This is a genomic window from Dermabacter sp. HMSC06F07 (genome assembly GCF_001807345.1).
Lineage (GTDB): Bacteria > Actinomycetota > Actinomycetes > Actinomycetales > Dermabacteraceae > Dermabacter > Dermabacter hominis.
In genome coordinates this window covers 1-112427 of sequence record NZ_KV788584.1, presented here as the reverse complement: position 1 = coordinate 112427, position 112427 = coordinate 1, and the positions used below count along the sequence as shown (strand labels likewise).

Genomic DNA, 112427 nt, shown 5'->3' with positions numbered 1-112427 from the left:
CCGGCGGCTTCTGGGTTCGGGCCGAGGCATCCACTTCGGCGGAAGCATAAAAGAACCGATGGCCGCGGCTTCCCCTCCGCGACCATCGGCCAAGAAAATCATACAGTGTTTTTCGAGGGCCTCCGACCACTTTTCTCAAAATCTCTCAAGCAAAGAGATATGCCGCGAGATTTTTGCCTGCTCCGGAGGAAAGCTACGGAATCCCGGGCTAGTGGGGCCGGGGCAAGCAACGCGCATCGCCGGTCAGCCTTCGGCTCGTTCAACGCGCTCGGCAGGAGTGCTGCGCCCTACTTCTCGCCCTCGGTTCGTAGTTCCTCGATGGCCGACTCAAAATCCTCGAGGCAGTCGAATCCGCGATAGACGCTCGCGAAACGAAGGTAGGCGACGAGGTCCAGTTCTTTGAGCGGCTGCAGAATCGCGAGGCCTACGTCATGGGCGTCGATCTCCGACACGCCCTTGAGACGAATCGCCTCCTCCACGCGCTGCGCGAGGACCGCGAGTTGATCGTCAGTCACTGGTCTCCCCTGGCATGCTTTACGCACCCCAGAAATCACCTTGGACCGAGAGAACGGTTCACTCACGCCAGAGCGCTTATGGACCGCGAGCGACGCTGATTCCGTAGTCGAGAATCGCTTATTGCACGCAGGGCACTGCCGGCGGCGGCGGATTGTCATGCCGTCGTCGGCTGTACGCGAGTCCACGACGCGCGAATCTTCATTCCTACAAAATGGGCAGTGCACCCCGCGATTCTACCAGGGCGCCCCATTCATACTCCGAGGCCCTACCCGCTAGAGCGTGGGCAGCGCGAGCTCCTGACCCGGGTGAATCACGGTGCCATCGAGACCGTTGACGTCCTGGACAAGCATGAGATAGTCGCGAACATCGGTGCCGGCAGGCGCGTTAGCCGAGACAATGCTCCAGAGGCTCTGCCCCTCCTCGACCTGGACGGTCGTGTACGACACGGCGCCCTCCACACCCGCGACCGCCGCGGGCGAGAAAAAGACAACGCCGGCGACGATTGCCGAAGCAGCGAGCACGAGCGCAATGAGCGAGGCCACGACGATGCGGCCGCGGCGAGTAAGACGAAGGCGAACATTCTTTCGAACCGGCTGAGTGCTACACGTAGAAGTAGTCATTTTTAGAATCCTTGTTCGATTGACGACATGACGAGCGTACGATCATCTGTTCGAAAAAGTCAAGACACTTTCGAACACATGTTTGGAACAAGCGTTCTGTTCCGGTACCTTTGAGGTACGCCTCCACTAGACAACGGGGGTGAGACATTTAAACTCGCCCCACCGAAAGGACCGGCGCATGGCACCCACAGCTCACGGCTCTTCAGCTGGCGCCCCCGCCCTCACCGAACGCCAACAACGCATCCTTGAGACGATCGCCCGTTCCATCCGCGCAAACGGTTACGCACCCACGATGCGTGAAATCGGCGAAGCAGTGGGCCTACAGTCACCGTCGTCGGTCTCCCACCAACTCTCGGAGCTCGAGCGCAAGGGATACATTCGCAAAGATCCGAAACGCCCCCGCACTCTCTGGCTCGTGGAAGCAGACGAGGAAGGCGAGCCGCTCCCGAGCGAATTCGAAGCGCCCGGCTCCCCCGCCGTCAACGTCCCGCTCGTGGGCACAATCGCGGCTGGCGTGCCGATCACCGCTGAGGAACAGGTAGAAGATGTTTTCGCGCTCCCCTCGCAGCTCGTGGGCGATGGCGAGCTCTTCCTGCTCAAGGTTCAAGGTGATTCGATGATCGATGCCGCCATTTGCGACGGCGACTGGGTCGTCGTCCGCCAGCAGAAGGTCGCAGAAAAAGGCGAGATTGTCGCGGCCATGATCGATGGCGAGGCAACAGTGAAGACCTTCGCACGAAGCGACGGGCACGTGTGGCTCATGCCCCACAACCCTGCCTTCACGCCGATCCTGGGCGATGAAGCCGAAATCCTCGGCAAAGTTGTGGCGGTTCTCCGCGCGGTCTAGAGACTATCTGGATGCGGCGGCGCAGCGAGCTCTGTGCGCAGCCGCTCGAGTGCGGCAAGCGCCACGGCGCTATCCCGCGTCGTCCACAGCGGAGGAATTGCCTGGCGAATCACGCCCCCATAGGACTTCGTCGCGAGCCTCGAATCCAGCACCGCCACCATCCCACGGTCGCTCTCGGCACGGATAAGTCGCCCGGCTCCCTGCGCCATGCTGAGTGCCGCCTGTCGAACGGCGACCTCGTAGAAACCGTTGCGCCCGAGTCGCGCGTATTTCTCTTGTCTCGCTGAAGCGAGCGGATCATCGGGCCGTGGGAATGGGATCCTGTCGATGAGCACAAGGCGGCAGGCCTCGCCGGCGACGTCAATGCCCTGCCAGAACGTTCGCGTCCCGAACAGACAGGTGTCGCGGCTCTGCCGGAATCGCGAGGTGAGCGCCGCGTTCGAATCCTCTCCCTGTAGGAGCACCGTGCGCCCGGTCATCCGTCGTACATACTCCGCTGCCTCCTCGGCCGCTCGGCGGGAAGAGAAGAGCCCGAGCGCTCCTCCTCCGGCGGCGTCAATGAGTTCGACGATGTGGTCGAGTGTCGCGCTCGAGATACCCTCGCGGCCCGGAGCAGGAAGATGCGAGGCGACATAGAGGATCCCTTGCTGGGCGTACGCGAAGGGAGAGCCTACATCGAGGGCCGACCACCACTCGCGCACAGCATCCTCGCTTCGAGTGGCACCAACGTCGCTTTCAGGCTCGGCATACTTGTCAGCGCGAAGCCCGAAAGAGAACGCGGCGCTTTCAAAACGGCCGCCGAACGTGAGCGTCGCCGAGGTAAAAATCGATGTGCGTTCATCGAGGATCCGGGTTTTTACGAGGCCAGCGACGCTGAGTGGAGCGACGTCGATAAATGTTCGCCCGAGGGCCTCGCTGTGATTGAGGTAGACGACATCGTCCTCGTGGGGCGCGAGCAATCTCTCGCACACGTCGATGATTTCTTGCAGCTTTGCACGCACGGATGTGCGCGCCCCCGCGCTCGTCGCGTCGGAGCTATCGCCGGCATTTTTTGCTTCCGCGCGCGCCGACTCAGCTTCGGCGCGGATAGCCGCGAGAGTGTCGCGAAGCCGGGCTTCGAGTTCGCCACGCACCCTCCCGTCGGGGAGCGGGGCGAGAGCTTCCTGGAGGGCGCTTCCCGCATCGTCAAGTTCGAGTGCGTTCACGCCGAGGCTTCTCAGCTCCCGAACGGCACCGCGAATCGTGCCCTGATGCAGCGATTCGGTCACCGAGGACGTCACGCGGTCAACAAACTCGTGGGCTTCGTCGATGACTACGACATCGTGCTCGGGGATGATCCCGTGCCCGTCGAAGGCGTCAATAGCGTAGAGCGCATGGTTTGTCACGATGACGTCGGCCTCGCGCGCGAGTGCGCGATTGCGTTCCGCGAAGCATTCGTCGTGGAATGGGCAGGAAGAGCCAATGCACTGGGAGCCGGTCACGGAAACCTGGCGCCACGCTCGGTCCGATACCGGGGTGTCGAGATCGTCGCGGTCACCCGTATCTGTCGACTGCGCCCACTCGCGCAGCCTCTGCACCTGCGCACCTAGGCGTTCGGAATCGTGCTTAACTCCCGTGACCGAAGCCTCGGCGAAAAGCGAACCTTCCTCGAGTTCATCGGGATAGCCGCCCTCCAGCTTGTGGAGGCACACGTAGTTGCCGCGCCCCTTAAGGAGGCTGAAGCTCGGAACACGCTCGAGTTTCGTCCCGAGGGCTTCAACAATGCGAGGGAGGTCCTTGGCGACGATCTGGCTTTGCAATGCGAGCGTCGCGGTCGTGATGACGACGGGGGTTCCGCGTTCAATCGCGCGTTTGAGGGCGGGAACGAGGTACGCGAGAGACTTGCCCGTGCCCGTCCCTGCCTGCACAAGGAGGTGGCGGCGCAGCTCGATGCTTCGCTCGATGGCGCCAGCCATGGCCCGCTGCCCCGGGCGATCTGCGCCGCCGACTGCGGCGACCGCTGTCGCGAGTAGCTGGTCGAGGTCCGTGCCTGATGCGTTCACTGGCGCGCGGCGGCGAGTTCGGAAGCGAGAGTCTCATCGACGCGTGCCACGAGGCGCGTGCCCTCAGCGAGGAATTCCTCGCTCACGAGCTCGCCCTGAGTGTGCACGCGCGAGACGAGGTCGCCGCGCGTATAGGGCACGACGACATCGATGTCGACCGAGGGCCGCGGGAGCATGTCGGCGATGAGTGCACGCAACTCCTCAATGCCGTCACCCGTGCGGGCCGACACGACGGCCGCGTGCTCCACTTGCGAGCGCAGGCGCGCGATCGTTTCGGGACTCGCGAGATCCGCTTTGTTCAGAGCCACGATTTCAGGCACGTCGAAGCCTTCAATATCAGCGAGAACGGCGCGTACGGCGCGAATCTGCCCCTCGGGATCGGGGTGGGAGGCATCGACGACGTGCAGGAGGAGGTCCGCCCCGGCGACTTCCTCGAGGGTGGAGCGGAAGGCCTCCACGAGCTCGGTGGGAAGGGAGCGCACGAATCCGACGGTATCCGCAAACGTGAATTCGCGACCGTCGGGCGTCACTGACCTGCGCACGGTTGGGTCGAGTGTCGCAAACAGGGCGTTTTCAACGAGGACGCCGGCACCCGTCAGGCGGTTAAGCAGGGAGGACTTCCCGGCGTTTGTGTATCCGGCGATCGCAACAGAGGGAACGTTGTGGCGTTTGCGGTCGGCGCGCTTGGCCTCGCGCGAGGGGGCCATCGCCTTGATGTCGCGCCTGAGCTTAGCCATGCGCGTGCGGATGCGGCGGCGGTCTAGTTCGATTTTCGTTTCGCCGGGGCCGCGGGAACCGATCCCGGCGCCACCGGCAACGCGGCCACCGGCCTGGCGCGACATCGACTCGCCCCAACCGCGCAAGCGCGGCAGGAGGTACTCGAGCTGCGCAAGCTCGACCTGGGCCTTACCTTCGCGGGATTTTGCGTGCTGGGCAAAGATGTCGAGGATGAGGGCCGTACGATCGATGACCTTGACCTTGATAATGTCCTCGAGCGCGCGGCGCTGCGAAGGGGCAAGCTGGCCGTCGCAGATCACGGTGTCAGCTCGAAGGTCGGCCACAATCTCGGCGAGTTCTTTCGCCTTGCCCGAGCCGAGGAAGGTGGCGGGATCGGGGTGGGCACGGCGCTGCATGACGCCGTCGAGAACGCGTGAGCCCGCAGTCTCGGCAAGCGCTGCGAGCTCGCGCATCGAGTTTTCTGCGTCTTCGACGTTGCCGGTCGTGAAAAGCCCCGCGAGCACGACGTTCTCAAGTCGAAGCTCGCGGTATTCAACCTCGGTGACGTCTTCGAGGTCGGTGCGCAGTTGATCGACGCGGCGCAGAGAGTGGCGCTCGGCGAGATCGAGTTGGTCGCCGTCGGCATCACTCTCATACGTTGTCGCCGAGATCGAGGCGTCGCCGCGTGAGAGGACGCGCTGCATAATCGAGGATTCGCGGGCGTCGCTTCCCGCATTCTCGGGCTCCGTTGCCTGCGGTGCTGCGTGTGATGTCTCGAATTCGGGATCGGGGACGAAGGGTGTCAAGTGCGCCTTTACTCCAGGTTCTCTCAAGTGGGGGCCTCGCGTGAGGTCTGCGTATAAGTGTGTCACGTCCGAACCCGTTGCGGGAGCTTTTCGCGTTCTGCGCCACTACACTCCTTGCTGTGACAAGCGACGCCCATTACTTCTCTCCCGCGCCCGGTACGGACCTGGAGCGCCGCGACCTGCGCGTGCACCTCGCTGGTGCCGAACGGAGCCTCGTGAGCGCGAAGGGTCTGTTCAGTTTCGATGGGCTCGACAAGGCAACCGCAATACTCCTCGACCATGCGGAGTTGTTCGCACCGCTCGCACCTAAAAGCGAGGTTCTCGATATTGGCTGCGGCTGGGGCCCGATTGCACTGAGCCTCGCGCTTACCCAACCGGACTGCCACGTCACGGCGATTGATGTCAATCCACACGCACGTGCCATCACGCGCGAGAACGCCGCACGGCTCGGCCTGTCAAACGTCACTGTCGCCGCGCCAGACGAGATTCCCGAGAGTGCCCGCTTCGATGCGCTCTGGTCGAATCCGCCGATCCGTATCGGCAAGAGTGAACTGCACACTGTGCTTACGCGGTGGATCGGCCAGCTCCGCGGGACGGGTACGGCCGCGATGGTCGTCGGGAAAAATCTAGGCGCCGATTCGCTCGCCACGTGGCTCGCGGGCCAATTCCCCACCCGGCCGGTCGAGAAGGTCCATTCCTCGAAAGGGTTCCGCTTGCTCGGCGTAGGCCCGGAGCGCCCAGAAGTTTAGAATCGCTCGCGCATGGGGAGGCGTCGGAATTCCGACGCCCGCCTAGCCTTCCTACTTCCCTCGCTCGCGCGCTGGCCCGCCGCAGGTGAGCTCACCGAGTTCGGCCGGGCCCGTGAGAGTCATGCGCCCGTAGGGGTCCCAACCAATTTCGAGGCGCCCGCCGCGCACATCGACGCGCCACGGCTCGCGCGTGTCGTCCCCACGTGCCTCAGCGAGAGCGGCAACCACGGCAGTCGCGCCGGTTCCGCACGAGAGGGTCTCCCCCACCCCTCGCTCGAAAACCCGCATGGCGACGTGTCGCTCGCCGCGGATCTCCACAAACTCAATGTTCGTGCCATTTTCGGGCTCGGGTTCAAGCTCGGGGCGTTCGGTGAGGTCAAGCTCGTCTAGGCTGAGGTTTTCGGGTAGCTCCACGACAGTGTGGGGGTTGCCCACGTTCACGTCAGTGCCTTCGAGGAAGCGGTCGGCAACGCGGACGATCCTCGTGACACCTTCAAGTTCTGCGGCCCCCATGCCCACGCGCACCTGCCACTGTGGGCCTTCCTCAAGGATCTCGACCGTGCGTACACCCGCGCGAGTCATGACGTCGAACACCCGATCCTCTACGTAACCGCGGTCAGCGAGAAACGCTGCGTAGGCCCGAACGCCGTTGCCGCACATTTGCGCAATCGTGCCATCAGCATTGCGATAGTCCATAAACCACTCGGGGACCGTGTCGAACCCCTGGCTTGCCGGATCACCGAGGCATCGCGTGCGAATCGCGCGGATCACCCCGTCCACTCCCGTGGGGCCCGCGAGCTCACGCACGCGTGCGCTGTTGAGCTCGCCTCGACCCGCAGGATCGTCGATCATCACAAAATCGTTTTTGGTGGCGCTCGCGTAGCTTAGAGCCTTGCGCGCGTTGGGGCATGAAGATGCAGTGGCCATGGCTCGATCATAGGCACGCGCGCGGCGGACCTCACACCTCAGCGTTTGACGGGCACCTAGCGGCGTGCGCAATCTCGCGCTCAATCACGGCGAGCGCTTCGTCGGAATCCTCCCCCGGCACCCACGTGAGCCGCGTATCTCGCCTGAACCACGTGTCCTGCTTGCGCACGAGACGGCGGGTATTGGTGATCGTCGACTCGATCGCTTGCTCGAGACTCCAGTGGCCCCGCACGTGCTTGATCATTTGGGCGTAGCCGATCGCCTGGCGCGCCGTCACCCCGCGCTCAAGGCCCGCATCGAGCAGCCCCTCGACCTCGTCGCGAAACCCGGCTTCGACCATGCGATGCACGCGCTCCTCGACACGCTCGTGGAGCGTGTCCCGGTCGAGCTTCACGGCGACGTACGCGATCGCCGGATCGTGGAACGTGTAGGTCGGCAGGAACGCGGAGAACGGCTTCCCCGTTAGGCGGTGCACCTCGAGCGCTCGCACGATTCGACGCTCGTCCCGCGGCGCAATTTTCGCGGCCGCATCGGGATCTGCTGCGGCGAGCTGGGCGTGGGCGGCTCCGGTGCCGATCACTCGCACGTGAGCCTCGATCTCCTCGCGCACGGCGGGGTCCGACGGCGGAAAAGCCATCACGTCGGTAAACGCCCGCACGTAGAGTCCCGAGCCTCCAACGACAACCGGAATCTTGCCCCTTTCGCGGATCTCGCTCGCAATCCGGCGTGCATCCGCCTGGAACGTCGCGACGCTCGCCTCTTCGGTGACGTCAAGAATATCGAGGAGGTGATGGGGAACACCGCGGCGCTCGCTCGGGGTCACCTTGGCAGTCCCCACATCCATTCCGCGGTAAAACTGGAGAGCGTCAGCGTTGATCACTTCGCCTCCGAAACGGCGAGCAGCCTCGATCGCGAGGGCGCTCTTGCCCGTTGCAGTCGCGCCCGCAATCACGACAAGCGGCGGCACCTGTCCGGCGCCACCGTCGTGGCCCCCACCACCGTTCACCGCATGTGCCACGTGAACTCCCTTCGATCTCACCACTGCTCGTTCGCGCACCGAGCCGAAAGCCGCTAGCGTGGACTTCACGCAGCCACCGACCCGGACACCACAGAAAGGCAGCCGATGCCCAACGGCCACTCACACGAAGCCGCACTCGCAGGCGAAGAACTCAGCATCGAACGTCTCAAGGAGTCCCTCGGGCGGCTCGGCTATGCCTTCGTCGAGGATGACGACACCCCCACCGTGTTGCGTGCGCGCTTTGACCACTATCCTTTCACGTTCGCAGTCGCCGGCGAGCACTCCCACATCCTCGTCGTCCGGGGACGCTGGGACGAGCTTCTCGCCGTGCAGCAGAAACTCGAAGCGACGCGCCTTTGCAACCACTGGAACATGGAACGCATGTGGCCAAAAGCGTACGTGCGCCGCGAGAACGACTCGGTACTCGGCGTGTACGGCGAGCTGGTCTTCGACTATTTCTACGGGGTTAGCGACGACGCGATCGACCGCGCCATCACGTGCGCGCTATCAACGACGGTAGCGTTCTTCGCGAGCCTCTCGACGCAGGTGAGCGACCAGGGCGACGTCACCGTCTGAGCGCGTGCCCTCACCGCCCGATTCGGCCTAGCGCTCCGGGCGCCTGAGGCTCGGAAGGCCGAGGCTCACGGGCCCACCGGGACCGGGCGTGCCGCACAAGGTTGCGTCTTCAAAGCCGTTCACCCGACGCTCCCACGCGTCGCCCGAGCGGGTGCGACGCACCTCGAATTCGCCGCCCTCGGCACCCGAGTCGGCGATCAAGTAGAACGGCGCGGCTTTGGTCACGCGAGCACGGACGACATCACCGGGACGAGGGCGGTCCGCCTCCGCATACCCTTCGGGCAGAGCAACGTGCACGAGCCGGCCGTCCTCGGCGCGGCCAGAGATGCGGTGCGTTTCGGAGTCTCGATCACCCTCGCCTTCGGCGATGAGCACGTTGACCTCTGCTCCGACCTTCTTCGCATTTTCTTCGGCCGCAATGCGATCCTGAAGCGCGACGAGCCTCTCGAATCGCTCCTGGACGACTGCCTTCGGGATCTGATCGTCCATTTCGGCGGCCGGAGTGCCCGGGCGCGGCGAGTACTGGAACATGAAGGCGCTCGAGAAACGCGAAGCCTCGACGACATCGAGGGTCTTTTGGAAGTCCTCTTCCGTTTCACCGGGAAAGCCGACGATGATGTCGGTCGTGATTGCTGCGTGCGGGATTTTCTCGCGCACCTTTTCGAGGATCCCGAGGAATTTCTTGGAGCGGTACGAGCGGCGCATCGCCTTGAGAACAGCGTCGCTGCCCGATTGGAGCGGCATATGCAGTTGCGGCATCACGTTGGGTGTTTCCGCCATCGCGTCAATGACGTCATCGGTAAACATCGCGGGGTGCGGCGACGTGAATCGCACGCGCTCGAGCCCCTCGATTTCGCCACACGCGCGCAAGAGCTTGGCAAACGCGCCCCGGTCGCCGAACTCCACTCCGTAGGAGTTCACGTTTTGGCCAAGGAGAGTCACTTCAAGAGCTCCCTGGTTCACGAGTTCCTGAACCTCGGCGAGAATCTCGCCGGGGCGACGGTCCTTCTCCTTCCCTCGGAGGGAAGGAACGATGCAGAACGTGCACGTGTTGTTGCAGCCGACTGAAATCGATACCCAACCCGCGTACGCGCTTTCGCGCTTTGTCGGGAGAGTCGAGGGGAACACCTCGAGCGACTCAAGGATTTCCACCTGGGCCTCTTGTTGAACGCGAGCGCGGTCAAGAAGAACAGGGAGGGAACCGATGTTGTGAGTACCGAACACGACGTCGACCCAGGGTGCACGCTCAGTAATGGTGGCGCGATCCTTTTGGGCCAGGCACCCGCCGACGGCAATCTGCAAATTGGGGTTGGCATCTTTCGCAGGGCGGAGCTGGCCGAGGTTACCGTAGAGCCGGTTGTCGGCGTTTTCGCGCACGGCGCACGTGTTGAAGACGATGACATCGACGTCGCCGTTCAACGGGTCGGCGCCGTCGGCGGCCGGCGTATAGCCTGCCTGCTCTAAGAGGCCCGTGAGGCGCTCAGAGTCGTGGACGTTCATTTGGCAGCCGAACGTGCGCACTTGGTAGGTGCCGCGTGCCGGCGCGTCATTGTCGTTCAGGATCGCTGTTTCGCTCATGGTGTTTCAAGGATACGTAGCCCCGTGGGTTCGGGCACGGTCAGGGCCAGGTGACTCCCGCCGCATCAAGCTCGCGATTGAGCACGAAGAGCGTGAGGTTTTCCGAGTAGCCTCGGCGCGCGAGTGCGCCGCCAATGCGCCGAAGGGCCGCCCCTCGATCAAGGTTTTCAGCCCCTCCGCTTTTACGAAGCTCCTTCGCAAGCCGTTCTCTCGCGAGGATCTGGCAGCGCTCCTTTTCGCTGTCGTACGGAGCGGTCTCCGCGAGAACGGTGTCGATATCGGGCGCACCGACGCCTTTGTCTTCGAGTTCTCGACGCAAAGCAGCTGTGCCAAGGAGTTTGCTCTCGCGTCGCTGCTCTACCCAGGCGCGTGCAAAGCCTTCGTCATCGATGAGTCCAGCGGTATCGAGACGCCGCATGATCTCTTCGAGAACATCAACTTCATGCACGCGCTGCGCGAGCTTTGCGCGAATCTCCGCCTCGCTGCGCTGACGGTGGCCGAGTAGGCCGAGCACATACCGGCATTCCTTGACGACGACCTTTTCCGTTTCGTGATCGCGGAAGGCCCCGCCTCGAAGCGGGTTGCTGCCCTCCCCAGGTGCGGCTTCCCCCGCTTCGATGGCGGCGATGTGCTCGGCGAGCTCTTCAACGACGCCCGCGCGCCAATCCTCTTGCCCACCCCGAGCTTCGGGACCAGGCTCAGATTTGCGCGGGGACGTCATCGTCTACGAATTCGCCGTCCCCCACAGGAGCATCGGCAGCGGCCTTCTTAGCGGCCTCATCTGCGTACTGGCCAATACCGAGCTTCATAAGGATCTTCTGTTCAATATCTGCGGCGAGATCCGGATTGTCCTTGAGGAACTGGCGCGCATTTTCCTTGCCCTGGCCGAGTTGATCGCCATCGTACGTGTACCACGCACCGGACTTGCGCACGATGCCGTTTTCAACGCCGAGATCGATGAGGCCACCTTCGCGAGAAATGCCCTCGCCGTAAAGGATGTCGAACTCGGCCTGCTTGAAGGGCGGAGCCATCTTGTTCTTCACGATCTTGACGCGAGTACGGTTGCCAACCGCATCGGTGCCCTGCTTGAGGGTCTCGATTCGACGAATGTCCATGCGCACCGAAGCATAGAACTTGAGTGCTTTGCCACCCGTGGTGGTTTCGGGGCTGCCGAAGAACACACCGATCTTTTCGCGAAGCTGGTTAATGAAGATAGCGGTGGTGCCGCTCGAATAGAGCGCACCGGTAAGCTTGCGAAGCGCTTGCGACATGAGGCGCGCCTGGAGCCCCACGTGGGAGTCGCCCATCTCGCCTTCGATTTCAGCCTTTGGCGTGAGTGCCGCGACGGAGTCGACGACGAGGACGTCGATCGCACCCGAGCGCACGAGCATGTCGGCAATTTCGAGAGCCTGCTCGCCGGTGTCGGGCTGCGACACGAGAAGTGCATCGATATCGACGCCGAGCTTCTTCGCATATTCCGGATCGAGGGCGTGCTCCGCATCGATGAAGGCAGCAATACCACCCGCCCGCTGCGCGTTTGCAATCGCGTGGAGCGCAACCGTGGTTTTACCGCTGGACTCCGGGCCGTAGATCTCGACAACGCGACCGCGGGGAAGACCACCGATACCGAGCGCGACGTCAAGTGCGACCGACCCCGTGGGAACGACTTCGACGGGCGGGCGTGTGTCGTCGCCAAGGCGCATAATCGAGCCTTTGCCGAACTGACGGTCAATCTGTGCGAGCGCGTTTTCGAGCGACTTATCGCGATCCTTGGCGGCAGCTGCCATGGCGGTTCCTTTCGTTTGTCACCCCGTTACGAGGTGGACTCTCGCTTGACCCTTCCAACGGTAAACGGGGGTGAGACATTTAAACCCGACCCCGGCACAGGTGTGGATGCACACGCACCGTGGAGGCCGAACAACACCATCGTAAACGAACACATGTTCGATTTGCACGTTAATGCGCACGCGTGTTCGATTCTTGTCACGCCTTTCGCCGCCACACGCTCACGCGCGCGGACGCGCCTCGGGCGGGACCTCCCAGCGCATGTGCACAGGCACATCCATGTCATCACACAGCGCGTGCCACACTTCTTTAACGGGGTAGCCCGCCTCAATCGCCTGGTTCGGGGTTAGGTTCCCGCACGTCACAAGCGCGAATTCACGACAGTACGTATGCGCGAGTTCGGCACCAAAGACGTAGGCGGCGAGCTCGCGAAACTCGCTTCGCCTCACGTTGACTACCGCGCCAGCGCGTATTCGGCGCCCTGGACGCCCCGCTCAAGTTCGGCGGGAACGGTGTCGGGAATAACGATGCCCTCTTCGAGTGCCACGCGATCTGCAACTTCGCGGAGAATCACCGACATGGGGTAACCGAGAGCTTCGGTCACGGAGGCGAGCAGTTCACTCGAGGCCTCCTTTTGGCCGCGCTCGATTTCGCTCAAGTAGCCGAGCGAGACTCGCGCATCGGCCGATACCTGACGCAGAGTCTTGCCCTGGCGGCGACGCGCCTCACGCAAAACGCCGCCGAGTTCCTGGCGGAAGAGCACCATGCGAGATTCTCCCTTCCTTGTCAGTGTTCCGCGCCGCGGTACCGCCGACTCGCGGCCCAGCACGGACGCCGGGCGCGACCCCGCGGCCGTCACCCATTTTCGTTGCCTGGGAGCACCAGCTCCCGCATTCTTGTACGTATTCACGCCTGTTCAACGCACGAGGGTTCCTCGTTGTTCCGCCATCCTACGGCCTCACACGCGCTCGCTTTTCAGGGTTCCCACACCGGCCCAACGCGCCTGTTACACATTTGCGCTGGTCAGAGCCTCAATGCCGAGGGTGATCGCATCGTCCACAACACCCGCACGGATCGCCGGTCGCGAGCCCGTGAGGCGTACTTCACGCACGAATTCGCGATTTGGCGTACTCACGGCGATGTAGGCGAGCCCCTCCGGGTTGCCGTAATCGTCATTCCCGGGCCCGGCCACTCCGGTCGTCGCAAGGGCAACATCTGCCCCGTACACGCGGCGTGCGGCCCGAGCCATGCTGCTCGCGACCTCGGCGCGCACGGCTCCCTTCGCCTGCAGGTCCGCAAGGTCTAGCCCCAGAACAGACGCCTTCGCTTCGAAACTGTACGTGCACGCACCCCCCTGGACGACTCTGCTAGCGCCCGGAACATCCACGAGGCGCGCGACGAGCATCCCGCCCGTGAGCGACTCAGCCGTCGCGAGGCTCATACCCCTCTCTTCGCACATAGCAAGGAGGGCGCGGGCCGACGCCAGCTGCTCACGCGGCGCGTCCATTCTCGTTAAGCCGCTTTCTGCGCGAGTGCCTCGCGGCGCAGGCGCAGCCCGTCGTTGACATTGCGAAGCCCCGACCAGAGCGTGAGCACAAGGGCGATGGCGATAAGCGTGATGCCGATCCACCACGCGGGAGGCCACATCAGCTCAAAGGGCATGAGGCAGAAGGTGATCCCGATCGACTGCATCATCGTCTTCGCCTTGCCGCTGAAGTTTGCGGGAAGCGCGCCATACTTCAAGATCGTGAAGCGCATGACCGTAATACCGATCTCGCGCACGAGGATGAGCACTGTGATCCACCACGGCACGTACTGCCACACCGAAAGCATGATGAGCGCGGCGCCCGTCATCGCCTTGTCGGCAATCGGGTCCATGATCTTGCCAAAATCGGTAATGAGGTTCCGAGAGCGCGCGAGGTAGCCGTCGACGAAGTCCGTGACCATTGCGAGCACGAAGATCCCGGCAATGACCCACCTCATGGCGATGTCCTCGTGGTAGAGCGCGGCTACGACCACGAAGATAGGCACCATGACCATGCGCGTCATGGTGAGGACGTTCGCGATATTCCACAGCGGAACGCGCGGGGTATCGGAAGCGCTCATGGGTGTTTCCCTTCTCTTTAGCGGCGTCTTTCGCGCGTTAGCGGCCCGTGAGCTGCCAGGCGTCTTCGCCGTCGGCATCGTCGTTGTCGTAATACTCGGGACTCACCTCACGCGAGGAGTGGTCCAACGGATCATCCGAGTAGCGATCGTGGGCCGAGGAGGCGTCGGACTCCCCCGCCCCGGAACCGGAACCCGCGTGGGAAGCGTCCTGCGAGTCCTCATACAGGTCCGTGTCCTCTCCCTTGATACGCGCGATCGCGCGCGGGAGATCCTCGGGACGCACGAGCACATCGCGAGCTTTCGAGCCCTCGCTCGGCCCGACGATCTCGCGTGACTCGAGAAGGTCCATGAGGCGCCCCGCCTTGGCGAAGCCCACGCGGAGCTTGCGCTGAAGCATCGAGGTGGAGCCGAACTGCGTGGTGACGACGAGTTCGGCCGCCTGAAGCAGCACGTCGAGATCGCCGCCGATGTCATCGTCGATCTGTTTCTTCTTGGCGACCTGCTGCACGTCCTCGCGGTACTGCGGCTTCGCCTGCCCCTTCACGTAGTCGACGACTGCGTGAATCTCGGACTCGTTGACCCACGAGCCCTGCACACGCATAGCCTTCGCCTTGCCCATGGGGTGAAAAAGCGCGTCGCCCTGGCCGATGAGCTTCTCCGCGCCGGGAGTATCGAGGATGACGCGCGAATCCTGGAGGGAGCTCGTCGCGAACGCGAGGCGGGAGGGAACATTCGCTTTGATGATGCCCGTGACGACGTCGACGGAGGGTCGCTGGGTTGCGAGCACGAGATGAATGCCGGCAGCGCGCGCAAGCTGGGTGATGCGCTGGATCGATGCCTCGACGTCTCGCGGGGCGACCATCATGAGGTCGGCAAGCTCGTCAACGACCACGAGGAGGTACGGGTAGGGCGCGAGCACTCGCTCACTTCCCGGCGGGGGGCTCACCTGGCCCGCGCGCACGGCCTTATTGAAGTCGTCGATGTGCTTGAAGCCGTACTCGGCGAGATCGTCGTAGCGGTGGTCCATCTCCTTCACAACCCACTCGAGCGCCTCCGCAGCCTTCTTGGGGTTCGTGATGATGGGGGTAATGAGATGCGGGATCCCCTCGTAGATCGTCAGCTCAACGCGCTTTGGATCAACGAGCACCATGCGCACTTCCTCCGGCGTTGCACGCATGAGGATTGAGGTGATCATCGAGTTCACAAAGCTCGACTTACCGGCGCCGGTCGCGCCCGCAACAAGCAAGTGGGGCATCTTCGCGAGATTCGCAATCACGAATCCGCCTTCGACATCCTTCCCGAGCCCCATCACCATGGGGTGTTCGTTGGCGGTCGCGACACCACTACGAAGAACATCCCCGAGCGCAACAGTTTCGCGGTCCGCGTTCGGAATCTCGATACCGATCGCCTTCTTGCCGGGGATCGGCGAAATGATGCGCACATCGGCGCTCGCGACCGCGTACGCGATGTTGTTGGACAGCGCCGTGACCTTCTCGACCTTCGTGCCGGGGCCGAGCTCAACCTCGTAGCGCGTCACGGTCGGGCCGCGGGAAAAGCCCACGACCTCGGCGTTCACGCCAAACTGCTCGAACACTTCGCCGAGTGCCGCGACAACGCGATCGTTCGCTTCGGAGCGAGCTTTCGCGGGCGGGCCGGCCACGAGCATGTCGGGGCTCGGGAGCGGGTAGGCGGTCTCAACCTGGAGTTCGGGCTGCACGTGCGGCCCCTTGACGCCCTCGCCCTTGGGCGGGGTCAGCTCGCGGGTCTGCTCCGCAGCGCTCACGTTCGGCACCGGCACGGTGGGGGCGTTTTCCAGGTCCGACGTTTGGCTGGCAGCCGTCGGAAACTCCTTCTTCCTGCTGTTTTCCGCTTCGAGGTAATCGTAGGGGTCAGAGCTTTTCGCGCCGGATGCGAGTGCACTGGCGGCATCTGCCTTTTTCACGAGCGGTTTCTTCTGCGAGCGCGGAAGCGTCGTCGTCTCGGCCTGCTCACTCTCGGCGCCCTGGCGATACGCGCCATCGCCTTCGTAGCCGAAGGCTTCGTGATCGACGCCGGCCTCGAGGTTCTCGGTGTCGCTTGACGACCGGCGATTTTTGCGGCGAAACAGATCGCTCATGCGCCGAGTCTTCGTTGGGCTGCCCTCGGCGTTGCCCTCGGCAGCGTGGAGAGCCTGCTGGCGTCGGCCCAAGCCGAAGGCCTCGCGCTCCGCTTCTTCACGCTCTCCCCTGCCCACGAGAGCCCCGTAGACCCCCGCGAGACGCGACCCTACTTGGCCGAGCGGCGTAGCAGTGAGCACGAGAACGGAGAACAGGGCGAGGACGACTCCGAGAGTGACGATCACCCAGTCAGGCAGGACATTCGCGAGGGGCGCCGCGACGAGATAGCCGCACACGCCGCCACCGCGCGCGAGGGCGTCAACACCATTGGACGGCGTGGGAATACGCGCGCTCACGGATGCGACCGTACAGAGCGCACACACAAGCATGAGTAGTCCCGCGAAAAGGCGTCCGTTCGCGTGAACGAGATCGGGCCTGCGGAACATCCGAAGCGACCACAGCCCTAGAAGGAGGGGAAGCAGCACGGCGATCACGCCGAACGAGCTCGCAGCGACCGTATGAATCGCGCCAAAGCCCCATTCGCGCACCTGGAACCATTCGGGAACGATGAGAATGAGCGCGAGAATGCTCAAGAAAAGAGCGAAGCCATCGCGCCGCTCTTCGTAGGCGACCTCCCAGCGCTGAATGCCGATGCCGCGAACGAAGCCGCCAACCGCGCGGGCAACGCCGAGGTACCCGACGCGCAAAGCGCGCACCGGGAGGGGAAGCGTCGAGGGATCCGTGGGCGCACCTTTCGTGCGCGACGAGCCCGAGGACGAGCCTCGGGAGGTTCCTTTCGACGCACGTGCGGGGGAAGTCGTACGTGTCGCCATACTCCACAATCTACCCGCCTAAGGGTACGAACGTCACGAGGTCAGCCCCGGCGTGTGAATCACACAGGGGCTGACCTCGCAGCGGCATCTGCAAAAATCCGCGTCGCTAAGCCTCGACGACAACCGGGATGATCATCGGGCGGCGGCGAAGGCGCTGAGAGAGGAAACGCCCCACCACGCGGCGCATCGCCTGCTGAAGCTGATACGTGTCGTGCCCCTTCTCGTCCTCGATCGCCTTGTGCAGCGCCTTGATGACGTCGGGCTTGATGCGCTCAAACACCTCGTCATCCTCGGCGATGCCTCGCGAGTGGATCTCTGGCCCGGCAATGAGCTCGCCGGTTTCACTATTGACCACGGCGAACAGGGAAATGAAGCCCTCTTCCGCGAGAATACGGCGGTCCTTAAGATCGGCCTCGCTTACCTCGCCCACACTCGAACCGTCCACATACACGTAGCCAACCTCGACCTCGCCGGCGACGCGTGCGACGCCGTCTTTGAGGTCGACGACCGTGCCGTCCTTCGCGAGCACGATGTTCTCGCGAGGGATACCTGAGGACTGCGCGATCTTCCCGTTCGCGATGAGGTGGCGCACCTCGCCGTGCAGGGGCATCACGTTCTTCGGGCGCAGAATGTTGTAGCAGTACAGCAACTCACCCTCACTCGCGTGCCCCGAGACGTGCACGCGCGCGTTCGCCTGGTGCACGACCTCGGCCCCGAGTTCCATGAGGCCATTCATCACGCGAAACACGTCGTTCTCATTGCCCGGGATGAGCGAGGACGCAAGAATCACGATGTCCCCCTCGCCGACTTCGACGCGGTGGTTGCGATTCGCAATACGCCCGAGCGCGGCCATCGGCTCGCCCTGGCTGCCCGTGCACATGTACACGATCTTGTGATCGGGAATGTCGTCGGCCTTCTTGAGGTCCACGAGCGTGTTCGGGGGAACATTGAGGTAGCCCATGTCGGCAGCGATGGTCATATTGCGCACCATCGAACGCCCCACAAACGCCACCTTGCGGCCGTGCGCATGCGCTGAGTCGAGCACCTGCTGGACGCGGTGCACATGGCTCGAGAAGCTTGCGACGACAATCTTCTGCTGTGCACGCGCAAAGAGGTTGTCGAGAACGGGGCCGATCTCGCGTTCCTTGACCGTGAAGCCCGGGACCTCGGCGTTTGTCGAGTCGACGAGGAAGAGATCCACGCCCTCTTCGCCAAGGCGTGCGAAGGCACGCAGGTCCGTCAGGCGACCATCGAGCGGAAGCTGGTCCATTTTGAAGTCGCCCGTGTGCAGCACCGTGCCAGCCTCGGTACGGATCGCGACCGCGAGCGCATCGGGAATCGAGTGATTCACGGCGACGAATTCGCACTCGAACGCGCCAAACTTCTCGACATCCCCCTCCTTCACGGCAAGCGTGTACGGCTTGAGTCGATGCTCACGGAGCTTCGCCTCGACAAAGGCGAGGGTCAGCTGGCTACCGACGAGCGGGATGTCCGGCTTGAGGCGCAGAAGGTAGGGAACTGCACCGATGTGGTCTTCGTGGCCGTGCGTGAGCACGATCGCGGCAACGTCATCAAGGCGATCCTCGATCGAGCGGAAGTCCGGGAGGATAAGGTCGACGCCCGGCTGGGCTTCTTCGGGGAAGAGAACGCCGCAATCGACGATGAGAAGTCGGCCCTCATACTCGAAAACGGTCATGTTTCGGCCGACTTCGCCGAGACCGCCGAGCGGGGTCACACGTAGAGTCTTGTTCTTCAGTTGAGGCGGGGTCCCGAGTGTCGTGGAAAAGGGTGTAGTCACAGTGTCCTAAATTCTTCAGCTGGTGTGCTGCGCGAGGACGCTCTGGTAGGCGTCTACGGCGGCGTGGATGCGCGCCGCGACCTCCGGCTCGACCGTTCCGAGCGGGGCGCGGCAGCCAGCGTGCGGAAGCACGCCGAGGTGTGTAAGGGCTTCTTTGATCGCCATCGTTCCTGGGCCCTGGTTCATGATCGCGTCAACAAAGTCGATGCGCGATGCGTGGAGCCTTTGCGCGCGCGCGAGGTCGCGCTGTTCGAGGGCGTCAAACATGAGACGGTCGAGCCGCCCCGTAAGGTGACTCGTGACCGAAACCGTACCAACGGCGCCGATCGCGAGCCACGGCAGGTTGAGCGCGTCTTCACCGGAGTAGATATCGAGGCCCGTGTCACGGATGAGCTTCGAGGCCTCGTGCATGTCCCCCTTGGCTTCCTTGAGGGCAACGATGTTCGGGTGCTGGGACAGTTCGACGGCGCTCTCGTATTCGATAGGGATGCCTGAGCGACCGGGAATGTCGTAGAGCATCGCCGGCAGGTCGACGGCGTTGACGATCTCGAGCGTGTGCGCGATCAGGCCGCGCTGCGTGGGCTTGGAGTAGTACGGGGTTGCGAGCAGGAGGCCGTCGGCATTGCCGCCCTCTTCGATCGCGCGTGCAAGCGCGACCGAGTGACGCGTATCGTTCGTGCCCGCCCCCGCGAGGAGGGTGACATCCGCGCCAACTGCCTCGCGCACGGTCGCGAGAATCGCGAGCTTTTCCTCATCGCTCGTCGTGGGCGATTCGCCCGTCGTGCCGTTCGCGACGATGAGATCGTGGCCTTCGTCGACGAGATGGCGCGCGAGGCCGGCGAGAGCCTCGTGATCGACCTTCTCGAGATCCTCAGTGAAGGGCGTGACGATAGCGACGCCGAGACGTCCAAATACCGGTGCTTCTTGACTCACGGCGCCACCCGGCCGCCCGCGTTGAACGCCTCGTAGGTGAGGGGCATCGCCTCGGCGAAGAATTCTTCGATCTTTTCGGCGACCATCTCGATCTCGCGCTGGGGGAACGACGGGAAGTGCGAGCCTTCACGCTTGGTGCGCAGCGACAGGAAGTTCATCATGCTGCGGGCATTGACGGTCACGTACATCGAACTGAACAGCGTAAGGGGCAGAACACCGCGCGCGACCTCGCGTGCAACGCCGGCCTCGAGCATCTCGAGGTAAGCGTCATACGCGCTCTCGCACTGCGCCTTGTACGCCTTCGTCACGATGTCGTGCTGCTCGGGGCTGCCCTCGTAAAAGTCATAGGCGCCGGGCTTGCCCTTCTGGACGAGCTTGCGCTCGGGACCGGGCACGTAGAAAATCGGGCGCATCTGGCGGTAGCGGCCTGATTCCTCGTTATAGGACGCGATCCGGTGGCGCATGAACTCGCGGAACACGAAGATCGGCGCTTCGACGTAAAACGTGAAGCTGTTGTGCTCGAACGGCGAGCCGTGGCGGTCGCGCATGAGGTAGTTGATGAGGCCCTTGTCGCGATCGGAGGCATCAGTGCCCACGACGCTCTTGGACTTTTCCCCCTGGGTCGAGACCCGCGCGGCAAAGATGACATCGGAATCGGAAGCCTGTGACCTCACAAGGTCGACCGTGACGTCAGATCGGAACACTATTTCGCTCATATGTATCACCCTAGTTGACCAAGCAGTTCAAAAACCGAAAATCGCCGCGTGGCGCTCACCGCGCACGAAGCACGAGCTCCCCTTCGCAGGCCTCGATCGAGACATCCGCGAGCGAAGGAATCACGAGATCGGCAAGGGGGCCGACGGTCTCCGCACTCGCACTGTTGAGAACACTCACGACGAACGCCCCCGCAGCACGAGCTGAGGCGAGGCCGCCCGGCGCATCTTCGACGACGATGCACTCCGCCGCATCGACCCCGAGTCTCTGTGCCGCGAGGAGGTAGGGCTCGGGATCCGGCTTGCCATGCGTGACCTGATCGGCGGTCACGAGGGTCGTGGGGTACGGGAGCCCAAGGGGCCGGTAGCGCGCCTCGAAGAGTGGAAGCGTGCAGCTCGTCGCTATCGCCCAGCATTCGCGCGAAAGCGCAGCCTTTGCCTCTTCGAGTTCGCCGAGGAAACGCGCGGTCCCGTCGAATGCCTCGACATCGCCCGCGCTCGCAATTTCGTATCCTTCGACTTTGGTGAAAAGCTCCTCGAGCCTCTCCTCGCTGATGTCGGGCATCGCGAGGCGCAATACTCGCCTGGCCGGTTGCCCGTGATAGTGCTTTTCAAACCGCCCCGCACCCTCGTCACCGAGGAGGGTGTCCCAGCTCGCCTCGACACTTCGAGTTGAGTCGACGAGGGTCCCATCGGAATCGAGAAGGATCGCCTTCGCACGCGCGAGAGCTGTTCCCTTCGCGCACCCGTCGAGCGTCGCCGCCATGTCTGCCACGTGTCACTCCTTAGTCGAGGTTGGGGCGCCCGTCTAGTGGGCGTCGTCGAATAGGGCGTTCGCGCGTTGAAGCAACCGCGCGAACTCGCCCCTCACGAGAGTAGCGTCTGGCCGAAGTTCGGCATCCACGAGAGGGGTGGAAGCGTCGGCCTGTCGCTCGCCCGAGCTCTCGGCTTCATCGACCGTGAGGTCGCGCCCGAGCAGTCCCACTGCACGGGCCCACTCGATATCCGCAAAGCGCGGGTGCTCCTTGGAGACGTCGCGAAAGCTCGCGATCTCGGGCGCAACAGCGGAGCCTCCCGCCGCGAGGTGCGCCGCAAGTACGCCACGAAGCAGCCGCGCGAGGAACGAACACCCCTCCGCTCGCGTCACGGGCTGCGTCGGCTGAAAGGTCGCGTCGTACTCGCCGAAGAATACCGCTTGGCCGCGCATCCACATGATTTCGCGATAGCTGCGAGCCGTCTTCTCAATGTCGCGATACGGTTCGAGGTCGAGACCGTCACGCTCGGGGGCACCAGCGAGACGGTACAGCATGATCGCGGCGTCCTCACGCGTCACATCGGCGCTCGGAAGAAACGTTCCCTCGCGGGCTGGATCGAACAGATCGTGTTTCACGAGCCACTCGATCGCGTCGGCGTAGCGCTCCGCGGGATCAGCAACGACCTGCATGCCCGGCTTCGTCGCGGTCGCGGGCCGTAGCTTGAGCGCGGCGATCCCGGCTATCCCCAAGAGCGAGGCCAGCAACGCCCGCCGCGTCGTCACGAGGCCTGCCGCTTCCGAATTCACCGCCCTCATGCCATCCACGCGAGCTCCTTCATTTTCTCGATGAGAACCCACGAGACGAGGAGATTGCCCCAACCGCTCAAATGGATACCGTCGCTACCCCTGAGCGGGGTCGGTACGATCCCCTTCTCGAGTTCGGAACGTGTTTCTGCTCGCGAGTGCAAATCAAGCGACGCGATTGGTTCGGCGCGCAGCGCCTCCTCGCTCGTCAGGAGGGCTTGCACATCCACGAAGCGGTGCCCGTAAACCTCGCGTTGGGCGGCGTTGACCGCGTGAATGGCCCTAATTTTCTCGGGAGCATCGAGATCGTTTTTCGTGACCCACTGCCCGAGAACGATGGCATCCGTCTTCGGATCACGCGCGGATGCGACGAGCCTCTCGACGTCGCTCAGCACCTGCTCACGCTGCACGATGTTGTTCTTCCCCGTCCAGATCACGTGCCGCCAATTCTCGGTGGTGGCTTTCCACGACGATGTGAAGACACCCGATGTCGCAGGTCCGCCGTCGGACTCGAAGAACCATTGGTTTTCCGGCGTTCCCGTAAGCGTGCCGCTCGCCCCGCTCGACAGCTCCCCGTGACACGTGAACGACCACATGCCGGGAACATCCGTGTCCACGCGCACATTCACTCGCCCACCCGTGTACCCCTCGGGGATATGCACCATGGGCGTGTCGAGTCCACGAAGAATCGTCGTGTGCCCCGAAAACTGTGCCCCGTACGCGAGGTTCGTGACCGGGACGGGGTTCATTGCATTCGCAACTTCCTCGTGGACGTATACCGGTCGAGGCGTGTGCTCGGCACCGAGACCGCCTTCCATCGAACTCGAACCCCACAGTGCAAGAGGCCGTTCGGGCGCGAGTGCCGCAAAGGCACGCGCGAGGGCGTGCGAGGGCGGGTTCTCGGGCATAGAGCCTCCTCGGGTGCGTGCGAGAGGTGGGCGATCAGTTCCGACGCCACTTAGCTTACAGCGAGAGGTAGTTCTCTAGCCCCACCGTGAGACCGGGATGAGAGGCCACCTCGCGCACGCCGTGGAGAACCCCGGGCATGAAGCTCACGCGATCGAATGAGTCGTGACGGATAGTGAGCTGTTCTCCCGGGTTGCCGAAGAGAATTTCCTCGTGCGCCACGAGTCCGCGCAGACGCACGGCGTGCACGTGAACGCCGTCGATGTCGGCTCCTCGCGCGCCGTGGGGGTCGCGCTCGGTCGCATCCGGGACGGGCCCGAGGCTCGCCTGTGCGCGGCCGTCAGCGATCGCGCGGGCCGTATGCAGCGCGGTTCCGGACGGCGCATCGAGTTTTTCGGGATGGTGAAGTTCGACCACCTCTGCGCTCTCATAAAACCGCGCGGCGGTGCGCGCGAAGCTCATCGCGAGCACCGCCCCGATCGCGAAGTTCGGGGCAATGAGAACCCCGGTCTCGGGGGTGTCGTCGAGGGCTGCGCGAACGTCGGCGAGCGCCGCATCATCCCAACCGGTCGCCCCCACGACCGCGTGGATACCGTGCTCGATAAGCCACAGCACGTTCGCTTTCGTCACGCTCGGAAGGGTGAAGTCGACGGCCACGTCCACGAGCGGCGCGCCATCGTCGTCGAGAAGCTGCTCGAGGGAGTCCTCGGCCGTGATTCCCCGCACGAAGTCGAGATCGGAGGCCGCCTCGAGAGCACGGACAACCTCGCTTCCCATACGCCCGGCTGAACCAATGACTCCAACGCGAATGCTCATAACCATCCCCTCGTGTGTGTATTCGAATCAAGTATGTCAGGCGGCGCCGGTACGGCCGACGTCGACGCGCACTCTCAGCGCCGAAGCAACCTCGGAGGCGATCTCGCGCACGCTCTCGCGCGTCACGCCGTGGAAGGCTTCGAGAGCTTCATCAACCGTTCGATACGAACCGAGAACGAGCTCAGCCGTTGCGAGCCGCGCCATGCGGGACTGCGTGTCCTCGAGGCTGAGCGCCATCGACCCCGAGATGTGCCCGAGCGTCCGCGCAAGCTCTTCTCGCTCAATCCCGTCTGTCGCGAGCCTCTGCGTCTCCTCGAGCAAAAGCTGCGCGACCTGTTCCGCATTCATGGGGCGGCACGCGGCGTACAGCCCCGCAAGACCGGCATCGCGATACGCCGCTGTAAACCCGTACACCGAATAAGCAAGGCCGCGCTTCTCACGCACCTCCTGGAAGAGCCTCGAACTCATCCCACCACCGAGGATCGCCATCGCGACACTCAGAGAATGCCGCCGTTCGTCCCACGCGGGGATCGCCGGTCCGCCAAGGAAAAGGTGGGTCTGTTCGGTTTCGCGCATAAGACGCTTCGTGACGGCTCCGTGCCGCAGCGCCTCGAGTCCATCTGTGCCATTCTCGCCGCTCGGGTACGCAAAGCCCTGCTGGGCACGGCGAGGGCGCGGCGCTTGCCCGTCGCTGAGGCTCCACCCGCCTTTTGCAAGACTGTCGAGAAGCATCGTCGCGACCTCGTCGTGGTCGACGTCTCCGACTGCCGTCACCACGAGGTTGGTACTCAAGTAATGGGCGCGGTAGTGCTCCCGCACCGCCTCGACCGTGACGGCGTTGATCGTCGCGGGCGTTCCCCCTACGGGCCGCCCGAGGGCCGTTTCCTCGCCGAGCACGGAGGCGATGAGAGCCTCGTGGCCCACATCGGTCGGGTCGTCCTCCGCCATCGCGAGTTCCTCGAGAATGACCTCGCGTTCGGTCGTGAATGCTTCGCTCGTGATCGAGGCGCTCGTGACCATGTCCGCAAGGGTCGCAAGGGCCATGGGCAAGTCGACCGAGCGCACCCGAGCGTAATAGCACGTGTGCTCCTTCGCGGTCACGGCATTCGATTCGCCTCCCACTTCATCGAAGGCGCGGGCAATGTCGAGGGCGCTTCTCGTGGGCGTTCCTTTAAAGAGCAGGTGCTCGAGAAAGTGAGTCGAGCCGGCGTGCTCAGGTCTCTCATCGCGCGAGCCCACCGGAAGCCAGAATCCGACGCTTGCCGAGCGAACACCGGGATCACGTTCGGTAAGGAGCCGCACTCCCCCGGGAAGAATTGAGCGGCGCGTGAATGCGCCCTCCTGCTCGTGCAAAACCTGATCGAGGCCTGCCGAAAGGTCGAGCGAAATTGACATGTGAAAAGCGGTCCTTCTCCTAGTGGTGTGCATTACTCTATAGGCGCGGTCACTCGCGGCCGCACGATGATTGTCCGTCTCCCCAAGGAGCAGAATGTCGAATCCCACCCCAAGTTTCCAGCCGCAGGATCCGCACGCGAACCAGCCCCATCAGGGGCAGCAGAGCTTCGGCCAGCAGTCATCCGGTCCGGGAGCCGGAAGCATAGAGATCCCCGGTAAGGGTACCCGCACTCTCGCGAGCATCGGTCAGCGTGCTCTTGCCCGTATCATCGATGCTCTCATTGCCGGCTTCGCTGGTGGCATCGCCGCTGTCATCCTCAGTGGCATCATCGGTGCCATCGCGTCGGCGAGTGACGGCTCCGATGCCGGATTCGGGCTGGCCATGATCGTTACCGGGGTCGGAATTCTCTTCATCGCGATCGCCGGTCTCGCGTACGAAACTCTCATGCTCACTTTCTACGGTGCCACCCTCGGCAAAATGGTCATGAAAATCAAGGTCGTGAGCGTCGAAACGGGAGAAAAACCGCAGCTGCTCAACGCACTTCTGCGTTACGCCCTGCCCGGAGTGATGGGGCTTATCCCAATCGTGGGTGGGTTCGCCGCGCTCACGTGCTGGCTCTCGCCCCTGTTCGATAGTTCGGGCCGCCAACAAGGCTGGCACGACAAGGTCGCCAAGACCGTCGTTATCGCCAATAGCTAGAAAGCTTTCCCCAGCAATAGAGTGGGCGGCCAGGATTTCCTGGCCGCCCACTCTCGTCGTGCTTTGCGCGAGAGCGCGAAAGGCTACTCGGCGCCTTGCTCGGACTCGTCCGTCTTCTCAGCGTCGTCTTCGTCAGTCGCCACAGCGAGCGAGATCTTGCCGCGCGAGTCGATCTCGCGGATCTCAACCTCGAGCTTCTGGCCGACGCTCACGACGTCGTCGACGCTCTCCACGCGCTTACCGCCGTTGAGCTTACGCAACTGCGAGACGTGCAGCAGGCCGTCCTTGCCCGGGGTGAGCGAGATGAACGCGCCAAAGTCGACGACACGCACAACCGTGCCGAGGTACCGTTCGCCGACCTCGGGAACGAGCGGGTTCGCAATCGCGTTGACGGCCGCACGCGCAGCCTCAGCCGAGGGGCCGTCGGTCGCACCGATGTACACGGTGCCGTCGTCCTCGATCGTGATGTCCGCACCGGTGTCGTCCTGGATCTGGTTGATCATCTGCCCCTTCGGGCCGATGACCGCACCGATCTTGTCCACCGGGATAGTGACGGCAAGAACGCGCGGCGCGTTGGGGCTCATCTCATCGGGCTGATCGATGGCCTCTTCGAGAACAGAGAGGATGTGCAGGCGGGCTTCGCGAGCCTGCGACAGAGCGCCTGCGAGAACGGAAGCGGGGATGCCGTCAAGCTTCGTGTCGAGCTGGATAGCCGTCACGAACTCTGAGGTTCCCGCGACCTTAAAGTCCATGTCGCCGAAAGCGTCCTCTGCACCGAGGATGTCGGTGAGAGCCGCGTACTTCGTCTCGCCGTTCACGGTGTCGGAAACGAGGCCCATGGCGATACCGGCAACGGGCGCCTTGAGGGGCACACCGGCGTTCAGGAGCGCGAGGGTCGAAGCGCACACGGAGCCCATCGAGGTCGAGCCGTTTGAGCCGAGAGCCTCGGATACCTGTCGAATCGCGTACGGGAACTCCTCACGGCTCGGCAGAACCGGCACGAGTGCGCGCTCGGCGAGCATGCCGTGGCCGATTTCGCGGCGCTTGGGCGAGCCCACGCGACCCGTCTCACCGGTCGAGTAAGGCGGGAAGTTGTAGTGGTGGATGTAGCGCTTGTGATCGACAGGCGAAAGGCCGTCGATCTGCTGCTCCATCTTGAGCATGTTGAGGGTGGTGACGCCAAGAATCTGGGTCTCGCCGCGCTCGAAGATAGCCGAACCGTGCACTCGCGGCAGCACCTCGACCTCGGCCGAAAGCTGGCGGATGTCGCGAAGGCCGCGGCCGTCAATACGCACGCCCTCAGTAAGGATCTTCTCGCGCACGACCTTCTTCGTGAGCGCACGGAAGGCTCCGGTAATTTCCTTCTCGCGCTCGTCGAGCTTGTCGGCGAGTTCCTCCTTGACCTGCGCGAGCAGAGTCTCGGTGGCCTCTTCGCGTTCCTGCTTGCCCGCGATGCTCATGACCTCACGGAGGCGATCGGTCGCCGCTTCAGCGACGAGATCGTACGCATCGTCCTGGTAGTCGAGGAAGAGCGGGAACTCACGAACGGGCTTCGCAGCCTTCGCGGCGAGCTCCTTCTGGGCCTCGCACAGCGTTCGGATGTAAACCTTGGCAGCTTCGAGGCCCTGGGCGACGACCTCTTCGGTCGGCGCCACCGCTCCCTGCTCCTTGATAAGCGACCAGGCGTTGTCGGTCGCTTCGGCCTCAACCATCATGATCGCGACGTCATCTTCAACGATGCGTCCAGCGACGACCATCGAGAACACGGCCTCATCGAGCTGGCTGAAGGTCGGGAAGGCGATCCACTGGCCGCCCTCGGCGTTCGGCATGAGCGCGATGCGTACGCCACCGATGGGGCCCGAGAACGGCAGGCCCGAAATCTGGGTCGAGGCCGAGGCGCCGTTGATGCCAACGACGTCATAGGCGTCGTCGGGGTTCACAGCCATAACCGTGAGAACAACCTGGACCTCGTTGCGCAGGCCCTTGACGAAGGCGGGACGCAGCGGGCGGTCGGTCAGGCGGGCTGCGAGGATCGCGTCGGTGCCCGGGCGGCCCTCGCGGCGGAAGAAGGAGCCGGGGATGCGGCCCGCGGCGTACATGCGCTCTTCGACGTCAACGGTCAGCGGGAAGAAGTCGAACTGATCCTTCGGCTGGTTAGAGACAGCGGTTGCGCTGAACACCATCGTGTCGTCGTCGAGGTAGACGGCGACGGCACCCGCGGCCTGCTTTGCGAGGCGGCCGGTTTCAAAGCGCACTTCGCGCTTGCCGTACGAGCCGTTGTCGATCGTGGCGATCGTTGAATGAATGTTGTGGCCTTCCATGGTCACTGTCACTCTCTTTCTGTGGTGAACAAGAGTTTTCTTTGCCGTGGGGCCGGCCATCGCCAGTCGCGTATCCCGCCTGCGCGGAAGACGTCACTGCCGAGGACCGATCCCCTCCTCATCATTGTTGCAAGGAAAACTCGATGGATGGTAAAACGCCGCCCACCCGGCGGGTGAGCGGCGGAATAAAGTCAGCGGCGCAGACCGAGACGCTGAATCAGCGAACGGTAACGCTCAATGTCGACCGACTGCAGGTACTGCAGAAGGCGCTTGCGGCGACCAACGAGGAGAAGCAGACCACGACGGGTGTGGTGATCGTGCTTGTGATCCTTGAGGTGCTCGGTGAGGTAGTTGATGCGATGCGACAGAAGCGCAATCTGCACCTCGGGCGAGCCGGTGTCACCCTCGCTCAGACCGTATTCCTTAATGATCTCCTGCTTGACGGAGGAATCGTAAGCCACTGGCTCTCCTATCACCTTGTTGCACGGCGCACCGGGGCCTGTTCTCCCGAGCACTTAGAATCCGTGGCCGATTAAGCACGGCCTTCCAAGGCTAGCAGCAGCGTTAGGCGCGCGGGTCGCCATGGGCGGCAAGAGTGCTGCGAGTCACGGCCACATCGCGGTGCATCTGCTCGACCAGGGCCTCGATGCCATCGAAGGCAAGCGTCGGCCTGAGCCGCTCCACAAACTCCACTTTCGCTTGCCGATCGTAGAGCTCGTACTCGTGCGAGCCGAGCACGTACGTCTCCACGATCCGGTAAGCAGGGCCCTCTTCGAACGTCGGGTTCGTGCCCACGGAAATGGTCGCGGGAACTCGCTCGAGGAATCGGTCGCCGTCAAGCACCGAAAAGTAGCCCGCGTACACCCCGTCGATCGGGACGGCACCACTCGGGTGGGCACTGAAGTTTGCCGTGGGAAATCCCAGTTCCCGCCCACGCTTAAAACCATGGCGTACCGTATCGCGCACCGAGTGCCACCGGCCGAGCATGCGCGCAGCACCGGACATATCACCCGCCAGCAAGCTCTTTCGAACGAGAGTCGAGGAGATGCGCTCGCGCCCTCCCGACTCCGCCTCGGTATCCGCATCGAGCTCCTCGACACTCACGACCTGGAAGCCGTACTTCTCGCCGAGTTCGACCATCGTGTGAAAGTCACCTTCGTTACGGCGTCCGAATCGCGAGTCCTTCCCGAGCACAACGGCACGCGCACGAAGGAGGTCAACAAGGTACTCGCGCACGAACTCCTCAGCACGCAGCTGCGCAAACTCGAGCGTGAAGTGGACATCGAGCAGGTCTTCGACACCCGCTTCGCACACGAGGGCATTTCGATCTTCGTATCCCGTGATCAGCATCGGCTCTTCGCTACCGGTCATGACGTGGCGGGGATGCGGATGGAAAGTGAGGGCGCGCGGCGCAAGGTCGTGAGCACTCGCGTACGACACGAGCGAGTCGATGACTCGACGATGACCACGGTGCACGCCGTCAAAGTTCCCGATCGTCACCACGCCCGGCGCGAGTTCACGCGGAACCTCATGAGGGTCGCGCCACACGCGCGAGGAGGTCACTTCGTTCACGGCAAGCTTTCGTGGGGGGGGGATCGAACACATGCCACCTTAACCGATGAACAGCGAGGAGGCTTCGCGGGCGGGGTCGGTAACGTCACTCATGACACACCTCGCATACTTCCTTGCATCTTAAATCTGTCGCGCGCATTCGCTACAGTGAACGTAGTCCCCTCTCTACGTGTGAAGGATCGAGCGCATGTCAACCACCCCCGTGACACACACTCCCGCTTCCAAGAAGCACGGTCGAACAGTACTTCTCGTTCTCACGGCTTTGGCTGTCGTCATCGCACTCGTCGCGACCGGCGGCTCGTTCGCGTACGCAAAGCAATTTGAGGGCAAGGCCCTGCCCGGCACCACGATTGCCGGAGTCGATGTCGCTGGAAAAACGACCGAGCAAATTCGCACAATCGTCCAGAAAGAAACCACCGGCGTCACTGTCACCGTCGACGCCAACGGCGAGCGCACAACCGTTCCCCTCGAGGAGATCGGTGGGCGCATCGACGTCGATAAGACTGTCGAGAAAGCCCTTTCACGTGAGTCGAGCATCCCGTCGGTTGTGAGCGCTGCCCTGAGCGGCACGCACTCCATCACGCCCGTTGTCACCGTCGACGAGGAGAAAGCCCGCGCTTACGCCGAGTCCCTCGTTCCCGACAACGAAGTCGAGCCCGTCGATGCGCAAATCGTCCAGGACGACGAGACCAAGGAGTTCTCCGTCGTTGAATCGAAGGCAGGCAAGGGCGTCGATCCCGCCAACTTCGTCAAGGACGTGAAGAAACACGCGCCCGAGCTCAAAGACTTCACCGTGACGCAAGAGTTCACGACCATCGAGCCACAGCTCAACACCGAAGCCGCACAGGCCACGCTCGACAAGCTCGAAACCATGCTCAAGAGCTCCCTGGTCGTGACGGGCCCCGAGAACAAAACCTTCGAGGTCAAGCGCAAGGACCGCCTACGTTTCGTGTCGATCACCCCGAACGACAAGGGCGACAACTTCGAGATCAGCATCGATCAAGAAAAAGTCGACACGTACGTCGGGAAGATCGCCGACAAGGTTGCCACGACGAAGAAGGATGGCATCGTCGAAGTCGCCGAGGACGGCTCACGCACCGAGGTCTCCCCCGGCAAGGACGGCGTCAAGGTCACGAATCAAAAGGACATCACCGAGAAGCTGACCCACGCGCTCTCCGCGGGTGAGAACCTCGATATCGCCATGATCACCGAGGTCGAGAAGGCCGAGGTCAAGGAAAAGAAGGTTGAGAAGGCGCCCGTGGACCCGGAAAAGGTTCCCAGCGAGCTTCCCTCCTACGCTCCCGCCGAGGCCCACAACGGCGAGAAGTGGATCGATATCAACCTCGCGAACAAGACCGTGACCGCCTACGTGGGCGACAAGGCCGTGTGGGGCCCCGTCTCCGTCGTGGATGGCGGCAAGGGCACCGAAACGCCCACGGGTGAGTACGAGATCTGGCACCGTACCGAGGTGCAGAACATGGGCTGCACGCCGCGATACGACTACTGCACGAAGGGCGTCAAGTACAACCAGTTCTTCCACAAGGGGTACGCACTCCACTCGGCACCGTGGCGCTCGAGCTTTGGCTACTCCGGCTCGCACGGTTGCGTGAACATGCGTGTGAAGGACGCCAAGTGGCTGTTCGAGTGGGCAAGCCTCGGAACGAAGGTTGTCTCGCACCGCTGACAGCGGGGAACCTGCGCGCTTTAGAGGCGCGGTACAACGCTCGCGCTCTTGAGGAGGCCTCTTTTGGGGGCCGGTTCGACGATTGCCACGAGCTCACCCGTGGGCGGCACGATCGCGGCCGCCGGGTAGGTTTCGGGTTCCGACGCTTGAGGAGCCTCAATCCATTGCCCATATCTGAGCGCCGCAGCTTCGCGCTCGCTCACGGGCAGCAAAGGCAAAAACGACAGGGCCGCTTCGCCCAGCGGCGTGAGGTGCAATCCTCCCGAGGGGTCCTCTGCCGCGCGCGGCGCATCGCGCTCGGGAATTCGCTGGGCGTTGTCCACGGTGAAGTCGCCCACGCGCGTGCGCCGTAAAGCGGTGAGGTGCCCGCCTACTCCGAGGGCAGCGCCGAGGTCGCGTGCAAGCGCACGGATGTAGGTGCCGGAGCTGCAGTCCACGACGCAATCCACGTCGAGGAAGTCTCCTGCCATGCGGAGATCACGAATCTCGAAGCGCTCCACGCGAATGGGGCGCGCGGCAAGTTCGACCTCCTCTCCCCCGCGCACGCGGGCGTAGGAGCGCACGCCGCCCACCTTGATTGCGCTCACGGCGCTCGGGACTTGCTCGATATCTCCCGTAAGGTCACCGATGGCGCTCTCGAGCCTGCTGCGATCCTCCTTCAGCGCACGCAGCTCATGCGCGGGGGCAACGTCGCCAAGCCGCTCACCTTCCGCATCGTCCGTGACGGTCGCATGCCCGAGTCGAATCGTCGCTTCATAGGTCTTATCGAGTCCCACGGCATAGGTGAGCAGCTTTGTGCCGTGCCCTACGCCGAGAAGGAGGAGGCCCGTCGCGGCGGGGTCAAGCGTGCCCGCGTGGCCGACCTTGCGCGTATTGAGGTGGTAGCGCACGCGTGCGACAACGTCGTGGCTCGTCAGCCCCGCCGGCTTATCGAGGAGGAGGAAACCGTGAGGCCCCTCCCCCGCGCGTTTTTTACTCATCGTCCTCGTCGTCGTCCACGAGATGCTCGCCGGGGACGCGGTAGGGATCGGCGTCGCCCGCGAACTGCTTGCCGGCACGTTCGCGTTCAAGCTCGCTATCGCGGTGGTGTGCTTCGACGAGAAGATCCTCGATCGTTTTCGATGTTTCCGGGATCGTGTCCTCGAAGAACTCGAGAGACGGAGTGAGGCGCGCGGTGATGCCGCGCCCCACAGCGCTCCGCAGCATGCCTTTTGCGGCCTTGAGAGCGGCAGCGGTCCCGGCTCGCTCCTCGTCGCTTCCATAAACGGTGTAGAAAATCGAGGCGTGCTGGCCATCGCCGGTGAGGCGAACATCGGTGACCGTCACGAAACCGAGCCGCGGATCCTTGACTTTTTCATCGAGCGTGCGGGCCACGATCTTTTTAATCTGATCGGCGAGGCGCCGTACGCGGGGATTGTCGTTCATGGGTCTCTCCTTGAGTAATCGGAAGTTCCGACGCGCTATGCCTTGCGCGCAAGCGCGATGTCGCGGTCGATCGACGCATCGACCCGGTGCCTAAAGTTGCTGTCCTCCCCCACGCTCGTAAGCCCGTGCTCTTCGAGGATAGCGCGCACGTCATCCGCGGGAGTCGTGTGACGATTGTAGGCCAGCGCCACGGAGCCGCCGCGGGCGAGAACACGAGTCCACGCAGGCAGGGCGTTTCGCAAGAGATCAAGCGGTGAGCGGCTGAGGTGCGCGCCCACCTTCGCACCGTGCTGCACGCCGTAAGGGAGGTCGGCGACGATCACATCGACGCTGCGGGCTTTGAGGAAGTGATCGAGTCCGGTCGAATCCGCCGTGTAGAACTCGAGGCTCTGGCTGCGCCCCGCGCGCTGATCGCTCTTCGAGCGGGCGAGCTCAGCATGAAAGTGCCGCCCGAGTGCTTTCTTATTGATGGTGAGCTTCATCTCCGACGTCGTGTGCTTGAGTCGATTCTCGCGCATCCACGTTGTGAGGAACGCGCGGTAGAGCTCAGCGTCCTTCTTGTCGAGGTCGACGCCCACGGGGCTCAGCCCCCACATGAGCGCCTGGTTGAGCGTGGTTCCGCGGCCCGCGACTGGATCGAGGACTCGCAACGTTCCCTCGCGCAGCGCCTGCGCTTTGCCTGCTGCGTGCGCCGCGAGGTGCACAAGAAGCGCGGTGAACTGCTCATTTGTTTTCCCCTGATACTTGAGAGTCGTGAGCAGGGTACTCGGGTAGCGCTCAACGTCCGGAAGCGGAATCGGCTGGAGCAAGGGAAGCGTCGGACTTTCATCCACGTACGTGCGATCCGCCGTTGGGGCGGGCATGCGCCCGACCTCCTCGAAAGCCGCAAACACGTGCGGGCTGTAGGCGAGGGCGAACGCGAGCTCGCGCTGGACTTCGGGGCGTTCCCACGCTTCATCGTCGATGTCGAGGGCGAGGAAATCGAGGCCCGCCTCGCGCACGTCGCTCGTGCCCGTGAGCACGCCGGGAGCACCCTCGTTGAGGACGAACGCAAGTTCGGCTGCAGCGAGACGCGGAGCTTCCAACCCGTACACCCTGTTCGCGCTCGGTGCGATGAGGACATTGACACGCATGTTCTCTCCGTTCATCGTCATGTGCCGCAGCATGCGGGGCAACGGCGGCGAAACGGGCGGCGCCCCGGCCTCAACCGAAGCGCCGCCCGCGCATTATCACCGAAAGGCGATTAGTCCTTCTTCTTTTCGCGCGGCTTCTCGACCATTTCGTAGGTCGTGATGAGGTCGCCTTCCTGGACGTCGTTGAAGCTGCCCAGGTTGATACCGCACTCGTAGCCCTCGCGGACCTCGGTCACGTCATCCTTGAAGCGACGCAGACCGGCGATCTCGAGGCCCTCCGTGATCACGACGCCCTGGCGCGTGATGCGAGCCTTCGAGCCGCGGTTGATCGTGCCAGACATGACGAGCGAACCCGCGATGTTGCCGAACTTCGAGGAGCGGAAGATCTCGCGAATTTCCGCGCTGCCCGTGTCCTTCTCTTCGTACTCGGGCTTGAGCATGCCGAGAAGGGCGTTCTCGATGTCCTCGATCGCGCGGTAGATGACCGAGTAGTACTTGATCTCGACACCTTCACGCTCGGCGTACTCGGCGTTCTGGCCTTCGGCACGCACGTTGAAACCGATGATGACGGCATCCGAGGCAACGGCGAGGTTGATGTTGTTCATCGTGATCGCACCAACGCCGCGATCGATGATGCGAAGCTGCACGTCCTCGCTCACGTCGATGCCGAGCAGCGCCTCTTCGAGGGCTTCGACCGAACCGGAGGCATCGCCCTTGAGGATGAGGTTGAGGGTCTCGATCTTGCCCTCTTCCATTGCCGCCTTGAGATCCTCGAGGCTCATGCGCTTGCGGCGCTTCGACAGCTGCGCGGCGCGCTGAGCTGCCTCGCGCTTCTCGGCGATCTGGCGTGCCATGCGCTCGTCGGCGGCAACGATGAACGAGTCACCGGCGCCGGGAACGGAGCTGAGGCCGAGCACCTGAACGGGTCGCGATGGGCCTGCTTCTTCGAGCTGGTTGCCGTTTTCGTCGATCATGGCGCGCACGCGGCCATGGCCGGTGCCACACACGATCGCATCGCCGACACGCAGGGTTCCCTGCTCGACGAGCACGGTCGCGACGGGGCCGCGGCCACGGTCGAGGCTCGCCTCGATCGCCACACCACGGGCATCCTTGTTCGGGTTTGCCTTGAGTTCGAGGGCAGCATCCGCGGTAAGCAGGACGGCCTCGAGAAGGTCATCGATGTGGAGGTTTTCGCGCGCCGAGACGTCGACGAACATCGTGTCGCCGCCGTATTCCTCAGCCACCAGGTTGTACTCGGTGAGCTGGGCACGGATCTTGTCGGGGTTCGCGGATTCCTTATCGATCTTGTTGACGGCCACCACGACGGGCACGTCTGCGGCCTGCGCGTGGTTGAGCGCCTCGATCGTCTGCGGCATCACGCCGTCGTCAGCGGCCACCACGAGGATCGCGATGTCCGTGACTTTGGCGCCACGGGCACGCATGGCGGTGAACGCTTCGTGACCGGGGGTATCAATGAACGTGATGGGGCGCATTTCGCCTTCGTGCTCCACCTGCACCTGGTAGGCACCGATGTGCTGGGTGATGCCGCCGGCTTCGCCCTGGCCTACGTTTGCGCGTCGGATCGCATCGAGAAGGCGGGTCTTACCGTGGTCGACGTGACCCATGACGGTGACAACGGGCGAGCGAGGCTCGAGGTCCTCTTCCGTCTCCTCAGCAAGTTCACCTTCGAGGTCGATGTCGAACTGCTCGAGAAGCTCGCGCTCCTCGTCCTCGGGAGAAACGATTTGAATCTTGTAACCGAGTTCCTCGCCGAGAAGCTGGAACGTGTCTTCGTCGAGCGACTGGGTTGCCGTCGCCATCTCACCCATCGCAAACAGCACGGTGATGAGCGAGGCGGGGTTGACGTCGATTCGCTCGGCGAAGTCGCTCAGGGTCGCACCACGGCGCAAGCGGATGACGGTATTGCCGTCACCGCGCGGGATCTGCACGCCGCCCGGTGCGGGAGCCTGCATCTGCTCGAATTCCTGGCGCTTTGCGCGCTTCGACTTCCTGCTCTTGGCTGGTTTGCCGCCACGCCCAAAGGCGCCCTGGGTGCCGCCACGGCGACCGCCGCGACCGCCACCACCGGGGCGACCACCCGGACGACCGGGAGCGCCACCGGGGCCGCCCGGACCGCCGCCGAAGCCACCGCGGCCACGGCCACCGCGACCTCCGCGGCCACCGTTGCCGCCTGCGGGACGACCTTGGCTCTCGGCCTGCGGCGAGTGCGCAGGCATCATGTTCGGGTTGGGGCGGGGCCCGCGGTTAGACGGACGTGCGTTGCCGCGGCCCTCGCGCGAGGGTCGCGAATCTCCGTCGCGACGCTGCGGGCGCGGACCACCCTGCGACTCGCCGCCGGGGCGAGGGCCTGGACGACCGCCGGGTCGCGGCATGCCCTGGGAGGAGGCAAATGGGTTGTTGCCGGGGCGGCCACCCGGGCGCGGCATCCCCTGCGAGGACGCAAACGGGTTATTGCCGGGACGAGCACCACCGGGGCGCGGGCCGGGGCGGTTAGCGCCGGGCTTGGGAGCGCCACCGGGCCTCGGTGCGGGGGCGGCATCGGCCTTGGGCTTGGCCCCTGGCTTGGGGGCGCCGGGTTTCGGCGCGTTCGAGCGTGCACCGGGTTTGGGTGCTGCACCGGGCTTTGCCGCGGGCGCATCGGTGCTGGCCTTCGGCTTCGGCGCGGGGCTCTCGGCCTCCGCCTTCGGTGCCGGCTTCGGCTCCGCCTTGGTAGCGCTCGGTTCCGCAGCCTTCTTCGGGGCCGGCTTGCGGGGCGCGGGCTTCTTGGCGGCGCCCTTCGATTCCGACGCCTCCTCGCCCTTCTTCTTTCCTGCGTTCGGGAACGCGGCACGCACACGGCGGGCCACGGGCGCCTCGATTGTCGAGGACGCACTGGTCACGAATTCGCCCATGTCATTGAGCTTCGCGAGGACTTCTTTACTTGGCATTCCCAGCTCTTTGGCGAGCTCGTGGACGCGAAGTTTAGCCACAATTCTCCTGTCTCGGCCGCGCCGAGCAGGCGCGGTCCACTAGTTCCTGAGGGTGCTCATTTTCGAGTACTCATCGGATGTCCATTGGTGTTATCCCGCTTCCAAATGTGGTTCGGCACCCCGTGTGGGGTGAGTCATCGCCTCACGCGCCCTCTCGAGAGTTCCCTCCCGTTCGAGAGCCGCGACGTCTACCGGCGCCCGGAAGGAGCGCTGGAAACCGCCGCGTGTGAGAGCGAAAGCAATGCATGCGGGGTCCGGATGAACCCAGGCACCGCGCCCGTGGGCGCTCGCGCTCGGGTCAACGGCGAGGCTGAGGGATGCTCCCTGTTCCTCCCGGACCACGCGGATCATCGCGTGGCGTTCGCCGGTTTCCCGGCAACCTACGCACGTGCGAGACGGTCGATGTGCCGCGCGAGAGGGCCGACGTGAGCGCGAGCTCGGTGCGGCGTGATTCTCGGCGATGGCGACAACTTCCCTCTCGAATACGAATGATCAGCCCTTCTAGTCTACCCCCGGCCGGCAAAACGTCGACGAATTGCCGGAGTTGCCGTGCGCACTATCACGTGGGCCGTCGGGGGTTCAGCAACCGCTTCTCAGTCCTCCTGGCCCTCGGTGCGAATGTCAATTCGCCAACCCGTGAGCTTCGCGGCGAGGCGTGCGTTCTGCCCTTCCTTGCCGATCGCGAGCGAAAGCTGATTGTCTGGCACAACCGCGCGCACCTGTCGATTGACTTCGTCGGTCACGACGACAGAGGCGACGCGCGCAGGGCTGAGTGCATTACCCACGTAGGTCGCGGGGTTGTCGTCAAAGTCGACGATGTCGATCTTCTCCCCCTCGAGTTCGTTCATGACCGAGCGCACGCGCGCACCCATGGGACCGATGCACGCTCCCTTCGCATTGACCCCAGCGACGTTCGCGCGAACCGCCATTTTCGTGCGGTGCCCCGACTCTCGCGCGAGCGAGACAATCTCCACGGTACCGTCGGCGATCTCGGGAACTTCAAGCTCGAAAAGGCGGCGCACGAAGTTCGGGTGGGTGCGCGAAAGCGTAATCGAGGGTCCCTTCGGGCCACGTCGCGCATCGACAACATAGGCGCGGATACGCTTGCCGTGCGGGTAGCTCTCGCCTGGCACCTGCTCGTGCGGGGGAAGGAGACCTTCGACGTTGCCGAGATCAACCTGAACCATTCGGGAGTCACGCCCCTGCTGAATGACGCCAGAGACGATGTCATCAGCGCGGCCCGCAAACTCGCCGAGCACAGCCTCGTCTTCGAGCGCGCGAATACGCTGGAAAATCACCTGACGCGCGATCGAAGCAGCAACGCGGCCAAAGCCCTCGGGCGTGTCATCCCACTCTTCAACCTCGCCATCGACATCAACATCGCGAGCGATGACGGTCACCACACCCGTCTTTGAGTCAATCTCAACGCGTGCCTCGCGCGCGGGGTGCGGCGTGTGCTGGTAGGCGGCAAGAAGGGCACTCTCGATCGCCTCGAGGAGAACCTCCATGCTGATCTCGCGTTCGCGTTCGAGCGCGCGAAGCGCTCCCATATCGATATCCATTGCGTGCTCCTTATGATCTGTTCTTCAATTGTGTGCGGTGGCTGTCCGGGACTAACGAAACTCGAGATGAACCTCGGCCCGGGCGACGTCGGACACGTGCATCCGGTGCGGTCCCGGCGGCACTTTGCCTGCCGGCGCCGCCTTCGCGGCCTTCTTCGGAACGTGCGGCGGTTTCTGCACGTCAAACACGAGCTGTTCGCCCTCAACGTCCTCGAGGCGGCCAAGAAAGGTGCGCCCCGAGGTGTCTTCCACGTCAAGAAGGCGGGTGCGGGCGCGCTTAAAGTGGCGAATTTCGGTCAGGGGCCGAAACACGCCCGGGGTCGTGACCTCGAGCGTCGAAGGCCCTTCCCCGATAAGCGACGTATCAGAGTCGAGGAGGTCAGAAAGCTCGCGCGACACGTCGGTGAGGGTATCGAGATCGGCGCTCCCGATTTCATCGTCGGGAAGATCGACGACGACGTCGAGAAGGGTTGCGGCCCCTCGTGTTTTGACGGTGAGATGCTCGACAACGAGTCCGTGCCCCTCGACGATCGGCGCGAAGGCCTTCGAGAGTGTCTCAACCTGACCGGCCTTAGCGGAGGTGGCGTTCTTCTCCATGGGGCTCCTTTCGCGCGCTCGCCCGTACCCAATAGAGTGGGACACCGAGATCATAATGTGCTGAACATGGCGGCACATCCGGGAACGAGGAGCCGCATGAGGCACGTAACAAAAGGCCTGGCCAGGCGTGGGTTTCTCGCGGGAATCCTCGCGGCGCCGCTACTGGCGAGCTGCACGGGTCCCACGCGCATCGCGATCGGTCAGCGCGAAACCTACACACCCCCGCCCCCGGGAATAGACGAGATCTACCGCACGGAACTCCTCACGTCTGTGACGGACCTCGCGGGCATTCTCGAGACCGCTCGCCCGCACGAAGATTTCCCGTCGTTCCTGACGTCTGCGATCGCGACCCACCAGCGAGCACTCCGCACGGGCGCCGAACAGGAGAAAATTGCCTCGGCTGAGGCGAATCGCACCGAAAAGGGGGGATCCGCCCACGAGAGCGCAGCTGCCGGCACGCAGGCCCCCGTCGAGCGCGCCATGCTCGACGCGGCACGCGGCCTCGCGGCCCTGCGCGACCTCTACGCCCACGCGACCATTCAGGTCTCGGGAGACTTCGCGGATCTGTGCGCCGCGGGGAGCGCGTGGACCGAGTGGGCCGCTCTGAGGCTTACCCGCGTCGCGAAAGCTGCCGCCGTCGCGGGCGTCAGTGCTCCCAAGCCCTTTACGGATATGGAACCCAGTCGCGAGGTCCCCGCGATTGATCCACCCGAAGCCGCTGAGACTCACCTCATTGAGACCCCCCTCGAGCGAGCGCAGACCGACGAAAACTTCGCGGCCTACGCCCTCGAGGTCGCAGCCACTCGCGTCAAAGCTGATCAGCGTGAGGCGTACCTCAAGGCGGCTAACGTCCACGCCTCACGCGCTGAGACGTTCGGCGAGGTCGCCGAGCACCTTGGACTGCCCCTGGTTGCTCGCGAGGCGGGGTACGCCCTGCCTCGCCCGCTCGATGCGGAAGGGGCCGCGAACCTACGCCTCAAAGTCACCTCTCGCACGCTCACCAATGCGGTCGAACTCGCGGGGCTGGCACCCTTGAGCGAACGCGCGCCGTTCCTCACGGCAGCCCTCGAGAGCGCGAAGGCACTCGAGGCGCTGCGCGAAACCCTCCCCCCGTTCCCGGGGATCGACGAGGGCGAGAGCTAAACCACCGGCGCCCTAGGCGCGCAGCTCGGCGAGGATCTCCGTGAGAGCCGCCTCGACGGGAACTTCGCGGCTCGCCCCACTGCGGCGATCGCGTACCTCGACAACGCCCTTCTCGAGCCCGCGACCCACGACGACCGTTGTGGGCAGGCCGAGCAGTTCGGCGTCCTTAAACTTCACGCCGGGTGAGACCTTCGGGCGATCGTCGTACAGCACGTCAAAGCCCTCAGCCTCGAGCGCGGCGGCGATCTCCTCGGCCTTGTCGAAGACCTCCTGGTTCTTTCCGGTCGCGAGAATGTGAACGTCGAGCGGTGCAACCGCGCGCGGCCAGGCGAGGCCCTTCTCGTCGTGATTGGTTTCGGCAATCGCGGCGACGGCGCGAGTCACGCCGATGCCGTAGGAGCCCATCGTCACGACCTGCTGCTTGCCGTTCTCGTCAAGAACCTTGAGGCCAAGAGCCTCAGCGTACTTGCGACCGAGTTGGAAGATGTGCCCCATCTCCATGCCGCGCGTCAGGGTGAGCGGACCCGAACCGTCCGGGGAAGGATCGCCGTCACGAACCTCGGCAACCTCCGCGAAACCATCGGCCACGAAGTCACGGCCGGCGACAACCCCAAGCGCATGCGCGCCCTCGCGGTTCGCGCCCGTGACCCAGCTCGTGCCATCCACGGCGCGCGGGTCGAGCAGGAGTCGATAGCCGTTGGCCTCAAGGCCCCATCCCTGCGGCCCGATGTAGCCCTTCTTCACGTTCGGGTACTTAGCGAAGTCCTCGTCAGTGAAGGGACGCACCTCGTTCGGGGCAAGGGCCGTCTCGAGGCGCTTCTCATCCGCCTGGCGATCTCCCGGAATCATGACGAGAAGCGGGGACTCTTCACCTTCGGGAGTCTTTTCGACATACACGAGTGCCTTGAGGGTATCGGCCGCCTCCCACGCGCGAGAGTCCTCGCGCGGGGCGTTCTCGTTGAGGAATGAGACGAGAGCGTCGATCGTCGTGACGCCTGGTGTCTCGATCTCGCGTGCGGCGGGGAGGGCCGCGATGGCATCTGCATCGAGGGGCTCTCCGGCGACCGTCGTCACGGCCTCAACATTCGCGGCGTAGCCCGCGGGGCTGAGCGCAAACGTATCTTCGCCCACCGGTGTCGGGTGGAGGAATTCTTCGGAGCGGGAGCCGCCCATCCCGCCTGCATCCGCCTTAGCGATGACGATCTCAAGGCCGAGGCGTGCGAAGACCCGCTGGTAGGCCTCGCGCATGATCATGTAGGAACGCTCGAGCCCCTCGTCGTCGATGTCGAAGCTGTAGGCGTCCTTCATGATGAACTCGCGAACGCGCAGCAGGCCCGCGCGCGGGCGCGCTTCGTCGCGGTACTTGGTTTGCACCTGGTAGAGCGAAATGGGCAGGTCCTTGTACGACGTGAAGAGGTCTTTCACCGCGAGGGTAAACATTTCCTCGTGAGTGGGGCCGAGGAGCATATCGGCACCCTTGCGATCCGTGAGCCTAAAGAGGTTGTCGCCGTACTCGCTCCAGCGGTTCGTTTCCTCGTAGGGCTCGCGCGGCAAAAGCGCGGGAAAGAGAATCTCGTGGCTGCCGGCGGCATCCATTTCTTCACGCACGATCGTCTCGACCTTGCGCAGGACCTTGAGCCCAAGGGGAAGCCACGTGTAGATCCCCGGGGCCGTGCGGCGAATATAGCCGGCACGGACGAGAAGCTTGTGACTCGCGAACTCGGCTTCGGCCGGGTCCTCTCGAAGCGTGCGGATGAAGCTCGATGACATGCGAAGCATGGGGCGTTGTCCTCCTGGCAACAGGGGTTTCGAGGTGAATTCCTCAGGCCCTCACAGTCTAGTGGGCGCACCGCACGCACCCCACAAAAACCCAGGGCTGAGCGCGTATCGTGGAGTGTCACTCGTCACCACGGGAAGGATGACATGTCTGAGCCGCTCACGCTCTCGGGTATCGCGCCGTCGCCCTCGATGGCATATTTGCGCGCCCTCATCGGCGAAGGCGAGTCGATTCGCGAAGAGATCGAAGGCGACCCGGATCGCCTTATGCAGGTCGTACGCGAGAAGCTCGAGGGGTTCATGATGCCGTACGAATTCGGCCTCAAGGAGATCCTGACGAAGATCGAGATCCTTTCGGGCGAATGGGATGTAACGACCCCGCACAACCCCATCGAGCACGTAAAGACGCGCGTGAAATCGATGGATTCGCTGCTCGGCAAGCTCGTGCGCACGCAGTGCCCACCCGATCTCGACGAGATCCGCAACCGCATCCGCGACATCGGCGGCGTGCGCATCACATGCAGCTACGTCCAGGACTGCTACCTCGTTGCCCACGCGCTCGCCTCGCAGCCCGACATCACTCTTCTCGAAGAGAAGGACTACATCGCGAACGTCAAGCCGAGCGGTTACCGCTCTCTTCACCTCATTCTCGAGGTTCCCGTGTTTCTCTCGACACGCACGATCGATGTACCGATCGAGGTACAGATCCGCACGATTGCCATGGACTTTTGGGCGAGCGCCGAACACGAGCTCAAGTACAAGTATCAAGGCGAGCTGCCTGCCGAGATGCGCGAAAAACTCATCGGGATCGCCGCGACTGCCGCGAGTCTCGATGAGCAGATGGGGATCGTGCGCGATCAGATCGAGGGGCCGCCTCTTCCGGGACGCGCAGGCGCCTAGAACAGCACGGTGGCGAGTGCGCCAATCGGCCTGAAGCCCGCACGCTCGTAGGCGCGTCTCGCGCGAACGTTGAAAGAGTTCACGTAGAGGGTGACGCGGGGTGCGTGGTCGCGGCGAATGAGCTCTGCTGTGCCCCGCATGAAGGGCGCTGCGAGCCCTTGGCCGCGGTACGCGGGGTCAATCCACACGCCGTGTACTTGCGCAACCCCGCCAAAGAGCGCACCGAGATCGGCCTTAAACACAATCCGCTCACCATCGCGCGCGATATACGTCCGATGCTCGCGCAGCAGATACTCGACCCGGTTGCGGTAGCCGCGCCCGCCATCCCCGCGGCAAGGATCAGTGCCCACCTCCTCGCGAAACATCGCGACGGCAGCGGGAAACACCCGGTCCAGGTCACGGGTGTCAGCCGCCACCACACCCGTGGAGGGGAGGTCCGACGGTTGCCCGGCACAATACTCCAGAAGAGGCTGACTCTCGCGCACTTCGCGCTCAGGCGGAAGGCCCTCGCGCATAACCTCCCACATGTGCATCGCGATGCTGCGTTCCGCCACGATCGACGAGTAGCGCGTCGAGAGCGCGAGAGCGTGCCGCGATAAGCGCTCGACAGCGTCGAAAGAATCGGGTGCGAGAACGCTAGCGCTCACGCCATGCCACAGAATTCCCCGGATCTCGCTGCCGCGCGTGAGCACCGCAAACTCGGAGCCGCTGCGACCAACCGCCGCAAGTTCCTCGAACCGAGCGGAGGCGAGCGTGCTCACGTGCGCTTCGCTCTGCATCGCTTCACGCGCAGGGCCGAGCCACTGCCCTTGCAGGGGGCTGATGTCTGCGGGGCGCCTGCGCCACAGATTCGACAGGACGCTCACCTGAAAAGGGTCACCGGCTTCACGATATCGGCGTAGATCAACAGGATGCTCATGAGAATGAAGGCGATCGCGATCACGTTCGTGACGGGCAGCATGCGCGAGGCATCGACGGGTCCGGGATCCGCCTTCCCTCGCAACCTGGCGAGGCGCCGCCGCGCCGCCTCGTACAGCGCCGCCGCGACATGGCCGCCATCCAGCGGCATGAGCGGCACAAGGTTGAAGACGAACAGCGCCATGTTGAGCGAGCCGAGCATCGACAGGAACGTCCACGTTTTCTCCTTGAGGGAAAACCCGGGCGAATCCTGCGACACGATCTCGCCGGCGAGCCTGCTCACGCCCACGACTCCCATCGGGCCGTTCGGGTCGCGTTCTTCGCTGCTCAACACTGCCTTGCCGATTTCCCACACGCGCACGGGAAGGGTAACGACGACTTTGCCGGTCCCCACGAATTGGTCCCATACGGCACCGGGGACCTCCGTCAGAGGCCGCGGGGTAAGTTCCTGTGTGCCGGTCACACCAAGAAAACCGGCTTCAACGGTCGCGTAGGAACCGTCGGCATTCTTAACCGGCTTACCCGCGTCATCGCGTGCGACGACCGTGTTCGCGACTGGAGTTGCCGTCACGGTCATTGCTTTACCGTCGCGCAAGAGAGCGATCTCGACTTCGTCGTCAGGGTGCTTCCTAATCACCGTGCTCATCTCGTGAAAGTTCGCGACTCGAGCCCCGTCGACCGAGGTGATCACGTCCCCGGGTTTGATCCCCGCGGCGAAGGCAGGTGCTTCGGGCATGCCCTCGCACGACACATCTGCAGGTGCATTCGCGGGCACGACACATTGCGAGACGGCAGCGACCTTCGCCGTCACGTTCGGCAGGCCGAAGCCGCTCAGGACGATCGCGGTGAGGACGATCGCGATCAGGAGATTCATCGTGGGGCCGCCGAGCATAACGACGAGCTTCTTCGGCACGCTCAAGGCGACGAAGGTGCGGTGACGATCCTCAGCCGAGTACTGGCTCGAGTCCCACTGCTTGGCCTCCTCGCTCATCTGCTGAAAGAACCCCGTCGAGTCCTCGCGGATAACGTCGGGATCCTCTCCCTTGTGAGGCGGGAACATGCCGATCATGCGGATGTAGCCGCCTAGCGGAATCGCCTTGATGCCGTATTCGGTCTCCCCTTTTACGCGCGAGAACAGCGTGGGACCGAAACCGATCATGTACTGGGTCACGCGCACCCCGAAGCGCTTCGCGGGAACGAGATGGCCGATCTCGTGAAGGGCGATCGAAAGCCCGAGCCCGACAACCATCAAGAGGACGCCGAGCGCGTAGAAAAGGGGCATCACGGAACGGAAGCCATCACGTCGGCAACGTGATCGAGGTACACATCCACGACGGCCTCCTGATAGCCCTCGGCGCCTTTACGGGCGCGAAACGCTGCTCGACGCACGTCATCGACGCTCATCGCGAAGCCGTCCGTGAAATAGGCGTGAAGCTGATCGCACAGGGCATCGACGTCTTCGCGATCGTAGGCCCGTTCGCCCTGGCCAGCGGGGCGGAAACGCTCGCCCGCGGGCCGGGAGAGACGCTCCTGGAGAACCTCCGCGCGCTCCGTGAGCGCCGCGATCCAAGCCTCTTCACCATCGCGCTCGATTGCTTCATCGCGGTACTGGAGCGCAAACGCATCCGAGAGGCGATCAAGGGCCTCGTCGACGGCGAGCATGTCGTAGCCGCCACGCTCGGTTGAAAACTTCGCGGTGATCACATCGGCTGGTTGGAAGGAACCGTCGCGGCCCTCGTACGCGGCACGCGCGCGCAACAGGAAGTCATCGACTTCCTCGACGTTGTAGCCAAAGGTGAAACGTCCGGCACGCTTAAAAGCCGTACTCATCTACTTGCTCCCTCCCTCGACGGGGATGCTCACGCGACATAAACGGGGCGCTCAATAGATCGCCCTTGCACCACTGTAATGCTTGGATGCGCGAAAGGCCGGCAAGCGTCGGCCTCGAAATCACGCGCCGGTACCGCGCGCGATTTCCTCAACCCTCGCCACGCGAGCCTCACGGTCCTCGCGGCGCGCATCAGTTTCCACGACGGTCGCGGCAAGCTGCCCGCACGCACCGTCAATATCGCTACCGCGCGTATCCCGAATCGTCGCGGAAATTCCGTGTTCACGCAGTGTTTCCACGAACGTGCGCTCCACCCACGGATCCGAGGCCGTCCACTTCGATCCCTTGACCGGGTTGAGCGGGATTGGATTGACGTGCACCCAGTGGGCGCCCCCGCGCGCGATGAGACGCTTGGCGAGGAGCTCCGCACGCTCGGCCTGGTCATTGATATCGCGAATGAGTGCGTACTCGATCGACACGCGCCGGCCGGTCGCCTCGAAGTACTCCCACGCCGCATCAAGAATGTCGTCGACGTCGAAACGTTGATTGATGGGAACGAGCTCGTTGCGAAGCTCGTCGTCGGGTGCGTGGAGCGACACGGCGAGCGTCACGGGAATCTCTTCCTTGATGAGCTTTCGCACGGCAGGAGCAAGCCCCACGGTCGACACGGTGATGTGCCGCGCTCCCATCCCAAACCCCTCGGGCGCGGGGGCGTTGAGCCTCTGGCACGTCGTTGCGACGGCACGGTAGTTCGCGAGCGGCTCCCCCATGCCCATAAAAACGATGTTCGTGACGCGGCCTTCACCACCGGGGATTTCACCACGCGAAAGCAGAAGGTTTGCGATGCGCACTTGTTCGAGGATCTCCGCTGCGGAAAGGTTCCTCGTGAGGCCCATCTGGCCGGTCGCACAAAACGGGCAGTTCATGCCGCAGCCGGCCTCGGAGGAAATGCACAGCGTTACGCGGTTCGAATAGCGCATGAGGACCGACTCGACGAGCGAGCCGTCGAAAAGGCGCCACAGGAACTTTTGGGTCATGCCCTGATCTGCGCTCTGCTGCGAGACCTTTGTGAGGAGCGTTGGGAAGAACCGCTCGACGAGCGCTGAACGATCCCCCTTCGGGAGGTCGGTCATGTCGTCAGGGTCGGTCGTGAAATGCTCAAAATAGTGCTTCGACAGCTGCTTTGCGCGAAAGGCGGGAAGCCCTATGTCCCTCACGGCTTCGGCACGCTCGTCGAGAGTGAGATCCGCGAGGTGTGCGGGCGGCTTCCCCCTGCGGGTCGGCCGCAACTGAAGCTGACCGGGGGCGAGCCTTACGGGCTCTCCCTTGACGACCTCGCGCGAAAGATCCTTCGCAACATCGAGTTTTGGCGTGGGATTCTCAACCACTGATGGCCTCCACAATCGCGAGAAGAATGTACACGGTCGGGGCGGTGAGAAGCATCGAATCAAGACGGTCCATCATGCCACCGTGCCCCGGAAGCAGCTGCCCCATGTCTTTAATGCGCAGGTCGCGCTTGAGCAGTGACTCACTCAAGTCCCCGATGGTGGACACGACCACCATGACCGCGCCGAACGCGAGACCCCACCCGAAGCCAATATCGGGAAGCCACACGTGACCGATGAGGCCCGCAGCGGCGATGCCACCCACGAGAGAGCCCGCAAAACCCTCCCACGACTTCTTCGGGCTGATGCTCGGAGCCATGGGATGCTTTCCGAACAGGACCCCTACGGCGTAGCCGCACGTGTCGTTCATGATGGGAACCACGAGGGCAAACATGACCTTGTTCGCGCCGTTCGGCTGCGCCATGAGAAGGATCGTGAAGCTCGCCATAAACGGCACCCACAAAAGCGCGAAGATGCCCGCTACCGTGTCCCGCAGCGCCATGAGGCCCGTCGCCTCCGTCGTACGCCACATGATGAGCACAATTGCTCCCACGATTGTGGAGACGAGGAGCCCCGAGGCGCCGTACTGCCACGCCGACACCACCACGCCAACGCTCGCGACAAGCAGCGGGATCGAGGGAACGCGCAGGCGCGCACCCTCGAGGGCGTTCGCGACCTCGAGGGTCGCTATTACGACCGCGATGGCGACCACGGGCGTGAACAGAGCCGGAAGCACATATATGCACCCGTACAAAAGCGCCACGAGAGCAAGCCCGACGGCGATCGCGGCGGGAAGGTTCCGCCCGGCTCGGGGCGTGCGCGCATGTGTCGCAGCGGGCAGCTCGGAAACCTCGGCGACGAGCCGCTCTTCGCTCACGAGAGCCTCGGCAGCCGCGAGCGGAACCTCGGGCGCAGTGCTTTCCGATACGGCAACGGCCGTGCCCGGCTCATTGCCAGGCACGGCGCGTCGACGACCGTGGCGTGTATTCACGAACGATGAGGGAAAGGCCACTCAGACGGTGAGCAGCTCTTCTTCTTTCGCTTCGAGGGCGACATCCACCTGCTCGGTGTACTTCTTCGTGAGAGCCTCGAGCTCCTTCTCAGCGCGGGTGCCCTCGTCCTCGCCGATCTCCTTGTCCTTCACGAGCTTCTCGATGGCCTTCTTCGCGTGCGCACGCGAGCCGCGGATCGCGATGCGGCCATCCTCGGCCTTGGTCTTGGCAAGCTTCGTGTAGTCCTTGCGGCGCTCTTCGGTCAGTGCGGGCAGAACAATGCGCAGGTTGTCGCCATTGTTCGTGGGGTTCACGCCAAGATCCGATTCGCGAAGCGCCTCCTCGATCTGGGCCATCGCGCCCTTGTCGTAAGGCGTCACAATCACGGTACGGGCCTCGGGGAACTGGAATGCCGCGAGCTGATTGAGCGGCGTCGGGGTGCCGTAGTAGTCAGCGGTGAGGCCATGGAACATCGCAGCACTTGCGCGCCCCGTGCGGATCGCGGTGAACTCCTCCTTCGTCACCTCGACCGACTTTGCCATCTTCTCCCCGGCTTCTTTAAGGATGCTTCCGGTGTCCTCGCTCATGCCTCTCGGTTCCTTCCGATTAATTAAACATCTCGCCTGGTAAGGCTATCTTAGTCGCCCGTAACGACGGTGCCGATGCGGTCGCCGCACATCGCCTTCGTGATGTTGCCGGGCGCATCAAGACCGAAGACCATCATCTGCTGTTTGTTGTCCATACACAGGCTAAACGCGGTCGAATCAACGACGCGCAGCCCCTTGCTCAGCGCCTCCCTATACGTGAGGTGCTCGAGCTTGGTCGCGCTCGGGTCCGTCTTCGGGTCAGCCGTGTACACGCCGTCCACGCCGTTCTTCGCCATGAGCACTTCGTGGCAGCCGATCTCGAGCGCTCGCTGCACGGCAACAGTATCGGTCGAGAAGTACGGCATGCCCGCGCCCGCGCCGAAGATCACGACACGGCCCTTTTCAAGGTGGCGCACGGCGCGAAGTGGGAGGTAGGGCTCGGCGACCTGCCCCATCGTAATAGCGGTCTGCACGCGCGTGGACGTGCCGGCCTGCTCGAGGAAGTCCTGAAGTGCAAGGCAGTTCATGACGGTGCCGAGCATCCCCATGTAGTCGGCGCGACGGCGATCCATGCCTCGCTGGCTCAGTTCAGCACCGCGGAAGAAGTTGCCGCCACCCACGACAATCGCGCATTCAACGCCCGCGGCAACCCCCGCGGAAATCTCCCGAGCGATGCGCGAGACCACATCGGGATCGACGCCCACGCGGCCTCCACCGAAGGCTTCACCAGAGAGTTTGAGGAGCACGCGGCGCGAGCCCTCTTTCGGTTCAATGACGGGAATCGACGACGTGATGGGATCGGGGTCGGTGCTCATCAACATTCCTTCCGAGTGCAGGTTCTCGGGGCCACAGTCTACCGGCCCGGCAACGCCCGCCCCTGTGGGGAAGGTCCTCGTGTGAGAAGCTCGAAAAGAAGCGAGGGCCCGCACCCGTGGGTGCGAGCCCTCGCGTTCACGCTTTGGCAAGCGTCGGAAATCAGTTACCCACGCGGAAGCGCACGAAACCGGTCACCGTGCCACCAGCGGCCTCGACAACCTTGCCGACGCTCTGCTTCGGGTCCTTGGCGAAGGGCTGATCGAGAAGAACGTTCTCCTTGAAGAAGCCGTTCATGCGGCCTTCAACGATCTTGGGGAGAGCCTTCTCAGGCTTGCCCTCGTTCTTCGCGGTCTCCTCGGCGATACGGCGCTCGTTCTCAACCACATCCGCGGGAACGTCCTCGCGGGTGAGGTAGAGAGGCGAGTAGGCCGCGATGTGCATCGCCACGTCACGTGCAACCTCGGCGCCGGCCTTGTCGGTCGCGACGAGCACGCCAACCTGCGGCGGGAGGTCCTTGTTGGTGCGGTGCATGTAGTTCGTGACGACCTCGCCCTGGACGCGGCCGATGCGGCGAACGAGGATCTTCTCGCCCATGGTCGCGCCAGCGTTCGTGAGGGCCTCACCGAAGGAAGTCTCAGCGAGTTCCTCGGGGGTCGTGGCGCCCGACTCGACGGCGGCCGCAACGGCCTCGTCACCGAGAGCGATGAACTTGGCGTTCTTCGCAACGAAGTCGGTCTCCGAGTTGATCTCCACGAGCGTGCCAAGCTGGCCGCCCTCGACGTCGCGGACATCGGCGGCGATGAGGCCCTCCGATGCGGCGCGACCCTCGCGCTTCGCGATGCCCTTGAGGCCCTTGACGCGGATGATTTCGACGGCCTTCTCGTGGTCGCCGTTCGCCTCGTCGAGAGCCTTCTTGACGTCGAGCATGCCCGCGCCGGTCTTCTCGCGAATGTCCTTGATGTCTGCTGCCGTGTAGTTAGCCATTATCTGTCTCCTCTAAATGGTTGTGGGAGCGAACAGGTGATAGTCGAAAAATCAGGCTTCTTCGGAGGTTGCTTCGGCAGCCTTGTCCTCAGCAGCGGGAGCCTCGGTGGCCTCCTCGGCCTTGCCGGCCTCTTCCTGCTGAACCTCGGACTGCTTGAGCAGCTCCTGTTCCCACTCGGCGAGCGGCTCGGCGTCAACGGCCGACACGTTCTTCTCGCCCTGGGTCTGCTTGGCGTGGCGCTCCTGGAGGCCGGCGGCAGCGGCATCGGCGATGACGCGGGTCAGGAGGGTCACGGCGCGGATCGCGTCGTCGTTGCCCGGGATCGGGTACTGCACTTCGTCCGGATCGGCGTTGGTGTCGAGGATTGCCACGACCGGAATGCCGAGCTTGGTGGCTTCGTCAACGGCGAGGTGTTCCTTCTTGGTGTCCACGATCCACACGGCCGAGGGAGCCTTGCTCATGTCGCGGATGCCGCCGAGGGTCTTTTCGAGCTTTTCCTTCTCACGGCGCATCATGAGAAGTTCCTTCTTGGTCCACTGCGAACCGGCGACGTCCTCGAAGTCGATCTGCTCGAGTTCCTTGAGGCGGTCGACGCGACCGGAGACAGTCTGAAGGTTGGTCAGCATGCCGCCGAGCCAGCGCTGGTTCACGTAGGGCATGCCCACGCGCGTGGCCTGCTCCTGGATCGACTCCTGAGCCTGCTTCTTCGTGCCGACGAAGAGAATCGTGCCGCCGTGGGCAACGGTCTCCTTGACGAAGTCGAAGGCCTGATCGATGTAGGTGAGCGACTGCTGAAGGTCAATGATGTAGATGCCGTTGCGCTCGGTGAGGATGAAACGCTTCATCTTCGGGTTCCAACGGCGGGTCTGGTGTCCAAAGTGGACGCCGCTCTCGAGGAGCTGGCGGAGTGTCACAACTGCCATGGTCGTAACTACCTTTCTGGGCCCTGGGCTCGCCCGCCTCACTCACACCCGCGGGGCGTGGGCTCGGTGGGGTTCTTGCGCAAAGCCTGTTCTCGTTTTTTACGGGCCGACGGTTGCCGGCTCGCCCTAGCGCCCTGCGTTCGTGCCGCCACTTCCCTCGTGGGAGGATCGTGGAACGAAGGCACGCGCGCGTGCATGGGCGCGCGAAGTCACCCGCGCATGCGAGTGCTACGGCAACTCTAATACAGCGAAGCTGACTCGCGCACGGATCCGAGCAGACGTGTGAGCGAGTCCGCGCCTCACGCTGCACACCTTTTATCATCCACAGTCACGCGGGGTGGTCTTGTCGGGGATTCTCGGGCGCGATGTTCTTACTCCATGCACATGTCTACGAGGCTCGGCGCCCGCATCCTTCTCGCACTCGCACTCCTCATCGGTGCCGGAGTTGTGGCGCTCCCGCCCGCGCACGGTGACGATCAACCACCCGACTCCCTCGAGCACGCCGTCGCAGTCGTGAACCGGGCAAGGCTCGCTTCTCTCGCCGTTTTTGCGCCTACCGCTCAGGCGCCTGCCCCGCCGACCATAGATTCGCACGAGCACGAAGGGGCGTGGGCCTGGCCCATCGGCCCCGACCATGACGTTGTGCGGTTTTTCGAGGCGCCCGTCCACGCATACGGTCCCGGTCACCGCGGCATCGATATCGTCGGAAGCACCCTCGTGGTGCACGCCGTTGAGAGCGGCACAGTGACCTTCGCGGGAACGGTCGCGGGCAAACCCGTCGTGGCGATCCTCCATGACAGCGGGCTGACCTCCACGTACGAACCGGTCCTCGCTTCGGTCGCGAAGGGGGACGCGGTGAGCAGAGGGCAAGTGATCGGGGTTATCGAGCAACCGTCGGAACACGCCCATTGCGAGGCGGGATGCGTGCACCTCGGGGCCAAGCGAGGCAAGCAATACCTGGATCCGCTGCCGTTGCTCGAGGGGCGGGGGCCGAGTGTGCTCCTGCCTCCCCACTCGAGTTGAGCGAGCTCAGCGCGGCTCATCCATTGCTGGCTAGGCTCGCGGGTGTGCGTGCCTAACGGCGTCTTTGAGACGCTCGGCGGAGACGTGCGTGTAAATTTGCGTGGTTTGAAGAGAGGAATGGCCAAGCAGGTCCTGGACGCTGCGCAAATCCGCGCCGCCCTCCATGAGGTGCGTTGCCGCGCTGTGGCGCCACGTGTGCGGTGAGATGTGCCCCTCGAGACCTCCCTCGCGGGCTGCACGATTGACGATCGTGCGCACGGCGCGATCGTTGAGACGACCTCCACGCGCGCCGAGGAACAGCGCTTGCGAATCTTCACGCATGAGGTGCGGCCTCCCGAGCTGCTCCCACCTGTCGAGCGCCTCGAGGGCCGGGACACCGAGCGGAACGACGCGCTCTTTATTTCCTTTACCGATCACGCGCAGCGTGCGATTGACGCGATCCACGCTGCGGCGGTTGAGGGCGCACAGCTCGGAGACGCGAAGCCCGCACGAGTACAGCACTTCGAGAACGGCCGCGTCCCGAACGCGCAGAGGGTCCGCCTCGGGGCCCCCCTCGGGCCCGACGCTTGCCTCGTGCGCGGCGTTTTCTGCCTCTTCGAGGATGCTGCGCGCCTGGTCTGCGCTAATGACGTGCGGAAGTGCGCGACCACGTTTGGGCGCGCGCAGGCGCCTACCGGGATCGAGGTCGGTAAGCCCCGTATCGCACATCCACGCCGTGAACGTGCGCGCAGCCGCGGCGGCACGCGCGAGCGTCGTTGGGCTGTGGCCGGCGTCGGCTCGTGCGGCAAGCCACGCGCGCAGGTCCTGGATCGTCAGGTCCCGCGCCTTGCGTTCCGCATCGTCGCCGCCGTCGCGCTTCACCTTCTCGCACGTGAATTCGAGCAGCGAAACCGCATCGGAAAGATAGGCGCGAACCGTGTGGTCGCTGCGTGCGCGCTCATAGCGAAGGTGCCGCTCATAGCGCACGAGCAGCTCCTCGTCACCGGAGGCAACGAGGAGCTCTCGCCCGTCATTAGGCGTGCGCGACTCACTCGTGGGACTCATCCCTCCAGTGTGTCACGTGGCTTCCCTCGCACGGGGGCGCGACTCGATGCTCAGACTTCGTCGCCTGCAGTGATCGCGGACGCCTCTTCCTGCTGGTTCGCGTGAGGCGTTGTCACACGCGTGAGGAGTCCGTGGCCACTTACGAGAATGATCATCGAGAGGACAACCGCACCGGCGGCAAACCAGTAGGGGCCGCCTGCGCCAAGCGCATCGGAAATCGCCCCCGAGACCGCGGGGGCGATTGCTCCGCCGAGGAAGCGCACGCCCGAATAGGTCGAGCTTGCAATGTTGCGCGGAAGGTCGGTCGCTTCCATCACGGCTTCGGTGAGGGCCGTATTGAGAATGCCGAGGAAGAGGCCCGCGACGACGACGGCAGTGACGAGCAGCGCAAGACGCTGGGCACCGAGCGCCATGGTGACGAGGCACGCCGCGAGAAGCGCGAGCGTCACCGACAGCACGGGGATGAGCCCGAATCGGCGCGTCAATTTCGGGGCTGCGAGCACCGAGGTGACCGCAAGAGCAAGGCCCCATCCGAAGAACACAAGGCCGAGTTCGTGCGCACCGAACTCGATTCCCGCGGCGTGCGCGGCAGCCTCGAGCGGATAAGGCGAGTACGCGAGGAGAGTAAAGAATCCGAAGTTGTAGCAGAGGGCAGCGGCGCTGAGAAGAAGAAGCGGCGGGCGACTCAGTGCGGCGAAGCCAGCCCCAAGCGAAGCCTTCCGTGGTGCGGCAGCTGGTTTCGGCAAAAGAACGACGATCGCGACAAGGCCGATCGCCATGAGGGCAGCGGTTCCGAAAAACGGCATGCGCCACGAGATCGAGCCGAGGGCGCCGCCGGCGAGCGGCCCCACGGCCATGCCCACGCCAAGCGCAGCCTCGTAAAGGATGATGGCCTGACCGGAGCCGCCCGAGGCAGCCCCGACGATCGCCGCGAGAGCTGTGGAAATGAACAGGGCGTTGCCGAGCCCCCAGCCGGCACGGAAGCCGATGATCGCGTCGACGCTACCCGCTGTTCCCGCGAGCGCTGCGAACAGCACGATGAGGATGAGTCCCGTGATGAGGGTGCGTTTCACGCCGAGCCTGCTCGAGATGAACCCGCTGAAGAACATCGCGATCGAGGTGACGATCAGGTAGCTCGTAAACAGGAGCATCGTTTGCGAGGGACTTGCATGAAGCTCACGACTGATCGCCGGAAGAATCGGGTCAACGAGCCCGATCCCCATGAACGACACCATGCATGCGAAGGCAATCGCCCACACGGCTACCGGCTGGTGAAGGATGGACGGCGTGTTTTCGGGTTCGGGAGCCGCGGGGCTATCTCCTGGCGGCGTCGTCGATTCTGCGACCTCGGGGGCGGCAACGGACATTCGAATGGAACTCCAATCTGACAGTGCTGTGGGCGCCTGAGCGCGCCCGTGCGTGCGGTTAGCGTTGGGGGCGCGCGAGCGCGTCGGCTAAGTCGCCGAGGAGGGCCGCCGCGTGTTCGAGCGTGTGGAGATCCTCGGGCGCTAAGGCGGTGAGCGCGGGTCGCACGGATGCGGCAGAGGCCGCACGGGAACGGTCGAGCTCGGCACTGCCCGCCTCGGTGAGCGTGATGACGCTGGCACGGGCATCGCGCTCATCGGAACGCCGTTGGACGAGGTTATCGGCCGCGAGACGGTTGACGATCCCGGTCATCGTTGGTTGCGATACGGACTCGCGCGCCGCGAGTTCGCCGACGCGCAGCGGTCCACCGTGGCGCAAGTTCGCGAGCACTCGCACCGAGATGAGTGAGCGCGCGCCACCCGCATTGCGGCCGGCGGTCCGACTAAACCGGAGAGCATTCGCGACCAGTTCGTTCGCGAGTTCGTCGAGATTGCTGCGCGGACCTTCAACGGCCTGATTCCCGGATTCCCCCATTTGCATAGCTTGACTATATAGCTTCCCTAAGTATTGCCTCAACCTCGTGTCCGTAAGATCAACCACACGCCGCCGTCATTAAGCGGCCCCCGAAGCAACGCGACGCACCCTGCCGCGGCTCACCTGCACGAGCCCGAGAAGCTCGATTCGCGTGAGGCTTGCCGCCACCTGTTCGGGATCGAGGGCACACAGGGACGCGAGCTCTCCAACGCCAATCGGGGAAAACCGCGGGATGCCGTCAAACACCAGGCGATCCACGGGACCGAGAAGGTCGACGTCAAGTGGGAGGGTGCCGGGCGAGCCGGAATTCTCCGTAGACCCGACGGTTGCCGAAAACCCCGCTCCCCCCGAGATCATGAGCTCGACGTCCTCAACCCGCGAGACAAGCTGCGCACCCCGCTCGGCGATCAACCGATGGCACCCGCTACTTTCTGCCGAGGTTACGGGGCCGGGAACAGCACCAACGGGGAGAGACAGCGAATCGGCGTGCGCGGCGGTCGACAGAGCTCCTGAGCGCCACGCAGCCTCGATCACGATCGTGGCGTCGCTTGCCGCGGCAATGAGCCGGTTGCGCGACAGAAACCTCCACCTGGTCGGCCGCGTACCGATGGGCGCCTCAGAAAAAAGCCCACCTTCATTACTCACACGGGTAAGGAGCGCCGCGTTTGCGCGCGGGTAGTAATCGTCGAGGCCACCCGCGAGGAATGCGGCGGTCCCGCCCCCTCCCCCCTTGAGGCTCCGCGCCGCGAGCGCTCCAGCGTGGGCCGCGGCATCGATCCCGAGCGCGCCACCCGAGACCACCCGCACTCCTCGTTCCGCGAGCGCCGCGGCGAAGTCGTGGGCAACGCCAGTGCCGTAACGCGTCGCTCCACGCGAACCCACGAGGGCAACGGAGCGCATAGAGTCTGCGTTCTCGCCAGCGTGACCGCCGGCGCACCACAGGGCGAACGGCGCGTTAATCGCGAGCCGCGAGAGTCCCGCGGGCCACCCTGCTTCGCCGGGCCGGATGAGCCTGATGCCGTGCTCGCTCGAGTGCTCGAGAACGTATCGCGCTTCGCTCGCTCGAGCCTCCCACGCAGCTTTAGCCTTTTCGGCAGCGCTTCGCGCGTCGCGGATTCTCATGGATTCATGCGCGGCGGTCACGTGAAGCCGCCCAGCCTCTGGATCGTGGGCGGCTTCCTCGAGGGCCACCGCAATCTCGCGGATAGAGCCGTCGAGCGCCAGGGCAAGTGCATCGACGGGCCCGCGCGAAAGCCACAGGTACCGTGCGGCGGCATCCGTCGCTTCAGCGAGGGCGCTCCACACCGCTCGCGCCTCGAGGTCAGCACGCGAAGCACATGGCTCGAGAGGAACGGAGTCGGCATCCCAAAAACGCGCCACCTCGCTCCCGCTTCTCGGCTCGATCACGACGCATCCTCCCCTCGAAGCTCGAGAGCCGTCGCGACGTGGGCGCTCGTCGGCCGAGCCTTCCCCTCAAGGTCGGCGAGGGTCCACGCGACACGCCGCACGCGGTCGCGGCCCCGCATCGTGAGGCGACCGCGCTCCACTGCACGCACCAAGATCGCGTCGTCGGTGCGCTCCAATGGCATCTCTTGATCGAGAAACCGGCCGCTCACCTGGGCATTGACGAGATAACCGCTGCCGTCGAGGCGTCGATGCTGAGTCTCGCGCGCCGCACACACGCGCTCTCGAATGTGCGCGCTCGATTCTTCTCTCGTCGACCCGCTGAGGGAACGCACGGGCGCAAGCGTGATCCGAAGGTCGATGCGGTCGACGATCGGCCCCGATAGACGCGCCATGTAGCGGCGGCGCTGAAGCGACGTGCACCGGCACCGGTCGCCTCGCGCATCGGCATGGCCGCACGGACACGGATTGGCGGCGAGGATCAGTTGAAACGCCGCGGGGTAGGTCGCCACGCCGCGAGTGCGGTGGAGAGACACCTCCCCCGTCTCGAGCACCTCCCGAAGCGACTCAAGAACCTTGGGCGCGAACTCAGGCGCTTCGTCAAAGAAAAGCACTCCCCCGTGAGCGCGAGAGACAGCGCCGGGACTCGCAAGGTTACTGCCGCCGCCGATGATCGACGCGACGCTCGAGGTGTGGTGCGGAGCGATAAAGGGTGCCTCGCTCACAAGTCCCTTCGACGCATCGAACTCCCCGGCAATCGAAGCGATCGCGCTGAGCTCGAGAGCACGCTCCGGCTCGAGCGGAGGAAGGATGCTTGGAAGGCGCGAGGCAATCATGCTTTTGCCCGCGCCGGGCGGCCCGAGAAGGAGCATGTGATGACCTCCCGCGGCGGCGATCTCCGCCGCCTCGCGCCCGAGTTTTTGCCCCTTGACGTCAAGAAAATCAGGCTGTTCGCGCACGGTGGTCGGCGGTTCGCCTGGGCCCTCTTCCTCCTCGAGGTCAAAAAGCCCACGTCGAGTCCACACGGCCTTTCCCCCGAATGCGTTAAGGACCTCGCCGAGATGGCACGCAGAGTGCACGTCGATGCCGGGCACGAGGCGCGCTTCGTCAGCGTTAGCCTCGGCGACGACGACCCGACGCACCCCGCTTTTAGCGGCTGCCCGCACTGCGGGGAGAATCCCGGGCACGGGCCTGAGACTCCCCTCGAGCGCAAGTTCAGCGATGAAGAGCGTGTTCTCAAGGTGCCCCGGCGGGAGGACCCCCTTCGCAGCGAGGGTCGCGACGGCGATCGGGAGATCGAACCCGGAGCCACTCTTTTTCATCCACGCGGGCGAGAGGTTTACGGTAACTTTCTTCTCCCCAACGGCATGGCCCGCGTTGGCGCACGCACTCTTGACGCGCTCGCGGGCCTGGAGGGTCGAGGAGTCCGGGAGCCCCACGATCACGAAAGCGGGAAGCCCCCTGCTGATTTCGCATTCAACCTCAACAATTCGCCCCTCGAGCCCCCACAGGCTCATGCCGAGCACGCGCGCGACGCTCATGAGCCCACTGCCTTGAGGTGTGTGACGTCGACGTGCCCGCCGGGCATGACGAAGACACCGAAAGCATCGAGACGCACACCAGAGTGCTGCGGGCTTCGCTCGAGAAAATATGCGCCGATCATCGTGCGAAGCTTGCGTACCTTGCGGGAATCGACCGCTTCTACCGCCGAGCCCATCACGAGGCTGCGCCGCGTTTTGACCTCGATGAACACGAGCGTGTCGCCGTCGAGCGCGACGATGTCGATTTCGCCGTGGCGCGTGCGGAAATTCCGCTCGAGGATCTCGTAGCCCGCGCGCGTGAGGATGTCTGCGGCGATGTCCTCGCCGAGGTTGCCAAGTTTTTTGGTGGAGAGGGTGTCGGCACCGCGAGTGTCGACTTCTGTCGTGATCGTCATGCCTCACACGATGCCGAAACTACGCATCGGTGTCAGTCGAGCAACGACCAATTGTGGATGGGTGCGCCCTGTGAGGCGCGAACCACCGACTACGGCATGGCTAGAGATCGAACTCGGGCTTCTCAAGCTCTTCAACGTTGACGTCCTTGAACGTCAACACGCGAACGGAACGCACGAATCGCGACGTTCGGTGCACGTCCCACACCCACGCATCGGCAAGGTTCAACTCGTAGAACACTTCGCCACCCGCATGCTGAACGTGCACGTCAACCTGGTTCGCGAGGTAGAGCCTACGCTCCGTTTCGATGCGGTACGCATACGTTCCCACGACGTCGCGGTATTCGCGATAGAGCTGAAGCTCCATGTCGGCCTCGTAGGCATCGAGATCATGCACGTTCAAAGCGCCCTCCCTCACGTCGTGGCTCTCATGGTTGTTCGCAGCGGCGTGCCACCCGCGATTGTCAAGATTACAGTGGCAGATCGAATCCCGGCTGTTCAGCCGGCACGAGCTTCCAACTCGCGCGATGCTCGGCGTGGATCCCGAGCTTTGCGATCGCCTCGCGGTGCGCCTTGGACCCGTAGCCTTTGTTGCCGGCCCACCCGTACCCGGGGGCTTCGGTGTCGAGCGCACCCATGTGGCGATCTCGCGCAACCTTCGCGAGAATGCTCGCCGCGGCCACCGATACGCACGTCTGATCGGCCTTGACGACCACCTCGAGCGGGCACTCGAGCGGCGTTTCGCACCCGCGCGACACATAATCGTGGTTCCCATCCAGAATCACGCCCGCGAGCGGCACGTCGAGTGCCTCGCGGGTCGCCTCGAGAGCACGCGTCGCCGCGAGGGTGAGCGCATGAGAAATACCGTGTTCGTCAATCTCCCTGGCCCGTGCAGTTCCGACGGCTGCCGGGCACACCTCGGTTCCGCATCGCGCAACGAGCCCGAGCGGAAGAGGAATCGAACTCGCCCCGCCCGCGAGGGTCGCGAAAAACGCCTCGCGTTTGGTGGGGCTGAGCAGCTTGGAGTCTTTGAGGCCCGACGGTAGCTCGGCAAGCGTCGGAACCGGATCCTCACCCCGCTCGCACCTCACCGCGAACGCGCCCACCGCGACCGGGCCGGCGAGAGCCCCGCGACCCACTTCGTCGAGCCCAATGACCGCGCACGACGAGGCCTCAGGGTGTGCGGCAAGAAATGCACTCGCAAGAAAAAGCTCGCGCTCGGCAGTCGCGGGGGGACGTGGCATTCGCGTCACGCGGGCCTTACGCGGCGAGCGCGAGGGGCGACAGATCCCTCGACCGCGTGGGGCCGATGCTTGCCGCGCTCTCGGCGTTGTTCAGTTTCTCGAACACCTTCTCGCCGTCCTTGAGGGTGCTCCAGTGCTCGAACGGGAGGAAGAGCAAGACGGCTTTGCCCGCTACCTTCGATTCGTCGACGAACGGGTCCTCGCCACGCGCGTAATGCTCGGAGGAGTCGGCGCTATTGAAGCGGTTGTCCCCCATGACCCACAGTTTGCCCTCGGGGACCGTGACGTCGAACGACACCTGGCACGCACCGTTACCGGGAACGATGTAGGTTTCGTCGAGCTCCACACCGTTAACGCTCATCGGGCCGCCGCGTTCCTTGCACACGATGTGGTCACCGCCCACACCGATGAGGCGCTTCACGAGGTGATTTTCTGTCGGGTCCGGGGCGAGCCCCACGTAGCTGAGGGCTTTGGAGACCTGCTGTCCGGCTGTGAGCGGGCGATCGTGGTTGCCTCCCACCCAGTTACCCGGGTCTTGAAACACGATGACATCGCCACGGTGCAGGTCGAGAACTCCCGGATGAAGCTTCGAGACGAGGATCTTGTCGTCTTCCATGAGGGTCGGGTGCATCGACGCCGACGGGATGAAGAACGGCTGCACGAGGAAAGTCTTGATCAGCACAGCAACGATGAGTGCGATGACAATGGTGACCGTCCAATCAAGAACCGAGCTGAGCACTCCGCTCTTTTTCGCGTGGGCCCTGGCGCCGGCACGGCGCGACGAATCCCCACTCGGATCGGCGGGATCCGGTGCGGTCGACGATTCGCGCGGTTCGGGGACCGCGGGGGCGGGGGGCTCGAGCTCAGACATCGGATCCAGTCTAGTGGGAGATCTCGCGCCCATCGGAAAGCGGCCACACGACACGCGTTACGCGCCCTTGCGTACGTGAAACGGGAACCATGCCTCCACCAGGATCACCGAGGTGATTGCGCGAATCGGATGAGTGATCGCGGCTGTCGCCGAGAAGGAACATGTGCCCCTCGGGCACCGCGACATCAAAATCGACCGCGCTCGCACGCGTGAGGGAATCGGGAAGATAGGGCTCCTCGAGCGGGCGACCGTTCACCTCGAGCTGGCCTTCGCTGGTACAGCAGCGCACGCGATCGCCGCCGACGCCGATCACACGCTTCACCCAATACTGTGACGCTCCGCCGAAATACCCCTTACCGTCGAACACCACGACGTCACCACGACGCGCCGTACCTCGGCTCGTGCGATCCACGACGATGTACTCCCCCGCGTTGAGCGTCGGCGCCATTGACCCACTCGGCACGTGGTAGGTCGTCACAACGAAATGTCGCACACCAAGCACGGCGAGAAGTACGACGCATAAAACCGCGGCGATCACCCACACGAGGAGCGATCGCCGCGGCTGCGATTGAGAGCGCAAGGCGCGAATCAGGAGTGTTCGCGCTTCTCGCGGATGCGGGCCTTCTTGCCGGTGAGGCCACGAAGGTAGTAGAGCTTCGCACGGCGAACGTCACCGCGAGAAACGACCTCGATCTTCTCGACCGTCGGAGCGTGAACCGGGAAGACACGCTCGACGCCGACGCCGAACGAGACCTTGCGGACGCGGAAGGTTTCCTTGATGCCGCCGCCCTTGCGAGCGATGACGTAGCCCTGGAACACCTGGATACGCGAGCGGTTACCTTCAACAACCTTCACGTGCACCTTGACGTTGTCGCCAGCGCGGAAATCGGGAACGTCGCTCTTGAGGTGCGCCGCATCGAGTTCATCGAACTTCTGCATAAGTTTTCTCCTGCCTCCCGCCCCGGGTCGGACGGCGAATGTTTTACCCCCTGGCGGCGGGTCAGACCCACCGAGGGCGTCTATGAATCATTCACATGTGCCGGGCCTCTGGCCGCCATACCCGTGGCGACGGATCTGCCCTGTTGCCTCGTGCCGCAACCCCCCGAGGCAGGTCACGGCGCAACACGCACGGTCATCCATTTTGCCACTACTCCAAGAGGCACGCAATAGGATGTCCCGTGAAGGAGAGTGCGAGGTTGCTCGCACGAAAGGAGCACCGTGAACGCGCACGACAACCAAGAAACCACCGACGCTACCCGGTCGCACCGGGCCATCACGAGCAGCGGCCTCACTCACGCGGAAGCAACCACCTTCGTTAAGCACTCCACGAAGGAGCACGTCTCGAACCTCGTCTCGTTCCTCCTCGTGCTCCTCGCACCCGCCGCGCTGTTTTGGGCGCTCGCGCTCCTTCCCTGGACTGGCGACGACCCCGCCCGCTCAATGATCGTGGGGCTCGCCATCGCGCTCGCACTCGTGATTGCGGGGCTCGTTATTCACTTCGTGCCGGGGAGGCGCCACGGCGTCCTCCAAGCGGTCGAGGAAGGGCACGTGGCAACAACGCCTGAGTCAGCGGCGGTTGCACGCGACCATCACTCGAAAGTCAAGCCCGTCAACGCCGTTCTTGTGGGCTTCGGCGTGCTCGCAATCCTTGCCGCACTCGCGTGCGCTGGCCATGCCCTTATGGCGAGGAGCTTGCCTCAGCGCGTTTTCCTCGACATTGGATGCGCGTTTGGCTTCATCGCCATTGCCTTCGCGGCCTTCTATTGGCCCTTCACAACAAGGCGCCTCGTGCGTCATCTCGGAGCCCAGGACCACCCGAAGGACCAGGAGCGAGGCGAAGACTAAGAGGGCGCTAGCGGGCTACTCGCGCCCCTCGAGGAGGTCTGGCCTGCGCTCGGCAGTGCGCTCGAGTGAACGTTCGCGGCGCCACTTTTGGATGCGCGCGTGGTGGCCGCTGAGCAGCACTTCGGGCACGTCGCGCTGTACGCCGTCGGGTGAGGTCCAACGTGCAGGCTTCGTATAGAGCGGGTACTCGAGCAGCCCGCTCGTGTGAGACTCCTCGACGATCGATTCGGGATTGCCCACGACCCCCGGCACGAGACGCACGATCGCCTCGGTCATCGCGAGAACCGCAACCTCGCCACCGTTGAGCACGTAATCACCGAGTGAGCTGAGCGCAACGCGCACGCCTTGATCGGCGAGGTACTCGTAAACGCGCTCGTCGATACCTTCGTAGCGGCCGCACGCGAAAATGAGCCACGGCTCCTCGGCCCGCTGTTCCGCAGCCCGCTGCGTAAACGGTTCGCCCGCCGGGTTCGGGAAAATAACGAGCGGTGAAGCGGAGCCATCGTCGAACTCCCCCTTCCCCGAGGCGAGCACATCCGCAAACGCTTCCGACCACGGCTCGGGCTTCATCACCATGCCGGCCCCGCCGCCCACGGGCGTGTCATCGACTGTGCGGTGACGATCGTGCGTGTAATCGCGCAAGTTGTGCAGGTGCACATCGATGAGCCCGTCCTTGCGGGCCTTGCCGATGAGGGAAAGCTCGAGCGGGGCGAGGTATTCGGGAAAAATCGTGATGACGTCGATACGCACGAGACGCTAGCCCTTCGCACCATCGCGCTCGCTCAGCGCGTTCTCGGGATCGAAGAGACCGCCGGGAGGATCCGCAACCACGAACCCGCCCTCAATGTCGACTTCGGGCACGAGCTCCTCGACGAACGGAAGCATGACGCGCCGGCCATCCACCGCCCGCACGATCAACAGGTCCTGCGCGGGATAGTGATCGAGCCCGATCACGGTGCCGAGCACTCGGCCATCGTCCGTACGGACTTCAAGCCCCTTGAGTTCCTCCGGGTACCACGCATCCGGATCCTCTTCAAACTCCTCGTCGCGATCCAGCTCGAGTACCAAATCTGCGCCGCGAAGCCCCTCTGCCGCCGTGCGGTCGTGGATCTCGGCGAACTTCACGTACCACCGCCCTTGCTGTGTGCGCGTCGCGGCGAGCGTGAGCTGTTGGGGCGTTCCCTCGCCCCCGTCAACGTCGAAACGGGCACCCTTCACGAGGCGCTCTTCGGGAATATCGGTGCGTACGATGAGCGACACCTCGCCCTTGAGACCGTGAGCCTTGCCGATTGTGCCCACGACTACCGTCACGTTGTCACTCACCGGCGAGCTCACCTCCGCCGCTCTCGCCGCTCTCGCCCGGGTCCTCGCTCGGGAGGTCAACGGCGCCTTCGTATCCCGCTGCCTCGCACGCCGCGCCGAAACCATCGAGAGTCGCACGCGAGCCAGAGGAGTTCGGATCTCCGTCAAGAACTTTTTGGAACGGTTTTTGGACCTCGGTGAGGGCCTTCTTCACGCCCTCGTCATCGACGTTATCGATCTCGTCCTGGAGAATGTCGTTGAGGTTCTGGACCTTTGCACGATCGGACTTCGGAACATACTTGCCGCGAAAACCAATGGCTTTAAAGGAGTTCGAGGTGAAGACGTTGCCGTTGCGGTATTCGGTGAACAGCTGCGGCTTTGTCGCAAGCTCAGCACACACGAGTTTTGCGGGTTTCTTGCCCTTCTCACCGCCACCGTTCGCCCAAGTCGCGTGCACCGACATCGGCGCGCACGCCGAGGCGAGACCCTCGAGCGCTCCCTTGAAGGCTTCGGTATCGGCGTCCTTCCCCTTCGCGGATTCAGTTTCGATCCAGTCGGCGACCTTGCCGGCCGCACCCTTAACATCCTCGGTGGATTCGGCAAACGTCCCACGCACATCCTCGGCGGCAGTCTGGAACATGTACTCGTTCGTACCGCCGATCTCAAGGGCACTCGCCCCCATGGCAATCGCCTGGAAGTACTCGGGCGAGACGTAATCTGGGTCGCCAAAGAACTGGGTACACGCGTACTCGGTCGCGGGATCGACCTGGGGCTTCTTCTCTATCGTCGTGACCTCCACGGTGCCACCACCCGAGGGCTCACCGCCTGTCGAACCGATCGCGTCGCACCCGGCAGCGCCGAGCGCCAGAAGTCCCGCTGCGCCGAAGGCAGCGAGCGGGCGAAGAATGCGGGAGAGCGTCATGGAATCCTCACTCACGGGTCTCAAAAGGAAAGGCGGCAGCCGCGCCACACTGTAGCGTTGCTGCCGCCTCAAGGTGCGTTGTCACCGTTAGCGCTTGTCTGTGTCCACGATGTCCACGCGAATGTCGTCGTTGGACAGTGCCGTGGTCACGGTGCGCAGCGCCCGGGCCGTGCGACCCGAACGCCCGATCACGCGCCCGAGATCATCGGGGTGAACGCGCACTTCGAGCAGCGGCCCCCGGCGGGTCGACTTTTCCTTGACGCGCACGTCATCGGGGTTGTCGACGATCCCGCACACGAGGTGCGCGAGGGCTTCGGCGCGGGCACTCATGCTCAGGCCTCTTCGGTGGTCTCTTCGGAAGTCTCGGCCTCGGCACCCTCAGCCGACTCCTCGGAGGACTCGGCGTTCTCGGCAGCCACAGCGGCTTCCTTCTCAGCGGCGGCTTCGGCCTCAGCCTTTTCCTTGGCGGCCTTGACCTCTTCGCGCTTTTCAGCGGCGGCCTTGTCAGCGGCGGCGATGCGCTCCTCGGCGCTCACCTTTGCTTCCTTGGCCTTGAGGGTGCCTTCGGTGCCCTCTTCACCCTTGAACTTTGCCCACTCACCGGTGACCTTGAGGATCGCGGCGACCTGGTCGCTGGGCTGGGCACCCACGCCGAGCCAGTACTGTGCGCGCTCCGAGTCAACTTCCATGAACGAGGGCTGCTCGTTCGGGTTGTACTTGCCGATCTCTTCGATCACGGCGCCATCGCGCTTCTTGCGCGAGTCAACAACAACGATGCGGTAAACCGGTGCATGGACCTTGCCCATGCGCTTTAGACGAATCTTGACGGCCACGAGGCTGTCTCTCCTTCTGCGTAAGAATGGGTGAGAATCGCGCCGCCCGTGGGGTCAACATAAGCTGCGCTTTCCTCGGCTGGACGTGCCCGGCCGGGTAGAGGGCTCCGGAGCGGGCACATACAAGGGTCAATTATGCCCGAAACCGGCCCCTCAGCGAAAGGCCGTAGCGTGTGCCACCGGGCACAGTTAAGGATCCGACGGCCGCTGTGCCTCCGCCGTTACTCGCCAGACAGCGGCGCCGAGCAATGGTCGGAAATACTGAGCGCAAAGAACCGATCGACGGCGAACGCGGGATAGCCCTCGCCGTCGGCTCCCGCCCCGCTCTCCCAATCGCCGAGCCGTGCGAGCGTGAGCTTTTTACGGAACTGCCTGAGCTTGCGATGCGTCTCGTGCGTATCGCCGGCCGTAGCGATCGCGCGAAAGTCAGCGAAGGCCTTTTCCACGCTCGAGCGTTCGTACAGCCTCACGGTTCCACCAACGGCGCCGGCCTGCGCGTCGGCCCACGTCAGTGGCTGATGCGCCGCGAGAAAGTCATCCACGCAAATCACGAGAGCATTGTGATCGCTGAGCGGATCGGCCCGCAGTTCACGCACGACCGCTTCGAGGGCTTCGTCCACGACGGCTGCCTGGTAGCCCTCACGCATAAGCCCGACGCGCGGGAACGACTGCGCCTCGATACGCTCGGCGAGAGCGAGCGAGCGCTCGACGTCTCCCTCAGTGAGCACGAGTTCCTCATCCAAGGTGTCGAGGAAACGATCGACGTTATCGATGCAGTAGCGCGCGCCACGCCTCGACGTGGGGAATCGAAGTCCCGAGGTGAGAGCGGGAAGGCTACCGGTCGTGACGGTGGACATCGGCTACTTTCCGAGCATCTTGCGAAGTTCTGGGGGAAGCTGATTCATGTCGAGGTTCGACAAGTCGGCGCTGGCGTCGGCGGAATTCCCCACCCCTCCAAACGCGCCCGCGCCGCCGAAGGCCGAACCCTTCTTCTGGGCCTGCTGCTCCGCCCACGCCTTTTCTTCGGCTGCGCGCTTCGCAGGGTTGCCCGAACGGGACTTCTTTTTGTTTTTCTTCGGGGACTGCATGCGTCCGCGGGATTTCTTGCCAAATCCCATGCCCGGCGCCCCGAAACCACCGCCGCCGGCCAGGCCCTTGCCCACCGAGCCCATCATCTTTTGCATCTGCTTGAACTGATCGAGCAGACGATTCACTTCGGTCACGGTCGTGCCGGAGCCCTTTGCGATGCGTGCTCGGCGTGTGCCGTTGATCTCTTTGGGGTTCGCGCGCTCGAACGGCGTCATGGACTGCACCATTGCTTCGATACGCGTGATCATCGAATCGTCGAACTGATCGATCGCCTGCTTGTACTGGCGCATGTTCGGCATCATGCCGAGCATCTTCTTCATCGAGCCCATCGACTTGATCTGCTGAAGCATCGACATGAAGTCGTTGAGGTTGAATTCTTCGCCCTGCGCGAGCTTCGAGGCGACCTTCTCGGCTTCCTCGCGGTCCATGCGCTTTTCAGCCTGCTCGATGAGGGTAAGCACGTCGCCCATATCGAGGATGCGGCTCGCCATGCGGTCCGGGTGGAACCGCTCGAAATCACCGAGTGCCTCACCGGTCGAGGCGAAGAGAATCGGGCGGTCGGTGATGCCCGTGATGGAGAGGGCCGCGCCACCGCGTGCATCGCCGTCGAGTTTCGACAGCACCACGCCCGTGAAGCCCACGCCGTCGCGGAACGCTTCAGCGACGCGCGCGGCATCCTGGCCGATCATCGCGTCGACGACAAAAAGGGTGTTGTCGGGGTTGACGGCATCGCGGATATCCCGCGCCTGCTGCATCATTTCTTCGTCGATGCCGAGGCGGCCCGCGGTATCAACGATCACAACGTCGTACTGCTCGTGCGCCGCCGTCGCGACACCGTCGAGGGCAACGACAACAGGGTCCCCCACGCCATTGCCGGGCTCGGGGGCGAACACCTTGACGCCCGCCCGCTCACCGACGATCTGGAGCTGGTTGACGGCATTGGGGCGCTGGAGGTCGGACGCAACGAGCAGCGGCGTGTGGCCCTCGTCCTTGAGGTACTTGGCAAGCTTGCCGGCAAGTGTCGTTTTACCGGCGCCCTGGAGGCCCGCGAGCATGATCACGGTTGGCGGGTTCTTCGCGAACTGGAGCTGGCCGGTCGCACCGCCGAGAACCTCGACGAGCTCAGCGTGGACGATCTTGACGACCTGCTGCGCGGGGTTCAGCGCCTTCGAGACTTCTGCGCCGAGGGCGCGCTCGCGCACGCGCGCGGCAAACTGCCGAACGACGGGGACCGCGACGTCCGCGTCAAGCAGTGCGCGGCGGATCTCACGCACGGTCTTGTCGATATCGGCCTCAGTGAGGCGGCCCTGGCCACGCAGGCCCTTGAGGGTCTTACTAATGCGATCGGAAAGATTGTCAAACACGAAAAAATAGCCTCGGGAAACTTGGGGCGGCGAGCGAGGTGACGGCGCGCACCCGTGGGGGCGCACCCCGCGAGCCGGAGCGCACCCATTGTAACGGGGGTCGATGCTCTCCGGCTCGCGCGAAAGAGGTGAGGGGAACTACTCGAGGAGCGCGTCCACGAACCCGTACGGGTCGAACGGCGTGAGGTCGTCCATGCCTTCACCGAGACCCACAAGCTTCACGGGCACGCCGAGCTCGCGCTGGACGTTGACGACGATGCCACCCTTCGCGGTGCCGTCGAGCTTCGTGAGCGCGATGCCCGTGACGTTCACGGCCTCAGCGAACACGCGCGCCTGCTGCATGCCGTTCTGGCCGGTCGTCGCGTCAAGGACGAGGATGACCTCCTGGATCTCGGCCCCCTTGAGGGCCTTCGAGGCGACGCGGCGAATCTTGCCGAGTTCGTCCATGAGCCCCTTCTTGTTCTGGAGGCGACCGGCCGTATCGATCACGACGACATCGACACCCTGGTCGATGCCGGCCTGAACAGCGTCGAAGGCGACCGAGGCCGGATCGGCGTTTTCGCGTTCGCTGCGCACGGTTGTGACGCCCACGCGCTCGCCCCACGTCTGGAGCTGCTCGGCGGCTGCGGCACGGAATGTATCGGCAGCCCCAAAGAGTACGGTGCGGCCTTCGGCGATGAGAACGCGACCGAACTTACCGGTCGTCGTCGTCTTTCCGGTGCCGTTGACGCCGACCATCATGACGACGCTCGGCACCATCGAGCCGTCGGGCGCCTCGATCGCGCTCGCCGCGAGTCGACGGTCGAGGCCGGGGTTCACGAGCTTGACGAGTTCTTCACGCAGAATCTCGCGGACCGCGTCGGGGTCCTTCGTGTTGAGCACCTGCACGCGGTCGCGCAGCGCCTCCATCAGTTCGTCGGTCGCATCGGGGCCGAGGTCGGCCATGAGGAGGGTTTCCTCGATCTCGTCCCACGTGTCCATGTCGATATCGCCGCTCGTGAGCAGCGCGAGGATTCCTCGGCCAATCGATCCGGAGCGCTGGAGACGCGCGCGAAGGCGCACCATGCGATCGGCGGTCGGCTCAGGAGTCTCGACGGGGGCGTGCGGCTCGGCTTCGACGTCCGTTGACTCGACTTCCTCGGCCGGAGCAACCGGCTCGGCGGGCTCGACGGGTTCGACGGGGTCGACCGGCTCAGCAGTTTCAACGGGTTCGACCGGCGCGACGGATTCGACCGGTTCAACGGGTTCAGCCGGCGCCACGGGCGCGGCAGGGGTGATCTCGGGTGTGTCCGACGCCTGCACGCCGCCCTCGTGCGGCACTTCGGCATCGACGGGAGCCTGAGAGGCGTCGGCCCCCTCCTCCTCTTCGCTTCCCGCTTCGCGCGCGGGTTTCTTAGCAGGCGCCGAAAGCGACTCCCCCCACGTGGGGGCGGCGGGACGCTCCGGCTTTGCGGCTTCCTTGCGCTCGCCCTTGGCATCCTTCTCCGGCGCCTCTTTGCCGTCGGTGTCACTTCCCGACGGCCGCGTGAGCGCCCACAACCCCGCCGCGATAACGGCGACGCCGCCGCCGCTTGCGACGAGGGTCAATATCAGTTCGTTTAAGTCCATTAGCCCTCCCTTAACCAGCCACGCACGTGAGGGCGCGCGGCAAAGACTTCCTCGCTAGTGTACGAAAACGCCCGCGCAATCGCGGGCGTGGCTGTGGTGAGACGATGCGCGTGCAGCACCTCATGAAGCGAGACGCAACGGCTCGCTCTCTGCTTCGGCTTGATCGGTATTTGATGAGTCACGATCCGTGCGCGATGCGGCGCTGCGCCCTTCACGCTCACGCAGGGGCCAGGCTTGAACGGGCACGCTCGCGCGCATTGACGCCGAGGGGGTACGGCTCACTGACTTCGGCGAGCCCTTTGAACGCGAGGGAAGATTGCCCGACTTCTTCTGCGACATCACAACGACGGCGATGAGCCCCGCGGCCAGTGCGACGGCCACAAGCATGAAGAGGATGACAGATTCCATACCTGAAATTTTACCTCACCTTTACTCGAAAGATCGCGAGCGAAGGCCGTGAGTCCTGAATTTACGTGTGTTCTTCGCGATAGCGAATCCCGTACGAAGCCTCGACCTCAAGCGCGCGTCACGCCGAGAGAGCCGGGAACCAAATAGCGATCTCGCGCGCGGCCGATTCGGGCGAATCCGAACCGTGGATGAGATTCTCAATCACGGGCTTATCCCAGGCGCGACCCAGGTCACCGCGGATCGTGCCGGGGGCGGCCTCCGTCGGCTTTGTCGCCCCCATGAGCGTACGCATCCCCGCGATGCACTCCTCCCCCGCGACAACCAGCGCAACAAGCGGACCCGAACTCATGAAGTCGAGCATGGGCGGGAAGAATGGCTTGCCCTCGTGCTCGGCGTAGTGCGCTGTGAGCTCCTCGAGGCTCGCAGCGCGCTGGTCGAGCGCGAGAATCTCGTAGCCCTTTTGCTCGATGCGGCGGATGATCTCGCCGCGAAGCTGGCGCTTTACGGCATCGGGTTTAAGAAGAATGAGCGTGCGTTCTTGTGTCATGCACCTCACCCTAGCGTGCCTCGGTGTCCTCTCCTAGAACGCGCCGATCGATCGCATCTTTCTCGCGGTCAAGCTGGCGTCCTTTGACGACGCCGAGCCAGTACAGCAGCGCAAAAAGCAGGCCGACGACGTACATCGCGGGGACGAAAAGCCCGAGCAGGATAAACGGGACCTGGAGTGCAAGGCCGAGCCAATACGGCCATGCCTGTGACGATGAGAGAAGCCTCGCCGCGACGATCATGGCCGCGAGCAGCGAGAGCGAAAGAATCCAGCTCGCGAGCCGAGTGCCGGGGGCAAGTCCGTGGGCGACGAGGCCGGCAAAAAGGGCCACGAAGCCTTCGCACGCGAGGGTCGTGGCACACAGCATTCGCTGTGCGCCGGACTTGCGGGTCGAGGGGGTGATATCCATGCCGCTCACTGCCCCACGCGACCCAAGAGCTGGCGCACCTCTGCCGCGAGAGTGATGGAGCCGGTCGCGACGATGCCCGCGAAATCGTCGCCTTCCTGCTCGGCTGCATCTACGGCGGCTTGGATCGCATCGGGCAGGCTCGCCTGCTCAATGACGCGGTCCTCGTCCCCGAAGATGTCGCGCGCCTCCATCGCGAGAAGGTCCGTGGGGATTGCGCGCGGCGACGTGCTCTCGGTAATGACGACGATGTCGAAGAGCGGTTCGAGGATCGCGAGGATCTCGCTCGCGTCTTTCTCCTTAAGAATGCCCACGATCCCCACGGTGCGTGTAAACCGGAAGCTCTCTCGGACGGTTTCGACGAGAACCTCGGCTCCCGCGGGGTTGTGGGCGGCATCGACGAGGATCGTCGGGGCCTGGCGCACGACTTCGGCGCGACCCGGGGATGTCACGCGCTCGAGGCCCGCGCGGACGAGATCACCGTCAAGTGGGGCATCACCACCCGTGAGGAGCGCCTCCGCCGCGGCGATCGCGAGAAGCGCGTTGTGTGCCTGGTGGGCGCCCAGAAGCGGAACAAAGACCTCTTCGTAGGGCGCGGCGATCGACTGCACCGCGATCATCTGCCCGCCGACCGCGGGTACGCGATCGAGCACGCCGATCTGCTCCCCTTCAATTGCGGCGGTCACGCCGAGCTCGGCGCAGCGATTCTTAAGCACGTCGAGCGCGCCGGAGAACTGCTGCGCGGCAATCACCGCGAGCGCACCTTCCTTGAGGATTCCCGCTTTCTCCCCGGCGATCTCCTCGATCGTCTCCCCGAGGTAGTCCTGGTGATCGAAAGCGATCGGGGTGATCACGGTGACGTCGGGATCGATGACGTTCGTCGCGTCCCAGCGGCCCCCGAGGCCCACCTCGACGATCGCGACGTCGACCGGCGCACTCGCGAATGCTTGGAACTGCATGGCCGTGAGGAATTCGAACATGCTGATTCGCACGCCAGTCTCGGCGAATTCACGGTCGACGACCTCGGCGAAAGGGAGCACGTCTTCGTACGCCTGGACGAAGCCCTCTTCGCTGATGGGCTGCCCATCGAGCGCAATACGTTCGGTGGGGGTGTGCATATGTGGGCTCGTGAGTCTTCCCGTGCGAAGGCCCGCCTCGATAAGGAGCGCTTCGGCGATGCGCGCGGTCGATGTTTTCCCGTTCGTGCCCGCGATGTGGAAGGTGCGGTATGCGCGTTCGGGATGCCCCATGAGCTCGAGGAGGCGCGCTATGCGTGTGAGGCTCGGCTCGATCTCGTTTTCGGGGGCGCGCGATTGCAGATCCGTCCACGCCCTCGTGAACGCTTCGCTGTGCTCGATGCCGCCTGGCCGTGCCATGTACTGCTTCACTCTGCCTTTCGCGCCGGTGATACGTGGGTTTCAGTGTAGTGCGGCCTTGCCGGGGAGGGGATCCGCGAGGGCCGCCCAGGGCGCGGCTCGTGCTCCACACCTCACGGCCGCCCCCAGACGCCACGGCGCGCACGCGTGGAGTCCGACGGTTGCCTACTCTCAAGTTGAGCACGCGGTCACAGGGGTCGCCGCGGTTCACGGGAAGCGCAAAGGGGTAGGGCGTGGGCGATTTTCTAGGCATGGATACCGAGCAGGCGCGTAACTCTGCGCGCGCTCTCAACGACCTTGCGGGACGACTCACCGCGGATGCGACTCGCGTGAAAGACGAAGCGGGGGCAGTCCCGTGGGAGGGCGCGGATGCCGAAGCCTTCCGCGCGCGCGTTTCGAGCATCGTTGCACCCGGAATGCACGAGGCCGTGAAGCAGCTTTTCGCACTTGCACACGCGCTCGAGAGCAATGCGCTCGAGCAGGATGCGGCGTCGCACGCGAGCGACGCCGCGAGCGGAGGCGCCGGTTCGGCGTCCGCCCTAGGTCTCGCAGAGGCGACACGTGCGCAGGTACTCGGGATCACCGCTCTCGCGGGTATCGCTCATGGGATGAGGAACCTGTTTGGCCGCGGCTCCAAGCGCGTTCGAGCAGTGGGAAGGCCCAATACCCACACGTTCAACCACGAGATCGGCAAAATCGCGCTCGAGACCATCGACTATGCCAGCGCGCTCGGCAGGAAACACTTCCACAACCCTCGGTTCACGGTCACCCCGACGACCGAACAAAGCACGCTCGTGAGCATCAGCGACTACAAGGATTCGCACCCACCGCGCACACTCGCGGACTTGCTCTACTTCACCGAGGAGGCACGCCACGCACGCGACGCGGGCGAAGACCGCGAAAACTATCGTGTACAGCACTTTCGCACCTCGACGGGAGAAGAAACCTACGTGATGTACATGCCTCCCACCCAGATCGGTATGGGCACGGAAAAGGCGTGGGATGGAACCGCCGGTAACTCGCGCGACTGGGCCTCAAACCTGGGGATGATGGCGGGCATGGACGTCACGACGATGAAGAACGCGCGCGCTGCGCTCGAAGCCGCGGGCGTTCCCAAAGGCGCAAACCTCATGCTCGTTGGACACTCCCAGGGAGGCCTCGCAGCAGTCTCGCTCTCCTCAAAACATGACTTCAATGGCGAAGACGGCTACAACGTCACGGATATCGTCACCTTTGGTTCTCCCGTGGACGCCTACATTCCCGCGCAATCGAACACCAAGGTCTTCGCGATCGCGCACAAGCAGGGGCTGCGACCCTACGCGGACACCATTCTTGGTGGCCCCTCACAAGCGGGAATCTCCTTCACGGTCGACCCTGTTCCACTCCTCGATCTCGGTGGACTCAACGGTCCGCACTCACCGCAAGTCACCAACATTGATCTCACCCCCGCGACGGACCACGACGCGGGTTTCAACACAGGAATCTCCTTTTTCCAACCGGGGCAAGCGCCGGCGGAAGTGAAGTGGCCGGGCTACGATCTGAGGGCCGTTCACGACTCGCTTCGGCGCCTACCCGACGGCTCGATCGACCCGCACTACGGCTATTACCCAACGCTCCTCGCGCAGCAGGAACTCAATTCCGACCTGCTCGAAGTCAAGGGCGACATCGACGGCCTCTACATGGGCGAAGGCCTCACGCTCGTCGAAGACATAAACGTCCAGTTCGTTCGTGAGCCCGCAACCGCCATCGAGCCCGGCGGCACAAACGATGACGGGGGAATCGACCGCTCGACTCCCCCGCCACCGGATGACCTTCTCGACAAGTGGCGTTAAGCGCGCTTCACCTGAACGGTAACGCTCGCCCCGGTGACCTTCTCGGTCGTCTCGAAGTCGGCGCCCGCGAGCGCACCCTCGCTATACGCAACGCTCGTGGCGAGAACCTCGTGGCAAACGAGGGTCTCGAACGCACGCACGGCCTCGAGAACACTTTCGGATCCCGCAACCGCGAGCGAAATGCGGTCCGAAACCTCGAAGCCTGCCTCGCGGCGAGCGGACTGCACCACACGCACGACGTCACGCGCGAGGCCCTCCGCCTCAAGCTCGGGGCTCACGCGAGTGTCGAGAACGATGAAGTCACCACCGCGCAGAACCCCGATTGAGCGGCCTTCCGCATCCGAGCTATCGCCCGCGACAAGGTCGAGCGTGTACTCGCCCTCGACGAGGTCGAGGCCGCCCGAGGTGACGGTGCCGTCCTCGGCGACGCTCCAGTCGCCGCTCTTCGCGCCCTTGATCGCACGCTGCACGTCCTTACCGAGGCGCGGGCCAGCGACGCGGGCATTCACGCTCAAGCGCTGCTCGACGCCCATCTTTCCGGCCTCCTCGCTCGCGACATCGAGCAACCGCACGGCCTTGACATTGAGCTCATCGCGGATGATGTCGGTGAACGGCTCGAGGCGTGCAGCATCGACCGCCACGACGGTCAGCTCCGCGAGCGGGAGGCGGGCACGCAAGCCCTCCTTCTTGCGCAGCGCGTTGCCCTGCGAACACACCTGGCGCACGGCGTCCATCTCCTCGACGGGCGCGTCATCCGCGGGGAACAGGGAAGCATCGGGCCAATCGGTGAGGTGCACGCTCCGCTCACCCGTGAGCTCACGGTAAATTTCCTCGGTCACGAGCGGAAGCAGAGGCGCGGCAACCCTCACGAGGGTCTCGAGGCACGTGTAAAGCGTGCCGATCGCGGCTTCATCGCCCTCCCAGAAACGCTCGCGGGAACGGCGCACGTACCAGTTCGTGAGTGCATCCAGGTACTGGGCGATCGCTTCACCGGCATCAGCAATCCGCAACTCGTCGAGGCAGTCCTGCGCCTCGCGAACGAGTTGCCCCGTACGCGCAAGCAGGTAGCGATCCATGACGTCCTCGGAGTCATAGCGAACCTTGGCCTCGTAGCCGGTCGGCTTACCGTCGGAATCCTTCTCCCCCGCCGCATTCGCGTATAGAGCGAGGAAGTACCAGGTATTCCACAGCGGAAGAACGGCCGTGCGAACCGCATCGCGAATGTTGCTTTCCGCGACCACGAGGTTGCCGCCGCGCAAAATCGGCGAATTCATGAGGAACCAGCGCATCGCGTCCGCGCCGTACGAATCGTACATTTCGCGCACGTCCGGGTAGTTCCTGAGCGACTTCGACATTTTGTTGCCGTCGTCGCCAAGGACGATGCCGTGGCAGATGACGTTCTTGAAGGCCGGGCGATCGAACAGTGCGGTTGAGAGCACGTGCATGACGTAGAACCAGCCGCGGGTCTGCCCGATGTATTCGACGATGAAGTCGGCAGGGTTGTGCGAGTCAAACCACTCTTCGTTGTCGAAGGGGTAGTGCACTTGCGCGAACGGCATCGAGCCCGAGTCGAACCACACGTCGAAAATGTCCTCGATGCGCCGCATGGTTGACTTGCCCGTCGGGTCGTCGGGGTTGGGGCGCGTGAGGTTATCGATGTACGGACGGTGGAGGTTCACCTCGCCGTTCTCGTCGCGCGGAAGCTCACCGAAGGCTTCCTCGATCTCCGCGAGCGAGCCGTACACCTCGATGCGCGGGTAGTTCGGGTCATCGCTCTTCCACACGGGAATGGGCGTACCCCAGTAGCGGTTGCGAGAGATTGCCCAGTCGCGTGCGCCTTCGAGCCACTTTCCGAACTGGCCGTGCTTCACGTTGCCGGGAACCCAGTTGATCTCCTCGTTCAGTTCGAGCATCCGCTCGCGCTGATCTGCAACCTTCACGAACCACGAGCCGACGGCCTTGTAGATGAGGGGGTTGCGGCAGCGCCAGCAGTGCGGGTAACTGTGCACGTAGCTCTTCTCCTGGAAGAGCCGGCCATCTGCCTGAAGAAGGCGGATGAGAGGGCGATTAGCCTCAAACACCTGCAGACCCACGATCGAATCGAGCGCAGTCCCGCGGAACGTCTCGAGGAACTTTGCGCCTTCGTCGACGCTCACCACCACGGGGATGCCGTATTCGGCGTTGATTTTCTGGTCGTCCTCACCGTACGCGGTTGCCTGGTGCACGATGCCCGTACCGTCGCTCGTCGAGACGTAGTCGGCGACAGTGATGATCCAAGCCTTCTCGAGGCCCCACTTTTCGCGGTCCTGTGCGTACACGTCCCACAGCGGGGTGTACTCGACGTATTCAAGTTCGGAACCGGCATACACAGGCTCGCCGAGAGCCGCGAGAACGTCCTCTTCACCGTCGTAGCCGAGTTCCTTCGCGAACGCGCCGGCGAGATCCTTCGCGAGGAGGTAGGTCGCACCACCGGCGGGGGTGCCGTCGGAACTTCCGTTCGGGCCCGCCGGAACCGTCACGTACTCGACCTCCGGGCCCACCGCGAGCGAGAAGTTCGTGGGGAGGGTCCACGGGGTCGTCGTCCATGCGAGAGCCTTGACGCCGTCGAGTGCGAGCTCGGCCGCCTTCTGGCCCGTGAGCGGGAACGTCACGACGACGGAGGCATCCTGGCGGTCCTTGTACACGTCGTCGTCCATGCGCAGCTCGTGGGAGCTCAGCGGGGTCTGGTCAACCCAGCAGTACGGGAGAACCTTGTAGCCCTCGTACGCGCGGCCCTTGTCGTAGAGCTGCTTGAACGCCCACAGCACCGACTCCATGAACGTCACGTCGAGCGTCTTGTAGTCGTTGTCAAAATCGACCCAGCGCGCCTGGCGCGTCACGTAGTCGATCCATTCGTTCGCGTACGTCAGCACGGAGCCGCGCGCGGCATTGTTGAATGCCTGCACGCCCATCTCTTCGATTTCGCGCTTCTCGGTGAGGCCAAGTTCCTCCATCGCCGCGAGCTCGGCGGGGAGCCCGTGGGTGTCCCACCCGAAACGGCGCTCCACGAGGTTGCCGCGCATGGTGCGGTAGCGCGGGACGACGTCCTTCGCGTAGCCGGTGAGGAGGTGGCCGTAGTGCGGCAGGCCGTTCGCGAACGGCGGGCCGTCGTAGAACACGAACTCTTCGGCGCCCTCGCGGCGACGAATGGATTCGGCGAATGTGTCGTCCTCTTTCCAGAAGGCGAGCACCTCGTCCTCGAGCTTCGGGAGGTTTGGTGAACTCGTGAGGCTCTTACCGTTCTTGGGGTATGCCATGCGCGCTCCTCGGCTTTATGCGTGACCTGGGGCCACGACCTAGCTGTGTAGTCTTCGGGCCCGAGGACGCACGAGGGCGCGGTACCACCTCGGTTAGCGCGCGGCTCGCGGGGCTTCGCCTAGCGCTCACTCTTTCCTCAGCTGTGACGGGCTGGTCCCGGCGGGTTCTACTTGGCGGCGCGGGGGCGTAAGAGCCCGACGCTTGCCGTTCTTCCCGCGGCTACCCGGTGATGGCCGGATCGACGCCGTTTGAAACCAAAAGTATCACGAGGCTGTCGCGTCACGGTCACTTTCGTGATCGTCCTCGCCGCTTTCGGGGCGAGGCTTCCCGAACGAGCCGAGCAGCATGCATACGCACAGGATCACGATGACGCCAGCCGCGGTCACCCACGAGGGCATGGCACCGCCAAGGATGAGCACGAGAGCGAGGAACACGGTCATGGCGACGAGAAAGACCCCGACGGCAAACGTGAATGAATCGCGCCTCATGCTTTCGTTCCTTCCCGCACGTAGGTGACGTCGCCAAAGATAGTGCGGCCATCGATCTGGATGGTGACGTGCGACGGGTCCCAGCGGCTATACCCCTTTGCCTCCGAGTTCGTCGTTGTGCCGAGAGTCGAGGCGAGGGTCGAGTTCACGCGCCAGTCCTCTTCGGGAAGGATGACCGTGATGTTGCCGACGCTGCGATTGCACACGATTGTGAGCGAGAGGTCCACGAGGAGCGGATCCGGCTCGCCATTCGCCACGGCCCACGAGGCCCGCGCCTCTTCATCCGTCGGGGGATCGCCAAGCTCACTCAGGTCGATCACGACGGGGCGCGACCATTCGCGAACGCCACCGCCGGTGCACTCGAGGTAGGAGCCGGGTTGGAACTCATCGACGCTCATGTAGATCGGGACGTTGCCGCGTGAGTCGGTCAGGCGCACCCACGACACGGACACGGCGAAGACGAGCAAAGAGGCGATCCCGAACGCGAGAATCTGACGGCTGCGCTTGCCTCGCGCTCCCGCGATGATGAGCACCGTGCCGCAGGCAAGCGTGATGGCGGCGGCGCCGACACCCACGCGTGGGATGACTTCGAGCGGCCCGCTCGGGTTGAGTGCCGGGAAGAGGCCCGGGAGGTAGCTGACGAGGGAGAAAACGGCGACGCCAAGAAAAACGAAGGCCGCGAAGAGCCACAGGACCGTGCGCCCCCTGATCATGCCGGCGCCGCGTGCATCGTTCGAGTCGGGGCTGCTGGGGTCACCTTCCGCGCCCCATGCAGCCGGTGCTTCGCTTCGAAGCCGCGCAAGTGTGCGAAGCGCCTCGCGATCGTCGATGATGCCGGCTTGTTCCGCAAGACGCATGAACAGGTAAGTCGTGCGGGCGCGGCTTGCGCGCCAACCGCCCCAGACGACGATGACGCCGAGCACAAGCGAGATCGGGACGAGGAACGCGAGGACGATCGGGGCATACACAATGTACGCCCACACGATCGCGACACCGAGAGCGAGGGCGGGAAGTACGAGGAGTGCGACGATGAGGTCCCCCGGCTGAGGCCGCCTGCGGATCACCGCACGCGCGGGGGTGTCGTAGCGGGCGTTCTCGGCACCAGCGCGCACCTCCACTCCCCCGCGTGCACGAACGCGTTCGGGGCGCGGAAGTGCAAGGTAGAAAACGAGATACACGAAGAGACCGGGGCCGAGAAGCACGAGCGCGAGCGTCCAGATGCGCACGAGCCTCACGGGCAGCCCGTAGGCGTGCGCGAGAGCCGTGCACACGCCTGCGGCGAGCCCCTCGCCGGGGCGACGCGCAAGCCCGTAGCGGAGCGCGAACGTCGTCGCGTCCGAGTTCGTCTGCGCGGTCGCGAGCGCGGCGATCGTGCGGTCGGTGCGCCCGGCATCGCGAGGATGCTCGCGGTGCGCCGAGGGGGATGTCATGTCACTATGGTCGCATGAGTGAACTCCTCCAACCGACCGCGCACGCGTGGACACGCGAGCGCGTCGGTGCGGAACTCACAGGCGTGTGCGCGGCACTCGCGAACGCCATGGGGATCCCGGTCGCCGCCGTGCGCACATTCTTCGCGCTCGGCGGCCTCGCGCTCGCGTGCGTGCTCCCCGCGACACTCCTTCTTGACCTCACACCGCTGGCCCTCTACGCGCTTCTCGGCATTGGCGGGAGCGTGATGCTCGTGTACGTCCTCGCGTGGTGGGCCCTTCCGCTCGACCGCGAGCACGAACGCGAAGTTCTCGCCGAACTGTCGAGCGCTCCCGTCAGAGGCAAGCCTGCTCTTCGGCAGGCAGCGCTTCCTCTCGAGGGCGGCCACACGCCGTTTGGCACCGCCGTGCGGTGGGCGATCCTCGCAGGAATCGTGGGGGCCTCCGTCGCGATCGTCAGCGTCGGAGTGCTTCCGGCGCTCCTGCCAGATATCGACATCCAGGCACCCCTCGCGATCGGCGCGGGCATCCTCGCGGCCGGTATCGCCCTCGGCACGCTGCCACTCTCGAGCGTCGACACGGCTCGCTGGACGGGAAGGGTCTCGAACCTTCCTCTAGCCGTGACGGGCGCGGTCGTTGTTGGCGGTCTCCTCCTCGTGGGAGGCGCACTCGTGATCGTCGGGGCCCTCCTCGGGGTGCGCGCGATGGGAATCACCGCCGCCGCGACCCTCTTTTCACTCGCCCTCGCCGCGATTCTCGTCGTGCCTTGGACGCGACGCCTGTGGGCAGGCATGCGCGAGGAATCCCGCGAGCGCGCACTCGCAGACCACCAGGCGGAAATCGCCTCGCACCTTCACGACTCGGTGCTCCAAACACTCACCGTGATCCAGCGCGAGTCCACACCTCCCGAGCGCATGAAACATCTCGCGCGCCAGCAGGAAGTCGAGCTCCGCCGCTGGCTCTACGGGAACATCACCCCCGGCTCCGCGCCGCCCTACGCCACGCCACGGACTGCGGCAGCTCCGCCGCAGAGCCTTCGCGAGGCAGTCACCCGCACCGCCGAAGAGGCGGAACGCGCACACGAGGTCCCGATCGAAGTTGTATGCGTCGGCGATGCACCGTTCGTGGACGGCTATCAACCACTCCTTCTCGCGCTTCGCGAGGCCACGAGCAACGCCGCGCGACACGGCAAGGTGGGGGTGCAGGTGTTCCTCGACGCGACAGGCGAGAACATCGAGGTTTTCGTGCGTGATCGCGGCGAGGGCTTCGACATGAGTGCCATCCCTGAAGGGCGTCTCGGGGTGCGCGAGTCTATCCTTGGACGCATGGCCCGCGCCGGAGGCTTCGCGAGCGTGCGAGGCGCGATCGGCGGCGGCTGCGAAGTATCACTCGTGCTTGAGAGACAGGACAACCAACGCCATGGCTGAGAACATTCGCGTGCTCGTGGTCGATGACCACCGCATTTTCGCGTCGGGTGTGAGTGAAGAGCTCAGCAGGCTCGGCGGCATCGAAATCGTCGACATTGCCCTCACCGTCGAGGAGGCAATCGACAAGGCCCGCGAGCTGCGCCCGGACGTGGTTTTGCTCGACGTTCACCTGCCCGGAGGGGGCGGAGGCGGCGGCGCGGAGGTCGCCGAAGCTCTCGAATCCCTCACAACCGAATCTGGCGAACCGGTGCGCTGCCTCGCCCTCTCGGTCTCGGACGCCGAGGTTGACGTGATCGCCGTGATCCGCGCGGGCGCGCGCGGCTATGTCACGAAGTCCACGACGGGCGAAGAGCTCGCCGCAGCACTCCACAAAATCGCTGAAGGCGACGCGGTGTTCTCGCCTCGCCTCGCAGGATTCGTGCTCGATGCATTCCGTGGCGTTGCGCCGTCCATGCCCAGCGAGATGGATCTTTTGAGCCCGCGCGAGCAAGAGGTCATGAAGCTTATTGCGCGCGGTCATACATACCGCGAGGCTGCTTCGGCGCTGTTCATTTCGGATCGCACGATCGAGACCCACGTCTCCAACGTGCTCAAGAAGCTTCAGCTCACAAATCGCTACGAGCTCTCCCGCTGGGCGCGTGAGAAGCGAGTGATCTAGCGGCGTGTGTCATGCTTGAGTGCGTTGATCCCTCACGATGTCTCGAAGCAAGGAGTTTTCCGTGGGTCTCTTTGACAAGGAACCGTTCACCGCAACCGCCACTAAGTCCAACGTGACCGTCGAGGTTGGCGAGGATACGTCTCTTCTCCAGGCGCTCCTCGATGCTGGTGTTCCTATGAAGTATTCGTGCGAAGGCGGCACGTGCGGATCGTGCGTCGTGCCGCTCGTGAGCGGCGAAGTCGAGTACGAGAACGAGTACCTCGAAGAGGACGAACACGGCACGCGCATCGCGTGCTGTGTGGATCGCGGCGTGGGCCACATCGAAGTCGAGGCCTGAACCAAACCTAGGACCGGCGCTCGCCGGTGGCGAGGCGGCTGAATTCTCCGCCGGCGGCAAGCAGTTCGTCGTAGGTGCCGCGTTCGCATATGCGCCCGCTCTTGACGACGAGAATCTGATCGGCGTCGCGCACCGTTGAAAGCCTGTGCGCGATCGAGATGGTCGTGCGTCCCTCGCTGAGGGACCGCAGTGCTCCACCCATGGCACGCTCGGTCACCGTATCGAGCGCGCTCGTTGCCTCGTCGAGTACAAGAATGGGCGGGTCGCGAAGGATGGTACGTGCGATCGCGAGTCTCTGCTTTTCGCCTCCCGAAAAGCGGTAGCCCCGCTCCCCCACCACCGTGTCGTAGCCGTTCGGAAGCGACTCGATGTGCGCGTGGATCTGTGCAATCTCGCACGCGGCAATCATGTCGGCCTCGCTCGCCTCAGGCATCACAAACCGCAGGTTCTCCGCAATGCTCGCGTGAAGCAGGTAGGTCTCTTGCGTGACCACTCCGACGGCGCCCGCGAGCGCGTCGAGCTTGAGCTCGCGCACGTCGATGCCGTCGATACGGATTCGCCCCTCGCTCACGTCGTAGAGGCGTGAGAGGAGATATCCGAGAGTCGTTTTGCCGCTTCCAGTGCTGCCAACGAGGGCGATGTGCGCCCCGCACGGGACCTCGAAGGAGACGTCCTCGATCGTCGCTTTTCGTGCGCTCGGGTACGTGAATGTCACGCCCTCGAAGCTGATGTGCCCGCGCGCCCGCCCGCCGGGAAATGTCCGTGCATTCGCGGCTTCTTTGATGGGGATGTCGAGGTCGAGATACTCGAACACTCGCGTGAATAGTGCGAGGCTCGCGCGAACCTGGGTGGCGACGCGCAGGAGCGTGTTGAGCTGAGGAAAGAGTGTTGTTTGCATCGCGACGAACGCGACGAGGGTGCCGATCGTCAGGTCGCCGAGGCCCTTGATAAAGAGCACCCCGCCGAGGAGGTAGGTGAGGGCGGGAATAACCCACAGGAGCACCGAGTAGAGGCCCTGCATCCAGCGGCCCGCCATTTCCGATTCAACTTCGAGCCTCGAGAGGTCACGAGATTCGGCGTCGAACGCGTCGATTCAGAACGGAGGCGATGGGTGTGGTGACGAGCGAGAACAGGAAGAGCCGCCAGTCCATGGCGATCATCGCGAGGGCGCTCATGAGGATCGTCGCGCTCGCGGAGACGATTTGGGTGGCCACGTTCGTGACGACGGACTGCATGGCGCCGATGTCGTTGAAAATCCGCGATTGGATTTCCCCCGTGCGGGTCGAGGTAAAAAAGGGCAGTCCCATGCGCTGGAGGTGGGCGAACACTCGCACGCGAAGGTCGTGCATGATCGCCTGCCCCACTCGTGTGGAGAGGAAAGACTGGAGCACGCTGAAAACCGCGCCCGCAGCATAAACGGCGATCATGCCGAGCGCGCACCACGTGAGCAGAGCGATGTTGCCTTCGGGCAGGGCAACATCGACGATCTCGCGCACGAGAAACGGCGAGAGCACTCCCGTGATTGCGCCAAGCGCGATGAGCGCAAGCACGAGTGCGAGGGTCGCCCTGTGCGGGGAAAAGAGCGCGAGAATGCGCCTGGTCTCGACCTTTTGGCCGTCGTTGAGCCCCGTATCGGGAAGCTCGAGCGGCCTCACGCGGAGCGAATGAGCTTGTGCTGAGCGGCTTGCGCGAGCGGCCGCAGGGTCACGAGATCGAGGTTCACGTGGTGCGGGAGCTTCACGGAATACGCGATGACATCCGCGACGTCGTCGGCAGTGAGTGGCTTTTCAACGCCTTCGTAGACCTTGTCGGCGGCAGCTTGATCGCCGCCGAGGCGCGTGAGGCTGAATTCCTCGGTGTGCACGAGCCCCGGGGCGATTTCGATGACCCGGATCGGTTTGCCGGCGAGTTCAAGGCGGAGCGCCGCGGCGATCATGTGTTCGCCCGCTTTCGCGGCGTTGTAGCCGGAGCCGCCTTCATAGGCCGCCTGGCTCGCCGTCGAGGTCAGGAACACGACGTCGCCGTGCCCGCTTGCTTCAAGGGCCGGAAGGAGCGCCTTCGTGACACGGCCCGAGCCAATCACGTTGGACCGGAACATCCCCTCCCACTTGTCGAAGGCTGCATCGGCGACCTGCTCGATGCCGAGTGCACCACCGGCGATATTGCACAGGGACGTGAGCACTCCGCCGAACTCGCGCTCGACGTAGTCGGCAACGCGCGCGACATCCTCGTCGACGCTAACGTCGCACGGCAGCACATCAAACTTTTCGGGATCGTTCACCATGCGGGCGAGGTCTTCGAGTCGCTCGCGCCGACGCGCGATCGCGAGAACTCGATACCCTTCCTCATAGAGACGAAGCGCCGTAGCGCGCCCGATTCCGGAGCTCGCGCCGGTGACAACCGCTGTTCGAGGACCTCGTGAGTTCATGTCCATCACACCTCCGTGTGCTCAAGAGCATCGAGGAGCTGCTCGCGCATGCGCTCGAGAGGCTCCGCATCATATTCGGCATCAAAATCGCTCAAGGCCTTTTCGAGGCGTTCAAGCCGGGAAAGGGCGACGTCGGCATCGATGACCGACTGGCTGAAGTGGGGCTCAAGTGCCTCGGCGCGCGCGGAAAGGTCGGTGCCTTTCGCGAAGGACTCATCGAGGAACTCGTCTACGAGCTCGCGCCTCTCGCGCATTTTCGCGCTCACGCTACTGATCGACGTGCGGGCACGGCCGATCGCGACGTGGAGCGAACCGATGTGCTGCAGCATGACGTCAAGGTCCGCAAGAAGTGCGGCGACGAGGTCGCGGATCGCACTATTAGCTTCGGCACGCGCGGCACTCTCTTCGATTTCGAAGCGCTCGTCCGCGAATTGAGTGACCATCGCGGACTGGAGCCGCGCGAGGGAAATCTGGAACTGGGTCTCGCGCGAAAGCGCCGCGAGGGTCGAAAGCTCGCCCGTGAGAGAGCTGAGGCGGGGACGCAGGGCGTTGTCGCTCGAATCCCACAGCCCGAGCTCGGCTGCTGCCTGGAGGTCGATGTCTTTGCGAATACGGCGCAAAACCGAGTCGGTGTAGCCCGCGATCGTCTCGAGAGTTTCCTGATCGAACGACAGCACGCTGACCTCGGCGTGAATGCCGAGGGCGGCGCGCACGATGAGGTCAATCGTGTTCGTGACAACCATGCCGAGGCTGCCCTCAAGCGCCTCTTCGCGCATCATCACTTCACGCAAAAGCGCCTTGCGCTGGAACACCTCATAGCCGTCATAGCCGAGATCACGCACGGCATTATCAACGAGCTTTGCTCCAACGCCCGCAACCTCGCGAGCACTCCTTCCCTGCTCGCGCAGCTTGTTTTCCTCGGCAACGATCACGGCATAGGCCTCGAACACGTCGTCAAAGGTCGCGCTGCTCATGGGTTTTGAGCGCACGGAAAGGTACCCGCCTTCGGGAAGAGGAGTGACCGTAGCAAACACGTCGTAGTGGCTACCGTCGGACGAAAGATTACGAATGTACCCCGCGAACGGCTGGCCCTTTTCGACGGAATCCCACAGGAGCCGGAAGACGCCCGAGGGCATATCGGGGTGGCGGATGATGTTGTGCGGGGCGCCCTTGAGTTGGCTTGCCTCGTATCGCGAAAGCCGCACGAACACGTCGTTGGCCTTGTCGATGTGGCCGCGTTCGTCGGTCGTCGAGAAGAACAGCTCACCCGCCTCGAACTCGAGTTCGTGGCCTGTGGGGTCGGGGCGCTTCATGGGGACCTTCCGCTCGTGTGCGTCGTGGGGAGCCGGGGCGCTGGAGGATCCGACGCCGGCTCGCCCCTATAGTACGCGGCATCTAGGGACCTACCTGGCACAAAGGGCCCTACGCGAAGGGGCATGTTCAGTGCTTGTCGTTGGGGCATCTCACGCCCCCGTAGCACCACCGATGCGTGCATGCGTGAAACAATGAGGCACATGAGCGAAAACAGCCACGACGCAGGTCACGACTCGACCGCCGCACCGATGAGCCCCTCGATTCCCGACCGCCCAAGCCTCGACGGTCTCGAGAGCAAATGGGACACGTGCTGGGAGAACGCGAAGGTCTACGCGTTTAACCGAGACACAAGTCGCGAGAAGGTCTTCTCGATCGACACTCCCCCGCCCACAGCCTCGGGCTCGCTGCACATCGGTCACGTGTTTGCGTACACCCAGGCCGACATCCTCGCGCGCTACAACCGCATGATCGGCAAGGATGTGTTCTACCCGATGGGCTGGGACGACAACGGCCTGCCCACCGAGCGCCGCGTGCAAAACTACTTCGGCGTTCGCTGCGATCCGACCCTCCCCTACGTGGAGAACTTCGAACCGCCTCACCGCGGCGGAAACGCGAAGACCGCGAAGCCTCAAAACCAGATGCCGATCAGCCGCAAGAACTTCATCGAGCTGTGCCTCGAGCTCACAACGGAAGATGAGAAGGCCTTCGAGCACACCTTCCGCACCCTCGGCCTTTCGGTGGATTGGAACTTGCGCTACCAGACCATCGACGACAACTCGCGCGCCGTGAGCCAGAAGGCATTCCTCACGCATCTGAAGAACGGCCAGGCCTATCAGGCCGAGGCCCCGACCCCGTGGGACGTCACGTTCCGTACCGCGGTTGCGCAGGCCGAGCAGGAGGACCACGATCGCGAGGGCGCGTACCACCGCCTGGGCTTCACGCGCGCCGATAACGGCGAGAAGGTGTTCATCGAGACGACTCGCCCGGAGCTTCTTCCCGCGTGTGTCGCGCTCGTCGCGCATCCCGACGATGAGCGCTACAAGCCGCTGTTCGGCACGACGGTGCTCTCGCCTCTGTTCGAGGTCGAGGTGCCCGTTCTCGCGCACCCGCTCGCACAGGCCGATAAGGGCGCGGGCATCGCGATGATCTGTACGTTCGGCGATGCGACCGACGTGATTTGGTGGCGTGAACTCGACCTTCCCACGCGAGCCGTGATCGGCCGCGACGGCCGATTCCTCGAGGACGCCCCGTGGATCACGAGCGAGGCCGGTCGCGAGCGGTACGCCGAACTCGCGGGTCTCACCGTGTTCAGCGCGCAAAAGCGCGTGGTCGAGATGGTCACCGAGACGGGCGACATGGTGGGCGAGCCGAAGAAGATCACCCACCCGGTCAAGTTTTACGAAAAGGGCGATAAGCCACTCGAGTACGTCACGAGCCGCCAGTGGTATATCACGAACGGTGGGCGCGATGAGGCCGACGGCACTTTGCGCACGGCGCTGCTCAAGCGTGGCGAGGAACTCACCTGGTATCCGGGATTCATGGCCTCGCGCTACCGCAATTGGGTCGAGAACCTCACGGGCGACTGGCTCGTGAGCCGCCAGCGCTACTTCGGCGTGCCGATCCCCGTGTGGTACGGCCTCGATGCGAAGGGCGAGATCGACTACGACCGCGTGCTCATTCCTTCCGAGGATCGCCTTCCCGTGGATCCCACCCTCGATGCGCCGGAAGGCTTCGACGAGTCTCAGCGCGATGAGCCGAACGGCTTCACGGCCGACCCGGATGTGTTCGACACGTGGGCGACGAGCTCGCTCACGCCGCTCCTCGCGACCGGCTGGCTCGATGACCCGGATCTCTTCGGCAAGGTCTACCCGATGGATCTTCGCCCGCAGGGTCACGACATCATCCGTACGTGGTTGTTCAGCACGGTCGTGCGTTCGCATCTTCTCACCGATTCGCTTCCGTGGACGGGCGCGAGCATCAACGGCTGGATCCTCGACCCGGACCGCAAGAAGATGTCAAAGTCGAAAGGCAATGTCGTGACGCCGATCGACCTTCTCGAAAAGTACGGTTCGGATGGCGTGCGCTACTGGGCGGCACGCGCCCGCCAGGGAGCGGACACGGCGTTCGAAGAGGGCCAGATGAAGATCGGCCGGCGCCTCGCGATCAAGGTTCTCAACGCCTCGAAGTTTGCGCTCGGCTTTGGCGAAGTGGCGTCGGACCCGGAGGGCACCCTTCCTGCGGACCCAGCCGCTGTCACCGAGCCGCTCGACCGCGCGATGCTCGCCTCCCTCGCGAGCGTCGTGGATCAGGCGAGCGCGGCGATGTCGAAACTCGACTACGCGCGTGCGATCGAGGTCATCGAGCCGTTCTTCTGGACGTTCTGTGATGACTACATTGAGCTCGTGAAGAATCGCGCACACGGTGCGGCTGGCGAAGGCCCCGCAGCCTCGGCTCGCGCGGCTCTCACGATTGCGCTCGAGACCCTGCTGCGCCTTTTCGCGCCGTACCTCCCGTTTGCCACCGACGAGGTGTGGAGCTGGTGGCGCGAAGGCTCGGTTCACGAGCAGGCATGGCCCACCTCGGCGCCTCTCGCCAAGGCCGCAGCCGGCCAGGACGAATCGCTCCTGCGCGTGGTGAGCGAGGCCATCATTTCGGTGCGCAAGGTCAAGAGCGACGCGAAGGTCTCGCAAAAGACTCCGATGCTGCAGGCGAATCTCGCGCTTCCCGAAGGTGCACTCGCCGAGTTCGAGAGCGTGCGCTTCGACGTGTGCGCGCTCGGCTCAATCGAGGAGCTCACGCTTGAGCCCTCGACCGACGGCGCGATCACGCTGTCGAAGGTCGAGCTCGGCGAGCCGCCCGCGAAGAAGAAGTAGGCGCGCACAGGCCGCAACACGCAGCCGATCATCGCAAGAGCCCCGAGGGGCACGGTAGGTCTTCACACCGCCGTGGTTCTCGGGGCCCTTTCGAGCGAGCAGACCGCCCCCGCCTGCGCCCCCACCTAGATCTGAGTTGTCATTATCGCAACCTCGTTGCGTTTATCGCTTGACTGTCTCGTGGTCTACTTCTAGGATCGACACCACTACCTTCCGTGGAAATGACGCCCAGTCGTTTTCTCAATGACGAGAACCTAGGAGGCCCCGTGGCGGAAGAACTGCCCCAACACCCCGATTTCCTGTGGGATAACCCGGACCCGAAGAAAACCTACGACGCGATCGTCGTGGGCGGCGGCGGACACGGACTCGCCACCGCGTATTACCTCGCAAAAAATCACGGGATGACCAACATCGCCCTTCTTGAAAAAGGGTGGCTCGCGGGCGGCAACATGGCCCGCAACACCACGATCATCCGGTCGAACTACCTGTGGAACGAATCCGCCGCGATCTACGAGCACGCGATGAAGTTGTGGGAGGGCCTCACCGAGGAGCTCGAGTACGAGATGTTCTTTTCGCAGCGCGGCGTGCTCAATCTTGCGCACACGCTCGGCGACGTGCGCGAATCGGTGCGAAGGGTCGAGGCGAACAAGCTCAACGGCGTGGACGCCGAATGGCTCACACCCGAGCAGGTCAAAGAAGTGTGCCCGATCCTCAACATCAGCGACAACGTGCGATACCCGGTTATGGGCGCGACCTACCAGCCGCGCGCGGGCATCGCGAAACACGATTGGGTGGCATGGGGCTACGCGCGCAAGTGCAACGAGCTCGGCGTCGACATCATTCAAAACTGCGAGGTCACGAAGGTTCTGTCCGACGGTGACCGCGCGATCGGTGTCGAGACCACTCGCGGGAAGATCCTCGCCCCCAAAATCGCCCTCGCGGCAGCAGGGCACACGACCACCCTCACAGATCAACTCGGGGTGCGCGTACCCACGCAGTCGCATCCGCTCCAGGCACTCGTCTCGGAGCTTTTTGAGCCGGTTCACCCCACGGTCGTCATGAGCAACCACGTGCACATGTACGTATCGCAGGCTCATAAGGGCGAGCTCGTCATGGGTGCGGGAATCGATCAATACAACGGCTACGGCCAGCGCGGGTCGTTCCACGTGGTCTCCGAGCAAATTGCCGCGGCGATCGAACTATTCCCCGTGTTCTCTCGTGCACATCTGCTGCGCACATGGGGCGGGATCGTGGATGTCACGCTCGATGCTTCCCCCATCATGTCCCTGTGTGACGTCGAAGGCGTGTACATCAACTGCGGCTGGGGCACGGGCGGCTTCAAGGCTACCCCCGCATGCGGATGGGCGTTTGCGTATACGGTCGCGAACGATCGCCCCCACGAACTCAATGAACCGTTCTCGCTCGAACGCTTTACGACCGGCCACCTGATCGACGAGCACGGCGCCGCTGCCGTCGCTCACTAACCCCTCCGCGAAAGGAAGACCAACGATGCTTCTTCTCACGTGCCCCCACTGCGGTGACCGCGACGAAATCGAGTTTCACTACGGCGGCGAGGCTCACGTGGCCCACCCCGAAAAAACCGCGGAATTGACCGATACCGAATGGGCCCACTACCTGTTCTACCGCTCGAACCCCAAAGGCGAGTACGCCGAGCGATGGCTGCACACGGGCGGCTGCCGAAAGTGGTTCAATGCCCTGCGCGACACGGCGACCCATGAGTTCCTCGCGTTCTATCCGGCGGGCGAGAAACGCCCCGAGCTGCACGGCGGCGACGAGGCCGCCCACACGATGGGAGAGACCAAGTGAGCATGCGACTATCCCCCGAGCATTCCCCTCGGTACGGCCTCGCGGACAGTGAACCCTTCTCGATCACGGTTGACGGTGTGGAGATCGAGGCATACGACGGCGACACGGTTGCCTCCGCGCTCATCGCCTCGGGCCGGATCCACACGGCCGAATCGATGTACCGACACCGACCGCGCGGCATCCTCGCCGCGGGCATCGAGGAGCCAAACGGACTCATCACGGTGCGCTCACGCGACGCGCACGATATCGACGAAACAATGCTGCCGGTGACAACCGTCCCGGCTACGCCGGGCCTCGAGACTCTGTTTGTTTCAGGGCAGGGCGCCCTCGATCCGCGTCCCGACCCGGCCCTCTACGACCACAAACACCGCCACGTGGACGTGCTCATCGTGGGCGCGGGCCCCGCCGGCATCGCCGCGGCGCGCTCGGCCCTCGCCGGCCAATGCAGGGTCGCGCTCCTCGACGATCAGCCCCTTCCCGGCGGTTCACTTCTTTCCACACGCGATGTCGAAATCGATGGTCTCAGCGGCCCCGAATGGGCACGCACTGAAATCGAGAAGCTCGAAAAGAACAGCGACTTCACCTACCTTCCGCGCACGAGCGCGTTCGGCTGCTACGACGCGAACTACGTGATCGCGGTCGAAAACCGCACCGATCACCTTCCACGCGCCAAGCGCCCCGGAGTGTCGCGCCAGCGCATGTGGCAGTTCCGCGCCGCGGAGGTCATTCTCGCGACCGGCGCCATTGAACGACCGCTCGTGTTCAAAAACAACGACCGACCGGGCATCATGCTCGCCTCCGCCGTGAGCACCTACATCAACCGCTACGGCGCTCTGCCGGGCCACCGAGCGGCACTGTTCACCACCAATGACGCGGGCTATGAGAGCGCGCTCGACCTCGCGGCGGCAGGGGCGAAGGTCGCCGCGATCATCGACGCACGCCCAAGCGTGCCCGAGCACTGCAGGAAAATCGCGCGCGAGGTGGGAGCAGCCCTCTACGCGGGCTCCGCCGTGATTGATACCGACGCGGGCGAGGGCGGGCTCCTGAGCGCCGTCACGGTGCGCGGCCTCAACGACAACACTGAGCTCACGAGCGAGGCAAAACACATCGAGGTCGACCTCCTCGCCGTCTCGGGCGGATACAGCCCCACCGTGCACCTCCACACCCACCGCCAGGGAAAAACCACGTGGAACACGGACATCGCGGGCTTCGTGCCCGTCTCCCCCGTTTCCCACCAACACCACGCGGGCGCCCTCACCGGGAAGTATTCCCTCGAGGATGCGCTCGAAGAAGGTCACCGCGCAGGTATCGAGGCCCGCGAGAAGGCTGCCGAAGCGAAAGGCTTCAACGCCGGGAAACTGAAGCGCGAGGTTGCCGAGGCAGCCGTCGGAACCTCACTGCCCCTTGACCGCTCTCCCGTGCGGCCCGTGTGGCTCGTACCCGCCAACGACGGCGACGCAGCCGAGTGGAACGAGCACTTCGTGGATCTCCAGCGTGACCAGGCCGTCGCTGAAATTATGCGCGCCTACGGTGCGGGCATGCGCAGCATCGAGCACATCAAGCGCTACACGTCGATTGGCACTGCGAACGATCAGGGCAAAACCTCAGGCGTAAACGCAATGGCGATCCTCGCGGCCGCGCTCGGCGAAGATAATCTCGAGAAGGTCGGCGTCTCAAACTACCGCGCGCCCTATACGCCCGTGCCGTTTGGGGTCATCGCGGGCCGCGAGCGCGGCGACCTCTTCGACCCAGCACGCCTCACGTCGATTCACCCGTGGCACCTCGCCCACGGCGCGAAGTTCGAGGACGTGGGCCAGTGGAAGCGCCCCTGGTACTACCCGCAGGGAGCGGAATCGATGGACGCCGCGGTGCGCCGCGAGTGCGCGGCGGTCCGTGAATCCGTCGGCTTCATGGACGGCACCACGCTCGGCAAGATCGAGATTCGCGGGAAGGACGCAGCGGAATTCCTCGATCGCGTGTACACGAACTCGTTCCGCCTGCTCAAGGTCGGCATGGGACGCTATGGCGTGATGTGTACGCCCGACGGGATGATCTTTGATGATGGCGTGACGATGAGGCTCGCGGACGATCGCTTCCTCATGACGACCACCTCGTCGGGTGCCGCGAAGGTTCTCGACCACCTCGAAGAATACTCGCAAACGGAGTGGCCCGAGCTCGACGTGACATTCACGTCGGTGACCGAGCAGTACGCGACGATCACGGTCGCCGGCCCGAAGTCGCGTGCGGTCATCGAGAAACTCGTGCCGAACATCGACGTTTCCGCCAAGGGCTTCCCGTTCATGGCGTTTCGCGACACGACCCTCGCAAGCGGCATCCCCGCGCGCGTATGCCGCATCTCGTTCTCGGGGGAGCTCTGCTTCGAGATCAATGTCGAGGCTTTCTACGGGCTCTACGTGTGGGAGGCCGTCGAGGAAGCTGGCCGCGAGTTTGGCATCACCCCCTACGGGACGGAAACGATGCACGTGCTGCGTGCCGAGAAGGGCTTCATCATTGTCGGTCAGGATACGGATGGCACGGTTACCCCGCAGGACGCGGGAATGGACTGGGTCGTGTCGAAAAAGAAGGAGGAGTTCCTCGGTAAGCGCTCCTTCGCTCGCGCCCACACCGCTGCTCCGGGTCGGCGCCACCTCGTGAGTGTTCTTCCAGTCGATCGCCGGCTGCGCCTTCGCGAGGGCGCGCAGCTCGTCGAAAAGGGAACGGACCTCACGGTTCGCGATGCGGATGTGACGACTCCGCTCTTGCCCGGCAACGGGCAAATCGAGGATATCGGCTTCGTGACGTCGAGCTACGACTCGGTGGCGCTGGGCCGCACGTTCGCTCTCGCGCTCATCGAACGTGGCCGTGAGCGCGAAGGCGAAATCATCTCGAGCCCCGTCGACGGCCGCCTCGTCGACGTAGAAATCGGGCCCCTGTGTCTTTTTGATCCGGAAGGAGAGCGCCGCGATGGCTAACGCTCAGTTGAAAGAATTTCGCCGCACGCCCGCCGCGCACCTTGCGGGCGCGATGGAGGCGGCGCGTGTCGTCGGCCCGCGTTCCGTGGCACTTCGGGAGCTAGATTCACCGCTGCAAGCAGGGCTTCGCGCGAAGCCGGGGAGCGAAAGCGCACGTGCACTTGAGAGCGTGCTCGGCTTTGCACTTCCCGCGCGGGTTGGCGAGGTCGCGGGAAGGTCCGACGCCGGCCACGTTCTGTGGCTCTCGCCCGACGAGTTCCTGTACGTCGATCCCTCCGACACGTCCCAGGCCGCCGTCGCTGACCTCGAGGCCTCTCTCGAAGGATTGCCGGGGCACGCCGTGGATCTTTCCGCGAACCGCACCGTGTTTGAGCTTTCGGGCCGCGCCAGCGAGGAGCTTCTCGAGAAGGGCTGCAACGCGGATCTACACCCGCGTGAGTTCCCAGCGGGCCGCGCGATCGCGACCCAGCTCGCGCACGTGCCGATCCTCTTGCACCGCGTGGACCAGAGCGTATGGCGGCTCTTCCCTCGCGCGAGCTTCGCCGATTTCGTGGCGCGGTGGATTATGGATGCGATGACCGAGTATCGCCAAAGCGACGTTCTCTAGAGCGCCGCTCACAGCAACCGGGCCGCTTGGCGCACTCAGCGCCGGGCGGCCCCATCAATTCCGCTACTTCTCCGCGGCAATCCGCTCATGGTGACGAATCACCTCGGTGACGAGGAAATGCAGAAAACGCTGCGTAAACACCGGGTCGAGACCAGACTCTTCGGCAAGTCGCGTAAGACGCTCGACCTGGTGTTTTTCGCGATCCGGGTCGCCAGCGGGAAGGCCGTGCTCTGCCTTGAGGGCGCCCACGGCCTGCGTGAACTTGAAGCGTTCGGCGAGGAGATGCACGAGGGCCGCGTCGATATTGTCGATCGAGCGTCGGTGCTGGCCAAGCACCTCCCGAGCGCGGGCGATCTGCTCGTCGGTGACGTGGGTCCCGGCACTTGGGGTCGCTGGAGAATCATTCATGCGCTAAGCCTTCCAGGCGAAACCGGGTGAGTAAAGGCCTTCGGCCATAAAGCGTCACGCGCTGCGGCGGCGCTTCTTCGTGTCGCTGCTTTCGGCGGCGGAATCGGCGCGAGTGAGCATGAGCGGCTCGCGTCCCTCGGTCACGACGGCTTCGGTGATGACGATCTTCACGACATCGTCGCGTGAGGGCACCTCGAACATCACGGGCTGGAGGATTTCCTCCATGATCGCGCGAAGGCCCCTCGCGCCCGTTCCGCGCTCAAGAGCGCGATCGGCGATGGCCTCGAGTGCAAGCTGCTCGAAGTCGAGCTCGACCTCGTCAAGGGCGAACATCTTCTGGTACTGCTTGACGAGTGCGTTTTTCGGCTCGATCAGGATGCGGGTGAGATCCTCACGGTCGAGGTTCGTGACCGACGTTAGCACGGGAAGGCGCCCGATGAACTCGGGGATGAGCCCGAACTTGAGGAGGTCTTCCGGGAGGATTTTCGCGTAAATCTCCTGCTCATCGAGCGGGGTGTGAAGTTGGCTCCCAAATCCGATGCCACGCTTACCGATGCGGTTGCTGATGATGTCCTCGATACCCGCGAACGCACCCGCGACAATAAACAGCACGTTGGTGGTGTCGAGCTGGACGTAGTCCTGCTGCGGATGCTTCCGCCCGCCCTGCGGCGGCACGGCCGAGACCGTCCCTTCGAGGATCTTGAGCAGACCCTGCTGGACGCCCTCACCGGAAACGTCGCGTGTAATCGACGGATTTTCCGCTTTGCGGCCGATCTTGTCGATCTCGTCGATGTAGATGATGCCGCGCTCGGCGCGCTTGACGTCCCAGTCGGCAGCCTGCAGCAGTTTGAGAAGAACGTTTTCGACGTCCTCACCCACGTAGCCGGCTTCCGTGAGCGCGGTAGCATCAGCCATCGCAAACGGTACGTTCAGGAGCTTCGCGAGGGTTTGCGCGAGGTAGGTTTTTCCACAACCCGTGGGCCCCACGACCAGCACATTGGATTTTGCGACCTCGACTTCATCGATGTCGGTGCCGATGCCCGAATCCTTCGTTTCACTCGCGATCACACGCTTGTAGTGGTTGTACACCGCAACGGAAAGGGCGCGCTTCGCAGTCTCCTGCCCCACAATGTGGGTCTCGAGGAAGTCGAAGATTTCATTGGGCTTCGGGAGCTCGAGCTCCTTGGCTTGCTCTTCCTTCTTCTCCGCGGCCTCGGTTTCCTCAGCGATGATCTCGTTGCACAGCTCGATGCATTCCTCGCAAATGTACACGTGAGGGCCGGAGATGAGCCGCTCAACCTGCTTTTGCGACTTGCCGCAGAACGAGCACTTATAGATCTCGCTCGAATCACCAATCTGTGCCATGGAGGAGAAATCCTTCCTGGGAAGCTATCAGGCCCTTGCCACACTAGCGGCAGGGATGCATGGAAACGGGGAGGCGCACCAGCGAGTGTGTGTCGCTGTGGCGCACCTCCCCGGCCCGGTCACGGGTGTGCAGCGCTTACTGGCCGAGCTGCGCCTGCTCGCTGCGGCGCTGGAGCACCTGGTCGATGAGGCCGTATTCGAGCGCGCCCTGGGCGGTGAGGATCTTGTCGCGCTCGATGTCGCGGTGGACCTCCTCGCGGTCACGTCCCGAGTGGTGCGCGAGGGTGTCCTCGAGCCACTCGCGCATGCGCAGAATTTCGTTGGCCTGAATCTCGATGTCCGAGGCCTGACCGCCGCCCTGGCCGCCCATCGCGGGCTGGTGAATGAGGATGCGTGCGTTCGGAAGCGCGAGGCGCTTGCCAGGGGCGCCGGCCGCAAGAAGCACCGCGGCGGCGGAGGCCGCCTGGCCGAGGCACACGGTCGTCACGTCAGGCTTGATGTACTGCATCGTGTCGTAGATAGCCGTGAGCGCCGTAAACGATCCACCCGGGCTGTTGATGTACAGGGTGATATCGCGGTCCGGATCCTGCGACTCGAGCACGAGTAGCTGCGCCATCACGTCGTCCGCCGAGGCGTCGTCCACCTGGACGCCGAGGAAGATGATGCGATCCTCGAACAGCTTCGCGTACGGATCCTGGCGCTTGAAGCCGTAGGCCGTGCGCTCCTCGTAGGTGGGCAGCACGTAGCGTGCGCTCGGCATGTGGCCGGCCTTCATGGAGGGCTCAAAAGTCATGGTTGTACTCCTTTAGTTTCGCCGCGTCAGTTCTCGTCCATGCCGCCATCGCCGGTCACGTCGCCGGCTGCGGAGACGATCCGGTCGATGAAGCCATATTCGAGGGCTTCGGGGGCGGTGAACCAGTGGTCGCGGTCGCCGTCGGCAATGATCTGCTCGACGCTCTTGCCGGTCTGCTCAGCGGTAATCTCGGCCATCTGCTGCTTCATCGAGAGGATCAGATCGGCCTGGATCTTGATCTCGGACGCGGTGCCGCCGAGGCCGCCGAGCGGCTGGTGCATGAGAATACGCGTGTGGGGCGTCGCGAAACGCTTACCGGGGGTGCCGGAGCTCAGCAGGAACTGCCCCATCGAGGCGGCCATGCCCATGGCAACCGTGACGACATCCGGCTTGATGTACTGCATCGTGTCGTAGATAGCCATGCCTGCGGTGATCGAACCGCCGGGGCTGTTGATATAGAGGAAGATGTCCTTATCCGGGTCCTCAGCCGCAAGCAGGAGCAGCTTCGCGCAGATAGCGTTCGCGTTGTCGTCGCGAACATCCGAGCCGAGCCACACGATGCGCTCGCGCAGGAGCCGCTGGTACACGTTGTCGTCGAGGCCAAGCGGCATCTCACCGGCCGCGTTCACGCTGTGCTGGGTCACGGTGCACTCCTTGTGTCTTGAGATTTCGTACCCCTCAACCTTAGCGAGCGCGAGGGGTCTCGGCGCCTGTGTTCGCCAGGGGCGCAGTTCCGACGCTTGCCTCGCTACAGCTGCGGCTGGGACCACAGCACTGTTCCGTGCGCATCTCGAATCGTTGCGCGGGGCATCCCCTCGAGGGTGATGTCAACGTCGATGAATCGCTCTCCCCCGTGCTCGTGGGCGCGGTACGTCATGCGCTCATTCGCGATGGTTAGCACTTCGGTGCGTGCGGTCACGAGCCACGGCTCGGCTCGGCGTACGCCGATGAGCCCGGCGATCGCGTCGCGCATGGCGAGGCCTTCGCCAAAGAAGTCGCGGGGCGAATCGGGGAAGGCCTGGCGCACGTCGTCGTCTCCGCCGATCCGTTCTTCTTTAATGCCGCGGAACGCTTGCTCGTCGCCGTAGTAGAGCGCGGGGCAGCCCCCGAGCGTGTAGAGAATCGCGTGGGCCGTAAGTGCGCCGTCTGCGCCAAGCACGCTCGCGATGCGGCTCGTGTCGTGATTGCCCACGAATGTGTACGGAACGAAGTGTTCGAGGAACGCGTTGTGACGCCCAAGGGTCCACTCGAGTTCGAACAGATTCTTCTGCTCAATGCTCGAGTAGATCGCCTTCCACAGCTCGTATTCGGTTGCCGAATCGACCCCCGCCTCTTTCACGAACTCGCAGTAGTCGCCGTGGATGATTTCTGCGAAGAAGTAGGCCCCCGGGAAGTCCTGGCGAAGGCTCGGGATAATTGCCCTCCAGAAGTGCGCCGGGACCGAGTAGGCGGCATCCAGGCGCCAGCCGTCGATCCCCCGCTCGAGCCAGTACCGCATGACGTGCTCGATGCGGTCCTTTGCAGCCGCACTGTCGTGGTTAAAGCGGGCAAGCTCCCCGTGCCCCTCCCACACGCGTGGAGCCGGGCCACCGTCGGCATCCATATCGATATCGAACTCGCGCGCGGCGGCAGTTTCGGCGGGGCTTTCGAGCTCCCGGCGAAGCGGCTCGAAATCAGTCGAGACGTGCGAGAACACGCCGTCGAGGAGCACGCGAATCCCCCGCTCCTTGCACGCGCTAAGGAACCGATCGAATGCGGCGTCATCTCCGAGGCGCGGGTCGATTCTCAGGTAGTCGAGCGTGTCGTAGCCGTGAGTTTTCGACGCGCAAATGGGGCCGAGAGCGATGCCGTTGAGGCCGAGTTCCTGCACGTAATCGAGCCAGCTTGTGAGGTGGTCGAACCCTCGGCCGGTGCGCGAGTCCTCTGCACGGATAGGGGCGTCCGTGAAGCCAAGCGGGTAGACGTGCCACCACAGGGCGTGATCGATCCAAGCCATGACTGTCTCCTCCTTCGCGCGGCGCCGCGCTCTTAAAAGGGTAGCGGCCCCATCTCCGCTTTCGCGAAGAGGGGCCGCCCCTCTAGGAATGGTGCGGGACTTACTTGTCCTCGCCCTTGTCCTCGGACTTTTCAGCGGCCTTCTTCGTGGTCGTCTTCTTAGCGGCCGGCTTCTTTTCAGCAGTCGCCTTTTCCGCGGTCTTCTTCGCGGCCGGCTTCTTCGCAGCGGGCTTCTTGGCAGCGGGCTTCTTGGCAGCAGCCTTCTTGGCGGGGGCCTTCTTCTCGCCCTCGGCCTTCGCGTCATCGTCAGCCGAGGAATCGTCGGACTCCTCACCCTTTGAGAGGCCAAGATCCAGAACCTTGCCACCCTCGGTCTTGACCGTCACCTCAGCGAGCGCGTCGTCAAGCGCCTTCGAGCGCTGAACTTCGCCGAAGATCTGCTCGAGCTGACCGCCCTGCGCAACAGCCTGGAGGAACGTGTTCGGGTCCATGCCGTACTGCGCGGCCATCTGGGACATGAAGTTCATGAGGTCTTCCTGGCCGACCTCGACCTCGCGCGTCTCGAGGATCGCATCGAGGAGGAACTGCGCACGGATCGCCTTGACCGTGTCGTCCTTGATTTCCTCGCCGTGCGGGTCATCCGCCGTCTTGCCCTCGTTTTCGAGGTGAGCCTCAATCTCGTCCTTGACGAGCTGCTCGGGAACCTCGATCTCGATGTCCTCGAGAAGCTTCTCGAGGAGCGCGTTGCGGGCGAGCGCGACGCGGTTGCCCTCGGCGTCCTTCTCGGCCTGAACCTTGAGGTCGGCCTTGAGCTCATCCAGCGTGTCGAACTCGGAAGCGAGTTCAGCGAACTCGTCGTCAGCCTCGGGAAGCTCGCGCACCTTCACGCTCTGCGCGGTGACGGTGATCTGCGCTTCCTCGCCGGCGCGCTCGCCACCGGCGAGCTTCGAGGTGAACGTCGTGGTCTCGCCAGCCGAAAGGCCGATCAGGGCCTCGTCGAGACCGTCGAGCATGTTGCCCTCGCCGATGTTGTAGGACACACCCTCGACGGTGTCGATCTGCTCGTCCTCGATCTTCGCAACCATGTCGATCGACACGAAGTCGCCATCTTCGGCGGGGCGGTCCACACCCTTGAGGGTGCCGAAGCGCTCGCGCAGCGCGGTGAGGCGCATCTCCACTGCGTCGTCGTCAACGACGGGCTCTTCGATCTCGACCTCGAGGTCGGAGAAGGTGGGAAGCTCGATCTCCGGGCGCACATCCTGCTCGATAACGAACACGAGGTTGCCCTCTTCCGAGCCGTCGAGGCCCGGAACTTCCTTGACCTCAACTTCGGGGCGGCCTGCCGGCTTGAGCTCGGCCTCCGCAGCAGCCTGCTGGTAGTAGCCCGGAAGCGCGTCATTCACGGCTTCCTGGATGATCGCGGGCTTACCGAAACGCTTCTCGATGAGTGACGTGGGAACCTTGCCCTTACGGAAGCCGGGAAGCTGCACATCCTTGGCAATCTTCTTCGCGGCCTGATCGATCGCGGGCTTCAGTTCCTCAAAAGGAACCTCAACGTTAAGCTTCACGCGGGTCGCGCTCAGCTTCTCGACTGCAGTCTTCACGTGCAAGTCTCCTCGTAGTAGTTCTCGTGTTTCAAAGTCGGTAACTGGGGCGACGCCACGTGGCGGCCCCTGCGACGTCGGGATGACAGGATTTGAACCTGCGACCTTCCGCTCCCAAAGCGGACGCTCTACCAAGCTGAGCTACATCCCGGTCCACCACACCGGCCAGCGTTCCTTCGAGCCGCTAAAGCCGTTATGGCAACCCAGCCAAGTTTACCCGCCACCACCTGAGGGCGCTTCGACATCACTCGCGCGATGTGACGAGATACATGCCTCACGCCGCACGTGCGCCTTGGGCCAGGGCCAGGCATGTGGCAATATAGATCCCTGAAGCGCTCGGGCGCTTCTCGCGGACGTAGCTCAATGGTAGAGCCTCAGTCTTCCAAACTGATTACGCGGGTTCGATTCCCGTCGTCCGCTCCATCTCCCCCTCTCGGATTGCATAGGCCTTGTGGGGGTTTCGACCCCGCTCAGTGCGCGCACGGCTCTCGCCCCAGAGCTAACCACGTACGCAACGCGCAACTCATCGCTGTTACCACTCCCCACGATTCTCTGCGCTCTCACGCATCCCCCTCATTAGTGCACTACCGCTATAACAGCACCGCTCACGCTCCATGAGTAGGCTGATGATGTCGTTCAACCACCTTGATATGGGGAAGTGATGCGGCTCTAAGGTTGGGACTCGGGCGCCAAAGAATTCCATGGCTCGCCATGGGTGAGCCCCTTGCTCCGCATTCCGGCGCTTCCCCCTCGCGCCTCTACCGCGAAGAAAGGTTCCGCCCATGAGCACACCCCAGCCCCGCGAAGCGCTCGCGATCGTTGACGCCGCGAGCCCCCTCGGCGACGCTCTCGTGAGCGAGGCCTACCTCGCTCTTCAAGACGGCGGCGATGTAGTGGCGCTGAGCGCCCAGCCCGAACACCTCACGCGTTTTTCGCGTGCAATCACCTACGCGGCGATCCCCGACGCCCTCGAGGAGTACGCCGCTCGACTCCACGGCGCAACAGCGGTCTTCCTCGTTCTCGAGGCCCACGAGGATGCCGAAAAGCTCGCCGCCAGCACTGTTCGCGCGATGCGGCGCGCTGGAATTCGCCGGCTCATCGCAACGGCGCCACTCGATGCCCTCCGCTGCACCGTGCACGGCACGCGCGAGGCCGAAGCTCCGCGCCGCGAACGCTCCTTCGCCGAAAGAGCAACGCGAGCGTGGGCAACCGTCGGAACACCAGACCCATCCCTGCTGGCTGCCCGCCGTGCCCTCGAGCTCGTGCGGCTCTCGGGTCTGGACACGACGCTTCTCCTGCACCCGCCGATACTCGTGGCACCCGGGCCCGCGTCCGTCCAGCGCACGCCCGCCGCGTACGCGCCGACCGCGAGCGCCGACATCACTGCCGCCAACGCTGCCCGCGCCATCCTCGCCTCCCGCTACGAGGATGGAATCGGCCGAGAAGACGTGCTCAGCGAGGGGTAGCGGGAGAGAAAACTCAAAAACCCCACACCACTCGACGAAACTGTGCGACACCGTTCAGCCCCGCCACCTACAGTTATTCCGTGACTGAGAACGCGACGAACGCTCCCCAAGATCCCACGCCCGCCGCTTCCTTCAACGCGGCTAGCTTTGACGCCTACCTTTTCGACCTCGACGGGGTCGTCACCCCCACCGCCGACGTCCACATGCGAGCCTGGAGTCGTATGTTCAACCAGGTGCTCGTGGACTACGAGGGGCAGGCCAAATACACCGACATGGACTACTTCACGTACGTGGATGGCAAGCCGCGCTACGACGGCGTGAGGAGTTTCCTCGCCTCCCGCGGGATTAACCTGCCCGAAGGCACTCCCGACGACGCCCCCGCCGCCATGACCGTCTGCGGCCTCGGTAACCGCAAGAACGCCCTCGTGCTCGACATCCTCGAGCAGGAAGGGGTCGAGCCGTATCCCGGCACGCTCGCGTTCCTTGACTCGCTGCCCGAAACCGCGAAAATCGCGATCGTCTCGAGCTCGAAGAATGCCCGCACCGTGCTGAAGGCCGCTGGACTGCTCGAACGCTTCGAGGTGATCGTGGACGGCAACGTCGCCGCCGAGCACTCGATCCAGGGCAAACCCGCCCCCGACACCTACCTTTACGGCGCGAAGCTCGTGGGCGTGCCTGCCGAGAAAGCCGTCGTTCTTGAAGACGCCACGAGCGGCGTGCAGGCCGGAGCCGCGGGCAACTTCGGTGCCGTCATCGGCGTCAACCGCGGCGTGGGCCAAGAGGCGCTCGCCGAAGCCGGCGCCACCATCGTTGTTGACGACCTCAAGGAGCTGGCATGAGCATCCATAAAGTCTCCGCCGACCCCATGGACAGGGTCCACCTGCCCGTGGATGAATGGCAGCTCGTCGAGTCGCGCCCCGGCGCACAGCTCGGCTTCCTCGAAACGATTTTCGCGACCGCCAACGGCTATCTCGGCATGCGCGGCACGCCCGAGGAGGGCCGCGACGTCGCAAGTCACGGCACGTTCCTCAACGGATTCCACGAAACCTGGCCCATCAAGCACGCGGAGAACGCGTTCGGCTTCGCGAAGACCGGGCAGACCATCGTGAACGCACCCGATTCGACCGTCATCAAGCTTTACGTCGACGATGAACCGCTCAACGTCTCCACGAGCGACCTCCTCGAATACAAGCGCTGGATCGACTTCCGCGAGGGCGTTCTGCGCCGCGACCTTCTGTGGCGCACCCCGAGCGGTGCCCAGGTGCGCGTGCGCTCTAGCCGCATGGTGAGCTTCACCGACCGCCACCTCGCGCTCATGTCCCTCGAAGTCGAAATGGTCAAGGGAAGCGCTCCGATCGCGATCTCTTCCCAAATCATCAACCGCCAGGACCTCAACGTCGATGCCGCGCCCGCAACGGCCCCGCGTGCCGGCGAGAACAAGTACGATCCGCGGCAAACCACGTCGTTTGACACGCGCGTGCTGATCCCGGAAGACAATCACGCCTCCGGCGACCGCGTGCTCATGGGCTATCGCACCGCCCACTCTGGAATCGGGGTTGGTGTTGCCGCCGACCACGCGGTCGAGACGGAAATCGACTTCCAGAGTCTCGTCAAGATCGACGACGACATGGGCCGTTTCATCATGCGAGGCGAACTGCCCGAGGGCGAGAAATTCCTCGTCAAGAAAGCCGTCGCCTACCACTTTGCGTCGAGTGTGCCGGTGCGCGAGCTCCAGGATCGCTGCCGCCGCACGCTCGACCGCGTGCACAAGTACACGCTTGAGCACTACCACGACGCGCAGCGAGAATTTCTCGAAAGCTTCTGGGAGCGCTCGGACATCCGCATCGAGGGCCAAAGTGCCGTGCAGCAGGCGGCCCGCTGGTGCATCTACCAGCTCGCACAAGCCGCCGCTCGTGCCGACCAAGCAGGCGTCCCCGCGAAAGGCATGACAGGCTCCGGGTACGAAGGCCACTACTTCTGGGATACCGACATCTATGTCGTCCCGTTCCTCACCTTCACCTCGCCGGAATGGGCACGCAATGCCCTGCGCTTCCGCGTGAACCTTCTCGATGCGGCCCGCGAGAGGGCCCGGGAGCTCAACCAGCGGGGCGCCCTCTTCCCGTGGCGCACCATTAACGGCGACGAGGCGAGCGCCTACTACGCTGCCGGAACCGCGCAGTACCACATCGACGCGGACATCGCGTGGGCGTTCGCCACCTACAACGACATCACGGGCGATACGAGCTTCCTCGACCTCCAAGGCGCCGAAGTCCTCGCGGAGACCGCGCGCATGTGGGCCGATCTTGGCTTCTGGCGCACGAACGGCGAGCGCACTTTCCACATTCACGGTGTGACCGGGCCCGACGAATACACGACTGTCGTGAACAACAACCTGTTCACGAACGTCATGGCGAAATACAACCTCGAGCGGGCCGCTCGCACACTGCTCGATCTGCGCGAACGCCTCCCCGAGGCCTACCGCGCACTTGTGCAGAAAATCGACCTCGACGAGCGCGAGATCGACGAGTGGCAGGCGTGCGCCGACGGCATGTACATCGAGTTCGACGAAACGATGGGCATCCATCCCCAGGACGACCGCTTCCTCGATCGCGAGGTGTGGGACATCAAGTCCACCCCGGCCGACCGTTTCCCGCTTTTGCTCAACTACCACCCGCTCGTGATCTACCGCTTCCAGGTCATCAAGCAGGCAGACGTCGTCCTCGCGACCTACCTGCGCGGTGCCGAATTCACGACCGAGCACAAGAAGGCGAACTTCGAGTACTACGACCCGATCACGACCGGCGACTCGACCCTTTCCGCAGTTGTCCAATCGATCATGGCTGCAGAGGTAGGCCACCAGGATCTCGCCCTCGATTACTTCCTCACGGGCCTCTACGTTGACCTCGCTGACCTGCACAAAAACACGAAGGATGGCGTTCATATCGCCTCCGCGGGCGGTGTGTGGAACGGCCTCGTCGCAGGCTTTGGCGGCATGCGCTTCAACGACGGCGACATCAGCTTCGACCCGCGTCTGCCCGATGAATGGCCCGCCCTCGAATTCCCGCTCACGGTGCGCGGCAGCCGCTTCACCGTGCGAATCACGAAGGGCGACATCACCTTCACGCTCGAAGAGGGCGAGGAGCTCGACGTCAGCGTGCGCGGCGAAACGGTGCGCATCACGAACGAAAGCGTGAGGGTTCCTCTTCACGGCCAGGGCCCCGTCCTCCAGGACGGCGACATCGAGGCACACTACGTTGGCGACTCACGCGCCGACGGTACCCTCATCACCTCGACCGTGCCCGACCCAAACTCGCCGTGGGAGTACCCGGAGGCGGCGTGTGAGGAGCACGAAGGCTAGGGTCCGGGGGATAAAATTGGGGTCCGACGCTTGCCCGGCAGGCGTCGGGCCTTCCCCTACGCGGGACGCCCCGCGCCCCTGAAAGGCCGTGGCACACGCACGCGGGGCCGTACCCGCGCGGAGGTCACCCTTGATCGGGTGCCCGTACCCGCCATTGACCCGCCGTTCCAACCCGAGAGAGAGCCATGAAACCGCGCATCGTCCGTGCTGACCTTCCCGCCGAGCCCAACAGTGAGCTGCCACCGTGCGTGAAGCGGCGTGACCTCGGCGCGCTCGGCCTGACCGGTGCGGCCGCGCTCGCCCTCGCCGGCTGCGGCCCGGATCGCGGTGGCCTCAAGGCAAAGGAAGTCCAGGTCGACGACTCGGGCGCCGTTTCCCTCGAGGACCTTCCCGAAAACCAGACGACCATCGTGAACTTCGGCGGGCAAAAAGCATTCGTGGCCGTCGTCCGCGGGAACGGCGATGACCTCCACGGCTTTGAGGCGTACTGCACGCACCAGGGCTGCGCCCTCAACCCCGAGGGTCCCGTGCTTCACTGCCCGTGCCACGATTCGACGTTTGATTCTCAAACGGGCGACGTCAAGGGCGGCCCCGCCGAGAAGCCCCTAACCGAAGTGGCCCTTAAGGTCGCCGACGGCAAGGTCACCCGTGCCTGAGGCCCCGAAGCTCACGAGCGACGGGCGAGTTCGGCGCGAGGTCGTGAGCTTCGTGCGCCGCGGCTCCCGTCTGAGCGCCGCCCAGGAGCGCGCGTGGCAGGCGCATGCCGCGCAGTACGTCGTGGACGTGCCGCGCGGGGCCCGCTCAACCCTCGCCGACCCTTCCGTGCGACTGTCCATTTCGGAACTGTACGGGAATGCGAACCCGCTCATCGTGGAGATCGGCTCCGGGCAGGGCGATTGCATCGCCGCCGCGGCAGCCTCGCGCCCGAGCGAAAACTTCCTCGCACTCGAGGTGTACAAGCCGGGCCTTGCCCAAACGATGCTCCACCTCGAGCGCCTGGGCCTGCCCCGCAACGTGAAAATGCTCGAGGTCGACGCCGAAAACTCCCTGCCCACGCTCCTCGGGCCCGAATCGATCCGTGAAGTGTGGATCTTCTTCGCAGATCCGTGGCACAAAACAAAGCACCACAAGCGTCGGCTGATCTCTCCCGGATTCCTGCGGGCCCTCACGACGCTCCTCGAGCCGGGTGGAATCATTCGCACCGCGACCGACTGGGCCGACTACGCCGAACACCAGCACGCCGCTTTCGAGACCGTCGCGGCCGAGGGACTACTCGTGAACCTCTACCCGTCAGGGCCGAGGCCCGAGGGCACCGCGTCTGACTCGGTGAGCGAGGCAATGCCGAACGTAGGGTTCGCGCCGCGGTTCGACGGGCGCGTGCGCACCGCCTTCGAGAAGAAAGCGACCGCCGCGGGCCGGCTCGTGTGGGAATTCGCCTACAAAAAAGCGTAAGCGCTCCGACGGGTTAGGCCTCCGCGGGCGACTCAAACTTGTAGCCGAGGCCGCGCACCGTCACGATAAGCTCCGGGCTCTTCGGGTTGATCTCGATCTTCGCGCGCAAACGCTTGATGTGCACGTCGAGGGTTTTCGTGTCGCCCACGTAGTTTGAGCCCCACACACGATCGATGAGCTGGCCGCGCGTGAGAACACGATCGGCGTTGCGCAGCAGAATCTCGAGAAGCTCGAACTCCTTAAGCGGAAGCGGCGTATCTACGCCACGTACCCGCACCACGTGCCGATCGACGTTCATCTCGATCCCGCCGGCCGCTAGCACGGCCTCGTCTTCAACGCTGTCCTGGCCGGGTGCCTTCTGCTGCTCGCCGCGGCGAAGAACGGCTTTGATGCGAGCGAGCAGTTCGCGCGACGAATACGGCTTCGTCACGTAGTCGTCGGCACCAAGCTCGAGGCCGAGAACCTTATCGAACTCGTCATCCTTCGCGGTGAGCATGATGACGGGCACGCTCGACGTCTTGCGGATCTCGCGGCACACATCAGTGCCGCTCATACCGGGAAGCATGAGGTCGAGAAGCACGAGGTCCGCCCCGTGCACCTGGAACACCGCGAGCCCCCGGTCGCCGGTATTCGCCACCGCGACCTCGTATCCCTCCTTGCGCAGCGAGTAGCTGAGCGCGTCCGAGAAACTCTCCTCGTCTTCAACAATGAGGATGCGTGCCATGTTTCCTATTCTCCTGTGTGAATGGGCAGATCCCGTGGTGAATCGTCGGCGAGCTCGGGGATTCGAAGTGTGAACGTCGAACCTGAGCCCTCCTTCGACCATACTGTGACTTCGCCCCCGTGGTTGCTCGCAATGTGCTTCACGATCGACAGGCCAAGGCCGGTGCCGCCGGTCGCACGGGAGCGTGCCTTATCCACGCGGTAGAAACGCTCAAAAATGCGTTCCATATTTTCGGGCGAGATGCCGATCCCCTCATCCTTCACGGAAATTTCGACCATGCCGTTGTGGCGGCGGGGCGATACGCCGATGAGGGTGTTCGGCGGTGAATACGTAATCGCGTTCATGATCAGGTTAGACAGTGCCGTGGTCAGCATCGTCGAGCTTCCGAATACCTCAAGGTTTTGCGTGCCACCGGACTGGATCGTCATGCCGTGGCCCGAGGCGAGGTTCTGGTTGAGGGCAACAGCTTCGGCAACCACAGAGTCGACGTCGACCGTGGAGGCGTCGGCAAAAGATTGCGCCCCCTGCACGCGCGACAGCTCGATGATTTCCTGCACGAGGAGCGAGAGGCGCCGCGATTCAGTTTGCATGCGGCTCGCGAAGCGGCGCACGGCTTCGGGGTCGTCTGCGGCGTCCTCCATCGTTTCCGCGAGGAGCGTCAAGGCGCCGACGGGGGTTTTCAGTTCGTGCGAGACGTTCGCGACGAAGTCGCGACGCGTTTCTTCGACGCGGGACTGCTTCGAGAGGTCGTCGGCAAGCACGAGGATTCGCCGTGAGCTGCTGAGCGCGCCCACGCGCACGCTCACAACAGTGGGCGTGTTCTGATCTGAGCGGGTGGTTTTCTCATTCGTCAGCATCTGCTCGCGGAAGCCGCCTTGGCGCGAGACCTGGGTGACGATGTCGATGAGGTCGCGGTGTGCGAGCCGCGGGTAGTCTCCGCCGGTGGTGCGCACGAGGCCGTAGCTATAGGCAAGGGGTGAGGCGCGCAGGACGTCGCCGCTCGAATCGAGCAGTACGTACGCGCTCGAGAGGATCGACAGCACTTCGGAGGTTGGCTCCGGAATGACTGGCTTCGCCGGTTCCGGCACGGGCCGGCTTCCACGCAGCGCCGCGTAGGTCGCCACAACTCCCGCCACAAGACCGCACGCGGCAGCGACGAAGAGGAGAGCAACGGAATTCACCCCACCAGGGTACGCGTTCTCGGGGCCCGACGGCTCCCCGCGCCCCATCGGACCCAGTTTCGTTTCCTGGTTATTCACCTTGGGGTTTGCCAACATTCACTTCCCACCGGGAAAATGGGAGGTGCATTACTGCCCCTAGAGAAAAGGACGATCCGATGCGTGCAGCATTCCAGAATGAACTTCAGGTCCTGCGCGATGGCCTGATGGAGATGAACTCTCTCGTCGCCACCGCACTCGAGGACGCCTCGAAGGCGCTGCTCACCGGCGACCTCGCGCTCGCCGAGAAGGTCATCGTCCGCGACCAGGAGATCGACGATCTCCAGGCGGAGCTCGACGAGAAGGCCATTGACGTCCTCGCGACCCAGTCCCCCGTCGCTACTGACCTGCGCACCGTCGTTGCCACGCTCCGCATGAGCGCGTCGCTTGAGCGCATGGGCGATCTCGCCGCTCACATCGCGCTTGTGCTGCGCCGCCGCCACCCGAACGAGGTCATCCCCGCCGACCTCAAGCCGACCATCGAGACGCTCGCCGATCTCAGCCTCAACGCCGTCCACGATGCCGGGAAGGTTCTCGCGAGCTACGACATTGCCCTCGCCGCCGTCATCGAGGAACGCGACAACAACGTGGATCGCACCATGGACGAGGTTTACGCCGCTCTCTCCGCCGACGACGCCTCCTACTCCGTCAAGGAGTCCGTTGACCTTGCGCTGCTCGCTCGCTTCTACGAGCGCCTTGGCGACCACGCCGTTTCGATTGCGCGCCGCGTGGTATTCCTCGTGACGGGCGATTCGCTCGACTCGCACAACCCGCACACGGACGTCGACGAGTTCTAATCCGCAAAGCGATCCCTTAGCAGCGCCGCACTCCAGCGCGCTCAGCCTTTCGGTAAAAAGCGGGATTCCGGCTTCTGGCCGGGGCCCCGCTTTTGCTACCCGCTTCCTCCACACCCCCACCAGCCGCGCCCCCACTCACCGTTTTTCCTTCTCATGCCTCCCCCTCTTCCCCTCTTCCCCTCTTCCCCACCCGCTGTCTTTCCTCCTCACCCGCCCCTCCTCCCCCGCTCTCCTTCCTCCTCCCCTGCTTTCCTTCCTCCTCACCTCTTCTTTTTCAAAGTGGTGAAAAACGGTGTTTACCCCCTCGGTATCGCACGTGAGGTGGCTAAAAATCACCACTTGGAAACTTGCGAGGGGTACAAAGCGAGAATTGACCGGGGGCTGGGCAACCGTCGGAACCCTAACTCGTTCCAGATTCTCCCGGTAACCTGTGGCGGTACCCGCATCAACAGCGACAGGAGTTCCTATGCCCTCGAAGCCCAGCAATCCCCTGGTCGGCGCTATCGTGACGGTTGCCGGGATTGGAACGTCGATCCTCGCGAAGAAGGCGCTCGAGGCCGGCTGGCATCGCGCTTTCGACGAGGAAGTTCCTGACTCGAAGTTCGAGAAGCAGGCAAAGAAAGACCTCAAGGCTCGCCAGAAGCAGGCAAAGAAGGATGGCGCCTCGAAGGCCGAGATCAAGGCCATGACGAGCGAGTACGACGACGTCGATGCTTGGAAGGTCGCCCTTTTCACGATCCTGTCCGGCGTTGTCATCTCGGGTCTGCAGCAGGTGGCGAAGAAGGGCGCACAGTCGGGGGCGGAGCGTCTCGTGGCGCGTCGCCCGCGCGCGAACCGCGGCTAAATAGCGACTACTCAAATGGAAGCCCGGCCTCATGGGGCCGGGCTTTTGCCATCTTCACTCCCCAGCTGCTTCCTTGCCCTCCTGATTCGTCGCTGCTTGCCTGATTCGTCGCCGGTCCTGGCCTGATTCCTCGCTGCTTCCAGCGCTCACCTCCATTTTTGACTCTCGGCACCTGTTGCCTCAGCCTTCCGACCCCGGCGCTCGCCCACAAATCCAAAACTCGGGGATGGCTTCCATGAGATTTCTCTTTTTCGCACCCACCGCGCACCTACAGATCCAAAGTGGTGAAAAACAGCCACTTGAAGCCAAAAAAGAGGGCAGTTGACGCCGTTATTCACCACTTTCAAAAGAGAACTCGAGGCATACAGTGCCAGCGCGGAGTCAAAAACGCAGGATCAGGAGGAAGGTAGGGCCAGCAGGTACCCAGAGCAAGCAGGAACACAGGGCCAGCGGGCACCCAAGACAAAAACACAGGGCCAGTGCGTGCCCGAATTAAAAAAGGGAGCGGCCCCGCGATGCGGGGCCGCCACATGAATTCAGCGTCGACTACTTTTCGGGCGCGAGGTATTCGAGGGATTCGTCGAGCAGCTGCACGGTGAGGCGCTGCGTCTCGTTGCCAACGGTGATGTCGACGAAAAGGTTGTCACCCGGCTTCTTCGAGGTCGTGACCTGGATGGGGTCGACGCCCTCGCCGCCAATCTTGATGGTTTCGCCGGCGGGCACGTTGATGCTCGCGCCGCCGTTAGCGCCCTCGACGAAGGCGAGGCTGACGGTGAAATCCTCGGTCGATTGATTCACGATTGCGCCGGTGACCTGTACGCCGTTCGCCCCTTTGACAGCGAGGAGATTGCGGACGCCGACGGGCTTCGAGGCACCTTCGGGCGTGAAGTTGAGGAGGGCGCCCTCTGCCGGCTGGTAGAAGTGGTGGGTTTGCGTCGGGTTGAAATAGGCACAACCGCTGAGGCTGAAGGCGGCGATGCCCATGAGCGCGGCAGCGCGGGAGAGGGGACGAAGTTTCACTCTGACTCCTGCGATTTTGAGGTCACGTAGTTGTCGATGACGTAATGGTTTGCGTCGCGAAGCGGGACTTCCCGGCCGGGACTAAGAGCCCACTCGGAGGGGGAACCGCCGCGCTAGCAGCACCCTCACAGACTACCCCACACTCGGGCGTCACCGCCCAATGATGTGGCGGCGAAATATAGCACACACGTGGATGTTAGAATGGATGCTGGACGAAAGGGACCTGAACTCATGAATTTTAATGTCGGCGAAACAGTCGTCTACCCGCACCACGGTGCGGCGCTCATCGAAGAAGTCAACGAGCGCACCATCAAGGGCAAGGTCAAGAAGTACCTGAAGCTCAAGGTTGCGCAGGGTGATCTCACCATTGAGGTGCCCGCGGAGAATGTTGACATGGTGGGCGTGCGCGATGTCGTCGACCAAAAGGGCCTCGAAGAGGTTTTCGAGGTGCTTCGCCAGCCTTATGTTGAGGAGCCCACGAACTGGTCGCGCCGTTATAAGGCGAATGTGGAGAAGCTTGCCTCGGGTGACATCAAGAAGGTTGCCGAGGTCGTTCGTGACCTGTGGCGCCGCGATCAGGACCGCGGTTTGAGCGCGGGTGAGAAGCGAATGCTCTCGAAGGCTCGCCAGATTCTCACCTCCGAGCTTGCGCTTGCAGAGGATTGCTCGCCTGAGCGAGCCGAGGAAATTCTCGACGAGGTTCTCGCGTCCTGATGAAACATGTCGCGGTTGTGTGCGGCGCCGGGGTGGCGACCTCCTCGGTGATCCGCAAGCGCATCGAGGCGCATTACGACGTTCGTAAGATTGACGTGAACGTTACGCAGGCAACCGTGATGGATTTGCTGTCGCCGCAGTTTTCCGCCGATGCGATTGTCACGACGGTCACGATTCCCACGTCAATTGGGATCCCTCAGTTGAGTGGGATGCCGCTTCTACTCGGCACAGATTCGAGAGTGACATTCGAGGCGCTCGACCAATTGCTCGGCTTCACCTCGCGCCGCGAGGATCCGCAGGCCTAGCTCCGTGCCGCGCGGGCCGGTGGCCGCGCGCTTTTCAGCGCTCTCCCCGCTTCTTGAACCCCGAACTGCACCGCTAGGCCGGGCGGTTCCGGTGGGTTCAAGTGCGCGCCTTGGCAAAGGCTTCGCGGTCCGACGGCTGCTCCGCCGTCATCGTGTCGCGTTCGGTAAACACTGAGGGCGGCGGCCCG

At 64.0% G+C, this 112427-nt stretch carries 109 protein-coding genes and 2 tRNA genes; 28 read left to right on the top strand and 83 right to left on the bottom strand.

Annotation, left to right across the window (positions count from 1 at the left end; translation table 11 throughout):
- Nucleotides 1-287 precede the first annotated feature (287 nt).
- Both nrdR and HMPREF3157_RS05875 read right to left on the bottom strand, forming a co-directional pair.
- A complete protein-coding gene (gene nrdR / locus HMPREF3157_RS05880; RefSeq protein ID WP_034370179.1) occupies nucleotides 288-740 on the bottom strand; it encodes a transcriptional regulator NrdR in 453 nt (150 codons plus the stop codon).
- Between the two features lie 48 nt (nucleotides 741-788).
- Complete coding sequence (locus HMPREF3157_RS05875) at nucleotides 789-1136, bottom strand: LysM peptidoglycan-binding domain-containing protein (protein ID WP_070435802.1); 348 nt, start codon at nucleotides 1134-1136, stop codon at nucleotides 789-791.
- Between the two features lie 178 nt (nucleotides 1137-1314).
- On the opposite strand from HMPREF3157_RS05875, the gene lexA reads away from it, so the two are divergent.
- Nucleotides 1315-1983, top strand: a complete 669-nt coding sequence (gene lexA, locus HMPREF3157_RS05870) for a transcriptional repressor LexA (protein ID WP_070435801.1) — start codon at nucleotides 1315-1317, stop codon at nucleotides 1981-1983.
- Here the strand turns inward: lexA and HMPREF3157_RS05865 are convergent.
- Both HMPREF3157_RS05865 and hflX read right to left on the bottom strand, forming a co-directional pair.
- On the bottom strand, nucleotides 1980-4025 hold the full coding sequence (locus HMPREF3157_RS05865; RefSeq protein ID WP_070435800.1) for an ATP-dependent DNA helicase: 2046 nt from the start codon (nucleotides 4023-4025) through the stop codon (nucleotides 1980-1982). The genes lexA and HMPREF3157_RS05865 overlap by 4 nt on opposite strands.
- Complete coding sequence (gene hflX, locus HMPREF3157_RS05860) at nucleotides 4022-5446, bottom strand: GTPase HflX (protein WP_070459200.1); 1425 nt, start codon at nucleotides 5444-5446, stop codon at nucleotides 4022-4024. The genes HMPREF3157_RS05865 and hflX overlap by 4 nt, the downstream gene beginning before the upstream one ends.
- Nucleotides 5447-5667: 221 nt before the next feature.
- Here hflX and HMPREF3157_RS05855 point away from each other — a divergent pair, with 221 nt between their 5' ends.
- Nucleotides 5668-6297, top strand: a complete 630-nt coding sequence (locus HMPREF3157_RS05855) for a class I SAM-dependent methyltransferase (RefSeq protein ID WP_016663007.1) — start codon at nucleotides 5668-5670, stop codon at nucleotides 6295-6297.
- A gap of 51 nt (nucleotides 6298-6348) precedes the next feature.
- Here HMPREF3157_RS05855 and dapF read toward each other — a convergent pair whose 3' ends face one another.
- Both dapF and miaA read right to left on the bottom strand, forming a co-directional pair.
- Nucleotides 6349-7224 carry a diaminopimelate epimerase gene (gene dapF / locus HMPREF3157_RS05850; RefSeq protein WP_070435799.1) on the bottom strand — a complete coding sequence of 292 codons (876 nt, stop codon included), beginning with the start codon at nucleotides 7222-7224 and terminating at the stop codon, nucleotides 6349-6351.
- A gap of 31 nt (nucleotides 7225-7255) precedes the next feature.
- Complete coding sequence (gene miaA / locus HMPREF3157_RS05845) at nucleotides 7256-8242, bottom strand: tRNA (adenosine(37)-N6)-dimethylallyltransferase MiaA (RefSeq protein WP_083288079.1); 987 nt, start codon at nucleotides 8240-8242, stop codon at nucleotides 7256-7258.
- Nucleotides 8243-8347: 105 nt separating this feature from the next.
- Here miaA and HMPREF3157_RS05840 point away from each other — a divergent pair, with 105 nt between their 5' ends.
- Nucleotides 8348-8818 carry a type III secretion system chaperone family protein gene (locus HMPREF3157_RS05840; protein WP_070435798.1) on the top strand — a complete coding sequence of 157 codons (471 nt, stop codon included), beginning with the start codon at nucleotides 8348-8350 and terminating at the stop codon, nucleotides 8816-8818.
- A gap of 27 nt (nucleotides 8819-8845) precedes the next feature.
- Here HMPREF3157_RS05840 and miaB read toward each other — a convergent pair whose 3' ends face one another.
- From miaB to HMPREF3157_RS05760, 16 genes are all read right to left on the bottom strand, one after another.
- Nucleotides 8846-10396: a tRNA (N6-isopentenyl adenosine(37)-C2)-methylthiotransferase MiaB gene (gene miaB / locus HMPREF3157_RS05835; protein ID WP_070435797.1), complete on the bottom strand. Its 1551-nt coding sequence runs from the start codon at nucleotides 10394-10396 to the stop codon at nucleotides 8846-8848.
- 40 nt (nucleotides 10397-10436) lie between these two features.
- Nucleotides 10437-11117 carry a regulatory protein RecX gene (locus HMPREF3157_RS05830; protein WP_070435796.1) on the bottom strand — a complete coding sequence of 227 codons (681 nt, stop codon included), beginning with the start codon at nucleotides 11115-11117 and terminating at the stop codon, nucleotides 10437-10439.
- A complete protein-coding gene (gene recA, locus HMPREF3157_RS05825; RefSeq protein WP_070435795.1) occupies nucleotides 11095-12183 on the bottom strand; it encodes a recombinase RecA in 1089 nt (362 codons plus the stop codon). The genes HMPREF3157_RS05830 and recA overlap by 23 nt, the downstream gene beginning before the upstream one ends.
- A gap of 219 nt (nucleotides 12184-12402) precedes the next feature.
- Nucleotides 12403-12630, bottom strand: a complete 228-nt coding sequence (locus HMPREF3157_RS05820; RefSeq protein ID WP_016663014.1) for a DUF3046 domain-containing protein — start codon at nucleotides 12628-12630, stop codon at nucleotides 12403-12405.
- 5 nt (nucleotides 12631-12635) lie between these two features.
- Nucleotides 12636-12947 carry a helix-turn-helix domain-containing protein gene (locus HMPREF3157_RS05815; RefSeq protein ID WP_016663015.1) on the bottom strand — a complete coding sequence of 104 codons (312 nt, stop codon included), beginning with the start codon at nucleotides 12945-12947 and terminating at the stop codon, nucleotides 12636-12638.
- 240 nt (nucleotides 12948-13187) lie between these two features.
- Complete coding sequence (locus HMPREF3157_RS05810) at nucleotides 13188-13688, bottom strand: CinA family protein (protein ID WP_070435794.1); 501 nt, start codon at nucleotides 13686-13688, stop codon at nucleotides 13188-13190.
- A gap of 5 nt (nucleotides 13689-13693) precedes the next feature.
- Nucleotides 13694-14287 carry a CDP-diacylglycerol--glycerol-3-phosphate 3-phosphatidyltransferase gene (pgsA, locus tag HMPREF3157_RS05805; protein ID WP_016663017.1) on the bottom strand — a complete coding sequence of 198 codons (594 nt, stop codon included), beginning with the start codon at nucleotides 14285-14287 and terminating at the stop codon, nucleotides 13694-13696.
- 37 nt (nucleotides 14288-14324) lie between these two features.
- Nucleotides 14325-17216 (bottom strand): FtsK/SpoIIIE family DNA translocase, encoded by a 2892-nt coding sequence (locus tag HMPREF3157_RS05800; RefSeq protein WP_070435793.1) that lies wholly within the window; start codon nucleotides 17214-17216, stop codon nucleotides 14325-14327.
- Nucleotides 17217-17322: 106 nt separating this feature from the next.
- The gene (locus HMPREF3157_RS05795; protein ID WP_070435792.1) at nucleotides 17323-19014 is read right to left on the bottom strand and encodes a ribonuclease J; all 1692 of its coding nucleotides are present in this window, start codon (nucleotides 19012-19014) and stop codon (nucleotides 17323-17325) included.
- 15 nt (nucleotides 19015-19029) lie between these two features.
- On the bottom strand, nucleotides 19030-19947 hold the full coding sequence (gene dapA / locus HMPREF3157_RS05790) for a 4-hydroxy-tetrahydrodipicolinate synthase (protein WP_070435791.1): 918 nt from the start codon (nucleotides 19945-19947) through the stop codon (nucleotides 19030-19032).
- Nucleotides 19944-20663: an FAD-dependent thymidylate synthase gene (thyX, locus tag HMPREF3157_RS05785; RefSeq protein ID WP_070435790.1), complete on the bottom strand. Its 720-nt coding sequence runs from the start codon at nucleotides 20661-20663 to the stop codon at nucleotides 19944-19946. The genes dapA and thyX overlap by 4 nt, the downstream gene beginning before the upstream one ends.
- Before the next feature lie 55 nt (nucleotides 20664-20718).
- On the bottom strand, nucleotides 20719-21426 hold the full coding sequence (locus HMPREF3157_RS05780) for an HAD family hydrolase (protein WP_051120672.1): 708 nt from the start codon (nucleotides 21424-21426) through the stop codon (nucleotides 20719-20721).
- 42 nt (nucleotides 21427-21468) lie between these two features.
- Nucleotides 21469-22230, bottom strand: coding sequence for an S-layer homology domain-containing protein (locus HMPREF3157_RS05775; protein ID WP_232049713.1), 762 nt, complete (start codon nucleotides 22228-22230; stop codon nucleotides 21469-21471).
- Nucleotides 22227-23126, bottom strand: coding sequence for an SGNH/GDSL hydrolase family protein (locus HMPREF3157_RS05770; RefSeq protein WP_052126680.1), 900 nt, complete (start codon nucleotides 23124-23126; stop codon nucleotides 22227-22229). Before HMPREF3157_RS05770 ends, HMPREF3157_RS05775 begins: the two co-directional genes overlap by 4 nt.
- Before the next feature lie 55 nt (nucleotides 23127-23181).
- Nucleotides 23182-23946 carry a 4-hydroxy-tetrahydrodipicolinate reductase gene (dapB, locus tag HMPREF3157_RS05765; protein ID WP_034370222.1) on the bottom strand — a complete coding sequence of 255 codons (765 nt, stop codon included), beginning with the start codon at nucleotides 23944-23946 and terminating at the stop codon, nucleotides 23182-23184.
- A gap of 30 nt (nucleotides 23947-23976) precedes the next feature.
- Nucleotides 23977-25335 (bottom strand): M16 family metallopeptidase, encoded by a 1359-nt coding sequence (locus HMPREF3157_RS05760; RefSeq protein ID WP_070435789.1) that lies wholly within the window; start codon nucleotides 25333-25335, stop codon nucleotides 23977-23979.
- 94 nt (nucleotides 25336-25429) lie between these two features.
- Here HMPREF3157_RS05760 and HMPREF3157_RS05755 point away from each other — a divergent pair, with 94 nt between their 5' ends.
- On the top strand, nucleotides 25430-26035 hold the full coding sequence (locus tag HMPREF3157_RS05755) for an RDD family protein (protein ID WP_070435788.1): 606 nt from the start codon (nucleotides 25430-25432) through the stop codon (nucleotides 26033-26035).
- Nucleotides 26036-26118: 83 nt separating this feature from the next.
- On the opposite strand, the gene HMPREF3157_RS05750 is transcribed toward HMPREF3157_RS05755, so the two are convergent.
- The 3 genes from HMPREF3157_RS05750 to HMPREF3157_RS05740 all read right to left on the bottom strand — a co-directional run bounded on the left by HMPREF3157_RS05750 (nucleotide 26119) and on the right by HMPREF3157_RS05740 (nucleotide 29928).
- Entirely contained in the window at nucleotides 26119-28356 is a 2238-nt protein-coding gene (locus tag HMPREF3157_RS05750; RefSeq protein WP_070435787.1) for a polyribonucleotide nucleotidyltransferase, read from the bottom strand.
- Between the two features lie 191 nt (nucleotides 28357-28547).
- Nucleotides 28548-28817: a 30S ribosomal protein S15 gene (gene rpsO / locus HMPREF3157_RS05745; protein WP_016663029.1), complete on the bottom strand. Its 270-nt coding sequence runs from the start codon at nucleotides 28815-28817 to the stop codon at nucleotides 28548-28550.
- A gap of 103 nt (nucleotides 28818-28920) precedes the next feature.
- On the bottom strand, nucleotides 28921-29928 hold the full coding sequence (locus HMPREF3157_RS05740) for a bifunctional riboflavin kinase/FAD synthetase (RefSeq protein WP_236621844.1): 1008 nt from the start codon (nucleotides 29926-29928) through the stop codon (nucleotides 28921-28923).
- Between the two features lie 187 nt (nucleotides 29929-30115).
- Between HMPREF3157_RS05740 and HMPREF3157_RS05735 the strand changes: the two genes are divergently transcribed.
- A complete protein-coding gene (locus HMPREF3157_RS05735) occupies nucleotides 30116-31612 on the top strand; it encodes a L,D-transpeptidase family protein (RefSeq protein WP_016663031.1) in 1497 nt (498 codons plus the stop codon).
- Nucleotides 31613-31632: 20 nt separating this feature from the next.
- Here the strand turns inward: HMPREF3157_RS05735 and truB are convergent, their stop codons facing one another.
- From truB to rimP, 7 genes are all read right to left on the bottom strand, one after another.
- Entirely contained in the window at nucleotides 31633-32592 is a 960-nt protein-coding gene (truB, locus tag HMPREF3157_RS05730) for a tRNA pseudouridine(55) synthase TruB (RefSeq protein ID WP_016663032.1), read from the bottom strand.
- Nucleotides 32585-33037 (bottom strand): 30S ribosome-binding factor RbfA, encoded by a 453-nt coding sequence (gene rbfA, locus HMPREF3157_RS05725; RefSeq protein ID WP_016663033.1) that lies wholly within the window; start codon nucleotides 33035-33037, stop codon nucleotides 32585-32587. Before rbfA ends, truB begins: the two co-directional genes overlap by 8 nt.
- A gap of 35 nt (nucleotides 33038-33072) precedes the next feature.
- Nucleotides 33073-34191: a TRM11 family SAM-dependent methyltransferase gene (locus HMPREF3157_RS05720; RefSeq protein ID WP_168161693.1), complete on the bottom strand. Its 1119-nt coding sequence runs from the start codon at nucleotides 34189-34191 to the stop codon at nucleotides 33073-33075.
- Nucleotides 34192-34280: 89 nt separating this feature from the next.
- On the bottom strand, nucleotides 34281-37160 hold the full coding sequence (gene infB / locus HMPREF3157_RS05715; RefSeq protein WP_016663035.1) for a translation initiation factor IF-2: 2880 nt from the start codon (nucleotides 37158-37160) through the stop codon (nucleotides 34281-34283).
- Between the two features lie 90 nt (nucleotides 37161-37250).
- Nucleotides 37251-37622: a YlxR family protein gene (locus tag HMPREF3157_RS05710; RefSeq protein WP_256365833.1), complete on the bottom strand. Its 372-nt coding sequence runs from the start codon at nucleotides 37620-37622 to the stop codon at nucleotides 37251-37253.
- 131 nt (nucleotides 37623-37753) lie between these two features.
- Complete coding sequence (gene nusA / locus HMPREF3157_RS05705; protein WP_016663036.1) at nucleotides 37754-38722, bottom strand: transcription termination factor NusA; 969 nt, start codon at nucleotides 38720-38722, stop codon at nucleotides 37754-37756.
- Between the two features lie 51 nt (nucleotides 38723-38773).
- On the bottom strand, nucleotides 38774-39319 hold the full coding sequence (gene rimP, locus HMPREF3157_RS10440; protein ID WP_070435784.1) for a ribosome maturation factor RimP: 546 nt from the start codon (nucleotides 39317-39319) through the stop codon (nucleotides 38774-38776).
- Between the two features lie 96 nt (nucleotides 39320-39415).
- Here rimP and HMPREF3157_RS10255 point away from each other — a divergent pair, with 96 nt between their 5' ends.
- Nucleotides 39416-40462: a DUF4439 domain-containing protein gene (locus tag HMPREF3157_RS10255; RefSeq protein WP_070435783.1), complete on the top strand. Its 1047-nt coding sequence runs from the start codon at nucleotides 39416-39418 to the stop codon at nucleotides 40460-40462.
- A 12-nt stretch (nucleotides 40463-40474) separates the two neighbouring features.
- Here HMPREF3157_RS10255 and HMPREF3157_RS05690 read toward each other — a convergent pair whose 3' ends face one another.
- Nucleotides 40475-42241, bottom strand: a complete 1767-nt coding sequence (locus HMPREF3157_RS05690) for a proline--tRNA ligase (RefSeq protein ID WP_070435782.1) — start codon at nucleotides 42239-42241, stop codon at nucleotides 40475-40477.
- Between the two features lie 144 nt (nucleotides 42242-42385).
- On the opposite strand from HMPREF3157_RS05690, the gene HMPREF3157_RS05685 reads away from it, so the two are divergent.
- Nucleotides 42386-43138 carry a GTP pyrophosphokinase gene (locus HMPREF3157_RS05685; RefSeq protein WP_070435781.1) on the top strand — a complete coding sequence of 251 codons (753 nt, stop codon included), beginning with the start codon at nucleotides 42386-42388 and terminating at the stop codon, nucleotides 43136-43138.
- On the opposite strand, the gene HMPREF3157_RS05680 is transcribed toward HMPREF3157_RS05685, so the two are convergent.
- The 9 genes from HMPREF3157_RS05680 to rpsB all read right to left on the bottom strand — a co-directional run bounded on the left by HMPREF3157_RS05680 (nucleotide 43135) and on the right by rpsB (nucleotide 51572).
- On the bottom strand, nucleotides 43135-44004 hold the full coding sequence (locus tag HMPREF3157_RS05680) for a GNAT family N-acetyltransferase (protein WP_070435780.1): 870 nt from the start codon (nucleotides 44002-44004) through the stop codon (nucleotides 43135-43137). The two genes, HMPREF3157_RS05685 and HMPREF3157_RS05680, sit on opposite strands and share 4 nt — an antisense overlap.
- Nucleotides 44001-45338: a M50 family metallopeptidase gene (locus HMPREF3157_RS05675; protein WP_070435779.1), complete on the bottom strand. Its 1338-nt coding sequence runs from the start codon at nucleotides 45336-45338 to the stop codon at nucleotides 44001-44003. The genes HMPREF3157_RS05680 and HMPREF3157_RS05675 overlap by 4 nt, the downstream gene beginning before the upstream one ends.
- Nucleotides 45338-45886: a DivIVA domain-containing protein gene (locus HMPREF3157_RS05670; protein ID WP_016663043.1), complete on the bottom strand. Its 549-nt coding sequence runs from the start codon at nucleotides 45884-45886 to the stop codon at nucleotides 45338-45340. Before HMPREF3157_RS05670 ends, HMPREF3157_RS05675 begins: the two co-directional genes overlap by 1 nt.
- A 120-nt stretch (nucleotides 45887-46006) precedes the next feature.
- Entirely contained in the window at nucleotides 46007-47272 is a 1266-nt protein-coding gene (gene rlmN, locus HMPREF3157_RS05665; protein ID WP_070435778.1) for a dual-specificity RNA methyltransferase RlmN, read from the bottom strand.
- Entirely contained in the window at nucleotides 47265-48260 is a 996-nt protein-coding gene (locus tag HMPREF3157_RS05660; protein ID WP_246816534.1) for a phosphatidate cytidylyltransferase, read from the bottom strand. The genes rlmN and HMPREF3157_RS05660 overlap by 8 nt, the downstream gene beginning before the upstream one ends.
- Nucleotides 48261-48281: 21 nt before the next feature.
- Nucleotides 48282-48848 carry a ribosome recycling factor gene (gene frr, locus HMPREF3157_RS05655; RefSeq protein WP_016663046.1) on the bottom strand — a complete coding sequence of 189 codons (567 nt, stop codon included), beginning with the start codon at nucleotides 48846-48848 and terminating at the stop codon, nucleotides 48282-48284.
- Nucleotides 48849-48898: 50 nt separating this feature from the next.
- Nucleotides 48899-49663, bottom strand: a complete 765-nt coding sequence (pyrH, locus tag HMPREF3157_RS05650; RefSeq protein WP_070435777.1) for a UMP kinase — start codon at nucleotides 49661-49663, stop codon at nucleotides 48899-48901.
- Between the two features lie 160 nt (nucleotides 49664-49823).
- A complete protein-coding gene (tsf, locus tag HMPREF3157_RS05645) occupies nucleotides 49824-50648 on the bottom strand; it encodes a translation elongation factor Ts (protein ID WP_016663048.1) in 825 nt (274 codons plus the stop codon).
- A gap of 51 nt (nucleotides 50649-50699) precedes the next feature.
- Entirely contained in the window at nucleotides 50700-51572 is an 873-nt protein-coding gene (gene rpsB, locus HMPREF3157_RS05640; protein WP_034370254.1) for a 30S ribosomal protein S2, read from the bottom strand.
- Nucleotides 51573-51956: 384 nt separating this feature from the next.
- Here rpsB and HMPREF3157_RS05635 point away from each other — a divergent pair, with 384 nt between their 5' ends.
- Entirely contained in the window at nucleotides 51957-52595 is a 639-nt protein-coding gene (locus HMPREF3157_RS05635) for a M23 family metallopeptidase (RefSeq protein ID WP_083288081.1), read from the top strand.
- Between the two features lie 30 nt (nucleotides 52596-52625).
- Here HMPREF3157_RS05635 and HMPREF3157_RS05630 read toward each other — a convergent pair whose 3' ends face one another.
- From HMPREF3157_RS05630 to rplS, 11 genes are all read right to left on the bottom strand, one after another.
- Nucleotides 52626-53639 carry a tyrosine recombinase XerC gene (locus HMPREF3157_RS05630; protein WP_083288076.1) on the bottom strand — a complete coding sequence of 338 codons (1014 nt, stop codon included), beginning with the start codon at nucleotides 53637-53639 and terminating at the stop codon, nucleotides 52626-52628.
- Nucleotides 53640-53689: 50 nt separating this feature from the next.
- Nucleotides 53690-55006 carry an MFS transporter gene (locus HMPREF3157_RS05625; protein WP_016663052.1) on the bottom strand — a complete coding sequence of 439 codons (1317 nt, stop codon included), beginning with the start codon at nucleotides 55004-55006 and terminating at the stop codon, nucleotides 53690-53692.
- A 58-nt stretch (nucleotides 55007-55064) separates the two neighbouring features.
- Nucleotides 55065-55544, bottom strand: coding sequence for a MarR family winged helix-turn-helix transcriptional regulator (locus HMPREF3157_RS05620; RefSeq protein WP_016663053.1), 480 nt, complete (start codon nucleotides 55542-55544; stop codon nucleotides 55065-55067).
- A 72-nt stretch (nucleotides 55545-55616) separates the two neighbouring features.
- Nucleotides 55617-56945 (bottom strand): DNA-processing protein DprA, encoded by a 1329-nt coding sequence (locus HMPREF3157_RS05615; RefSeq protein ID WP_083288075.1) that lies wholly within the window; start codon nucleotides 56943-56945, stop codon nucleotides 55617-55619.
- Nucleotides 56942-58483, bottom strand: coding sequence for a YifB family Mg chelatase-like AAA ATPase (locus HMPREF3157_RS05610; protein WP_070435776.1), 1542 nt, complete (start codon nucleotides 58481-58483; stop codon nucleotides 56942-56944). Before HMPREF3157_RS05610 ends, HMPREF3157_RS05615 begins: the two co-directional genes overlap by 4 nt.
- A complete protein-coding gene (locus tag HMPREF3157_RS05605; RefSeq protein ID WP_052126686.1) occupies nucleotides 58480-58878 on the bottom strand; it encodes a YraN family protein in 399 nt (132 codons plus the stop codon). Before HMPREF3157_RS05605 ends, HMPREF3157_RS05610 begins: the two co-directional genes overlap by 4 nt.
- Before the next feature lie 100 nt (nucleotides 58879-58978).
- On the bottom strand, nucleotides 58979-59278 hold the full coding sequence (locus HMPREF3157_RS05600; RefSeq protein ID WP_016663057.1) for a DUF2469 domain-containing protein: 300 nt from the start codon (nucleotides 59276-59278) through the stop codon (nucleotides 58979-58981).
- A gap of 67 nt (nucleotides 59279-59345) precedes the next feature.
- Nucleotides 59346-60119, bottom strand: a complete 774-nt coding sequence (locus HMPREF3157_RS05595) for a ribonuclease HII (protein WP_083286287.1) — start codon at nucleotides 60117-60119, stop codon at nucleotides 59346-59348.
- 16 nt (nucleotides 60120-60135) lie between these two features.
- Nucleotides 60136-60990 (bottom strand): signal peptidase I, encoded by an 855-nt coding sequence (gene lepB, locus HMPREF3157_RS05590; RefSeq protein ID WP_016663059.1) that lies wholly within the window; start codon nucleotides 60988-60990, stop codon nucleotides 60136-60138.
- A gap of 10 nt (nucleotides 60991-61000) precedes the next feature.
- Nucleotides 61001-61570, bottom strand: a complete 570-nt coding sequence (gene lepB / locus HMPREF3157_RS05585) for a signal peptidase I (RefSeq protein WP_232049673.1) — start codon at nucleotides 61568-61570, stop codon at nucleotides 61001-61003.
- Between the two features lie 8 nt (nucleotides 61571-61578).
- The gene (gene rplS / locus HMPREF3157_RS05580; protein WP_016663061.1) at nucleotides 61579-61929 is read right to left on the bottom strand and encodes a 50S ribosomal protein L19; all 351 of its coding nucleotides are present in this window, start codon (nucleotides 61927-61929) and stop codon (nucleotides 61579-61581) included.
- Nucleotides 61930-62208: 279 nt separating this feature from the next.
- Here rplS and HMPREF3157_RS05575 point away from each other — a divergent pair, with 279 nt between their 5' ends.
- Nucleotides 62209-62835, top strand: coding sequence for a hypothetical protein (locus tag HMPREF3157_RS05575; protein ID WP_070435775.1), 627 nt, complete (start codon nucleotides 62209-62211; stop codon nucleotides 62833-62835).
- A gap of 15 nt (nucleotides 62836-62850) precedes the next feature.
- Here the strand turns inward: HMPREF3157_RS05575 and trmD are convergent, their stop codons facing one another.
- The 12 genes from trmD to HMPREF3157_RS05515 form a co-directional block, all read right to left on the bottom strand.
- Complete coding sequence (gene trmD / locus HMPREF3157_RS05570) at nucleotides 62851-63585, bottom strand: tRNA (guanosine(37)-N1)-methyltransferase TrmD (RefSeq protein WP_016663063.1); 735 nt, start codon at nucleotides 63583-63585, stop codon at nucleotides 62851-62853.
- Between the two features lie 6 nt (nucleotides 63586-63591).
- Nucleotides 63592-64158 (bottom strand): ribosome maturation factor RimM, encoded by a 567-nt coding sequence (rimM, locus tag HMPREF3157_RS05565; RefSeq protein WP_232049674.1) that lies wholly within the window; start codon nucleotides 64156-64158, stop codon nucleotides 63592-63594.
- Nucleotides 64151-65059, bottom strand: a complete 909-nt coding sequence (locus HMPREF3157_RS05560) for a hypothetical protein (RefSeq protein WP_070435774.1) — start codon at nucleotides 65057-65059, stop codon at nucleotides 64151-64153. The genes rimM and HMPREF3157_RS05560 overlap by 8 nt, the downstream gene beginning before the upstream one ends.
- Nucleotides 65060-65146: 87 nt before the next feature.
- Nucleotides 65147-65389 (bottom strand): RNA-binding protein, encoded by a 243-nt coding sequence (locus tag HMPREF3157_RS05555; RefSeq protein ID WP_016663066.1) that lies wholly within the window; start codon nucleotides 65387-65389, stop codon nucleotides 65147-65149.
- A 2-nt stretch (nucleotides 65390-65391) separates the two neighbouring features.
- Nucleotides 65392-65892 (bottom strand): 30S ribosomal protein S16, encoded by a 501-nt coding sequence (gene rpsP / locus HMPREF3157_RS05550; RefSeq protein WP_070435773.1) that lies wholly within the window; start codon nucleotides 65890-65892, stop codon nucleotides 65392-65394.
- Between the two features lie 221 nt (nucleotides 65893-66113).
- On the bottom strand, nucleotides 66114-66749 hold the full coding sequence (locus HMPREF3157_RS05545) for a hypothetical protein (protein ID WP_016663068.1): 636 nt from the start codon (nucleotides 66747-66749) through the stop codon (nucleotides 66114-66116).
- A gap of 3 nt (nucleotides 66750-66752) precedes the next feature.
- Entirely contained in the window at nucleotides 66753-68345 is a 1593-nt protein-coding gene (ffh, locus tag HMPREF3157_RS05540; protein WP_070435772.1) for a signal recognition particle protein, read from the bottom strand.
- Nucleotides 68346-68483: 138 nt separating this feature from the next.
- Nucleotides 68484-69953 carry a signal recognition particle-docking protein FtsY gene (gene ftsY, locus HMPREF3157_RS05535; RefSeq protein WP_070435771.1) on the bottom strand — a complete coding sequence of 490 codons (1470 nt, stop codon included), beginning with the start codon at nucleotides 69951-69953 and terminating at the stop codon, nucleotides 68484-68486.
- 120 nt (nucleotides 69954-70073) lie between these two features.
- Complete coding sequence (locus HMPREF3157_RS05530) at nucleotides 70074-70361, bottom strand: hypothetical protein (protein WP_070435770.1); 288 nt, start codon at nucleotides 70359-70361, stop codon at nucleotides 70074-70076.
- 118 nt (nucleotides 70362-70479) lie between these two features.
- Nucleotides 70480-70908, bottom strand: coding sequence for a nucleoside-diphosphate kinase (ndk, locus tag HMPREF3157_RS05525; protein WP_070435769.1), 429 nt, complete (start codon nucleotides 70906-70908; stop codon nucleotides 70480-70482).
- A 10-nt stretch (nucleotides 70909-70918) separates the two neighbouring features.
- Nucleotides 70919-71317 carry a DUF4233 domain-containing protein gene (locus HMPREF3157_RS05520; RefSeq protein ID WP_070435827.1) on the bottom strand — a complete coding sequence of 133 codons (399 nt, stop codon included), beginning with the start codon at nucleotides 71315-71317 and terminating at the stop codon, nucleotides 70919-70921.
- A 5-nt stretch (nucleotides 71318-71322) separates the two neighbouring features.
- The gene (locus HMPREF3157_RS05515; protein ID WP_070435826.1) at nucleotides 71323-72690 is read right to left on the bottom strand and encodes a bifunctional folylpolyglutamate synthase/dihydrofolate synthase; all 1368 of its coding nucleotides are present in this window, start codon (nucleotides 72688-72690) and stop codon (nucleotides 71323-71325) included.
- A gap of 233 nt (nucleotides 72691-72923) precedes the next feature.
- Between HMPREF3157_RS05515 and HMPREF3157_RS05510 the strand changes: the two genes are divergently transcribed.
- A complete protein-coding gene (locus HMPREF3157_RS05510; protein WP_016663075.1) occupies nucleotides 72924-74522 on the top strand; it encodes a WXG100 family type VII secretion target in 1599 nt (532 codons plus the stop codon).
- On the opposite strand, the gene ileS is transcribed toward HMPREF3157_RS05510, so the two are convergent.
- The 3 genes from ileS to HMPREF3157_RS05495 all read right to left on the bottom strand — a co-directional run bounded on the left by ileS (nucleotide 74519) and on the right by HMPREF3157_RS05495 (nucleotide 79737).
- Entirely contained in the window at nucleotides 74519-77818 is a 3300-nt protein-coding gene (ileS, locus tag HMPREF3157_RS05505; RefSeq protein WP_070435768.1) for an isoleucine--tRNA ligase, read from the bottom strand. The genes HMPREF3157_RS05510 and ileS overlap by 4 nt on opposite strands.
- A 264-nt stretch (nucleotides 77819-78082) precedes the next feature.
- Entirely contained in the window at nucleotides 78083-78307 is a 225-nt protein-coding gene (locus HMPREF3157_RS05500) for a hypothetical protein (protein WP_070435767.1), read from the bottom strand.
- Nucleotides 78304-79737, bottom strand: a complete 1434-nt coding sequence (locus HMPREF3157_RS05495) for a PspC domain-containing protein (RefSeq protein WP_070435766.1) — start codon at nucleotides 79735-79737, stop codon at nucleotides 78304-78306. The genes HMPREF3157_RS05500 and HMPREF3157_RS05495 overlap by 4 nt, the downstream gene beginning before the upstream one ends.
- A 14-nt stretch (nucleotides 79738-79751) precedes the next feature.
- On the opposite strand from HMPREF3157_RS05495, the gene HMPREF3157_RS05490 reads away from it, so the two are divergent.
- From HMPREF3157_RS05490 to HMPREF3157_RS05480, 3 genes are all read left to right on the top strand, one after another.
- Nucleotides 79752-81161 (top strand): ATP-binding protein, encoded by a 1410-nt coding sequence (locus HMPREF3157_RS05490; protein WP_061212024.1) that lies wholly within the window; start codon nucleotides 79752-79754, stop codon nucleotides 81159-81161.
- Entirely contained in the window at nucleotides 81154-81819 is a 666-nt protein-coding gene (locus tag HMPREF3157_RS05485) for a LuxR C-terminal-related transcriptional regulator (RefSeq protein WP_061212023.1), read from the top strand. Before HMPREF3157_RS05490 ends, HMPREF3157_RS05485 begins: the two co-directional genes overlap by 8 nt.
- Before the next feature lie 61 nt (nucleotides 81820-81880).
- A complete protein-coding gene (locus tag HMPREF3157_RS05480; protein ID WP_061212022.1) occupies nucleotides 81881-82156 on the top strand; it encodes a 2Fe-2S iron-sulfur cluster-binding protein in 276 nt (91 codons plus the stop codon).
- A 7-nt stretch (nucleotides 82157-82163) separates the two neighbouring features.
- On the opposite strand, the gene HMPREF3157_RS10790 is transcribed toward HMPREF3157_RS05480, so the two are convergent.
- The 4 genes from HMPREF3157_RS10790 to HMPREF3157_RS05465 are packed head-to-tail and all read right to left on the bottom strand — an operon-like array spanning nucleotide 82164 to nucleotide 85897.
- Nucleotides 82164-83192: an ABC transporter ATP-binding protein gene (locus HMPREF3157_RS10790; protein WP_245630671.1), complete on the bottom strand. Its 1029-nt coding sequence runs from the start codon at nucleotides 83190-83192 to the stop codon at nucleotides 82164-82166.
- 28 nt (nucleotides 83193-83220) lie between these two features.
- A complete protein-coding gene (locus HMPREF3157_RS10785) occupies nucleotides 83221-83811 on the bottom strand; it encodes an ABC transporter transmembrane domain-containing protein (protein WP_246816532.1) in 591 nt (196 codons plus the stop codon).
- Complete coding sequence (locus HMPREF3157_RS05470; protein ID WP_070435765.1) at nucleotides 83808-84590, bottom strand: SDR family oxidoreductase; 783 nt, start codon at nucleotides 84588-84590, stop codon at nucleotides 83808-83810. Before HMPREF3157_RS05470 ends, HMPREF3157_RS10785 begins: the two co-directional genes overlap by 4 nt.
- A complete protein-coding gene (locus tag HMPREF3157_RS05465) occupies nucleotides 84590-85897 on the bottom strand; it encodes a PAS domain-containing protein (protein WP_070435764.1) in 1308 nt (435 codons plus the stop codon). The genes HMPREF3157_RS05470 and HMPREF3157_RS05465 overlap by 1 nt, the downstream gene beginning before the upstream one ends.
- Nucleotides 85898-86098: 201 nt before the next feature.
- Here HMPREF3157_RS05465 and valS point away from each other — a divergent pair, with 201 nt between their 5' ends.
- From valS to HMPREF3157_RS05440, 5 genes are all read left to right on the top strand, one after another.
- Nucleotides 86099-88771, top strand: a complete 2673-nt coding sequence (gene valS, locus HMPREF3157_RS05460; RefSeq protein ID WP_070435763.1) for a valine--tRNA ligase — start codon at nucleotides 86099-86101, stop codon at nucleotides 88769-88771.
- 266 nt (nucleotides 88772-89037) lie between these two features.
- Nucleotides 89038-90255 carry a sarcosine oxidase subunit beta family protein gene (locus HMPREF3157_RS05455; protein WP_016663086.1) on the top strand — a complete coding sequence of 406 codons (1218 nt, stop codon included), beginning with the start codon at nucleotides 89038-89040 and terminating at the stop codon, nucleotides 90253-90255.
- A 25-nt stretch (nucleotides 90256-90280) separates the two neighbouring features.
- Nucleotides 90281-90598 carry a sarcosine oxidase subunit delta gene (locus HMPREF3157_RS05450; RefSeq protein ID WP_016663087.1) on the top strand — a complete coding sequence of 106 codons (318 nt, stop codon included), beginning with the start codon at nucleotides 90281-90283 and terminating at the stop codon, nucleotides 90596-90598.
- Between the two features lie 2 nt (nucleotides 90599-90600).
- Nucleotides 90601-93570, top strand: a complete 2970-nt coding sequence (locus tag HMPREF3157_RS05445; protein ID WP_070435762.1) for a 2Fe-2S iron-sulfur cluster-binding protein — start codon at nucleotides 90601-90603, stop codon at nucleotides 93568-93570.
- The gene (locus tag HMPREF3157_RS05440; RefSeq protein ID WP_016663089.1) at nucleotides 93563-94177 is read left to right on the top strand and encodes a sarcosine oxidase subunit gamma; all 615 of its coding nucleotides are present in this window, start codon (nucleotides 93563-93565) and stop codon (nucleotides 94175-94177) included. The genes HMPREF3157_RS05445 and HMPREF3157_RS05440 overlap by 8 nt, the downstream gene beginning before the upstream one ends.
- Before the next feature lie 63 nt (nucleotides 94178-94240).
- Here the strand turns inward: HMPREF3157_RS05440 and HMPREF3157_RS05435 are convergent, their stop codons facing one another.
- The 7 genes from HMPREF3157_RS05435 to HMPREF3157_RS05405 all read right to left on the bottom strand — a co-directional run bounded on the left by HMPREF3157_RS05435 (nucleotide 94241) and on the right by HMPREF3157_RS05405 (nucleotide 100493).
- Complete coding sequence (locus tag HMPREF3157_RS05435; protein ID WP_016663090.1) at nucleotides 94241-94585, bottom strand: chorismate mutase; 345 nt, start codon at nucleotides 94583-94585, stop codon at nucleotides 94241-94243.
- Nucleotides 94586-94639: 54 nt separating this feature from the next.
- Nucleotides 94640-95950: an ATP-dependent Clp protease ATP-binding subunit ClpX gene (gene clpX, locus HMPREF3157_RS05430; RefSeq protein WP_016663091.1), complete on the bottom strand. Its 1311-nt coding sequence runs from the start codon at nucleotides 95948-95950 to the stop codon at nucleotides 94640-94642.
- A gap of 136 nt (nucleotides 95951-96086) precedes the next feature.
- On the bottom strand, nucleotides 96087-96743 hold the full coding sequence (locus HMPREF3157_RS05425) for an ATP-dependent Clp protease proteolytic subunit (RefSeq protein WP_034370320.1): 657 nt from the start codon (nucleotides 96741-96743) through the stop codon (nucleotides 96087-96089).
- 26 nt (nucleotides 96744-96769) lie between these two features.
- A complete protein-coding gene (locus HMPREF3157_RS05420) occupies nucleotides 96770-97354 on the bottom strand; it encodes an ATP-dependent Clp protease proteolytic subunit (RefSeq protein ID WP_051120673.1) in 585 nt (194 codons plus the stop codon).
- 137 nt (nucleotides 97355-97491) lie between these two features.
- Nucleotides 97492-98739, bottom strand: a complete 1248-nt coding sequence (locus HMPREF3157_RS05415; RefSeq protein ID WP_034370322.1) for an alpha-amylase family glycosyl hydrolase — start codon at nucleotides 98737-98739, stop codon at nucleotides 97492-97494.
- A 100-nt stretch (nucleotides 98740-98839) separates the two neighbouring features.
- Complete coding sequence (gene tig / locus HMPREF3157_RS05410) at nucleotides 98840-100342, bottom strand: trigger factor (protein WP_034370324.1); 1503 nt, start codon at nucleotides 100340-100342, stop codon at nucleotides 98840-98842.
- 77 nt (nucleotides 100343-100419) lie between these two features.
- Nucleotides 100420-100493 (bottom strand) — tRNA-Pro (locus HMPREF3157_RS05405).
- Nucleotides 100494-100691: 198 nt separating this feature from the next.
- On the opposite strand from HMPREF3157_RS05405, the gene HMPREF3157_RS05400 reads away from it, so the two are divergent.
- The 6 genes from HMPREF3157_RS05400 to trmB all read left to right on the top strand — a co-directional run bounded on the left by HMPREF3157_RS05400 (nucleotide 100692) and on the right by trmB (nucleotide 106618).
- A tRNA-Gly gene (locus tag HMPREF3157_RS05400) sits at nucleotides 100692-100765 on the top strand.
- Between the two features lie 359 nt (nucleotides 100766-101124).
- Nucleotides 101125-101808, top strand: a complete 684-nt coding sequence (locus HMPREF3157_RS05395; RefSeq protein WP_034370328.1) for an NAD(P)H-binding protein — start codon at nucleotides 101125-101127, stop codon at nucleotides 101806-101808.
- Nucleotides 101809-101888: 80 nt separating this feature from the next.
- Nucleotides 101889-102647: an HAD family hydrolase gene (locus tag HMPREF3157_RS05390; protein ID WP_034370331.1), complete on the top strand. Its 759-nt coding sequence runs from the start codon at nucleotides 101889-101891 to the stop codon at nucleotides 102645-102647.
- Nucleotides 102644-105166, top strand: a complete 2523-nt coding sequence (locus tag HMPREF3157_RS05385) for a glycoside hydrolase family 65 protein (RefSeq protein WP_070435761.1) — start codon at nucleotides 102644-102646, stop codon at nucleotides 105164-105166. Before HMPREF3157_RS05390 ends, HMPREF3157_RS05385 begins: the two co-directional genes overlap by 4 nt.
- Nucleotides 105167-105351: 185 nt before the next feature.
- Nucleotides 105352-105822 (top strand): QcrA and Rieske domain-containing protein, encoded by a 471-nt coding sequence (locus HMPREF3157_RS05380; RefSeq protein WP_070435760.1) that lies wholly within the window; start codon nucleotides 105352-105354, stop codon nucleotides 105820-105822.
- Nucleotides 105815-106618: a tRNA (guanosine(46)-N7)-methyltransferase TrmB gene (gene trmB, locus HMPREF3157_RS05375; RefSeq protein WP_070435759.1), complete on the top strand. Its 804-nt coding sequence runs from the start codon at nucleotides 105815-105817 to the stop codon at nucleotides 106616-106618. The genes HMPREF3157_RS05380 and trmB overlap by 8 nt, the downstream gene beginning before the upstream one ends.
- Nucleotides 106619-106631: 13 nt before the next feature.
- Here the strand turns inward: trmB and HMPREF3157_RS05370 are convergent, their stop codons facing one another.
- Nucleotides 106632-107342: a response regulator transcription factor gene (locus HMPREF3157_RS05370; protein WP_070435758.1), complete on the bottom strand. Its 711-nt coding sequence runs from the start codon at nucleotides 107340-107342 to the stop codon at nucleotides 106632-106634.
- A gap of 5 nt (nucleotides 107343-107347) precedes the next feature.
- Nucleotides 107348-108523, bottom strand: a complete 1176-nt coding sequence (locus HMPREF3157_RS05365; RefSeq protein WP_070435825.1) for a sensor histidine kinase — start codon at nucleotides 108521-108523, stop codon at nucleotides 107348-107350.
- Nucleotides 108524-108678: 155 nt separating this feature from the next.
- Between HMPREF3157_RS05365 and phoU the strand changes: the two genes are divergently transcribed.
- Complete coding sequence (gene phoU, locus HMPREF3157_RS05360; protein ID WP_070435757.1) at nucleotides 108679-109356, top strand: phosphate signaling complex protein PhoU; 678 nt, start codon at nucleotides 108679-108681, stop codon at nucleotides 109354-109356.
- Nucleotides 109357-109491: 135 nt separating this feature from the next.
- Here the strand turns inward: phoU and HMPREF3157_RS10435 are convergent, their stop codons facing one another.
- The gene (locus HMPREF3157_RS10435) at nucleotides 109492-109692 is read right to left on the bottom strand and encodes a hypothetical protein (RefSeq protein ID WP_210386275.1); all 201 of its coding nucleotides are present in this window, start codon (nucleotides 109690-109692) and stop codon (nucleotides 109492-109494) included.
- Nucleotides 109693-109822: 130 nt separating this feature from the next.
- On the opposite strand from HMPREF3157_RS10435, the gene HMPREF3157_RS05355 reads away from it, so the two are divergent.
- Nucleotides 109823-110200 carry a DUF4235 domain-containing protein gene (locus tag HMPREF3157_RS05355; protein ID WP_016663104.1) on the top strand — a complete coding sequence of 126 codons (378 nt, stop codon included), beginning with the start codon at nucleotides 109823-109825 and terminating at the stop codon, nucleotides 110198-110200.
- 546 nt (nucleotides 110201-110746) lie between these two features.
- Here HMPREF3157_RS05355 and HMPREF3157_RS05350 read toward each other — a convergent pair.
- Entirely contained in the window at nucleotides 110747-111220 is a 474-nt protein-coding gene (locus HMPREF3157_RS05350; RefSeq protein WP_016663105.1) for a hypothetical protein, read from the bottom strand.
- Between the two features lie 231 nt (nucleotides 111221-111451).
- Between HMPREF3157_RS05350 and HMPREF3157_RS05345 the strand changes: the two genes are divergently transcribed.
- Both HMPREF3157_RS05345 and HMPREF3157_RS05340 read left to right on the top strand, forming a co-directional pair.
- Nucleotides 111452-111934, top strand: a complete 483-nt coding sequence (locus HMPREF3157_RS05345) for a CarD family transcriptional regulator (RefSeq protein ID WP_016663106.1) — start codon at nucleotides 111452-111454, stop codon at nucleotides 111932-111934.
- A complete protein-coding gene (locus tag HMPREF3157_RS05340) occupies nucleotides 111934-112239 on the top strand; it encodes a PTS sugar transporter subunit IIB (protein ID WP_016663107.1) in 306 nt (101 codons plus the stop codon). Before HMPREF3157_RS05345 ends, HMPREF3157_RS05340 begins: the two co-directional genes overlap by 1 nt.
- The last annotated feature ends 188 nt before the right edge of the window (nucleotides 112240-112427 follow it).

Bases quoted from the DNA above. Each gene is read 5' to 3' on its own strand.
- rpsB (WP_034370254.1), bottom strand. From the start codon at position 51,572: ATGGCAGTTGTGACACTCCGCCAGCTCCTCGAGAGCGGCGTCCACTTT.
- frr (WP_016663046.1), bottom strand. From the start codon at position 48,848: ATGAGCGAGGACACCGGAAGCATCCTTAAAGAAGCCGGGGAGAAGATG.
- HMPREF3157_RS05340 (WP_016663107.1), top strand. From the start codon at position 111,934: ATGAAACATGTCGCGGTTGTGTGCGGCGCCGGGGTGGCGACCTCCTCG.
- HMPREF3157_RS05755 (WP_070435788.1), top strand. From the start codon at position 25,430: ATGTCGAATCCCACCCCAAGTTTCCAGCCGCAGGATCCGCACGCGAAC.
- HMPREF3157_RS05495 (WP_070435766.1), bottom strand. From the start codon at position 79,737: ATGACATCCCCCTCGGCGCACCGCGAGCATCCTCGCGATGCCGGGCGC.
- HMPREF3157_RS05450 (WP_016663087.1), top strand. From the start codon at position 90,281: ATGCTTCTTCTCACGTGCCCCCACTGCGGTGACCGCGACGAAATCGAG.
- HMPREF3157_RS05810 (WP_070435794.1), bottom strand. From the start codon at position 13,688: ATGGACGCGCCGCGTGAGCAGCTGGCGTCGGCCCGCGCCCTCCTTGCT.
- HMPREF3157_RS05720 (WP_168161693.1), bottom strand. From the start codon at position 34,191: ATGACGATGAACGGAGAGAACATGCGTGTCAATGTCCTCATCGCACCG.
- HMPREF3157_RS05420 (WP_051120673.1), bottom strand. From the start codon at position 97,354: ATGCCGCTTGGCCTCGACGACAACGTGTACCAGCGGCTCCTGCGCGAG.
- ndk (WP_070435769.1), bottom strand. From the start codon at position 70,908: ATGACACAAGAACGCACGCTCATTCTTCTTAAACCCGATGCCGTAAAG.
- HMPREF3157_RS05515 (WP_070435826.1), bottom strand. From the start codon at position 72,690: ATGGCACGGCCAGGCGGCATCGAGCACAGCGAAGCGTTCACGAGGGCG.
- HMPREF3157_RS05385 (WP_070435761.1), top strand. From the start codon at position 102,644: ATGAGCATCCATAAAGTCTCCGCCGACCCCATGGACAGGGTCCACCTG.
- HMPREF3157_RS05445 (WP_070435762.1), top strand. From the start codon at position 90,601: ATGCGACTATCCCCCGAGCATTCCCCTCGGTACGGCCTCGCGGACAGT.
- HMPREF3157_RS05595 (WP_083286287.1), bottom strand. From the start codon at position 60,119: ATGCCACGTCCCCCCGCGACTGCCGAGCGCGAGCTTTTTCTTGCGAGT.
- thyX (WP_070435790.1), bottom strand. From the start codon at position 20,663: ATGAGCGAAATAGTGTTCCGATCTGACGTCACGGTCGACCTTGTGAGG.
- HMPREF3157_RS05610 (WP_070435776.1), bottom strand. From the start codon at position 58,483: ATGAGCGTCGCGCGCGTGCTCGGCATGAGCCTGTGGGGGCTCGAGGGG.
- valS (WP_070435763.1), top strand. From the start codon at position 86,099: ATGAGCGAAAACAGCCACGACGCAGGTCACGACTCGACCGCCGCACCG.
- HMPREF3157_RS05435 (WP_016663090.1), bottom strand. From the start codon at position 94,585: ATGAATGATTCTCCAGCGACCCCAAGTGCCGGGACCCACGTCACCGAC.
- HMPREF3157_RS05760 (WP_070435789.1), bottom strand. From the start codon at position 25,335: ATGTCAATTTCGCTCGACCTTTCGGCAGGCCTCGATCAGGTTTTGCAC.
- HMPREF3157_RS05380 (WP_070435760.1), top strand. From the start codon at position 105,352: ATGAAACCGCGCATCGTCCGTGCTGACCTTCCCGCCGAGCCCAACAGT.
- HMPREF3157_RS05370 (WP_070435758.1), bottom strand. From the start codon at position 107,342: ATGGCACGCATCCTCATTGTTGAAGACGAGGAGAGTTTCTCGGACGCG.
- rplS (WP_016663061.1), bottom strand. From the start codon at position 61,929: ATGCAGAAGTTCGATGAACTCGATGCGGCGCACCTCAAGAGCGACGTT.
- dapF (WP_070435799.1), bottom strand. From the start codon at position 7,224: ATGGCCACTGCATCTTCATGCCCCAACGCGCGCAAGGCTCTAAGCTAC.
- HMPREF3157_RS10790 (WP_245630671.1), bottom strand. From the start codon at position 83,192: ATGGCGGGCCGCTGGATGCAGGGCCTCTACTCGGTGCTCCTGTGGGTT.
- HMPREF3157_RS05685 (WP_070435781.1), top strand. From the start codon at position 42,386: ATGTCTGAGCCGCTCACGCTCTCGGGTATCGCGCCGTCGCCCTCGATG.
- rimP (WP_070435784.1), bottom strand. From the start codon at position 39,319: ATGGAGAAGAACGCCACCTCCGCTAAGGCCGGTCAGGTTGAGACACTC.
- HMPREF3157_RS05545 (WP_016663068.1), bottom strand. From the start codon at position 66,749: ATGTCCACCGTCACGACCGGTAGCCTTCCCGCTCTCACCTCGGGACTT.
- HMPREF3157_RS05670 (WP_016663043.1), bottom strand. From the start codon at position 45,886: ATGAGTACGGCTTTTAAGCGTGCCGGACGTTTCACCTTTGGCTACAAC.
- HMPREF3157_RS05830 (WP_070435796.1), bottom strand. From the start codon at position 11,117: ATGACGTCCCCGCGCAAATCTGAGCCTGGTCCCGAAGCTCGGGGTGGG.
- HMPREF3157_RS10255 (WP_070435783.1), top strand. From the start codon at position 39,416: ATGAGGCACGTAACAAAAGGCCTGGCCAGGCGTGGGTTTCTCGCGGGA.
- recA (WP_070435795.1), bottom strand. From the start codon at position 12,183: ATGGCAGCTGCCGCCAAGGATCGCGATAAGTCGCTCGAAAACGCGCTC.
- HMPREF3157_RS05425 (WP_034370320.1), bottom strand. From the start codon at position 96,743: ATGACTTTTGAGCCCTCCATGAAGGCCGGCCACATGCCGAGCGCACGC.
- HMPREF3157_RS05780 (WP_051120672.1), bottom strand. From the start codon at position 21,426: ATGGCGGCGACGCTCGACGGGTGCGCGAAGGGAACAGCTCTCGCGCGT.
- HMPREF3157_RS05520 (WP_070435827.1), bottom strand. From the start codon at position 71,317: ATGGATATCACCCCCTCGACCCGCAAGTCCGGCGCACAGCGAATGCTG.
- tsf (WP_016663048.1), bottom strand. From the start codon at position 50,648: ATGGCTAACTACACGGCAGCAGACATCAAGGACATTCGCGAGAAGACC.
- HMPREF3157_RS05470 (WP_070435765.1), bottom strand. From the start codon at position 84,590: ATGGACATGAACTCACGAGGTCCTCGAACAGCGGTTGTCACCGGCGCG.
- pyrH (WP_070435777.1), bottom strand. From the start codon at position 49,663: ATGAGCACCGACCCCGATCCCATCACGTCGTCGATTCCCGTCATTGAA.
- HMPREF3157_RS05630 (WP_083288076.1), bottom strand. From the start codon at position 53,639: ATGAGTCCCACGAGTGAGTCGCGCACGCCTAATGACGGGCGAGAGCTC.
- HMPREF3157_RS05875 (WP_070435802.1), bottom strand. From the start codon at position 1,136: ATGACTACTTCTACGTGTAGCACTCAGCCGGTTCGAAAGAATGTTCGC.
- HMPREF3157_RS05775 (WP_232049713.1), bottom strand. From the start codon at position 22,230: ATGAGGGCGGTGAATTCGGAAGCGGCAGGCCTCGTGACGACGCGGCGG.
- miaB (WP_070435797.1), bottom strand. From the start codon at position 10,396: ATGAGCGAAACAGCGATCCTGAACGACAATGACGCGCCGGCACGCGGC.
- phoU (WP_070435757.1), top strand. From the start codon at position 108,679: ATGCGTGCAGCATTCCAGAATGAACTTCAGGTCCTGCGCGATGGCCTG.
- HMPREF3157_RS05465 (WP_070435764.1), bottom strand. From the start codon at position 85,897: ATGAAGCGCCCCGACCCCACAGGCCACGAACTCGAGTTCGAGGCGGGT.
- HMPREF3157_RS05840 (WP_070435798.1), top strand. From the start codon at position 8,348: ATGCCCAACGGCCACTCACACGAAGCCGCACTCGCAGGCGAAGAACTC.
- nusA (WP_016663036.1), bottom strand. From the start codon at position 38,722: ATGGATATCGATATGGGAGCGCTTCGCGCGCTCGAACGCGAACGCGAG.
- HMPREF3157_RS05415 (WP_034370322.1), bottom strand. From the start codon at position 98,739: ATGGCTTGGATCGATCACGCCCTGTGGTGGCACGTCTACCCGCTTGGC.
- hflX (WP_070459200.1), bottom strand. From the start codon at position 5,446: ATGCAGCGCGTCCTCTCACGCGGCGACGCCTCGATCTCGGCGACAACG.
- HMPREF3157_RS05345 (WP_016663106.1), top strand. From the start codon at position 111,452: ATGAATTTTAATGTCGGCGAAACAGTCGTCTACCCGCACCACGGTGCG.
- HMPREF3157_RS05440 (WP_016663089.1), top strand. From the start codon at position 93,563: ATGGCTAACGCTCAGTTGAAAGAATTTCGCCGCACGCCCGCCGCGCAC.
- HMPREF3157_RS05635 (WP_083288081.1), top strand. From the start codon at position 51,957: ATGTCTACGAGGCTCGGCGCCCGCATCCTTCTCGCACTCGCACTCCTC.
- HMPREF3157_RS05605 (WP_052126686.1), bottom strand. From the start codon at position 58,878: ATGACGATCACGACAGAAGTCGACACTCGCGGTGCCGACACCCTCTCC.
- lexA (WP_070435801.1), top strand. From the start codon at position 1,315: ATGGCACCCACAGCTCACGGCTCTTCAGCTGGCGCCCCCGCCCTCACC.
- HMPREF3157_RS05620 (WP_016663053.1), bottom strand. From the start codon at position 55,544: ATGCAAATGGGGGAATCCGGGAATCAGGCCGTTGAAGGTCCGCGCAGC.
- HMPREF3157_RS05490 (WP_061212024.1), top strand. From the start codon at position 79,752: ATGAGTGAACTCCTCCAACCGACCGCGCACGCGTGGACACGCGAGCGC.
- dapB (WP_034370222.1), bottom strand. From the start codon at position 23,946: ATGGTTATGAGCATTCGCGTTGGAGTCATTGGTTCAGCCGGGCGTATG.
- HMPREF3157_RS05800 (WP_070435793.1), bottom strand. From the start codon at position 17,216: ATGGCGACACGTACGACTTCCCCCGCACGTGCGTCGAAAGGAACCTCC.
- HMPREF3157_RS05560 (WP_070435774.1), bottom strand. From the start codon at position 65,059: ATGACGCTCTCCCGCATTCTTCGCCCGCTCGCTGCCTTCGGCGCAGCG.
- HMPREF3157_RS05530 (WP_070435770.1), bottom strand. From the start codon at position 70,361: ATGGAATCTGTCATCCTCTTCATGCTTGTGGCCGTCGCACTGGCCGCG.
- HMPREF3157_RS05395 (WP_034370328.1), top strand. From the start codon at position 101,125: ATGAGCACACCCCAGCCCCGCGAAGCGCTCGCGATCGTTGACGCCGCG.
- lepB (WP_016663059.1), bottom strand. From the start codon at position 60,990: ATGTCTGAGCTCGAGCCCCCCGCCCCCGCGGTCCCCGAACCGCGCGAA.
- HMPREF3157_RS05815 (WP_016663015.1), bottom strand. From the start codon at position 12,947: ATGGTGCTCTTCCGCCAGGAACTCGGCGGCGTTTTGCGTGAGGCGCGT.
- HMPREF3157_RS05485 (WP_061212023.1), top strand. From the start codon at position 81,154: ATGGCTGAGAACATTCGCGTGCTCGTGGTCGATGACCACCGCATTTTC.
- HMPREF3157_RS05675 (WP_070435779.1), bottom strand. From the start codon at position 45,338: ATGCCCCTTTTCTACGCGCTCGGCGTCCTCTTGATGGTTGTCGGGCTC.
- pgsA (WP_016663017.1), bottom strand. From the start codon at position 14,287: ATGAGCGCTTCCGATACCCCGCGCGTTCCGCTGTGGAATATCGCGAAC.
- HMPREF3157_RS05500 (WP_070435767.1), bottom strand. From the start codon at position 78,307: ATGAGGCGCGATTCATTCACGTTTGCCGTCGGGGTCTTTCTCGTCGCC.
- rbfA (WP_016663033.1), bottom strand. From the start codon at position 33,037: ATGAACGACAATCCCCGCGTACGGCGCCTCGCCGATCAGATTAAAAAG.
- truB (WP_016663032.1), bottom strand. From the start codon at position 32,592: ATGAGTAAAAAACGCGCGGGGGAGGGGCCTCACGGTTTCCTCCTCCTC.
- HMPREF3157_RS05555 (WP_016663066.1), bottom strand. From the start codon at position 65,389: ATGAGTGCCCGCGCCGAAGCCCTCGCGCACCTCGTGTGCGGGATCGTC.
- HMPREF3157_RS05690 (WP_070435782.1), bottom strand. From the start codon at position 42,241: ATGCTTCGCATGTCATCGAGCTTCATCCGCACGCTTCGAGAGGACCCG.
- ftsY (WP_070435771.1), bottom strand. From the start codon at position 69,953: ATGGACTTAAACGAACTGATATTGACCCTCGTCGCAAGCGGCGGCGGC.
- HMPREF3157_RS05735 (WP_016663031.1), top strand. From the start codon at position 30,116: ATGTCAACCACCCCCGTGACACACACTCCCGCTTCCAAGAAGCACGGT.
- HMPREF3157_RS05770 (WP_052126680.1), bottom strand. From the start codon at position 23,126: ATGCCCGAGAACCCGCCCTCGCACGCCCTCGCGCGTGCCTTTGCGGCA.
- HMPREF3157_RS05625 (WP_016663052.1), bottom strand. From the start codon at position 55,006: ATGTCCGTTGCCGCCCCCGAGGTCGCAGAATCGACGACGCCGCCAGGA.
- ileS (WP_070435768.1), bottom strand. From the start codon at position 77,818: ATGGCATACCCCAAGAACGGTAAGAGCCTCACGAGTTCACCAAACCTC.
- HMPREF3157_RS05355 (WP_016663104.1), top strand. From the start codon at position 109,823: ATGCCCTCGAAGCCCAGCAATCCCCTGGTCGGCGCTATCGTGACGGTT.
- HMPREF3157_RS05750 (WP_070435787.1), bottom strand. From the start codon at position 28,356: ATGGAAGGCCACAACATTCATTCAACGATCGCCACGATCGACAACGGC.
- clpX (WP_016663091.1), bottom strand. From the start codon at position 95,950: ATGGCACAGATTGGTGATTCGAGCGAGATCTATAAGTGCTCGTTCTGC.